The organism is Methylomarinovum caldicuralii (assembly GCF_033126985.1).
GTDB classification, from domain to species: Bacteria; Pseudomonadota; Gammaproteobacteria; order Methylococcales; family Methylothermaceae; genus Methylohalobius; species Methylohalobius caldicuralii.
Genome location: NZ_AP024714.1, coordinates 1,286,397 through 1,398,389, shown reverse-complemented (window position 1 = coordinate 1,398,389; position 111,993 = coordinate 1,286,397). Strand labels below are relative to the sequence as shown.

General features: G+C 65.3%; 106 protein-coding genes and 3 pseudogenes (2 of these 109 running past the window's edge). 65 read left to right on the top strand and 44 right to left on the bottom strand.

The genetic code is table 11. The features are described 5' to 3' along the window. Together ettA and MCIT9_RS07160 are read left to right on the top strand one after the other, a co-directional pair. Positions 1-1,147, top strand: partial view of an energy-dependent translational throttle protein EttA gene (gene ettA / locus MCIT9_RS07165; RefSeq protein WP_317704236.1) — the 3' portion only. 521 nt of this gene lie to the left of the window's left edge; only the last 1,147 of its 1,668 coding nucleotides appear in the window; its start codon lies off the left edge, out of view; the stop codon is at positions 1,145-1,147. An 81-nt stretch (positions 1,148-1,228) separates the two neighbouring features. Beyond that, entirely contained in the window at positions 1,229-1,750 is a 522-nt protein-coding gene (locus tag MCIT9_RS07160; protein ID WP_317704235.1) for a hypothetical protein, read from the top strand. A 30-nt stretch (positions 1,751-1,780) separates the two neighbouring features. Here MCIT9_RS07160 and MCIT9_RS07155 read toward each other — a convergent pair whose 3' ends face one another. Genes MCIT9_RS07155 through surE form a run of 3 tightly spaced genes read right to left on the bottom strand, consistent with a single transcriptional unit; the run spans position 1,781 to position 3,767 of the window. Further along, complete coding sequence (locus tag MCIT9_RS07155; protein WP_317704234.1) at positions 1,781-2,359, bottom strand: YqaA family protein; 579 nt, start codon at positions 2,357-2,359, stop codon at positions 1,781-1,783. Next, positions 2,359-3,018, bottom strand: coding sequence for a protein-L-isoaspartate(D-aspartate) O-methyltransferase (locus MCIT9_RS07150; protein WP_317704233.1), 660 nt, complete (start codon positions 3,016-3,018; stop codon positions 2,359-2,361). Before MCIT9_RS07150 ends, MCIT9_RS07155 begins: the two co-directional genes overlap by 1 nt. Further along, on the bottom strand, positions 3,015-3,767 hold the full coding sequence (gene surE / locus MCIT9_RS07145; RefSeq protein ID WP_317704232.1) for a 5'/3'-nucleotidase SurE: 753 nt from the start codon (positions 3,765-3,767) through the stop codon (positions 3,015-3,017). The genes MCIT9_RS07150 and surE overlap by 4 nt, the downstream gene beginning before the upstream one ends. A gap of 70 nt (positions 3,768-3,837) precedes the next feature. Here surE and MCIT9_RS07140 point away from each other — a divergent pair, with 70 nt between their 5' ends. Genes MCIT9_RS07140 through MCIT9_RS07130 form a run of 3 tightly spaced genes read left to right on the top strand, consistent with a single transcriptional unit; the run spans position 3,838 to position 6,660 of the window. Continuing rightward, complete coding sequence (locus MCIT9_RS07140; RefSeq protein ID WP_317704231.1) at positions 3,838-4,863, top strand: NAD(P)/FAD-dependent oxidoreductase; 1,026 nt, start codon at positions 3,838-3,840, stop codon at positions 4,861-4,863. After that, on the top strand, positions 4,844-5,410 hold the full coding sequence (gene mnmM, locus MCIT9_RS07135) for a tRNA 5-(aminomethyl)-2-thiouridylate-methyltransferase MnmM (protein ID WP_317704230.1): 567 nt from the start codon (positions 4,844-4,846) through the stop codon (positions 5,408-5,410). Before MCIT9_RS07140 ends, mnmM begins: the two co-directional genes overlap by 20 nt. Further along, positions 5,383-6,660, top strand: coding sequence for a L,D-transpeptidase family protein (locus MCIT9_RS07130; RefSeq protein WP_317704229.1), 1,278 nt, complete (start codon positions 5,383-5,385; stop codon positions 6,658-6,660). The genes mnmM and MCIT9_RS07130 overlap by 28 nt, the downstream gene beginning before the upstream one ends. Positions 6,661-6,667: 7 nt before the next feature. Here the strand turns inward: MCIT9_RS07130 and MCIT9_RS07125 are convergent, their stop codons facing one another. From MCIT9_RS07125 to MCIT9_RS07115, 3 genes are all read right to left on the bottom strand, one after another. Continuing rightward, positions 6,668-7,039: an exosortase system-associated protein, TIGR04073 family gene (locus MCIT9_RS07125; RefSeq protein ID WP_317704228.1), complete on the bottom strand. Its 372-nt coding sequence runs from the start codon at positions 7,037-7,039 to the stop codon at positions 6,668-6,670. A 135-nt stretch (positions 7,040-7,174) separates the two neighbouring features. Further along, positions 7,175-7,753 (bottom strand): superoxide dismutase, encoded by a 579-nt coding sequence (locus MCIT9_RS07120; RefSeq protein WP_317704227.1) that lies wholly within the window; start codon positions 7,751-7,753, stop codon positions 7,175-7,177. A 103-nt stretch (positions 7,754-7,856) separates the two neighbouring features. Then, entirely contained in the window at positions 7,857-8,195 is a 339-nt protein-coding gene (locus MCIT9_RS07115; protein ID WP_317704226.1) for an HP1242/YdcH family protein, read from the bottom strand. 94 nt (positions 8,196-8,289) lie between these two features. Here MCIT9_RS07115 and MCIT9_RS07110 point away from each other — a divergent pair, with 94 nt between their 5' ends. From MCIT9_RS07110 to MCIT9_RS07090, 5 genes are read left to right on the top strand one after another with little or no spacing between them, the layout of a single operon-like run. Then, positions 8,290-8,439, top strand: a complete 150-nt coding sequence (locus MCIT9_RS07110) for a hypothetical protein (RefSeq protein ID WP_317704225.1) — start codon at positions 8,290-8,292, stop codon at positions 8,437-8,439. Between the two features lie 8 nt (positions 8,440-8,447). Then, complete coding sequence (locus MCIT9_RS07105; protein WP_317704224.1) at positions 8,448-8,963, top strand: cupredoxin domain-containing protein; 516 nt, start codon at positions 8,448-8,450, stop codon at positions 8,961-8,963. Next, positions 8,960-10,582: a cbb3-type cytochrome c oxidase subunit I gene (locus MCIT9_RS07100; protein WP_317704223.1), complete on the top strand. Its 1,623-nt coding sequence runs from the start codon at positions 8,960-8,962 to the stop codon at positions 10,580-10,582. The genes MCIT9_RS07105 and MCIT9_RS07100 overlap by 4 nt, the downstream gene beginning before the upstream one ends. 1 nt (position 10,583) lies before the next feature. Next, a complete protein-coding gene (locus MCIT9_RS07095) occupies positions 10,584-11,234 on the top strand; it encodes a c-type cytochrome (RefSeq protein WP_317704222.1) in 651 nt (216 codons plus the stop codon). Beyond that, positions 11,215-11,718 (top strand): TlpA family protein disulfide reductase, encoded by a 504-nt coding sequence (locus tag MCIT9_RS07090; RefSeq protein WP_317704221.1) that lies wholly within the window; start codon positions 11,215-11,217, stop codon positions 11,716-11,718. The genes MCIT9_RS07095 and MCIT9_RS07090 overlap by 20 nt, the downstream gene beginning before the upstream one ends. Positions 11,719-11,725: 7 nt before the next feature. Here the strand turns inward: MCIT9_RS07090 and grxD are convergent, their stop codons facing one another. The 3 genes from grxD to MCIT9_RS07075 are packed head-to-tail and all read right to left on the bottom strand — an operon-like array spanning position 11,726 to position 14,020. Next, positions 11,726-12,052 (bottom strand): Grx4 family monothiol glutaredoxin, encoded by a 327-nt coding sequence (gene grxD / locus MCIT9_RS07085; RefSeq protein WP_317704220.1) that lies wholly within the window; start codon positions 12,050-12,052, stop codon positions 11,726-11,728. Between the two features lie 43 nt (positions 12,053-12,095). Further along, on the bottom strand, positions 12,096-12,563 hold the full coding sequence (tsaE, locus tag MCIT9_RS07080; protein WP_317704219.1) for a tRNA (adenosine(37)-N6)-threonylcarbamoyltransferase complex ATPase subunit type 1 TsaE: 468 nt from the start codon (positions 12,561-12,563) through the stop codon (positions 12,096-12,098). Further along, positions 12,536-14,020, bottom strand: a complete 1,485-nt coding sequence (locus MCIT9_RS07075; RefSeq protein ID WP_317704218.1) for an NAD(P)H-hydrate dehydratase — start codon at positions 14,018-14,020, stop codon at positions 12,536-12,538. The genes tsaE and MCIT9_RS07075 overlap by 28 nt, the downstream gene beginning before the upstream one ends. A 60-nt stretch (positions 14,021-14,080) precedes the next feature. Between MCIT9_RS07075 and queG the strand changes: the two genes are divergently transcribed. Further along, a complete protein-coding gene (gene queG, locus MCIT9_RS07070; protein WP_317704217.1) occupies positions 14,081-15,154 on the top strand; it encodes a tRNA epoxyqueuosine(34) reductase QueG in 1,074 nt (357 codons plus the stop codon). A 118-nt stretch (positions 15,155-15,272) separates the two neighbouring features. Here the strand turns inward: queG and MCIT9_RS07065 are convergent, their stop codons facing one another. Next, positions 15,273-15,851, bottom strand: a complete 579-nt coding sequence (locus MCIT9_RS07065) for a cytochrome b/b6 domain-containing protein (RefSeq protein WP_317704216.1) — start codon at positions 15,849-15,851, stop codon at positions 15,273-15,275. A 179-nt stretch (positions 15,852-16,030) separates the two neighbouring features. Here MCIT9_RS07065 and MCIT9_RS07060 point away from each other — a divergent pair, with 179 nt between their 5' ends. Further along, positions 16,031-17,218 carry a methyl-accepting chemotaxis protein gene (locus MCIT9_RS07060; RefSeq protein ID WP_317704215.1) on the top strand — a complete coding sequence of 396 codons (1,188 nt, stop codon included), beginning with the start codon at positions 16,031-16,033 and terminating at the stop codon, positions 17,216-17,218. A gap of 141 nt (positions 17,219-17,359) precedes the next feature. Then, the gene (locus tag MCIT9_RS07055) at positions 17,360-19,912 is read left to right on the top strand and encodes an EAL domain-containing protein (RefSeq protein ID WP_317704214.1); all 2,553 of its coding nucleotides are present in this window, start codon (positions 17,360-17,362) and stop codon (positions 19,910-19,912) included. A 6-nt stretch (positions 19,913-19,918) separates the two neighbouring features. On the opposite strand, the gene MCIT9_RS07050 is transcribed toward MCIT9_RS07055, so the two are convergent. After that, the gene (locus tag MCIT9_RS07050) at positions 19,919-20,545 is read right to left on the bottom strand and encodes an ANTAR domain-containing response regulator (RefSeq protein ID WP_317704213.1); all 627 of its coding nucleotides are present in this window, start codon (positions 20,543-20,545) and stop codon (positions 19,919-19,921) included. A 34-nt stretch (positions 20,546-20,579) separates the two neighbouring features. Between MCIT9_RS07050 and MCIT9_RS07045 the strand changes: the two genes are divergently transcribed. Further along, complete coding sequence (locus MCIT9_RS07045; RefSeq protein WP_317704212.1) at positions 20,580-21,632, top strand: PAS domain-containing sensor histidine kinase; 1,053 nt, start codon at positions 20,580-20,582, stop codon at positions 21,630-21,632. On the opposite strand, the gene MCIT9_RS07040 is transcribed toward MCIT9_RS07045, so the two are convergent. The 3 genes from MCIT9_RS07040 to MCIT9_RS07035 are packed head-to-tail and all read right to left on the bottom strand — an operon-like array spanning position 21,586 to position 24,110. Next, positions 21,586-23,448 carry a bifunctional diguanylate cyclase/phosphodiesterase gene (locus MCIT9_RS07040; RefSeq protein WP_317704211.1) on the bottom strand — a complete coding sequence of 621 codons (1,863 nt, stop codon included), beginning with the start codon at positions 23,446-23,448 and terminating at the stop codon, positions 21,586-21,588. The genes MCIT9_RS07045 and MCIT9_RS07040 overlap by 47 nt on opposite strands. A gap of 1 nt (position 23,449) precedes the next feature. After that, positions 23,450-23,857: a type II toxin-antitoxin system RelE/ParE family toxin gene (locus MCIT9_RS13680; RefSeq protein WP_422880169.1), complete on the bottom strand. Its 408-nt coding sequence runs from the start codon at positions 23,855-23,857 to the stop codon at positions 23,450-23,452. Then, positions 23,835-24,110, bottom strand: coding sequence for a type II toxin-antitoxin system RelB/DinJ family antitoxin (locus MCIT9_RS07035; RefSeq protein ID WP_317704210.1), 276 nt, complete (start codon positions 24,108-24,110; stop codon positions 23,835-23,837). The genes MCIT9_RS13680 and MCIT9_RS07035 overlap by 23 nt, the downstream gene beginning before the upstream one ends. Positions 24,111-24,261: 151 nt before the next feature. Between MCIT9_RS07035 and MCIT9_RS07030 the strand changes: the two genes are divergently transcribed. Beyond that, a complete protein-coding gene (locus MCIT9_RS07030; RefSeq protein ID WP_317704209.1) occupies positions 24,262-25,533 on the top strand; it encodes a glycosyltransferase in 1,272 nt (423 codons plus the stop codon). Then, positions 25,530-26,714, top strand: coding sequence for an MFS transporter (locus MCIT9_RS07025; protein WP_317704208.1), 1,185 nt, complete (start codon positions 25,530-25,532; stop codon positions 26,712-26,714). Before MCIT9_RS07030 ends, MCIT9_RS07025 begins: the two co-directional genes overlap by 4 nt. On the opposite strand, the gene MCIT9_RS07020 is transcribed toward MCIT9_RS07025, so the two are convergent. Next, positions 26,675-27,319 carry a MarC family protein gene (locus tag MCIT9_RS07020; protein WP_317704207.1) on the bottom strand — a complete coding sequence of 215 codons (645 nt, stop codon included), beginning with the start codon at positions 27,317-27,319 and terminating at the stop codon, positions 26,675-26,677. The genes MCIT9_RS07025 and MCIT9_RS07020 overlap by 40 nt on opposite strands. Before the next feature lie 44 nt (positions 27,320-27,363). Then, positions 27,364-28,305, bottom strand: a complete 942-nt coding sequence (locus MCIT9_RS07015; protein ID WP_317704206.1) for a 1-phosphofructokinase family hexose kinase — start codon at positions 28,303-28,305, stop codon at positions 27,364-27,366. Between the two features lie 301 nt (positions 28,306-28,606). Here MCIT9_RS07015 and MCIT9_RS07010 point away from each other — a divergent pair, with 301 nt between their 5' ends. Genes MCIT9_RS07010 through MCIT9_RS06990 form a run of 6 tightly spaced genes read left to right on the top strand, consistent with a single transcriptional unit; the run spans position 28,607 to position 33,748 of the window. Next, positions 28,607-29,512, top strand: a complete 906-nt coding sequence (locus MCIT9_RS07010; RefSeq protein WP_317704205.1) for a cytochrome-c peroxidase — start codon at positions 28,607-28,609, stop codon at positions 29,510-29,512. Continuing rightward, positions 29,509-30,996 carry a DAHL domain-containing protein gene (locus tag MCIT9_RS07005; protein WP_317704204.1) on the top strand — a complete coding sequence of 496 codons (1,488 nt, stop codon included), beginning with the start codon at positions 29,509-29,511 and terminating at the stop codon, positions 30,994-30,996. The genes MCIT9_RS07010 and MCIT9_RS07005 overlap by 4 nt, the downstream gene beginning before the upstream one ends. Positions 30,997-31,043: 47 nt before the next feature. Then, positions 31,044-31,157 (top strand): pyrroloquinoline quinone precursor peptide PqqA, encoded by a 114-nt coding sequence (gene pqqA, locus MCIT9_RS13675; protein WP_422880168.1) that lies wholly within the window; start codon positions 31,044-31,046, stop codon positions 31,155-31,157. Positions 31,158-31,168: 11 nt separating this feature from the next. Next, positions 31,169-32,278 carry a cytochrome-c peroxidase gene (locus MCIT9_RS07000; protein WP_317704203.1) on the top strand — a complete coding sequence of 370 codons (1,110 nt, stop codon included), beginning with the start codon at positions 31,169-31,171 and terminating at the stop codon, positions 32,276-32,278. Next, entirely contained in the window at positions 32,275-33,348 is a 1,074-nt protein-coding gene (locus MCIT9_RS06995; protein ID WP_317704202.1) for a metallophosphoesterase family protein, read from the top strand. The genes MCIT9_RS07000 and MCIT9_RS06995 overlap by 4 nt, the downstream gene beginning before the upstream one ends. Before the next feature lie 10 nt (positions 33,349-33,358). Further along, positions 33,359-33,748 (top strand): cytochrome C, encoded by a 390-nt coding sequence (locus MCIT9_RS06990; RefSeq protein ID WP_317704201.1) that lies wholly within the window; start codon positions 33,359-33,361, stop codon positions 33,746-33,748. Here MCIT9_RS06990 and MCIT9_RS06985 read toward each other — a convergent pair. Continuing rightward, entirely contained in the window at positions 33,745-34,437 is a 693-nt protein-coding gene (locus MCIT9_RS06985; protein ID WP_317704200.1) for a response regulator transcription factor, read from the bottom strand. The genes MCIT9_RS06990 and MCIT9_RS06985 overlap by 4 nt on opposite strands. Before the next feature lie 74 nt (positions 34,438-34,511). Between MCIT9_RS06985 and MCIT9_RS06980 the strand changes: the two genes are divergently transcribed. The 3 genes from MCIT9_RS06980 (at position 34,512) to tnpC (ending at position 38,644) form a co-directional block, all read left to right on the top strand. Further along, a complete protein-coding gene (locus tag MCIT9_RS06980; RefSeq protein ID WP_317704199.1) occupies positions 34,512-35,132 on the top strand; it encodes a SagB/ThcOx family dehydrogenase in 621 nt (206 codons plus the stop codon). A 589-nt stretch (positions 35,133-35,721) separates the two neighbouring features. Next, positions 35,722-37,056, top strand: a complete 1,335-nt coding sequence (ltrA, locus tag MCIT9_RS06975; RefSeq protein WP_317704198.1) for a group II intron reverse transcriptase/maturase — start codon at positions 35,722-35,724, stop codon at positions 37,054-37,056. Positions 37,057-37,177: 121 nt separating this feature from the next. Next, positions 37,178-38,644: an IS66 family transposase gene (tnpC, locus tag MCIT9_RS06970; protein ID WP_317704197.1), complete on the top strand. Its 1,467-nt coding sequence runs from the start codon at positions 37,178-37,180 to the stop codon at positions 38,642-38,644. A gap of 71 nt (positions 38,645-38,715) precedes the next feature. On the opposite strand, the gene ltrA (MCIT9_RS06965) is transcribed toward tnpC, so the two are convergent. Beyond that, positions 38,716-40,050 carry a group II intron reverse transcriptase/maturase gene (ltrA, locus tag MCIT9_RS06965; RefSeq protein ID WP_317704196.1) on the bottom strand — a complete coding sequence of 445 codons (1,335 nt, stop codon included), beginning with the start codon at positions 40,048-40,050 and terminating at the stop codon, positions 38,716-38,718. 704 nt (positions 40,051-40,754) lie between these two features. Between ltrA (MCIT9_RS06965) and MCIT9_RS06960 the strand changes: the two genes are divergently transcribed. The 3 genes from MCIT9_RS06960 to MCIT9_RS06950 are packed head-to-tail and all read left to right on the top strand — an operon-like array spanning position 40,755 to position 46,216. Beyond that, a complete protein-coding gene (locus MCIT9_RS06960; protein ID WP_317704195.1) occupies positions 40,755-41,564 on the top strand; it encodes a ZIP family metal transporter in 810 nt (269 codons plus the stop codon). A gap of 1 nt (position 41,565) precedes the next feature. After that, the gene (locus tag MCIT9_RS06955) at positions 41,566-42,870 is read left to right on the top strand and encodes a DNA recombination protein RmuC (protein ID WP_317704194.1); all 1,305 of its coding nucleotides are present in this window, start codon (positions 41,566-41,568) and stop codon (positions 42,868-42,870) included. 1 nt (position 42,871) lies between these two features. Further along, positions 42,872-46,216 (top strand): mechanosensitive ion channel domain-containing protein, encoded by a 3,345-nt coding sequence (locus tag MCIT9_RS06950; protein ID WP_317704193.1) that lies wholly within the window; start codon positions 42,872-42,874, stop codon positions 46,214-46,216. Here MCIT9_RS06950 and MCIT9_RS06945 read toward each other — a convergent pair. From MCIT9_RS06945 to MCIT9_RS06910, 8 genes are all read right to left on the bottom strand, one after another. Then, positions 46,195-46,443 carry a hydrogenase/urease maturation nickel metallochaperone HypA gene (locus MCIT9_RS06945; protein WP_317704192.1) on the bottom strand — a complete coding sequence of 83 codons (249 nt, stop codon included), beginning with the start codon at positions 46,441-46,443 and terminating at the stop codon, positions 46,195-46,197. The genes MCIT9_RS06950 and MCIT9_RS06945 overlap by 22 nt on opposite strands. 4 nt (positions 46,444-46,447) lie before the next feature. Next, positions 46,448-46,915, bottom strand: coding sequence for a low affinity iron permease family protein (locus tag MCIT9_RS06940; protein WP_317704191.1), 468 nt, complete (start codon positions 46,913-46,915; stop codon positions 46,448-46,450). Positions 46,916-47,073: 158 nt separating this feature from the next. Next, the gene (locus MCIT9_RS06935; protein ID WP_317704190.1) at positions 47,074-47,685 is read right to left on the bottom strand and encodes an ABC-type transport auxiliary lipoprotein family protein; all 612 of its coding nucleotides are present in this window, start codon (positions 47,683-47,685) and stop codon (positions 47,074-47,076) included. 20 nt (positions 47,686-47,705) lie between these two features. Further along, positions 47,706-48,650 (bottom strand): MlaD family protein, encoded by a 945-nt coding sequence (locus tag MCIT9_RS06930; protein WP_317704189.1) that lies wholly within the window; start codon positions 48,648-48,650, stop codon positions 47,706-47,708. Continuing rightward, positions 48,635-49,402, bottom strand: coding sequence for an ABC transporter ATP-binding protein (locus MCIT9_RS06925; protein WP_317704188.1), 768 nt, complete (start codon positions 49,400-49,402; stop codon positions 48,635-48,637). The genes MCIT9_RS06930 and MCIT9_RS06925 overlap by 16 nt, the downstream gene beginning before the upstream one ends. After that, positions 49,402-50,496 (bottom strand): ABC transporter permease, encoded by a 1,095-nt coding sequence (locus tag MCIT9_RS06920; RefSeq protein WP_317704187.1) that lies wholly within the window; start codon positions 50,494-50,496, stop codon positions 49,402-49,404. The genes MCIT9_RS06925 and MCIT9_RS06920 overlap by 1 nt, the downstream gene beginning before the upstream one ends. A gap of 157 nt (positions 50,497-50,653) precedes the next feature. Next, positions 50,654-51,631 carry a magnesium/cobalt transporter CorA gene (corA, locus tag MCIT9_RS06915; RefSeq protein ID WP_317706668.1) on the bottom strand — a complete coding sequence of 326 codons (978 nt, stop codon included), beginning with the start codon at positions 51,629-51,631 and terminating at the stop codon, positions 50,654-50,656. Between the two features lie 3 nt (positions 51,632-51,634). Then, on the bottom strand, positions 51,635-52,273 hold the full coding sequence (locus tag MCIT9_RS06910) for a MarC family protein (protein WP_317706667.1): 639 nt from the start codon (positions 52,271-52,273) through the stop codon (positions 51,635-51,637). A 45-nt stretch (positions 52,274-52,318) separates the two neighbouring features. Between MCIT9_RS06910 and MCIT9_RS06905 the strand changes: the two genes are divergently transcribed. From MCIT9_RS06905 to MCIT9_RS06885, 5 genes are read left to right on the top strand one after another with little or no spacing between them, the layout of a single operon-like run. Then, the gene (locus MCIT9_RS06905) at positions 52,319-53,137 is read left to right on the top strand and encodes an NAD-binding protein (RefSeq protein ID WP_317706666.1); all 819 of its coding nucleotides are present in this window, start codon (positions 52,319-52,321) and stop codon (positions 53,135-53,137) included. Next, positions 53,137-54,558, top strand: coding sequence for a pyruvate kinase (gene pyk, locus MCIT9_RS06900; RefSeq protein ID WP_317706665.1), 1,422 nt, complete (start codon positions 53,137-53,139; stop codon positions 54,556-54,558). Before MCIT9_RS06905 ends, pyk begins: the two co-directional genes overlap by 1 nt. Before the next feature lie 58 nt (positions 54,559-54,616). Next, a complete protein-coding gene (locus MCIT9_RS06895; RefSeq protein ID WP_317706664.1) occupies positions 54,617-55,810 on the top strand; it encodes an acetate/propionate family kinase in 1,194 nt (397 codons plus the stop codon). Next, the gene (locus MCIT9_RS06890) at positions 55,791-58,163 is read left to right on the top strand and encodes a phosphoketolase family protein (protein WP_317706663.1); all 2,373 of its coding nucleotides are present in this window, start codon (positions 55,791-55,793) and stop codon (positions 58,161-58,163) included. The genes MCIT9_RS06895 and MCIT9_RS06890 overlap by 20 nt, the downstream gene beginning before the upstream one ends. 19 nt (positions 58,164-58,182) lie before the next feature. Continuing rightward, on the top strand, positions 58,183-58,713 hold the full coding sequence (locus MCIT9_RS06885) for a Slp family lipoprotein (RefSeq protein ID WP_317706662.1): 531 nt from the start codon (positions 58,183-58,185) through the stop codon (positions 58,711-58,713). 6 nt (positions 58,714-58,719) lie between these two features. Here the strand turns inward: MCIT9_RS06885 and MCIT9_RS06880 are convergent, their stop codons facing one another. Both MCIT9_RS06880 and arsB read right to left on the bottom strand, forming a co-directional pair. Continuing rightward, on the bottom strand, positions 58,720-59,610 hold the full coding sequence (locus MCIT9_RS06880) for a VOC family protein (RefSeq protein WP_317706661.1): 891 nt from the start codon (positions 59,608-59,610) through the stop codon (positions 58,720-58,722). 3 nt (positions 59,611-59,613) lie between these two features. Continuing rightward, positions 59,614-60,708: an ACR3 family arsenite efflux transporter gene (gene arsB, locus MCIT9_RS06875; RefSeq protein ID WP_317706660.1), complete on the bottom strand. Its 1,095-nt coding sequence runs from the start codon at positions 60,706-60,708 to the stop codon at positions 59,614-59,616. Positions 60,709-60,866: 158 nt separating this feature from the next. On the opposite strand from arsB, the gene MCIT9_RS06870 reads away from it, so the two are divergent. Genes MCIT9_RS06870 through MCIT9_RS06855 form a run of 4 tightly spaced genes read left to right on the top strand, consistent with a single transcriptional unit; the run spans position 60,867 to position 64,511 of the window. Further along, positions 60,867-61,229 (top strand): carboxymuconolactone decarboxylase family protein, encoded by a 363-nt coding sequence (locus MCIT9_RS06870; protein ID WP_317706659.1) that lies wholly within the window; start codon positions 60,867-60,869, stop codon positions 61,227-61,229. 1 nt (position 61,230) lies between these two features. After that, positions 61,231-62,280: a thiamine pyrophosphate-dependent enzyme gene (locus MCIT9_RS06865; RefSeq protein ID WP_317706658.1), complete on the top strand. Its 1,050-nt coding sequence runs from the start codon at positions 61,231-61,233 to the stop codon at positions 62,278-62,280. 9 nt (positions 62,281-62,289) lie between these two features. Then, a complete protein-coding gene (locus MCIT9_RS06860) occupies positions 62,290-63,276 on the top strand; it encodes an alpha-ketoacid dehydrogenase subunit beta (protein WP_317706657.1) in 987 nt (328 codons plus the stop codon). Beyond that, complete coding sequence (locus MCIT9_RS06855) at positions 63,273-64,511, top strand: 2-oxo acid dehydrogenase subunit E2 (protein ID WP_317706656.1); 1,239 nt, start codon at positions 63,273-63,275, stop codon at positions 64,509-64,511. Before MCIT9_RS06860 ends, MCIT9_RS06855 begins: the two co-directional genes overlap by 4 nt. Positions 64,512-64,534: 23 nt before the next feature. On the opposite strand, the pseudogene cfa reads toward MCIT9_RS06855, so the two are convergent. Both cfa and MCIT9_RS06845 read right to left on the bottom strand, forming a co-directional pair. After that, positions 64,535-65,298, bottom strand: a pseudogene (cfa, locus tag MCIT9_RS06850) (cyclopropane fatty acyl phospholipid synthase). Between the two features lie 433 nt (positions 65,299-65,731). Further along, positions 65,732-67,192 carry a cation:proton antiporter gene (locus MCIT9_RS06845; RefSeq protein WP_317706655.1) on the bottom strand — a complete coding sequence of 487 codons (1,461 nt, stop codon included), beginning with the start codon at positions 67,190-67,192 and terminating at the stop codon, positions 65,732-65,734. Positions 67,193-67,316: 124 nt separating this feature from the next. Between MCIT9_RS06845 and MCIT9_RS06840 the strand changes: the two genes are divergently transcribed. Continuing rightward, a complete protein-coding gene (locus MCIT9_RS06840) occupies positions 67,317-68,906 on the top strand; it encodes an FMN-binding glutamate synthase family protein (RefSeq protein ID WP_317706654.1) in 1,590 nt (529 codons plus the stop codon). 64 nt (positions 68,907-68,970) lie between these two features. Next, positions 68,971-71,496: an alpha-glucan family phosphorylase gene (gene glgP / locus MCIT9_RS06835; protein ID WP_317706653.1), complete on the top strand. Its 2,526-nt coding sequence runs from the start codon at positions 68,971-68,973 to the stop codon at positions 71,494-71,496. Positions 71,497-71,502: 6 nt separating this feature from the next. On the opposite strand, the gene MCIT9_RS06830 is transcribed toward glgP, so the two are convergent. From MCIT9_RS06830 to MCIT9_RS06820, 3 genes are all read right to left on the bottom strand, one after another. Then, complete coding sequence (locus tag MCIT9_RS06830; protein ID WP_317706652.1) at positions 71,503-72,453, bottom strand: glycoside hydrolase family 130 protein; 951 nt, start codon at positions 72,451-72,453, stop codon at positions 71,503-71,505. 10 nt (positions 72,454-72,463) lie between these two features. After that, positions 72,464-73,597 carry a glycosyltransferase gene (locus tag MCIT9_RS06825; protein ID WP_317706651.1) on the bottom strand — a complete coding sequence of 378 codons (1,134 nt, stop codon included), beginning with the start codon at positions 73,595-73,597 and terminating at the stop codon, positions 72,464-72,466. Between the two features lie 74 nt (positions 73,598-73,671). Then, complete coding sequence (locus tag MCIT9_RS06820) at positions 73,672-74,601, bottom strand: AEC family transporter (protein WP_317706650.1); 930 nt, start codon at positions 74,599-74,601, stop codon at positions 73,672-73,674. Positions 74,602-74,655: 54 nt separating this feature from the next. On the opposite strand from MCIT9_RS06820, the gene pyrF reads away from it, so the two are divergent. Then, positions 74,656-75,369 carry an orotidine-5'-phosphate decarboxylase gene (gene pyrF / locus MCIT9_RS06815; RefSeq protein ID WP_317706649.1) on the top strand — a complete coding sequence of 238 codons (714 nt, stop codon included), beginning with the start codon at positions 74,656-74,658 and terminating at the stop codon, positions 75,367-75,369. Between the two features lie 49 nt (positions 75,370-75,418). On the opposite strand, the gene MCIT9_RS06810 is transcribed toward pyrF, so the two are convergent. Further along, on the bottom strand, positions 75,419-77,617 hold the full coding sequence (locus MCIT9_RS06810) for a TonB-dependent receptor (RefSeq protein ID WP_317706648.1): 2,199 nt from the start codon (positions 77,615-77,617) through the stop codon (positions 75,419-75,421). A 214-nt stretch (positions 77,618-77,831) separates the two neighbouring features. Here MCIT9_RS06810 and MCIT9_RS06805 point away from each other — a divergent pair. Together MCIT9_RS06805 and MCIT9_RS06800 are read left to right on the top strand one after the other, a co-directional pair. Beyond that, positions 77,832-78,488: pseudogene (locus MCIT9_RS06805) on the top strand (sulfite exporter TauE/SafE family protein); the annotation flags it as partial. 78 nt (positions 78,489-78,566) lie between these two features. After that, a complete protein-coding gene (locus MCIT9_RS06800; protein WP_317706708.1) occupies positions 78,567-79,520 on the top strand; it encodes a sigma-54 interaction domain-containing protein in 954 nt (317 codons plus the stop codon). A 58-nt stretch (positions 79,521-79,578) separates the two neighbouring features. Here the strand turns inward: MCIT9_RS06800 and MCIT9_RS06795 are convergent, their stop codons facing one another. The 4 genes from MCIT9_RS06795 to MCIT9_RS06780 form a co-directional block, all read right to left on the bottom strand. Then, positions 79,579-80,799 carry an argininosuccinate synthase gene (locus tag MCIT9_RS06795; protein ID WP_317706647.1) on the bottom strand — a complete coding sequence of 407 codons (1,221 nt, stop codon included), beginning with the start codon at positions 80,797-80,799 and terminating at the stop codon, positions 79,579-79,581. Between the two features lie 91 nt (positions 80,800-80,890). Then, a complete protein-coding gene (locus MCIT9_RS06790; protein ID WP_317706646.1) occupies positions 80,891-81,142 on the bottom strand; it encodes a hypothetical protein in 252 nt (83 codons plus the stop codon). 101 nt (positions 81,143-81,243) lie between these two features. Then, positions 81,244-81,429, bottom strand: a complete 186-nt coding sequence (locus tag MCIT9_RS06785; RefSeq protein ID WP_317706645.1) for a PA3496 family putative envelope integrity protein — start codon at positions 81,427-81,429, stop codon at positions 81,244-81,246. Positions 81,430-81,509: 80 nt separating this feature from the next. Further along, positions 81,510-82,136, bottom strand: coding sequence for a fructosamine kinase family protein (locus MCIT9_RS06780; RefSeq protein ID WP_317706644.1), 627 nt, complete (start codon positions 82,134-82,136; stop codon positions 81,510-81,512). 161 nt (positions 82,137-82,297) lie between these two features. On the opposite strand from MCIT9_RS06780, the gene MCIT9_RS06775 reads away from it, so the two are divergent. The 6 genes from MCIT9_RS06775 (at position 82,298) to MCIT9_RS06750 (ending at position 88,630) form a co-directional block, all read left to right on the top strand. After that, on the top strand, positions 82,298-83,452 hold the full coding sequence (locus MCIT9_RS06775) for an O-antigen ligase family protein (protein ID WP_317706643.1): 1,155 nt from the start codon (positions 82,298-82,300) through the stop codon (positions 83,450-83,452). Beyond that, a complete protein-coding gene (locus MCIT9_RS06770) occupies positions 83,449-84,489 on the top strand; it encodes an N-acetylneuraminate synthase family protein (RefSeq protein WP_317706642.1) in 1,041 nt (346 codons plus the stop codon). Before MCIT9_RS06775 ends, MCIT9_RS06770 begins: the two co-directional genes overlap by 4 nt. Next, positions 84,489-85,634, top strand: coding sequence for a UDP-N-acetylglucosamine 2-epimerase (gene neuC / locus MCIT9_RS06765; RefSeq protein ID WP_317706641.1), 1,146 nt, complete (start codon positions 84,489-84,491; stop codon positions 85,632-85,634). Before MCIT9_RS06770 ends, neuC begins: the two co-directional genes overlap by 1 nt. Continuing rightward, a complete protein-coding gene (locus MCIT9_RS06760; RefSeq protein WP_317706640.1) occupies positions 85,631-86,974 on the top strand; it encodes a surface carbohydrate biosynthesis protein in 1,344 nt (447 codons plus the stop codon). The genes neuC and MCIT9_RS06760 overlap by 4 nt, the downstream gene beginning before the upstream one ends. Further along, the gene (locus MCIT9_RS06755) at positions 86,958-87,662 is read left to right on the top strand and encodes an acylneuraminate cytidylyltransferase family protein (protein WP_317706639.1); all 705 of its coding nucleotides are present in this window, start codon (positions 86,958-86,960) and stop codon (positions 87,660-87,662) included. Before MCIT9_RS06760 ends, MCIT9_RS06755 begins: the two co-directional genes overlap by 17 nt. Positions 87,663-87,790: 128 nt before the next feature. Then, the gene (locus MCIT9_RS06750) at positions 87,791-88,630 is read left to right on the top strand and encodes a class I SAM-dependent methyltransferase (RefSeq protein WP_317706638.1); all 840 of its coding nucleotides are present in this window, start codon (positions 87,791-87,793) and stop codon (positions 88,628-88,630) included. Between the two features lie 9 nt (positions 88,631-88,639). On the opposite strand, the gene amrS is transcribed toward MCIT9_RS06750, so the two are convergent. Continuing rightward, positions 88,640-89,752 carry an AmmeMemoRadiSam system radical SAM enzyme gene (gene amrS, locus MCIT9_RS06745; protein WP_317706637.1) on the bottom strand — a complete coding sequence of 371 codons (1,113 nt, stop codon included), beginning with the start codon at positions 89,750-89,752 and terminating at the stop codon, positions 88,640-88,642. Between the two features lie 79 nt (positions 89,753-89,831). Between amrS and amrB the strand changes: the two genes are divergently transcribed. The 3 genes and pseudogenes from amrB to MCIT9_RS13670 form a co-directional block, all read left to right on the top strand. Then, positions 89,832-90,617: an AmmeMemoRadiSam system protein B gene (amrB, locus tag MCIT9_RS06740; RefSeq protein ID WP_317706636.1), complete on the top strand. Its 786-nt coding sequence runs from the start codon at positions 89,832-89,834 to the stop codon at positions 90,615-90,617. Further along, positions 90,604-91,176, top strand: coding sequence for an AmmeMemoRadiSam system protein A (gene amrA, locus MCIT9_RS06735; RefSeq protein WP_317706635.1), 573 nt, complete (start codon positions 90,604-90,606; stop codon positions 91,174-91,176). Before amrB ends, amrA begins: the two co-directional genes overlap by 14 nt. Positions 91,177-91,195: 19 nt before the next feature. Next, positions 91,196-91,309, top strand: a pseudogene (locus tag MCIT9_RS13670) (2'-5' RNA ligase family protein); the annotation flags it as partial. 30 nt (positions 91,310-91,339) lie between these two features. Here MCIT9_RS13670 and malQ read toward each other — a convergent pair. Continuing rightward, positions 91,340-92,821: a 4-alpha-glucanotransferase gene (gene malQ, locus MCIT9_RS06730; protein ID WP_317706634.1), complete on the bottom strand. Its 1,482-nt coding sequence runs from the start codon at positions 92,819-92,821 to the stop codon at positions 91,340-91,342. Next, positions 92,821-94,086, bottom strand: coding sequence for a glucose-1-phosphate adenylyltransferase (gene glgC / locus MCIT9_RS06725; RefSeq protein WP_317706633.1), 1,266 nt, complete (start codon positions 94,084-94,086; stop codon positions 92,821-92,823). The genes malQ and glgC overlap by 1 nt, the downstream gene beginning before the upstream one ends. 88 nt (positions 94,087-94,174) lie before the next feature. Here glgC and glgB point away from each other — a divergent pair, with 88 nt between their 5' ends. Genes glgB through MCIT9_RS06710 form a run of 3 tightly spaced genes read left to right on the top strand, consistent with a single transcriptional unit; the run spans position 94,175 to position 99,586 of the window. Beyond that, complete coding sequence (gene glgB / locus MCIT9_RS06720; protein ID WP_317706632.1) at positions 94,175-96,364, top strand: 1,4-alpha-glucan branching protein GlgB; 2,190 nt, start codon at positions 94,175-94,177, stop codon at positions 96,362-96,364. Positions 96,365-96,371: 7 nt separating this feature from the next. Next, positions 96,372-97,820 carry a glycogen synthase GlgA gene (gene glgA, locus MCIT9_RS06715; protein WP_317706631.1) on the top strand — a complete coding sequence of 483 codons (1,449 nt, stop codon included), beginning with the start codon at positions 96,372-96,374 and terminating at the stop codon, positions 97,818-97,820. A gap of 2 nt (positions 97,821-97,822) precedes the next feature. Next, positions 97,823-99,586, top strand: a complete 1,764-nt coding sequence (locus MCIT9_RS06710) for an SLC13 family permease (protein ID WP_317706630.1) — start codon at positions 97,823-97,825, stop codon at positions 99,584-99,586. On the opposite strand, the gene guaD is transcribed toward MCIT9_RS06710, so the two are convergent. Together guaD and MCIT9_RS06700 are read right to left on the bottom strand one after the other, a co-directional pair. Continuing rightward, entirely contained in the window at positions 99,578-100,855 is a 1,278-nt protein-coding gene (guaD, locus tag MCIT9_RS06705; RefSeq protein WP_317706629.1) for a guanine deaminase, read from the bottom strand. The two genes, MCIT9_RS06710 and guaD, sit on opposite strands and share 9 nt — an antisense overlap. Continuing rightward, positions 100,852-101,631, bottom strand: coding sequence for a TIGR01458 family HAD-type hydrolase (locus MCIT9_RS06700; RefSeq protein WP_317706628.1), 780 nt, complete (start codon positions 101,629-101,631; stop codon positions 100,852-100,854). The genes guaD and MCIT9_RS06700 overlap by 4 nt, the downstream gene beginning before the upstream one ends. Positions 101,632-101,751: 120 nt before the next feature. Between MCIT9_RS06700 and fae the strand changes: the two genes are divergently transcribed. From fae to MCIT9_RS06680, 4 genes are all read left to right on the top strand, one after another. Continuing rightward, positions 101,752-102,303, top strand: a complete 552-nt coding sequence (gene fae, locus MCIT9_RS06695; RefSeq protein ID WP_317706627.1) for a formaldehyde-activating enzyme — start codon at positions 101,752-101,754, stop codon at positions 102,301-102,303. Between the two features lie 5 nt (positions 102,304-102,308). Next, on the top strand, positions 102,309-103,328 hold the full coding sequence (locus MCIT9_RS06690; RefSeq protein WP_317706626.1) for an isocitrate/isopropylmalate dehydrogenase family protein: 1,020 nt from the start codon (positions 102,309-102,311) through the stop codon (positions 103,326-103,328). A gap of 85 nt (positions 103,329-103,413) precedes the next feature. Next, positions 103,414-104,226, top strand: coding sequence for a lipase family protein (locus tag MCIT9_RS06685; RefSeq protein ID WP_317706625.1), 813 nt, complete (start codon positions 103,414-103,416; stop codon positions 104,224-104,226). After that, positions 104,223-104,942 (top strand): protein-L-isoaspartate(D-aspartate) O-methyltransferase, encoded by a 720-nt coding sequence (locus MCIT9_RS06680; RefSeq protein WP_317706624.1) that lies wholly within the window; start codon positions 104,223-104,225, stop codon positions 104,940-104,942. Before MCIT9_RS06685 ends, MCIT9_RS06680 begins: the two co-directional genes overlap by 4 nt. A gap of 44 nt (positions 104,943-104,986) precedes the next feature. Here the strand turns inward: MCIT9_RS06680 and MCIT9_RS06675 are convergent, their stop codons facing one another. Then, on the bottom strand, positions 104,987-105,166 hold the full coding sequence (locus tag MCIT9_RS06675; protein WP_317706623.1) for a hypothetical protein: 180 nt from the start codon (positions 105,164-105,166) through the stop codon (positions 104,987-104,989). 183 nt (positions 105,167-105,349) lie between these two features. Between MCIT9_RS06675 and MCIT9_RS06670 the strand changes: the two genes are divergently transcribed. The 7 genes from MCIT9_RS06670 to MCIT9_RS06640 form a co-directional block, all read left to right on the top strand. Further along, on the top strand, positions 105,350-106,279 hold the full coding sequence (locus tag MCIT9_RS06670) for a hypothetical protein (RefSeq protein WP_317706622.1): 930 nt from the start codon (positions 105,350-105,352) through the stop codon (positions 106,277-106,279). A gap of 5 nt (positions 106,280-106,284) precedes the next feature. After that, positions 106,285-107,892 carry a MutS-related protein gene (locus tag MCIT9_RS06665; protein WP_317706621.1) on the top strand — a complete coding sequence of 536 codons (1,608 nt, stop codon included), beginning with the start codon at positions 106,285-106,287 and terminating at the stop codon, positions 107,890-107,892. Beyond that, positions 107,889-108,377, top strand: a complete 489-nt coding sequence (locus MCIT9_RS06660) for a flavin reductase family protein (RefSeq protein ID WP_317706620.1) — start codon at positions 107,889-107,891, stop codon at positions 108,375-108,377. Before MCIT9_RS06665 ends, MCIT9_RS06660 begins: the two co-directional genes overlap by 4 nt. Before the next feature lie 50 nt (positions 108,378-108,427). Beyond that, positions 108,428-109,087: an HAD family hydrolase gene (locus MCIT9_RS06655; protein WP_317706619.1), complete on the top strand. Its 660-nt coding sequence runs from the start codon at positions 108,428-108,430 to the stop codon at positions 109,085-109,087. Beyond that, a complete protein-coding gene (locus MCIT9_RS06650; protein ID WP_317706618.1) occupies positions 109,065-110,150 on the top strand; it encodes a mitochondrial fission ELM1 family protein in 1,086 nt (361 codons plus the stop codon). Before MCIT9_RS06655 ends, MCIT9_RS06650 begins: the two co-directional genes overlap by 23 nt. A 105-nt stretch (positions 110,151-110,255) precedes the next feature. Then, a complete protein-coding gene (locus MCIT9_RS06645; protein WP_317706617.1) occupies positions 110,256-111,035 on the top strand; it encodes an aspartyl/asparaginyl beta-hydroxylase domain-containing protein in 780 nt (259 codons plus the stop codon). After that, on the top strand, positions 111,028-111,993 hold the 5' portion of the coding sequence (locus MCIT9_RS06640) for a sulfotransferase family protein (protein ID WP_317706616.1). 63 nt of this gene lie beyond the right edge of the window; 966 of the gene's 1,029 nt are visible here — the first part of the coding sequence; its start codon is at positions 111,028-111,030; the stop codon falls past the right edge of the window. The genes MCIT9_RS06645 and MCIT9_RS06640 overlap by 8 nt, the downstream gene beginning before the upstream one ends.

The window sequence follows — 111,993 nt, the reverse complement described above, 5'->3', positions numbered from 1 at the left end:
CCGGCTGCTGCTGTCCAATCCTGACATGCTGCTTTTGGACGAGCCCACCAACCACCTGGACGCCGAATCGGTGGCCTGGTTGGAGCGTTATCTGGCGGAATTCCCCGGCACCGTGGTGGCGGTCACTCACGACCGCTACTTCCTCGACAACGTCGCCGGCTGGATCCTGGAGCTGGACCGCGGCCACGGCATCCCCTGGGAGGGCAACTATTCCTCCTGGCTGGAACAAAAGGAAAAGCGCCTGGAAATGGAGGAGAAGCGCGAGAACGCCCGCATCAAGGCCATGAAGCAGGAGTTGGAATGGGTGCGCAGCAACCCCAAGGGGCGTCATGCCAAGTCCAAGGCCCGTCTGGCCCGCTTCGAAGAGCTGGCCTCCCAGGAATTCCAGAAACGCAACGAGACCCAGGAAATCTACATCCCACCGGGGCCACGCCTCGGCGATCTGGTGGTGGAAGCCGAGGGCCTGCGGAAGGCCTACGGCGACCGCCTGCTGTTCGACGGGCTCAGTTTCAACCTGCCGCCGGGGGGCATCGTCGGGGTCATCGGCCCCAACGGCGCCGGCAAGACCACCCTGTTTCGCATGATCGTCGGTCAGGAGCAGCCGGATGAAGGCAGCATCCGCATCGGCGAGACGGTGCAGCTGGCCTACGTGGACCAGAGCCGCGACGCCCTCGACCCGGAAAAGACCGTGTGGGAGGAGATTTCCGACGGCCTGGACCTCATCGAGGTGGGCAACTACAAGACCCCCTCGCGCGCCTACGTGGGCCGCTTCAACTTCAAGGGCAGCGACCAGCAAAAGCGGATCAAGGAACTCTCCGGCGGCGAACGCAACCGCGTCCATCTGGCCAAGCTGCTCAAAAGCGGCGGCAACCTGCTGCTGCTGGACGAGCCCACCAACGACCTGGACGTGGAAACCCTGCGCGCCCTGGAGGAAGCCCTGCTGGCCTTCCCCGGCTGCGCCATGGTGATCTCCCACGACCGCTGGTTCCTCGACCGCATCGCCACCCACATCCTCGCCTTCGAGGGCGACAGCCGGGTGGTGTGGTTCGAGGGCAACTACGCCGACTACGAGGCCGACCGCAAACGCCGCCTCGGTGACGACGCCGACAGGCCCCACCGGATCAAGTACAAACGGCTGGTGGCGTGACGGCAGCCGGGGCCGCTTGGTTTTTACGGCCCCGGCCCCCAATTAGAAACAGGACATCCATTACACAACAGGGAGAAAACCATGGTCGCAACCGCAGAAAGCACGCTGGACAAGATTCAGGAACACCTTCGCCCGCTGGAGAAAGCACTGGAAGAGGTCAACGATTCCCTCGTGCAACTGGAAAAGAAGCTCGACGAAGTCCGCGCCTATCTGACCAAGACCGAGCTGGAGGCGCTCGATCTGGCCCGGCGCATCCGCGAGGAAAAGCATGAAATCAACGAATTGCGGCACCAAATAAAGAAACACGACCACCTGCTCCGGGAGATCGACCCGAAAACCGCGCCACGCGAATACCAGCGCATCCTCGAGGAACGGGATGAAATGGCGGTCAAACTGGAGGAGCGCCTCCGGGAACTGGAACGGCTGCGGGAGCAGTATGACGAACTCATCGAGCGGGAAAACGCCCTGCTGGGCGAAGAGGTCGAACTGGAGCAGGAATACGATCAGCTCAAGGCGCGCTACGACAAACTGCTGAAACAAATCAGCCGTCTTGCCCGCACGTTGGAACAGCGGGTACGTGACATTCGCGCCAAATACTACTGAGCGATCGGGGTCGGCACGACCGACCCCGATTCAACGCAGCAGCAGATACAGGGCGATAGCGACTGCCACCAACGCCACCGAGGCCCAGCCGATCGTCCGCACGTGGCGGTAGATGGCCTGCTCCAGACGCTCGCCGCCCCAGGCGATCAGGCCGGCGACCAGAAAGAAACGCCCGCCGCGCCCCAGAAAGGAAGCGAGGACGAAGCCGAGCGGATTCATCGCCAGCGCCCCGGCGGCGATGGTGAACACCTTGTAGGGGATCGGCGAGAAACCGGCCACCAGCACCGCCCAGAATCCCCAGCGGCCGAACCAGTCCCGGGCGGTCTGGTAGGCCTCCCAGTAACCCCACTGCTGCAGCCACGGCTCGATGGCGGCCAGGGCGAAATAGCCGATGCCGTATCCCAGCAGGCCTCCCAGCACCGAGGCTGCCGTGGTCAGCAGTGCCAGGCGCCAGGCGGCTCTGGGGTTGGCCAGGGCCATGGGGATCAGCATCACGTCCGGCGGAACGGGAAAGAAGGCCGACTCGGCAAAGCTCAGCGCCGCCAGATAACGGGGGGCATGGGGATGACGGGCGTAGCGCAGTACCTTCAAGTAAAGCGACTCGAACATCAGCCCAGCCCGCTCAGCAGGGGAACGAACTTCACCGCCTCGATCTCCTCCAGCTCGAAACCGGACGGCGTGTGGACCACGCGGGTCAGCACCTGGCCTCCTGCCTGCTCGATGGGAATGACCATCACCCCGCCCTGGGCCAGCTGACGCAGCAGGGCGTCGGGGATCTCCCGGGCCGCGGCGGTGACGACGATGGCATCATAGGGGGCGTGCTTGTCCCAGCCCCAACCGCCGTCGCTGTACTCGTACTTGACGTTGTAGATCTTGAGATCGTAGAGCAGGAAGCGGGCCCGTTTCTGCAGCGCCTCGATGCGCTCGACGGTATAGACCATATCCGCCAAATGCGCCAGGACCGCAGTCTGATAACCGGAACCGGTTCCTACCTCCAGCACCTTGCGCGGCCGCCGGCCGGCGGCCGCCAGTTCCGACATCCGCGCCACCGTATAGGGCTGGGAGATGGTCTGGCCGAAGCCGATGGGCAAGGCGGTATCCTCGTAGGCCCGGCTCGCCAGCGCCTCCTCCACGAACAGATGGCGCGGCACCGCCTGCATCGCCTCCAGCACTTCCAGGCTGCGGATGCCCTGCTGGCGCAGACGCGCCACCATGCGCTCGCGGGTACGGCGCGAAGTCATGCCGATGCCGTCTCTGCAAACGCTCATTTTTCTTCCTCCGGCAGCCAGGCGGCGAGGGTGTCGATGGCATCGTGACGGGTCAGATCGATCTGCAGCGGCGTCACCGACACACAACCCTGGCGGATGGCGTGAAAGTCGGTTCCAGGGCCGGCATCCTGTTCCGGGCCGGCCGGCCCCACCCAGTAGATGGGACGACCGCGGGGATCGGTGTCCTGAATCACCGGCTCAGCCTTGTGGCGCTGGCCCAGCCGGGTGGCCCGGAAGCCCTGGATCTGCGCCAAAGGCAGATCGGGGACGTTGACGTTGAGGATGGTGTCCGCCGGCAATGGATGGCGTCGGACCTGCTCGAACAGGCGCAGCGCCACCGCCACGGCGGTGTCGAAGTGCCTGGGATCCTCCCCGGTCAGGGAAACGGCGATCGCCGGCAGGCCGAGAAAGCGCCCCTCAGTGGCGGCGGCGACGGTGCCGGAATAGAGCACGTCGTCACCCAGATTGGCGCCGTGGTTGATACCCGCGAACACCATGTCCGGCTCCTCGTCCAACAGGCCGGTGATGGCCAGGTGGACGCAGTCGGTGGGGGTGCCGTCCACCCGGTAGAAGCCGTTGTCCATCCGGGCGACCCGCAGCGGCCGGTCCAGGGTCAGGGAATTACTGGCGCCGCTGCGGTTACGGTCCGGGGCCACCACGGTGACCCGGCCATGGGTGCTCAACGCCCGGGCCAGGCGAACCAGTCCCTCGGCGGTGTAGCCGTCGTCGTTGCTGATGAGAATGTGCATAGGGTATTTTTACAACAAATCGTTGCAATTGTACCTAAAATAGCCGCCTGAAGAACTGGGAAATCACGCCATGCGCGAAGAAATCCTCATCGTCGGCCAGGGACTGGCCGGCAGCCTGCTGGCCTGGCATCTTTTGCAGCGGGGAATGGCGGTGCGCATCGTCGATGCCGGCGGCGACAACGCCTCCCGCACCGCCGCCGGCCTGGTGACGCCGGTGACGGGCAGGCGCTGGGTGAAAACCCCGGCCTTCGAAACCTATCTGGCCGCAGCCCACCGCTGTTATCAGGCGCTGGAACGGCAGTTCGGGCAACGCTTCTGGGTCGAACGCCCCCGCCTGCGCCTGTACCTGAACCCGGGCGAACGGGAACAGGCCCGCCGCCGGTGGCAGGATCCCGCCTATGCCCCCTTTTTCGGCGACGAGATCGAGGCCGTCGGCAGCGGCCTCAAGGCCCCCCATGGCGGCGTCTGGCTGCGCCGGACCGCCCACCTGGAAACCGAGAAGCTGCTCGACTGCCTGCAACGCTGGTTCCGGCAACAGGGTATCCTTCATCATCAGCGCCTTGATCCCCGCAAGCCCGAAGCCGGCGCCCAAGTCGTCTTCTGCGAAGGCTGGCGGGTGATGCACAATCCGTGGTTCGACTGGCTGCCGTGGCAACCGAGCCGGGGGCAGATCCTCACCGTGACCGCCACCCCGCCGCTGCCCACCTTTCCCTGCCATTACGGCATCTGGTTCCAGCCCCGGGAGGAAGGGAAATGGCGCGTCGGAGCCAGCTACCGCTGGCAGCCGCTGACGGAAACGGTACGGGCGGAGGAAACCGCTGCCCTCCTCGGACGCCTGCGGGACTGTTTCGAGACGCCTCCGCAAATCGAAGTACTGGAGGTCCGCGCCGGCATCCGCCCCAACACCCTCGACCATCACCCCATCGTCGGCCGCCACCCGCAGCATCCCCGGGTTGCGCTCTGCAACGGCCTGGGCTCCAAGGGCAGCCTGCTGGCACCGCGCGTCACCCGCCTTTTGGCCGAGCACCTGTGCCATGACGCCCCTTTGCCGCCCGAAATCGATCTGCGCCGCTACCATGCACGTCTGCCTCACTGATCTGGCCCAACGCGCCATCGCCGCCCGTCTGCATCCCGGGGATGCCTCCATCGACGCCACCGCCGGCAACGGCCATGACACCCTGTTCCTGGCCCGCCGGGTGGGCGAAAACGGCCGGGTGCTGGCCTTCGACATCCAGCCCCAGGCCCTCCGGCAGGCCCGGGAGCGGCTCCGGCAGGCAGGGCTGACAGCCAGGGTGACCTGGCTCTGCCTGGGACACGAGCACATGGATCAGGCAGTGCCGGACGCTTGGCGCCCGCATCTGCGGGCGGTGATGTTCAACTTGGGCTACTTGCCCCGCGGCGACAAGCGCCTGACCACGACAGCCGCCACCACGACCGCGGCGCTGGAAAAGGCGCTGGCGCTGCTCGCCCCCGGCGGCCGCATCAGCCTCATCGCCTACACCGGCCACCCTGGCGGCCGCCAGGAATGCGAAACGGTCCGGGACTGGCTCTACCGCCAGCCGGCCGATCTGTTATCCTGGCGCACCGTGATTCCGCAAGGGCGCCGCAGACCGCCATGGCTGTTTCTCATCGACAAACGCTGACATTCCTCCTGAGCCTGCTGGTCCTGCTGACGGCAGGCTGCCAGTCGTTCCCGCCGCTTCTGAACGCCGGCCGGGAACCCCAGATCGGCCCCATCCACCGTCATCCCGACGGGGATGTAATCGGCCGGCTGGCCACCCTGCAGCTTCAACCCGGCGATACCCTGGCCGACGTCGCCCGCTACTTCGACATCGGCCTGCAGGCGATCCAGGACGCCAACCCCGGCATCGACCCCTGGGCCCCGGAAGCGGGCCGCGAGATCCTGCTGCCGCTGGCCTTCCTTCTGCCCGACGCCCCCCGCGAAGGCATCGTGGTCAACCTCGCCGCCATGCGGCTGTTTCACTTTTCCGCAGGCGAGCCGCAGACGGTGGCGACCTATCCGGTGGGCATCGGCCGGGCCGGCTGGAACACCCCCACAGGGCGTACCCGGATCGTGGAAAAAATCGCCCATCCGCGCTGGGTCGTGCCCGAATCCATCCGCCGCGAACACGCCCGCAAGGGCGATCCGCTGCCGAAAATCGTGCCGCCCGGCCCGGAGAACCCGCTGGGGAACCACGCCCTGCGTCTGGGATGGCGCAGTTATCTGATCCACGGAACCAACAAGCCTTACGGGGTCGGCCTGCGCATCAGTCACGGCTGCATCCGTCTCTATCCGGAGGACATCGCCCGCCTGTTTTCCCGTGTCGGCGAAGGAACGCCGGTGACGATCGTGGATCAGCCCTATCTGCTGGGCTGGCGCGGAAAGGAACTGTTGCTGGAAATCCACCGCCCCCTGTCCCAGGACCCCCGCACCCTGAGCGCCCTGTGGCGGGATCTGGAGCGGCGGCTGCGCCAGGCGCAAACACAGACCGGGCGCCCGATCGACTGGCGGCGGGTGGACCGCGCCGTGGCCGAGGCCCGCGGGATTCCGCTGCCGGTCCTGGCCGACGCCCCTCGCTGGGCCGATTATCTCGCCTCCCTGCCCCGGGTTTCCCACCCCGCCCGGTGGCGCTACGCCTACCAGCCGCCGCCGCTGCAGCCCGGCTGGTATCTGGTTCTCAAACCGCGCCCGCTTCTGGAAAGCCGCATCGTCACCGCGATCCTGCGCCACCAGGGGCCACCCTACCCGGCACGCTTCCTCGAGGGACGGGTGGTCGTCGGCCCCTACCCGGAAAAATCCCATGCCCGCCGCGCCCAACGGCGCCTGGCACAGGAACTGGAACTGGAAAGTCGGCTGCTGCCCCCGGCGGCGCTGGCAGCCAGCCGGCGATGAAAACGCCTCAGTCCAGCTCCAGACGGAAGACCTCGCCGTAGTGCGTGTCGCTGTCGAAGTTCTGCCACACCAGCGGCGGCTGGGGAATCGGCCTGGTCGGCAGCGGGAAGGTGACGACGTCCAGCACCCCGGTGAGCACCCGGCCGCCGGTATTGATCAGCCCCTGCACCGTCCCGCCGGCGATTCCGAAGAAAAAGTGGCTGCGGTTGTAATCGTTGATGATGCATTTGGGGATCTCTATCCAGGAGGTGGCGATATTGGCCAGGCCGATCCCCAGCTTGCGTCCCACCTTCTCACCGTAACTGTCTCCGGCTTGGGTTTGAGCTGCCAGACAGATCAGAACCACGCCCGCCAGGACGCGCCAGCGCTTCTTGTTCATCCATTCCTCTCCTAACCGGTTCTCTTCCCACCGCTGGCAAGCGGCACCTTTCTTAACCATAGGCCAAGCAGGCCCGTTTGCAAATGAAAACGCCCCCGGAACGGGGGCGCGCTCGAAGCGTTTTCAGGAAGACGCTCAGCCGGTCAGATTCTGGTTGGCGAACGACCAGTTCACCAGATTCCAGAAGTTTTCGACGTATTTGGGACGGGCGTTGCGATAGTCGATGTAGTAGGCGTGCTCCCAGACGTCGCAGGTCAGGATCGGCTTCTTGTTGTCGGTCATGGGATTGCCGGCATTCTGGGTCTGGACGATTTCCAGCTTGTCGCCGTTGAGCACCAGCCAGGCCCAGCCGGAACCGAACAGGGTCACCGCCGCCTTGGAGAAGGCTTCCTTGAAGGCGTCGAAGGAGCCGAAGTCACGGTCGATGGCGTCGGCGATCGCCCCGCTCGGCGCCCCGCCTGCGTTGGGTGCCAGGCTGTTCCAGTAGAAGGTGTGATTCCAGACCTGGGCAGCGTTGTTGAAGATCGGCCCGGATGCCTTGAGGATGATTTCCTCCAGGCTCATGTTTTCAAACTCGGTGCCCTGGATGAGGTTGTTGAGGTTGTCCACGTAGGCCTTGTGGTGCTTGCCGTAGTGGTATTCCAGGGTTTCCTTGGAGATGTAAGGCTCCAGGGCGTCCATCGGATACGGCAACGGGGGTAGTTCGTGTTTCATTGAGCGACTCCTTCTGATTGGGTTGTTCTTCACGTTCAGGAATTCCCCAGCGTGATGCTCGGAATCGCTTACTTTAGCACTGCCGTGCCCCCGAATAAAGCCGTCAGGCGACCGCCTGGCGCAGCATGCGATAGAGTTCGTCCTTCAGCTGCAGGCGGTGTCTCTTCAGAGTTTCGGCGTATTCATCCGACGCGGTTTCCACCTGCTGTTCGATCCGGCGGATCTGACGGTCAAGCTGGTGGTATTCGTCGAACAGGCGGGCAAAATGGCTGTTGGAAACCTTCAGCGCATGAATCTGGTCGCGAAATTCAGGAAACTCGTGGACCAGATCGTGGTGTTCACCAAGCATAGCATCTCCTTGGTTCAAAAAGGTTTGATGATACCGCATCAGCGGGATTCGAATTTTGCCCTGCGTCAAAATCGCGCCAACCCCCTCAGCCATTCCGCTAGAATTGAAAAACGGGCTTGCCAAAGCATTAGAGTTTAATAATAATTCAGAAAGTGACCCTGAACACAATCACGATGGAGGTTATGCCATGCCGGTATCCGACGAAGAAAAACGCGAAATTCTCGAATCCCCGCCCAAGGGCACCTGGGCGCTCATGCTCATCGTCGCGGCGGGCATGGCCGTCGCCTGGGTATTCCTGTATTTCGGCGTCTTCATCCCCCGCGGCTTCGTCCAGTGAGGTGAGCCATGCATATCGATCCGTTGGAGAAAAAATGGCTCTATATCGCCCTGGGGATGGTCGCCCTTTTTTTGGGCTCGATCTTCATCTCCCTCGCCGTGGGCATCAAACCGCCCAGCAACGTCGAGACCATCGATCCGGCCAGGCTGCACCTGAGTGAGGAGTTCGCCGAGGACAACCTGGGCGTCCACATCCAGCCGGACGGCCGTATCACAGTCATCATGGTGGCGGGCCGCTACGGTTTCTTTCCCCGCCACATCACCGTTCCGGCCGATACTCCCATCACCTTCCGCTGGGCCAGCATCGACGTGCTCCACGGGGTGCACATGCCCATGACCAACATGAGCACCATGGTGGTGCCCGGCTACGTGGCCGAGGTGACCACCACCTTCCCCAAGCCCGGGGACTATCCGATGCTGTGCAACGAATACTGCGGCCTCGGTCACGACTACATGTGGAGCAAGGTCACCGTAGTGGCCAGGCAGACCTGGGAAAAGCAGCACCCCAAGGGAGGTGAATCATGATCGATACCCAAAGCCGTAACCTGGCCCTGTGGAACTGGGTGGTTGCCTTCGCCGCCTTCCTGGTGGCCTGTTTTTTGGGCTTCTACCAGGTGGTGGAGCGCAGCGGCCTGTTCGACTTTCTCGAATCGGCCAAGGTCTATTTCGCTTCGGTCAGCACCCACGGGGTGCTGATGGCCTATGTCCTGACCACCTTCTTCATCATGGGCTTCGGCTATCTGACCGCCACCTCCAGCCTGAAACGGCCGCTGTGGCAGCCGGGCCTTGCCTGGAGCGGGTTTTTCGTCAGCCTGATCGGCACGGTTCTGGCGGCCATCCCGCTGCTGACCGACAAGGCTTCGGTGCTCTACACCTTCTATCCGCCGATCCAGGCCAGCGCCCTGTTCTACATCGGCGCCGCCCTGCTGGTGGTGGGTTCCTGGTTCTGGTGCGCCATCATGGTGGTGATGGCGGTGCAATGGCGGCGGGAGAATTCCGGCAAGGGGATGCCGCTGGCCATGTACGCCACCGTCGCCAACGCCCTGCTGTGGCTCTGGACCAGCGCCGGGGTGGCGATGGAGGTGGTGTTCCAGCTGATCCCCTGGGCCCTGGGCTGGAACGACACCCTCGATCCCGGTCTGGCGCGCACCCTGTTCGCCTGGACCCTGCACCCCATCGTCTATTTCTGGCTGATTCCGGCCTACATCGCCCTGTACTGTTTCGTCCCCAAGGAAGCCGGCGGCTATCTGTTCAGCGAGGAGATGGCAAAGTTCGCCTTTCTGGGGCTGCTGGTCTTCAGCCTGCCCATCGGCTTCCATCACCTCTACATGGACCCCGAACAGGGAGCCGGCTGGAAGCTGCTCCACGGCATCGGCACCTTCCTGGTGGCGGTGCCGACCCTGGTGACCGGCTTCACCGTGCTGGCGTCGCTGGAAATCGCCGGGCGCTTGGGCGGCGGCCGGGGCCTGTTCGGCTGGATCGGCAACCTGCCCTGGCGCAACCCGGTGGTGCTGGCGGCGATCCTGGCTCTCTTGATGTTGATCCTCGGCGGCTTCGGCGGCATCGTCAATGCCAGTTACGCCCTCAACGCCATGGTCCACAACACCGCCTGGGTGCCCGGCCATTTTCATCTGATCTTCGCCGGCACCACCGTGATCCTGTACTTCGCCATCGCCTATCACCTGTGGCCGAAGATCACCGGCAAGAAGCTGGTCTCCAATACCCTGGCGCTGACCCAACTGTGGACCTGGTTCGTGGGGATGACCCTGCTCAGCACCCCCTGGCACGTCCTCGGGCTGCTGGGGCAGCCGCGGCGCATCTCCAGCGTCACCTACAACAGCCTGCTGACCCTGGCCTGGCAGCCCTACGAGCTGTTCATGATCATGGGCGGAGCGGTGCTGCTGGGTTCGGCGGTGCTCTTCGGCGTCATCCTGTGGAAGACCTGGCGCAATACGGAAATCGAAACCGATCTCGAAATCGCCTACGCCGAGCCGATCCATCCGCCGGAGTCCCTGCCCGCCTGGGCGGAAAGCCTCAAGGCGTGGAATCTGGTAATCCTGGGACTGATGCTGATCAGCTTCGGCTGGCCTATCGCCCAGTTCTTCTTCCTGAAAACCTTCGAATCGCTGCCTTGGGGGTACTGACATGAACCGATGGATCGTTGGAGTGGGCACCCTGCTGCTGGCCACCGCCCTCCAAGCCGGCCCCTCGACCCAAATCGCCTGGACCGAGGAAACCCTGGAAACCGTCGAGAGCGGCAACCCTGAACGGGGCCGGGAACTGTCGCAACGTTGCGCCGGCTGTCACGGGGACAAAGGCATCAGTGCCAATCCGATCTTTCCCAACCTGGCCGGTCAGCTGGCGACCTATCTGTACCGGCAACTGCACGACTACAAGGACGGCAGCCGGGAAAACCCGATGATGCAGGCTTTCGCCGCCGGCCTGTCGGAACAGGACATGGCCGATCTGGCGGCGTTCTACAGCCGCCAGCCACCTGCCGAAGCGGCCGGCAAGGGCGGCGATTTCGCCGATGTCATGGCCCTGATCAATCACGGCGACAGCAAGCGCATCATTCCCCCCTGCCGGGTCTGCCACGGCGAACACGGTCAGGGGGAAATGATCGACACGCCACGCATCTCCGGCCAGTCGCAGGCTTACCTGGAACAGACCCTCAAGGCTTACAAGAGCGGCGCGCGCCACAACGACATCTACAGCCGCATGCGCCTGATCGCGCAGCAGCTCACCGACGCGGAAATCGAGCGGCTGGCATCCTACTATGCGGGCCTGGCACCGTAAGCTGATCCTGCTGCTGGCGCTCCTGGCCTTCGGGCCGGGGGCGCCGGCGGCCGCCAACGCCTGGGATCTGCCGCCGCTGGTCCTGCCCGACCTTCAGGGACGGCGCCACAGCCTCTACGACTGGCACGGCAAGGTCATCCTGCTCAACTTCTGGGCCAGCTGGTGCGGACCGTGCCTGACCGAGCTGCCCCATCTGGCCGAATTCCAGCGCCGTTACGGTTCCAGGGGGCTGCAGGTGATCGGCGTCGGCCTCGACAATCCCAGGAAACTGGCCAACGTGGCCCGCACCCTGGAAATACCCTATCCCGTCCTGCACAGCCCGGTGGAGCAGGCGACGGCGTTGCTGCAGCAATGGGGCGACCGGGCCGGGGTGTTGCCTTATACGGTGGTGATCGGTCGCGACGGCCGCCTCGTCTTCAGCCGGGTGGGCGTGTTCGACGAGGAAGCCTTCGCGGCGATCGTGGCCCCGCTGCTGGAGCCTTGAACCGGCGTCACTCGGTTTTGGCGGCGCCGGCCTCCTCCAGCATTTTCTTCAGCTCGCCGCTCTCGTACAGCTGCATCATGATGTCGCAGCCGCCCACCAGCTGGCCCTTGACGTACAGCTGCGGATAGGTGGGCCAGTTGGCATATTCCTTCAGGGCCTCGCGCAGCTCCGGATCCTCGAGGATGTTGACGTAGGCGTAGGGCACGCCGCAGGCGTTGAGGATTTCCACCGCCCGGCCGGAAAAGCCGCACTGGGGAAAGTCGGGGGTGCCTTTCATGTAAAGGATGACGGGATGGGACTTGAGTTGCGCTTCAATCCGCTCTTTGACGTCCATGGAAAAACCTCTGAAACTGACGATTAAAACCTGAGCGATTTTATCAGATTTGAGCCAGACACCGGAGGATGGGTTCCCCCTTCGGCCCTGCCGCCGTCACCGTCACCCGCCGCCCCTCCCCTTCGGGCGTCAGGCGCACCACCAGATCCGGCGGCGGCAGCACCCCCCGCCCCTTTTCCGCCCACTCGGCCAGCACGATCGTCTCCCCGTCCAGATAGTCGCGGACCCCCAGCCACTCCAGCTCCTCGGGATCGGCCAGGCGGTAGAGGTCGAGATGGACCACCCCGGGGTAGGTTTCCACCAGGGTGTAAGTCGGACTTTTGACCCGCCCCCGATAGCCGCGGTCGGAGAGCAGCGCCCGCACCAGGGTGGTCTTGCCCGCCCCCAGCGGCCCCTCCAAATAGACCACCACGCCGGCCTCGAGACAGCGGGCCAGGCGCTTGCCGAAGGCCGCGGTCGCCTCCGGATCGGGCAGAAATGCGCTCAGGCGTTGACCAGTCGTCGCAGCCACGGCATCAGATCTCCCGCCAGCATACCCCGCTGTCCTTCCCCGGCGGCGGCATCGGCGGCCGCTGCATGGAGACAGACGCCCATCTCCGCCGCCTGCGGCAGCGGCAGCTGTTGCGCCACCAGCCCGGCCAGGGTGCCGGTGAGGACGTCCCCCATGCCGCCGGAAGCCATACCGGGATTGCCCAGGGCGCAGACACCGGGAAGCTGACCGTTGCCGCCCACCAGCGTGCCGGCCCCCTTGAGCACGCAGATCCCGCCGTATTTCTCCGTGATCGCCGCCAGCGCGGCGAAACGGTCCTGCTGAATCTCCGCCGCAGTCGTCCCCAGCAGACGGGCGGCCTCACCGGGATGGGGGGTGAGCATCCAGTTCTCCCGCACCTTGGGATTCTGCGCCAGGAGATTGAGCGCGTCGGCATCGGCGATCATCGGCAACCCGCTGTCGCAGCACGCCTGCAGCAGGCTGCGGGCCCAGCCCGACTGCCCCAGCCCCGGACCGACGGCCACCACCGTGGCCCGGCCCAACAGGGTCTGCAGCTCGGTGGGGGTTTCCACCCCGTGGCACATAATCTCCGGGCGGTTGACATTGAGATAGGCGGCGTGGGAGGCCCGGGTCGCCACGGTCACCAGCCCGGCCCCGACCCGGGCGGCGGCCTCGGCCGCCATCCGCACCGCGCCGGTGAATCCGGCATCGCCGCCCACCACCAGCACGTGGCCGAAATGCCCCTTGTGGGCCGTGGCCCGGCGCGGCGGCAGCAGATTGCGGTAGTCCCGCCACAGTTGCGCCGCCGGCGGCTGGGATTCCAGCACCGCCTGCGGCACCGCCAGATCGGCATACCACACCGCACCGCTGCAGGCCGGCCCCTCGCCGGTGAACAGGCCGCACTTGAGGCCGATGAAGGTGACGGTGGCATCGGCCCGCACCGCACAGCCCATCACCGCGCCGGTGTCGGCGTTTAGACCGGAGGGAACGTCCACTGCCAGCACCCCGCCTGTAAACGCCTGCAACCACCCGATGGCGTCGGCGTAACGCCCGCTCACCTCGCGGTCGAGGCCGGTGCCGAGCAGGGCATCGACCGCCACGTCGAAACCTTCCCGCTGCGCCGGCAGGCCGGTCTCCACCCGACCGCCCGCCTCCCTGTAGGCCTCGAACGCCCGCCGGGCGTCGCCCTGGAGGCCGTCCGGCGGGCTCAGGGCGAACACGGTCGCCTCGATGCCGTGGTCGAGGGCCTGGCGGGCGACCACATAGCCGTCACCGCCGTTGTTGCCGCCGCCGCACAGTACGGCGATACGCCGCGCCTCGGGCCAATGCCGGCGCAACACCTGGAAGGCCGCAGCACCGGCCCGCTGCATCAGCACCCAGCCGGGAATGCCCAGCGTGTCGATGGCATACCGATCCATGGCGCGGACCTGCGCGGCCCGATACAATGCTTGCGGTAGATCCTGGGTTACAATCGTCATTCACCTGCTCCCTGTTTTCCTTCCCGCCACCATTGTCCGGCAAATCCGCCTGTTGTCCAAATGCCTTGCGACATCGACCTGAAACGACTGGCCGGGGACATCAAAACCTGGGGCCGGGAACTGGGGTTTCAGGCCGTCGGCATCACCGACACCGACCTGGGCGCGGCAGAGGCCGATTTCAACGCCTGGCTGGCGGCCGGTTTCCACGGGGAGATGGACTACATGGCCCGCCACGGCCGCAAGCGCACCCGCCCGGCGGAACTGGTGCCGGGCACGGTGCGGGTGATCTCCGCGCGCATGGACTACCTGCCCCAGCCCCACGACGCCCTATGGGAAAACCTGCGCAATACCCACCGCGCCTACATCGCCCGCTACGCCCTGGGACGCGACTACCACAAACTGATCCGCAAGCGCCTGCAGCAGCTGGCCCGGCGCATCGAACAGGAAATCGGCCCTTTCGGTTACCGGGTCTTCTGCGACAGCGCCCCGGTGCTGGAAAAACCCTTGGCGCAGAAGGCCGGCCTCGGCTGGCAGGGCAAGCATACCAACCTGATCGCCTTCAGGCAGGGGTCCTGGTTCTTCCTGGGAGAAATCTACACCGACCTGCCGCTTCCGGTCGATCCGCCGCAGGAGAAAAGCCACTGCGGCAGCTGCCGCGCCTGTATCGACATCTGTCCCACCGGCGCCATCGTCGCCCCCTACCGGCTCGACGCCCGCCGCTGCATCTCCTACCTCACCATCGAGCTGCACGGACCGATCCCGGAGGCACTGCGCCCCCTGATCGGCAACCGTATCTACGGCTGCGACGACTGCCAGCTGGTCTGCCCCTGGAACCGCCGCGCCCGGCCGACGGCGGAGGCCGATTTCCTCCCCCGCCACCGCCTCGACCGGGCCACCCTGACCGAACTGTTCGCCTGGGACGAAACCACGTTCCTGCACAAGACCGAGGGCTCGGCCATCCGCCGCCTGGGCCACGAACGCTGGCTCCGCAACCTCGCCGTCGCGATGGGAAACGCTCCCACCGGCCCGGAAATCGTCACCGCCCTTAAAGCCCGCCTGGACCACCCCTCCCCCCTGGTGCGCGAGCACGTCCGCTGGGCGCTGGCGCGCCACCACCAAATCGGCAACGCCTAACCGGGAACGATGCAGGGGGTAGTCCATCCGGGTGTGTCGGCGGCCTGGACGGCCGCCGTCAAGCCTACAGGGATGTATTCACGGCGTCCCCCGGATGGACTACCCCCTGCATCCACTGCTAGGACTTGAAAGGCGAAATCCGCGCCACCACCGCATCGCCCCGGAGCCGGTGCAACAGCGCCATGCCCACATGGCCGAACCAGTAAATCCACACGCCGCTGCCGCACGCCTCGTGCAGCTCGCTCAGGAACTCGAAGCGCTCCGGCAGTTCCCCCTCCGGGGGCAACAACAGGAAGATGACAAAGCCGCTGGCCCCCTGCAGGGTCACCAGCCCCAGGCCCACACCCTCCACCAGTCCCGGCAGGCCGGGCTGCGGTCCGCCTTCCGGCAGACGCCCCCGCAGCAGGCCGGAAAGCTCCCGCCAGACCGCCTGCCGCCCCTGCCGGTCCCAGGGAAACAGATGCCGCCAGCCGCCGTCGTGGCCGCTCAACACCCAGCCCCAATGCAGCAGGGCGAGGGCGAAGGCGGTCAGGCCGAACAGCTCGTGGGCCATGAAGGCCCAGGCCTCCAGCCCCTCGGCCTCGCCCGGCTCCTCCATGACCAGGCTGAGAAACAGTTGCAGGGTGACCGCAAGCGCCAGGCCAAAGTGCAGCCAGCGCAGGGTCGGGGACCAGACATTTTCTTTGTTGTTGGACATGTTTATTTCCTCAATGGGACCTGAAAAAAACCGATTTTTTGGACTATGTTTTTATTCGAGGCGTAGCACCGCGACGTTCACCTGCCCCCACCCCGCAGGCGTTTTCCTCCCTTCTGCCCCCATTGCCGCAGAACCATATTACCTGATTCAGCAACGTTACCCCTTTGTGGAGGACAACCATGAAGCACCTGATCGAGAAACTTTCCTTAGGAAAACAGATGGGGCTGATGGTCAGCGTCAGCATCCTCGGCATCGGCCTGATGGCCGCCAACAACTTGCGCCTTTCCGGCGGCGCTGATGCCGGCGAAATCCTCGCCACCGCCCTCGGCATCAGCGTGGTGCTGCTGTGGCTGGCCGTTTACCTCGGCCGTCACGCCAGCGAGCGGGCCGAACGCATCGTCAAGGCGGTCAAGGCCTTGGCCTACGGTGACTTCACCACCACCCCCGATCTCCCCGGAAACGACGAATTTTCCTGGATGGCCAATGAATACGGCCGTGCCTGCACCCGGGTCAACCGCGCCATGGCGGAAATCCAGCAGCACGCCCAGGAACTGGCGGCGGCCGCCGAGGAGCTGGCCACCATCACCACCCAGACCCGCCAGCAGGTGACCGGTCAGAACGACCAGACCACCCAGCTGGCCAGCGCCATGACGGAAATGACCACCACCATCCAGGACATTGCCCAGGAAATTACCGCCACCGCGGCAGACTCCGAGGAAACCGACCGCCTGGCCCACAGCGGTTTTGCCGAGTTCGAGCGCACCCTGGACAGCATCGGCGACCTGACCCGCCGCACCGCCGAGATCGCCACCGTCATCGACCGCCTCAAGGCCGACAGCACCGCCATCGAGGGGGTGCTGGAGGTGATCCAGGGCATCGCCGAACAGACCAACCTACTGGCCCTCAACGCCGCCATCGAGGCCGCCCGTGCCGGCGAACAGGGCCGGGGGTTCGCGGTGGTGTCCGACGAAGTCCGCACCCTGGCGAGCCTGACCCAGGAATCGACCCGAGAGATCCAGGACATGATCGAACGCCTGCAACTTGCCGCCGACGATGCCGTCAAAGCCATCCAAGCCGGCAAGACCGAAGAGGAGGCCAGCAGCGAGCAGGCGCGCCAAGCCGGCGACAGCCTCAAGGAAATCCTGGCCTCGGTGGACCGCATCTCCCAGCGCTGCGGCCAGATCGCCGCGGCGGCGGAACAGCAGAGCGTGACCGTGGAAGAGATCAACCGTAACGTCATCACCATCAACGACCTCACCCACGACGTCGCCGGCGGCGCCGAGCAGACCGCCGGCGCCGGCGAGCAGCTGGCGCGGCTGGCGGCCCAGTTGCAGGCGCTGGTGGGACGTTTTAAAGTAGCGGCCTGATTCGATACCGAATTTCCGGAAAGCCCCCGCCCCGCTTTCCTGTCTTTCCCGATGCCCCGCCCCCGCATCAGCCGTTCTCCAGACCGACTTACTTTAAGAATTCCGGTGCAGTGCCGCCCGGATTCTGTGCCGGAGACCGAGATGCTGGAAATGAAATCGTTCGAACGCCATCCCAAGATGGAAATACCCAACGCCGAGGAAATCCGTCAGCGCAAGGACTTTCTGGAATTCACCGCCAAAGATCAGGCGCTGCTGCGGCGCTACCGCCACCGTCTGCCGCCCTGCGCCCACACCTTCGTGCGCGCTTTCTACCGCCACCTGGGCCGCTTCCCGCCGCTCAAGCAGCTATTGTCCGATCCGGCCCGGCTGCAGCGCCTGCGCGCCAGCCAGCAGCGCTATTTCCGCATCCTGTTGCAGGATCGCTGCAACGCCGCCTACATCCACGACCGCCTCCGCATCGGCGAGGTCCACCACCGCATCGGCCTGGACCTGAAGTGGTACACCGGCGTCTACGCCCACTATCTCATCCACCTGCTGCCGCGGCTGTGGCGCGATGCCGACCTCGATGACGGAACCCGCGAAGCCCTCACCGCCGCTTTGATCCGCAAGGTCTTCTTCGACATGGGCCTGGGAATCGACACCTACGTGGAAGCGGACCGCCACCACATCGCACAACTCAAAACCTTCGCCGAGCGCGTCATCACCGACGCCCCCTGCGGGCTGGCGGTCACCGATTCCCGCCTGCGTATCCTCAGCGCCAATCCGCAATTCGCCGCACTGTGCGGGACGGAAAGCCTCGCACCGGGAACGCGGCTCACGGACCTGCTGCCGGTTCCGGGTCTGGAAGCGTTGTGCGCCGATCTGCTGCTGGCCCAGAAACACCATGAACTGCGCTTCGAACACGCCGGGCGGCTGTTGCAGATGGAAATCGCACCCATCGATCTGGGCGATCTGGTCGCCGGCAGCGAGCATTACGGTTTGATCTTCAGCCTCAAGGATCTGACCGAGCAGACCGCACTGGAAACCCTCAGCCAGCAGCGCGGCGCCCACCTCAAAGCGGTCCTGGACAACATCCCCGATGGCATTTTGGTATTCCGCGGCGACGGCACGGTAGCATCCTGGAATCCGGCGGCCGAAACCCTGCTGGGCTACCGTGGCGAGGAACTGCAGGGCTGCGACATCGGCAAACTGCTGCTGCAACAGCGCTACCGGCCTCTGTTCGCCCACCAGCTGCTGCAACACCTGTGGCGGGAACGGAAACAGCACCTGGAAGCCTTCGGCCAGCGCCGCGACGGGGCGCTGGTGCCGCTGGAGATCGCCGTGGACCGCATCCTCAGCAGCGACCCGCCCCTGTATCTGGCGGTGCTCCACGACCTCAGCGAGCGCAAACAGGCCGAGGCCGACCTTGAGCGCCTGGCCCACTACGATCCCCTCACCCAGCTGCCCAACCGGGCCCTGTACCTGGACCGGCTGCGCCTCGAACTGGTGCGGGCCCGCCGCCACCCGCACCATCTGGCGGTGATGTTCCTGGATGTGGACGACTTCAAGAAGATCAACGATAGCCTCGGCCAGCTGGCGGGCGACAAGCTGCTGCAGGAAGTGGCTCAGCGCCTGTGCCACACCCTCAGGGAGAGCGACACCGTGGCCCGCTTCGGCGGCGACGAGTTCACCCTCATCGTCACCGACCTCGATGACGCCGAGGCCTGGCGTCCCATCGCCGCCAAGCTCCTGGAAGCCTTGCAGCAGCCGTTCCGGCTCGACGGCCGGGAACTGTTCGTCCGCGCCAGTATCGGCGTGAGCCTGTTTCCGGAAAACGGCGCCGATCCCCACACCCTGCTGCGCCACGCCGATACCGCCATGTACCGGGCCAAGTTCGAGGGCCGCAACCGGGTCTGCCGTTACGACCCGGCCATGGAGGCCGAGGCCGATGCCCGGATTACCCTGGAAAGCGAGCTGCACCGCGCCCTGGAACGGGGCGAGCTGAGCCTGGTCTATCAACCCCAGGTGGAAGCCGCCGGCCGCCGCATCGCCGGCTGTGAGGTGCTGCTGCGCTGGCACAATGCCAAGCTGGGGACCGTGGCGCCTCCGCGCTTCATCCCGGTACTGGAAAGCCTCGGGCTGATCGGCGCGGTGGGGGAATGGATTCTGCAGACCGCTCTGCACCATGCCAAGCAGTGGCGGCAACGCTGCGGCGAGCTGCAGCTGGCGGTCAACGTTTCCAGCGTCCAGCTGAAGGATGCCAATTTCGCCGCCACCGTGCTGGCGCTGCTGCAGCGCACCGGCTTCCCTCCCCGGGCCCTGGAGCTGGAGATCACCGAATCCACCCTGATGGAATGCGGCGAGACGACGCTGGCCAACATCGACCGCCTCAAGCGCGGCGGCGTGCGGCTGGCGATCGACGACTTCGGCACCGGCTATTCCTCCCTCAGCTATCTGCACCAGTTCCCCTTCGACACCCTCAAGATCGACCGCAGCTTCGTCCAGAACCTGCACCACAACCGCAACCGGGAACTGGCCCGTCACATCATCAGCCTCGGCCACACCCTCAGGCTCGACGTTGTGGCCGAGGGGGTGGAAACCGAAGCCCAGCAGGAGATTCTCAGGAAACTGGAATGCGATCTGCTGCAGGGGTATCTGTTCTACCGGCCCCTGCCGGCGGCGCAGTTCGAGGCCGCACTGCGGCAACGGGGCTGAGGCGAATCAGCGCTGGCTTTTGGCACTGCGATGGTCTTCGAGAAAGCTGTTGATGGCCTCGGTCAGCTGCACCACCTGGGCGGCCAGCTCCCGCACATTGCAGCGGTGGTGGCGGGCACGCTGGCGCAGGCGTTCGTAAGCGACGTGGCGGGAGAGGCGGAAACGCTCCATGAGCACGCCGACGGCAACGTTGATCTCGCGGTTGCGTTGCAGAGCCTGCTGCAGCTTCGCCTCCCGTTCCCGCAGCGCCGCCAGATCGTGGGCCCGGTGGATGGCGAGCTCCAGCGCCGGCACCAGATCCTGAATGTTGCACGGCTTGGTCAGGTAACCCAGCCCGCCGGCCGCAGCGGCCGCCTCGATGGCGTCGCGGTCGTCATAGGCGGACAGAAACAGGCTGGCGATACCGAATTCTTCCTGCAGACGCCGGGCCAGGGCGGGACCGTCGATCCCCGGCATGCGCACGTCCACCAGGGCCAGATCCGGCCGCTGCCGCCTCACCCGTGCCAGCGCCTCCTCGGCATTGGCCGCCTCCATCACCTCGTAGCCGAGCTTCCCCAGCCCCTGGGACAGGGTGGAGAGGATGAGGCGATCATCGTCCACCACCAGGATCTTTCGCCGTGTCTTTTCCGTCATTACCTTACTTTGCCAGCGGTTGAAATGGATCATTATGAGTAAAGCGATCTCCGATGCCAAGCACGCGTTTACGACCTGCGGTTGTTACGATGCCGATCTCATCGGCGTCCTCCATCTCAATGACGCGGGGGTGATCGAAGCGGCCAACACTTACGTCCGTAAACTGCTGGGAATAGCCGGCGAACAGCTGTGCGGCCGCCGCTGGCAGGATCTGTGCCGGGCGGAAGAATATCACGCGGTCTGCGACTGGTGGCGGCAGCTGCTGCAGGAAGGCAAGGCCACGGCGCTGGAGGTTTGCCTGCAGCGCGCCGGCGGACCGCCCTGTCCCGTCCTGGTTTCCGGTCGCAGGAACGGCCCCGGCCGAGTGATGCTGCTGGTGCTCGACATCAGCCGGCAACGGGCCAGGGAAGCCGAGGTGCTGGAGCGCGAACGCCGCCAGCGCAACCTGTTGATCCGGGAGGTCCACCACCGGATCAAGAACAACCTCCAGGGCATCGTCGGCCTGCTGCAGAATCAGCTGCTCGAGCATCCGGAACTGGCGCCGTTTCTGGAAATCCCGATCCGCCAGATCAATTCCATCACCCTCACCTACGGTCTGCGCAGTTGCCAGGATGACGACAAAATCTACCTCTGCGACCTGGTGCGGGTGGCGGCCCGGGCCAGCGACCGCACCCATCCGATCCCCCTGACGCTGGACGTGCCCCGGTACTGCAACATCGTGGTCAACGACAACGATGCGGTTGCCATCGCCCTGGTCCTCAACGAACTCCTGTTCAACGCCGCCAAACATGGCCACACGTCCGCCCCGCGGATTTCCCTGCATCTGCGCCGCAGCAGCGAGGAAGCCGTCGTCACCGTCCGCAACCGCTACCAAGGGCCGCGGCTGAAAGCGGATCTCAACCGTCCCGAAACCCTGAGTACCGGCCTGCAGCTGGTCCAGGGCCTGCTTCCCAAGGATGGCAGCGCGCAGCTGCGCCTGTTCCAGCAGGACGACGAGGTGATCGCCGAGCTGCGGCTGCGGCCGCCGGTGGTGAAACTGGTCACTTCAGCAAGGCAGCCGCCGCCTCCGGCGCCAGCGGCCGGCTGAAGAAATAGCCCTGCAGCAGATCGCAGCCTTCGCGGACCAGAAAATCCCGCTGCACTTCCGTCTCGACGCCTTCGGCGACGATCTCCAGTCCCAGGGCATGGCCCATGGCGACGATGGTGCGGACGATGATTTCGTCGTTGCGGTCGGCCGGAATGTCGCGCACGAAGGAACGATCGATCTTGAGACGGTCGATGGGCATGCGTTTGAGTTGCGCCAGGGAGGAATGGCCGGTGCCGAAGTCATCCATCGCCACCGTGACCCGCTCTTCCCGCAGCAGTGCCAGTTCTTCCAGCGCCTGGCTGTCACTGTCCATCAGCAGGCTTTCGGTCACTTCCAGCTCCAGCCGCGCCGGCGGGAATCCCCAGCGCCGCAGCCGGGTCAGCAAGGCTGCGGCATAACCGCTTTGCAGCTGCCTGACTGACACGTTCAGGGCCAGCCGGAAGGGTGCGGCGCCCTGCCGCCACCAGTCCAGGCACTGACGGCAGGCGGTTTCCAGCACCCAGTCCCCGATCTCGCCGATCCAGCCGGTTTCTTCGGCCAGGGGGATGAAGTCCAGCGGTGGAATCCAGCCTTTGTGCGGATGCTGCCAGCGGATCAGGGTTTCGAAACCGACGATGTAACCTGTGGGGGTGAACAAGGGTTGATAGGCCAGGCGGAATTCGTCTTCGGCGAGCGCCCGGTGGATGTCCTCCACCAGCGCGGTGCGGGCCTCGATCCTGGCCGCAAGCTCCCGGCGGTAATGGATGTAACGCCCACGCCCCTGGGCCTTGGCCTCGTAGAGGGCGAGATCGGCCTGCTTGTAAAGGGTGGTGAAATCCTCTCCGTCCCCGGGAAACAGGCTGATGCCAATGCTGGCCGACAGACGGTACTGGCGTCCCTGGACCGTCATCGGCAATTTGATGGCCTCCAGGACCCGGGCGGCGAAACGATGGACTTGCAAAGGATCGGTCACCGCCGGCAGCAGAAGCACGAATTCGTCGCCGCCGAGCCGGGCGATTGCGGTTTCGTCCTCGACCAGGGCGCGCAGGCTGTCGGCCACCTGGCGCAGCACGGCATCGCCGGCCCAGTGCCCGAGGGTTTCGTTGATGTCCTTGAAGTGATCGAGATCGATGAACAGCAATGCCACCTGTTCGTTCCGGCGCCGTGCCCGTTGGACGGCGGCCTGAAGATTCCGCTCGAACAGCCGCCGGTTGGGCAGAGCGGTCACACTGTCGTAATGGGCCAGCCGCCACAGGCGCCGCTGCTCGCGCTCGCGCCGGAGGACGATACCCGCCAGATAGGCGGCGGTTTCCAGCAGCAGGCGGTGGAATTCGCTGGGCTTACGCTTCTCGAAGCTCGACAGCGCCATGGAACCGACCACCTCGCCGCCGATACGGATCGGCATGGACCAGCAGGCGCGCAGATTGAATTCCTCGGCGAAACGGCGGAAATCCTCCGAGGACCAGCGGGGATCGACCCGGGTGTCGCACACGAACTGGGGCTCTCCCTTGAACACCGCGGTACCGCAGGAGCCGGCCCGTTCCCCGGGCACCAGGCCGTTCAGGGCTTCTATGGCTTCCTGGGGAATGCTGGGGGCGGCGCGCACTTGCAGGCTTTCGCGGCGTTCGTCGTAGAGCATGACCGAGGCCACCGCGTTAGGCAACAGGGCTTCGGCACTGCGGCACAGCAGTTCCAAAGACTTCTGGGCATCGTCGTTCTGGACGATCTCCGCCAGCACATCGCGCTGCAGGCGCAGCAGGTGGTTGGCCTGCTCCGGAGTCAGGGAAACCGTCAGGCCCGAGGGTTGGGGGGCCGGAATGGAATAAAGATCGGCCATATTAACGTCCCGGTTCCAGTTCGTGGGACAAGTTTAGCCGATCACATCCGTTGCCGCCGAGCTTTGTTTCGGGATACAGCGGTGGCGCTATTCGAACAGATCTGCGTGGGTTCCCGTCCTGACGAACACCACCATCTCCATCCCTTTGTGATTCACCAGACGGTAAAGCAATAAGTGTCAAGCCCACGTGGCATTCCCGCAGCCCCTGCATATCACCGGACAAGGGGTACTCCTTCAGTTCGGGCGGTAGCGGCGTTCGCCCTTCGATCAGCTGCATCATGACCGCCTTGAGACGGTTCATGTTGTAACGGCCTGAGCGACTCAGGCGCTGCCAGTCCTTGAGGAAAGCCCGGGTATAGTCACAGGCTCTGGGAGGTTCGGTACGCTTACGGCCGGCCGGTTTCTTCAAGGCTCTGAATCAGCTCGTCACCGGATTGGAAACGGGCCTGTCGTCGGCGGACGATTTCCGCGGCTTCCTCGACAGCTGCCCGGGTTACCGCGTTGGGAACCCGCACTTCGAACGGCAATCGCTTTTCAGCGGCAACCCGCACCAGCAACATCCGCACAGCGTCGGAAACCGAGAGCCCCATTTCTTCCAAAGCTTCGCTGGCCTCCTTTTTCACTCGCTCGTCGATGCGGACATGCACCATCGTCGTAGCCATCAGCACTCACCTGTATCAAATTCATTGAGATACATTATATCTCATCAAGGAACAGAAGCATTCTTGGGAGAACACCGCATCGATTTGCTTCCCAGCACCTTCCGGCCTGCTGTTCCGTTAAAATCATCCCCGTGTTCAAGGAGGACCTGCAATGGCGCAACGTCACATCGGTTTCGTTTCCACCCGCCTGGCCGGCACCGACGGGGTGTCGCTGGAGTCGGCCAAATGGTCCCGGATTCTGGAGCAGGCCGGCCATACCTGTTTCTATCTCGCCGGCGAACTGGACCGCCCGCCGGAGCGCTGTTACGTGGTTCCAGAGGCCCACTTCAAGCATCCCCTGATCCAACGCCTCAACGCCGACCTGTTCGACAACATTTACCGCAGCCCCTCGACCTCGGAAACCGTCTCCGCCCTGCGCCGGCGCCTGAAGCAACAGCTGCGGGACTTCGTGGAACGCTTCCGCATCGAGTTGCTCGTGGTCGAGAACGCTCTGTCGCTTCCGATGAACGTGCCCCTGGGACTGGCCCTGACCGAATTCATCACCGAAACCCGCATCCCCGCCATCGCCCATCATCACGACTTCTACTGGGAACGCAGCCGTTACGCCCTCAACGCCGCCGAGGACTATCTCAAGGCTGCCTTCCCGCCGGCGATGTCATTTCTCCACCACGTGGTCATCAACTCCTACGCCGCCGAGCAGGTGGCGCTGCGCACCGGAATGCGTTCCACCCTGATCCCCAACGTCATGCCGTTCGAGACCCCGCCCCCGCCGCCGGACGAGGTCAGCGCCTCCCTGCGGGCGGAACTGGGGATCGGCGCCGGGGAGGTCCTGCTGCTGCAGCCCACCCGCATCGTGCCGCGCAAGCGCATCGAGCGCGCCATCGAGCTGGCCCGCAAGCTGGAACGGCCGTGCTGCCTGCTCATCACCCATTCCAGCGGCGACGAGGGGGACGCCTACCGCCGGTACCTGGCGGAATACGCTGAGCTGCTGGGGGTGAAGGTACTGTTCGCCGCCGAGCGTTTCAATCACGTGCGCGGCACCACCGCCGACGGCCGCCGCATCTTCTCCCTGGCCGACGCCTACCACGCCGCCGACCTGGTCACCTATCCCTCGACCCTGGAAGGCTTCGGCAACGCCTTCCTGGAGGCGATCTACTACCGCAAGCCCCTGTTCATGAGCCGTTACGAGATCTTCAAGATCGACATCCAGCCCAAGGGCTTCCAGGTATTGGCCTTCGACGATTTCATCGACGACCGCACGGTGGCGGCGGTACGGGAACTCCTCGACCACCCGGAGCAGGTACAGGCGATGGTGGAAACCAATTACGAACTGGGGCGGCGCCATTTTTCCTTCGAAGTGCTGCGCCGACGCCTGTGCCCGCTGGTGACCCAAAGCTGCGAAGCGGGCAGCTGCCAGCTATGAGGCTGCCGCGCACCGTTATCGTTCTCGGGCTGGTGTCGTTCCTCAACGATGCCGCCAGCGAAATGATCACGCCGCTGCTGCCGGTGTTTCTGACCGCGGTGCTGGGAAGCGGGGCGGCGGTGGTCGGGCTGGTGGAAGGGGTGGCCGAGGCCAGCGCCAGCTTCCTCAAGATCGTCTCCGGCCGCCTGGCGGACCGCGGCTGGCGGCACAAACGCCTGGTGCTGGGCGGTTATGCCCTCTCCAATCTGTGCCGCCCCCTCATCGGCCTGGCGACCGCCTGGCCGTGGGTGCTGGGGCTGCGCTTTCTCGACCGCATCGGCAAGGGACTGCGCACCGCCCCCCGCGACGCCCTCATCGCCGCCGCCACCCCCGAGCCGCTGCGCGGCCGGGCCTTCGGCTTCCACCGTGCTCTGGACAACGCCGGTGCGGTGGCCGGCCCGCTGCTGGCCTTCGCCCTGTTGCGGCAGGACGTACCGATGACCCAGGTGTTCCTGTGGTCGGCGCTGCCGGGAGCGCTGGTGCTGGCGCTGCTGGCCTTCGGCCTGAAGGAACCGGCCCGTCCGGCGGTGGCGCCCAAACCGCCGCCTTTGCGCTGGCGCGCCCTTGACCCGCATCTTCAAGGGCTGATCCTGGCCGGGGGCGCCCTCGCCCTGGCGGCGGCGCCGGAAGTGTTCGTGGTGCTGTGGGCCACCGGACGGGGCCTGGAGATCGCCTGGGTGCCGCTGCTGTGGGCGGCGGCCAGCGCCATCAAGACCCCGCTGGCGCTGCTGGGCGGAGAGGCGTCGGACCGACTCGGCCGCCGGGCCGTGCTGCTGGGAGGCTGGGGCGTGCGGGTGGCGATGCTGGTGGCCCTCGCCCTGGCCCGTGACGGCGTCTGGCTGACCTGGACCCTGTTCCTGGGCTATGCCGGCGCTCTGGCCTTGACCGAGGGCCCGGAACGGGCCCTGATCGGCGATCACGCCCCGCCCGCCCGCCGGGCCACCGCTTACGGCCTGTTCCACATGGTGGTGGGACTGGCTGCCCTGCCCGGCGGGCTGCTGTTCGGTACCCTGTGGCAGTGGTGGGGATCGACCGTCGCCTTCCTGTGCTCGGCGGCGGTCACCGCGCTGGCCGCCGCCATCCTGGCCTGGCTGACCCGGCGTCAGCCCATTTTCAGGCCCGCCAGCCCCGGGAACAGCTGAACCAGGCCGTCGGCGATGATCTGCACCGAGATCGCCGCCAAAATCATTCCGGCGATTCGGATCAGGACGTTGGCGCCCGTCTCTCCCAGCCAGTCGACGACCGGCTCGGCCTTGCGCAACAACCACCACAGTATCCCCATGACCACACCGGCCACCAGGGTCAGGCCGATCCTGCCGCCGATGCCACCGGCCTGGTCCGCCAGCAGGACCGCCATGCTCAGCACGCCGGGCCCCACCATCAACGGCATCGCCAGCGGTACGATGGCGATGCTTTCCCGTCCGGCCGCTTCTTCGGTTTCCGCCGGGGTGCGCTCCAGGGCGCTGGGTCTGGCCTGCAGCATCGCCATCGCCATCGCCATCACCAGCATCATCAGGCCGCCGCCGACGGCGAAGGCGCCGATACTGATACCCAGCAGGCTCAGCAGCAGTTCACCGAACCAGATCGCCGCCAGCAGGAAGACGGTGGCGGCGGTCACCGCCTTGTGGACGATGGCCCGGCGTTCCTCCGCAGGACGATCGGCGGTCAGGGTCAGAAAGTAGATCGTGCTGTCGATGGGATTGACCACCACCAGCAGACTGATCAGCGCCTTGAACAGAAACAGCATCTTTGAACAGAAACAGCATCTTTCACGCCTCCGGGGGGTTATCGTTATATCCGTCTGTCGATGATGGTGACCTCGACCTGTTGTAAGAGTTCGAGCAGCCGTTCCGGGTCGAACAGCTCGGTGCCCGGCTGCATCACCGTGCCGGCGCTGCAGGCCACCGCCAGGCGCAGGATCTCGGCCGCCTCCATTTCCCGGGCGAAACCGGCCACCAGGGCCGCGACCATTGAATCCCCGGCCCCGACGGTGGAGCGGACCGGCACCCGGGGCGGACGGGCGCGCCACAGCCGGTGGCCGTCGAAGAGCACGGCTCCCTCGCCCCCTAGGGAGACGCACCAGTAGTCGATGCCGTATTCCTCCAGCTGCGGCAGCACGCCCGCCACCGCGTCGGCGTCTGGCAGCGGCCGTCCCACCAGCTGTTCCAGCTCGTAGCGGTTGGGTTTGACCAGGAAAGGACGCGCCTGGACCCCGAGGCGCAGCAGCTCGCCGTGGGCGTCCAGCACCGGCCACCCTCCCTGGGCACGGATGCGACCTACCAGTTGGGCATAGACGTCCGGCCCCACTCCCGGCGGCACCGAGCCGGTTACGACCCCGTAGCCTTCCGCCACGTAACCCACGAAGGTATCGAGCAGGTCGTCGAGCCGCTCCGTCCCCAGGTGCGGACCGATGCCGCTGACCTCGTACTGGCTGCCGCTGGCCTGCTCCAACAGGGTGCAGTTGATGCGGGTTTCACCGGCGATGCGAATGTAGGCGGGATCGTCGAGATGGCGCTGCAGCAGGCGTTCGAGAAACAGCCCCGTCTCCCCGGCGAGGACGCAGAAGGTCCGCGCCGGCACCTGCAGCCGTTTCAGGGCCCGGCTGACGTTGATGCCGTTGCCGCCGGGATCGTAGCGGGTGGCGGCGGCGTGGACCTTGCGGTCGGGGAGCAGACGATCGATGTCATAGGTGACGTCGATGGCGGGATTCAAGGTCAGGGTTGCAATCGGCATGGCAGGACGACTCCCATTTCTCAATCGCAATCACTATACCCACCGCCCGCGCCATAGACAAAACGGACTTGCAGCGGCGGCGGCGATCCACTACGGTTGCACGAAAAAACCCTCGGGGCATGCCGTGACGCCGTTGAATCTGCTGCTGATGCTGCTGTTGCGCCGGCGCCGCATTCCTGGGCGCCCGCCTCGGCGCTCACCTGACCACACGCATCGACAAACACCGCATCCAGCCGCTGTTCGGCGCCTTTCTGCTGGGGCTGGCGGGGCTGATGCTGCTGAGGATCGCCCTAGCCTGAAGGTGTACCGACAGCTTCTCACCGTCATCGTCCTGCTGCCGGGATCCCTCTCGGCGACCGAGCCGATCCTGCCCTTACCGCCCGCGCCCGCACCAACACCCTCCGCCCGCCTCGGCGAGCGTCTGTTCCACGATCCCCGCCTGAGCGGCAGCGGCCGCATCCGCTGCGCCGACTGTCACCGTCTCGAGGCCGGCGGCGACGACGACAGCCCCCTGCCGGCCATCCGCAGCGGTCCCTATCCCCACAATACGCTGACGGTGTTCAACGCCGTCTTCAACTACCGGCTGCACTGGTACGGCGACCTCGCCACCCTGAAGCAGCAGGCGGAGACGGCGCTGCAGCGCGACATGCGGGTGGACTGGAACCGGTCCCTGGCGCGCCTCAAGGCCGACGACGGTTACCGCCGCGATTTTGCGGCCCTTTACGGCGACATCGACGCGGAGGCGGTGATCGACGCCCTGGTGGCCTTTGAGCGCACCCTGGTAACCCCGGATGCGCCCTTCGACCGCTTTCTGCGCGGCGACGAATCCGCCCTGACGCCGGCGCAGAAACGAGGTTACCGCCTGTTCAAGCGTTACGGCTGCAGCGCCTGTCACCAGGGGGTCAACGTCGGCGGCAACCTGCTGCAGAAGCTGGGTATCTTCGGGCGCTATCCGAGCGCCGATCCGGGCCGCATCGCCGTCACCGGCCGGGAGGAGTACCGCGACGTGTTCCGGGTTCCGAGCCTGCGCAACGTGGCGCTCACCGCCCCCTACTTCCACGACGGAGGGGTACAGACCCTGGAAAAGGCCGTCACCCTGATGGCCGAACTGCAGCTCGGCACCCGCCCGCCGCCCCGGGACGTGAAGGCCATCGTCGCCTTCCTGAAGAGCCTGACCGGCCGCTACCTGCGTCCGAAACCGCCATGACCCCGATTCGCGGGGCCCTGATTCTGGCGGCGGTCCTGGCGGTGCTGACCGGCCTGTACCGCTACGCCGATATCGAAGCGACCGGCGCCGCCCGCTTTGCCAGTGCCCTGACCGCCCTGCGCCTGCACGACGCCGAACTCAACCGCGATCTGCTGCGGCTGCACGCCGGCGACCTGCTCCATTACGACAGCGTCAACGCAGCGGTGGAGGCCATCGAAAAAGACCTGCGCAGCCTGAGCGATCACGCCGGGCCGCTCCGGCCCCAGGTCGCCGCCCTGGCGCGCCTGGCCCGGCACAAGGCGATCCTGCTGGAGCGCTTCAAGTCCGCCCACGCCTTGGTGCGCAACTCCCTGGCCTATTTTCTCCACCTGCAGGAAACGCTGAGCGCTGACCATCCGGCAGTGCCGTCCCTGGGTGCGGCGATGTTGCGCTTTGTCCGCCGCCCGGCGCAGAAAAACCGGCGGACGCTCGAAGAACTGCTGGCCCGACTGCCGGCCCGGGAACCTTTCACGCCGCTGCGCAACCACACTCGCCTGTTGCTGCGGCTGCTGCCGAAGCAACAACGGCTGCTGGGGGAACTGCTGAACACACCTCTGGGCGCCACCGCCACCCGCCTGGCCGTGGTCCACGAGGCCGCTCTGGCGCGGCTGCAACGGCGCGCCGACGGCTTCCGTCTCGCTCTCTATATGGCCGCCGCGGTCTTCTTCGTCCAGCTGACCTTGGCCCTGATCCGCCTGCAGCGGGCCAACCGCCGGCTGCGACAGGAAATGCGGCAGCGCCTGGAGGCCGAACGCCAGCTGCTTCAGGCCCAGAAAATGGAGGCCCTGGGCAGCTTCGCCAGCGGCATCGCCCACGACTTCAACAACCTGCTCGCCGGGGTGCGCGGTTACCTGGTACTGGCCCGGGAACAGCTCGCCGCAGGGGAGCGGCCGGAAGGCGCCCTCGAGCGCATCGACACCATCGTCGGCCGGGGCCAGGAGATGATCCAGCGCCTGCTCCAGTTCGCCCGCCCCCGCAGTGACCGAAGCGTGCAATTCGACCCGTCCCAGGTGGTGGAGGAAGCCCTCGGCTTCGTCCGCCCGACCCTGCCGAAGGCCGTGTCCCTGAGATTCGCCAACCGCCTGCCGGAAGATCGCCGTGTCCGCGGCCGCCCCGGCGAATGGCAGCAGGTGGTCGTCAACCTGGTGCGCAACGCCGCCGACGCGGTCGGCAACCAAGGCCACATCGAGGTCCTTCTCGACGAGGCGGAGAACGGGGTGAGACTCCGCGTCCGCGACGACGGCGGCGGCATCGAGCCGGAGCGCCTGGCGACCCTGTTCGATCCCTTCGCCAGCGGCAAACCGGTGGGGCTGGGCACCGGTCTGGGGCTGACCATCGTCCGGCGCATCGTCGAGGGCCATGGCGGCCGCATCGAAGTGGACAGTCAGCCGGGCCAGGGTACCTGCTTTACCGTTAACTTTCCCGGAACTCCGTTACAACGGTAACCAACCCGGGATTTTTTGAAATCCCCCGGTAACCGCGCGGGTTTAGAATGGCACCTGTGTCCAATCTGAAACACAGGAGTAGCGCCATGACTTGGCAAAAACCCACCTACCGCGATCTTCGCCTCGGCTTCGAGGTCACCCTTTATATCCACCACCGCTGAGGACGGCCGCCATGAAGCCCCATGTGCTGATCGTGACCCTGGCCGCCCTGAGCCCGGCGCTCCCCGCCGGCGAGGTCCGGCTGCCGGACCCCAAGACCCTGCTCGGCCTGCCGCCGGTGCCGGTCCCCAAGGACAACCCCCTGACCCTGGACAAGGCGCGGCTGGGTCGGAAGCTGTTCGAGGACAAGCGTTTCAGCGCCGACGGCACCGTCAGCTGCGCCCATTGCCACAAGCCGGAGCTGGCGTTCCAGGACGGCCTGCCGGTGTCGGAGGGCATCCGGGGACAGAAGGGCACCCGCAACGCCCCCACGGTCATCAACGCCGCCTATTACACCCGGCAGTTCTGGGACGGGCGCCGCCCCAGCCTGGAGGCGCAGGCCAAGGATCCCTTCGTCAACCCCATCGAGCACGGCCTGAAGAGCCACGATCCCATCGTCGAAATCGTGCGCGGCGATCCCGACTACCGGAACCGGTTCCGCCAGGCTTTCGGGCTGACGCCGGACCAGATCACCATCGACCACGTGGTCCAGGCCATCGCCAGCTTCGAGCGCACCGTGGTGGCCGGGGACAGCCCTTTCGACCGCTATCTCTACGGCGGCGACAAGAACGCCCTGTCGGAGGCGGCGATCCGCGGCCTGGCGGTGTTCCGTGGCAAGGGGCGCTGCGTCAGCTGTCACGTGATCGAAGAATCCACCGCGCTGTTCACCGACAACCGTTTCCACAACCTCGGGGTCGGCTTCGAACGCATCCAGGCCCGGCTGCCCGAGATCATCGCCGCCTTCCGCAAGGCCAAGGCCGAAGGCAGGCCGGTGGACGAGGCGGTATTGACCCAGGCGGAATTGTCGGAGCTGGGGCAGTTCGCGGTCACCGGCGAGACCGAGGACATCGGCAAGTTCAAGACCTCGACCCTGCGCAACATCGCCCTGACCGCCCCTTATATGCACGACGGCAGCCTCAAGACCCTGGAGGAAGTCATCGACTTCTACGACATCAGCGGTTTCGACAATCCCCTGCTCGACGGCGGCATCCGCCCCCTGGGGCTGACGCCGCAGGAGAAGACCGACCTGGTCGAATTCCTCAAATCCCTCACCAGTTCCCGTTTAGCAAGGAGAACGCCATGAAACGCAGAAACTTCATCAAGGGCATGGGACTGGCCGGCCTCAGCGCCACTTTGCCTTTCAGCCTAGTGGAAGTGGCCTGGGGCATGGGCAGCAAACCGCCCGAGCACGAGCCCTTCACCTTCGCCTACATTTCCGACTCCCACCTGACCCACATCAAGGGTACGCAATTTACCCGCAATTTCGACCAAGGACTGCGCAAGGCGGTCATGGAAGTGAACCTGATGGATCCGAAGCCGGATTTCGTCATCTATGGCGGCGATCTGGCCCAGCTGGGCAAGCGTGAGGAGCTGGACCACGGCCTGGAGCTGCTGTCGGCCCTGCGCCCGCCCCTCAAGTGGGTCATCGGCGAGCACGACTTCTACCTGGACATGGGGGAATACTGGCAGGACAAGATCAGCCCCCTGCACTACAGCTTCGACCACAAGGGCGTCCACTTCGTGGTCCTCAACAGCATCCTCACCTACGAGGACTGGATCGCCCAGTGGCCGACGCCCATGGAGCGGATGCTCAACATGGCCCGCCTCGACAATCCCAAGGGCTCCCCCTTCATGGTGGGCGACGAGCAGCTGCGCTGGCTGGCCGAGGATCTGGCCAAATACGACGCCAACGTACCGGTGGTGGTGCTGTCCCACTCGCCTCTGTACAAAATCTTCAAGCCATGGAACTTCTGGACCGACGATGCCGAAAAGGTCCAAAAACAGCTGCAGCGCTTCCACCGGGTCACCGTGCTTCACGGCCACGTCCACCAGGTGCTCTACAACCAGATCGGCAACATCACCTTCTACGCCGTGATGGCCACCGCCTGGCCCTGGCCCTATCCGGTCAGCTACGTGCAGAAACCCAACCGGGTGCCGAAGCTGACGGTGTTCATGAACCGCGCCGATCCCTTCCACCAGCGCGACGGTACCGGCTGGGACATCCTCGACCTCGACAGCGGCGCCGTCACCAACCACTATCAGCTGTGGCTGAACGAGAACCGTACCGTGGCTTTCGACTTCAAGCTCAAGCACCCGGTGGACCTGAAGTATCAGGACCCGGACAAGCGCATTCCACCCCAATTCCATTATTGAGGAGACCGATATGAAACCAGGCATATGGCTTTTGCTGGCGGGATTGGCGGCGACACCCGCCTACAGCGACGAATTCACCGAAGAGGATCTCAAGCGCTGGCAGGCCGAGTACATGAAGGTGATGCAGAAGGGCGAAAAGCTGTTCCACTCGACTCTGGGAACCAACCAGGTTTCCTGTGACCAGTGCCATCCTAACGGCGCCAATACCCACCCGGAGACCTATCCCAAGTTTCAGAAGCAGCTGGGCAAGGTGGCCACCCTGCGGGAGATGATCAACTGGTGCTTGCAGAACCCCCTGGAAGGCAAGCCCCTGCCCCTGGACAGCGACGAGATGATCGCCCTGGAGGCCTATATCGTCTGGGAGCGCCGCGGGGTGCCCCTGGCCCCGGGCAAGCACTAACCGGACCGCTCCACCGCCGCGGCGAAGCGATAGCCTTCGCCGCGTTCGGTGACGATCAGGGCACCGGCCTCCCCGAGCCTGCGACGCAGGCGCAGCACCCGCACGTCGATGGCGCGGTCGAAAATATCCTCGCCATGGGGTTCGCACAACTCCAGCAGCCGGTCACGGCTGAGGGTCCGTCCCGGATGCTGCAGAAAAGCCAGCAGCAGGCGCTGTTCACTGCGGGACAGACGCACTGTCTCGCCACCCGGGCCGACCAGTTCCCGGCTTTCCGGATGCAGCCGGAAACCGGCGAAGCGGTATTCCGCCGCCATCTCCGGAACAGGGCGGCAGCGCCGCAGGACCGCCCGGATCCGTGCCAGCAGCTCCCTTGGGTCGAAGGGCTTGGTCAGATAGTCGTCGGCCCCCAGTTCCAGCCCCACCACCCGGTCGGCGCTGTCCTCCAGCCCCGTCAGCATGATGACCGGCACTTCCCAACGCTGCCGCAACTTCCTCAGCACTTCGAAGCCGTCCTCGTCCGGCAGGCGGATGTCCAGGATCACAAGATCGGCCGGCTGCCGCTCAAGGCGTTCCAAACCGGCCCGTCCCGACGCCACCGACGCCACCAGAAAACCGTACCGGCCCAGATACTCCTGCAGCAGTCTGCGGATGTCCGGGTCGTCATCGATGACAAGAATCCGTTTTTCCATCGTTCTCCAGGCTCGCAATCGTATCATTCTGGCGTATCATCCCTTCCAGCGCCACATGCGAGGAGGATAAAGCCATGCCCTTCGTTCCCGGTCGGATTCAGACAACTCCCCTGCCCCAGCCGCAACTGGAAAACACCGTCAGCCTGGAACAGGCCCTTTTGCAGCGCCGTTCCATCCGCAGTTACCGGCCTGTGCCCGTCCCCCTGGCAGCCCTGGCGCAGCTGCTGTGGGCCGCCCAGGGAGTCAGCAGCCGCGAGGGATTCCGTACCGCCCCCTCCGCCGGCGCCCTCTACCCTCTGGAAGTGCTGCTGGCGGTGAGCCGCTGCGATGAACTGGCGCCGGGGCTGTACCATTACCGTCCCCTGAGCCACGATCTGCTCCTGTGGCGTTCCCAGGATCACCGTCCCGCCATCGCCGCAGCCGCCCTGGACCAGGAATGCGTGTACGAGGCGGCCGCCATCCTGGTCATCACCGCGGTGCCGGAACGGACCGCGGTCAAATACGGCAGCCGGGCCATGCGTTACGTCCATCTGGAAGCCGGACATGCGGCCCAGAACGCCTGCCTCCAGGCCGCCGCCCTGGGGCTTGGGACGGTGACCGTCGGGGCCTTCGACGACACGGCGCTGGCGGAGGCGCTGGCCCTGCCGGAGGCGGTCGAGCCGGTCTATCTGCTGCCAGTCGGCATGCCGGTTTGAAACAGAGTACCCGTTCATTGCGCCAGGCCAAGCCTGGAGAAGGAGGAAGTTATGTAGAAGGAAAGACATCGCTGAAACCTTCAGAGCGACCTGACAGGTGCAAGTCCTGTCCGGCCAAGGCTGGCCACCAGCCGGAACCGAGTGTTGCGTGGTCGAGGAGCGATCCCGACTGCGAAGCGTACACAGGGGGCCTGTAGGCCGCGTGATGGAGCCTCGAAAGTACGGAATGCGGAGCCGACGTTGTTGAACGGACGGAAGGCAACAGGGGTGGTGCTGTACTGGCCTGGCATCATCCCTCCGCCGGGGTCGAAGAGCGGGGCATGCAGGGCAAGGGTCGCCCAGGAACCTGGGAGGGCTCGATCACTCCTTGCGGGAAGAGCGGTGCGGGCGCCGTGTGAGAAAAGGCCCAGGCCCATCGGAGCGGTGTCCGGCCGATGGGAGCGAACGGGACACGAAGCAGGGTACCGGCGCGCGAAGGCGACGAAGCGCGCTGGGAAGGTGATCGAGCAATCGGAGCCTGCCGATAGTACCTGGGAAGTCGGGGAACCTGCCCCAAGGGACCCGATGGAGGGAAGCGGCAGGTCGGACGATGGGGCTTTCGGAGGGGCAGATGGCCGGGACATCGAGCCAGGAAAACATCTCAACACGACAACGGAAGCTAGTGGAACTGGCCCGGATCGAACCGAAGCTGGAACTGACCACGATTGCCCACCACATCGACGTGGTGTGGCTGGAAGAAGCCTGGCGGCGCACCCGCAAGGACGGGGCCGCCGGGGTGGACGGCGTGACTGCATCCCAATACGCAGCCGACTTAGAGGAGAACCTGACGCGCCTGCTGGAACGGTTCAAGACCGGCCGGTATCGGGCGCCTGCGGTACGGCGCGTCCACCTGCCCAAGCCGGGAACGGGAAAGACCCGCCCGATCGGCATTCCCACGCTGGAAGACAAGGTGCTGCAACGGGCGGTGCTGATGGCGCTGGAACCCATCTTCGAGCAGGACTTTCTCGACTGCGCCTACGGGTTCCGGCCCGGACGCAGTGCCCACCAGGCCCTGGAGAGGCTATGGGGCGGGCTGATGGCCATGGGCGGTGGCTGGGTCATCGACCTGGACATCCAAAACTTCTTCGACGATGTGGACCGGGACCGGCTGCGGAACTTTCTGGGGCAGAGGGTGCGCGACGGCGTGATCTGCCGCGTGATCGGTAAATGGCTGAATGCCGGTGTCATGGAAGGCGGACAGCTTCACTACCCCGAACAAGGGACACCGCAAGGTGGGGTGATCTCCCCACTGCTGGCCAACCTCTACCTGCATCACGTGCTCGACCTGTGGTTCGAGCAGACGGTCAAACCGCGACTGCAAGGCAGCGCCTTCGAAGTCCGGTTCGCCGACGATGCGGTCCTGGTGTTCAAACGGGAAGAAGACGCCCGGCGGGTATTGGCCGTTCTGGGCAAGCGCCTGGCCAAATACGGCCTGCGCCTGCACCCGGACAAAACCCGCCTGCTCGACTTCAGAAAACCCGGACGGAAAGGCCAGAGCTTCCAATACCTGGGATTCACCCACTACTGGGGACGCTCAAGGAAAGGGCGTTGGGTCGTCAAACGCAAGACCGCCCAAGCCCGGCTCAGCCGCTCCCTGCAGGCGATCAACCACTGGTGCCGGATGCACCGCCACTGGCCGGTTGCAGACCAACAAGCGGCCCTGAGCCGCAAACTCAAGGGGCATTATGCCTACTATGGGATCGTCGGCAACAGCCAATCGCTGGCCCGCTTCCTGTACGAGGTCAGACGGCGCTGGTACAAATGGTTGTCCCGCCGCAACCGGGAACGGATGAACTGGGACCATTTTGGGCGGCTGTACAAACGATACCCACTCCCCCCACCGCGCGTGGTTCACGGAATTGCCCGTTGCGTAGCGACGCCATAGTCCGAGGAGCCGGATGCCTTAATCGGGCACGTCCGGATCTGTGGGAACCGCGGGTGAGCAATCGCCCGCGGTCACCCGGCCGGTCTTGCCAAGTGCCTGAAGAACCAAGAGAATACGGGCCATGGAAAGACTTGATCTGGACCTGAGCCGCCCACCTCCCTTGCCCGGGACGGTGGAGGAATGCCACCGGGTGATCGAAGCGCTTTGGCGGGCGCTGGGAGAATTTCAGCAGATCCAGGCGCGAGTGGAAGAACTGGAGGAACAGTTGGCCTTGGGGTCCGACAATTCCTCCCAACCACCTTCCCAGGACAGCCCGAAGAAGCGCGCCGAGCGCAAGGGCAAGCGACCGACGGGACGCAAGAAAGGGGCGCAGGTGGGACATCCCAGGCACGAGCGGGCTCTGGTTCCGGCAGAAGCAGTGGACGAGGTCCGGCATTACTTTCCCCATGGCCGCTGCGAGTGCGGTGGGTCGGTGGCGGTGCGGGGATTCCGTCCCCATCAGGTGTTCGACCTGCCCGAGATTCGTTACCGGGTGGTCGAACACCGGGTGTATGAAGGCCGCTGTGGGTGTTGTGGTGAGAAGCACCAGGGGCGGCTACCGGATGAGGTGCCCCGCGGCCAGATGGGACCTGGGCTGGTGGCGTGGATTGGCTTGATGACGGGGCGCTATCACCTGTCGCTGCGGGAAGTCGAAGCGCTGCTGGAAGAACAATGGGGTCTGAGATTCAGCCTGGGGGCGATCAGCCAGAGCCAGATCCCGCTGCAGGCGTGGCTGGGTCCGGTCTACAACCAGATTGGCGAAGCGGTCAGAAAAGCGCTGATCGCCCATGCCGACGAGACCCGCCACTACCGGGGCCGCAGCATCTATTGGCTGTGGGCGCTGACGACCGATCAGATGGCGTATTTCCTGACCCATTATTCCCGCGGCAAGGGTGCGGCCGGTGAGCTGTTGGGGGATTTCCAGGGAATCCTGGTGACCGACCGCCACGGGGCCTACAACGACCATCCCCAGGACTCACACCAATACTGCTGGGCGCATCTCATCCGCAACCTGGAACGGATCGCCGGGCGCAAGGGACAGGCCGGCGAAGATGGCGAACGCCTGCTCCGGGCCGCCCGCCTGACGGTTCACTACGGCAAGCTCTGGCAACAGAGCCATTACCCATCCGACCGCTACCGAAGGCGATTGGAACGCCTCAAAGCCCTCTTCCGGCGCGAACTGGAACAGGCCGCCCAAAGACATGGCGACAACAAAACCGGTCGCAGCTGCCGCAAGTTGTTGGACGATTTTCCCAGGTTCTGGACCTTCCTGGACCATCCCGGCGTACCGATGACCAACAACACGGCAGAGCGTGCCCTACGCCCCTATGTCATCTGGCGCAAGACCCGTTTCTTCAGCCAGTCGCATCGCGGTGACTGCTTCCGACCCATGATCCTGTCGCTGGTCGAAACCTGCAAGCGCCTCAAGATCGGCGTCTATCAGACCCTGCGGACCATCTGCGCCCAGGGCATGGCAGAGGGCGAGGTCACCTTCCGCCTGCCCCTGCCGGAACCTCAACCACTTCCAGTGGCAAGCCCGGCCGGGTGACCGCGGGCGATTGCTCACCCGCGGTTCCCACAGATCCGGACGTGCCCGATTAAGGCATCCGGCTCCTCGGACTATGGCGTCGCTACGCAACGGGCAATTCCGTGAACCACGCGCGGTGGGGGGAGTGGGTATCGTTTGTACAGCCGCCCAAAATGGTCCCAGTTCATCCGTTCCCGGTTGCGGCGGGACAACCATTTGTACCAGCGCCGTCTGACCTCGTACAGGAAGCGGGCCAGCGATTGGCTGTTGCCGACGATCCCATAGTAGGCATAATGCCCCTTGAGTTTGCGGCTCAGGGCCGCTTGTTGGTCTGCAACCGGCCAGTGGCGGTGCATCCGGCACCAGTGGTTGATCGCCTGCAGGGAGCGGCTGAGCCGGGCTTGGGCGGTCTTGCGTTTGACGACCCAACGCCCTTTCCTTGAGCGTCCCCAGTAGTGGGTGAATCCCAGGTATTGGAAGCTCTGGCCTTTCCGTCCGGGTTTTCTGAAGTCGAGCAGGCGGGTTTTGTCCGGGTGCAGGCGCAGGCCGTATTTGGCCAGGCGCTTGCCCGGAACGGCCAATACCCGCCGGGCGTCTTCTTCCCGTTCGAACACCAGGACCGCATCGTCGGCGAACCGGACTTCGAAGGCGCTGCCTTGCAGTCGCGGTTTGACCGTCTGCTCGAACCACAGGTCGAGCACGTGATGCAGGTAGAGGTTGGCCAGCAGTGGGGAGATCACCCCACCTTGCGGTGTCCCTTGTTCGGGGTAGTGAAGCTGTCCGCCTTCCATGACACCGGCATTCAGCCATTTACCGATCACGCGGCAGATCACGCCGTCGCGCACCCTCTGCCCCAGAAAGTTCCGCAGCCGGTCCCGGTCCACGTCGTCGAAGAAGTTTTGGATGTCCAGGTCGATGACCCAGCCACCGCCCATGGCCATCAGCCCGCCCCATAGCCTCTCCAGGGCCTGGTGGGCACTGCGTCCGGGCCGGAACCCGTAGGCGCAGTCGAGAAAGTCCTGCTCGAAGATGGGTTCCAGCGCCATCAGCACCGCCCGTTGCAGCACCTTGTCTTCCAGCGTGGGAATGCCGATCGGGCGGGTCTTTCCCGTTCCCGGCTTGGGCAGGTGGACGCGCCGTACCGCAGGCGCCCGATACCGGCCGGTCTTGAACCGTTCCAGCAGGCGCGTCAGGTTCTCCTCTAAGTCGGCTGCGTATTGGGATGCAGTCACGCCGTCCACCCCGGCGGCCCCGTCCTTGCGGGTGCGCCGCCAGGCTTCTTCCAGCCACACCACGTCGATGTGGTGGGCAATCGTGGTCAGTTCCAGCTTCGGTTCGATCCGGGCCAGTTCCGCTAGCTTCCGTTGTCGTGTTGAGATGTTCTCCTGGCTCGATGTCCCGGCCATCTGTCCCTCCGAAAGCCCCATCGTCCGACCTGCCGCTTCCCTCCATCGGGTCCCTTGGGGCAGGTTCCCCGACTTCCCAGGTACTATCGGCAGGCTCCGATTGCTCGATCACCTTCCCAGCGCGCTTCGTCGCCTTCGCGCGCCGGTACCCTGCTTCGTGTCCCGTTCGCTCCCATCGGCCGGACACCGCTCCGATGGGCCTGGGCCTTTTCTCACACGGCGCCCGCACCGCTCTTCCCGCAAGGAGTGATCGAGCCCTCCCAGGTTCCTGGGCGACCCTTGCCCTGCATGCCCCGCTCTTCGACCCCGGCGGAGGGATGATGCCAGGCCAGTACAGCACCACCCCTGTTGCCTTCCGTCCGTTCAACAACGTCGGCTCCGCATTCCGTACTTTCGAGGCTCCATCACGCGGCCTACAGGCCCCCTGTGTACGCTTCGCAGTCGGGATCGCTCCTCGACCACGCAACACTCGGTTCCGGCTGGTGGCCAGCCTTGGCCGGACAGGACTTGCACCTGTCAGGTCGCTCTGAAGGTTTCAGCGATGTCTTTCCTTCTACATAACTTCCTCCTTCTCCAGGCTTGGCCTGGCGCAATGAACGGTAACGAAACAGACAAGCTCAATTATGATGCCTTCGCCCGAGTGACGGCAGGCCTGATTCACTTGGCCAAAGCATTGGCCAGACGGTAAACTTGCAGGATTTTTCGTTCACTCAAAAGGATCTTCCGTGTCCGCCTGGTCTTCCGCTCTCGCCTTCGCCCTCGTCGCCTTTCTTGGGGCGCTCGGGGCCGGTCTGGCCCCCCGCTATCTGCCCGCTTTCAAGGCCGGTCACTGGCCGGCGACCACAGCCATCGCCGCAGGTCTCCTGCTGGCCTCGGCGATGGTGATCGTGATTCCGGAGGGCTTCGAAATGCTGTTCATGCTGCACCCGCCCGACACCGTCCCCCATTCGGACACCTTCTTGACCCTGCCCCCGGCGCTGGCTTCCGGCCTGGCGCTTCTTAGCGGCTTTCTGCTGATGCTGGGGCTGGAATCCTGGGGGATCGGACATGAGATCGAAAAACCCGCCGATCCCACCCCGCTCCTGTCCCTGGGGTTGGCGCTGCACGCCCTGACCGACGGCCTGGCCATCGGCGCCAGCATCGCCACCGGTCTGATGGCGGTCAGCATACCGATCCTGACAGCGGTGATGGTCCACAAACTGCCGGTGGCATTCGGCCTGGGCGCGTTTCTGTGGCGCAAAGGAACCCCTGCCTCCAATCCCTGGCGTCAGCTGCTGCGCTTCAGCCTGGCCACGCCTGCCGGGCTGCTGATTACCTTCCTGTTCCTGCGCCGACTGTCCCACGACTGGATCGGCCTACTGCTTTTGTTCTCCGGCGGCACCTTCCTGTACGTGGCGGCGGTGGACGTACTCAGCCACATCCGCCAGGACCAGCCGCCGCCGGTACTGTTCCGCCGCATCCTCATCGGCGTGATCATCCTGGTGACTCTCCTGATCCTGTTCCACAATCTCGGCTTCGAAGAATCGCATCTTTGACATGCCCGCTTTCGATCCCATCTGGCTGATCCCCCTCGCCGCCGGCCTATTGCTTGGCGCCCTGCTCACCGCCCTGCTGCAGCAGCGGCACCTAAGCCGCCGGGAACAGGACCTGGCCTTAAGCGACCAGCGCAACCGGCAGCTGATGGCCGAACTCGAATCCCTCCGCAGCCGCCTCGGAGAGCTGGAAGACGAGCGCGAGCGCCTTATGACCCGCAACACCGAGCTTGAGACCCGGCTGGAGGACCAGCGCCGCCATCACGAGGAAAAGCTGGCGGAATTGCAGCAGGCCCGCACCCAGCTCAAGGCCGAGTTCGAGGCCCTGGCCGCCCGCATCCTGGAGGAAAAGGGCCGCCAGTTCAGCGAGCAGAGCCGCCACAGCCTCGACCAGATTATGGCCCCGATGCGAGAGCAGCTCCAGGAATTCCGCCGGCGTATCGACGCTATCCACAGCGAGGAACAGAAACAGCACGGTTCGCTGCTGCAGGAGCTCAGGCGCCTCCAGGAGGCCAATCAGAAACTCGACGAGGAGGCCCAGCGCCTGGCACGGGCCCTCAAGGGCGACAGCAAGGCCCAGGGCACCTGGGGGGAGATCGTGCTGGAGACGGTGCTGGAGCGTTCCGGGCTGCGCCAAGGACAGGAGTACGAGGTCCAGGGCAGCTTCCGCGATCCCGACGGCAAACTGCTGCGCCCGGACGTCATCGTCCATCTGCCGGAGGGCAAGGACATCGTCATCGACTCCAAAGTCTCCCTCAGCGCCTGGCAGGAATACGTCAACGCCGACGGGGACAGCGACCGCCAGACCGCCCTCAAGCGCCACCTGGCGTCCATCCGCCGCCACATCGACCAGCTCAGCACCAAGAACTACGAGGATCTTCCCGGCCTCAACTGCCTCGACTTCGTGCTGATGTTCATGCCCATCGAGGCCGCCTTCAGCGCCGCCTTCCAGGCCGACCCGGAATTGTTCGCCCGCGCCTTCGAAAAGCGCATCATCGTGGTCACCCCCACCACCCTGCTGGCGACCCTGCGCACCGTCGAGAACCTGTGGCGTTTCGAGCGCCAGCAGGAAAACGTCCAGCACATCATCGAACGCGCCGGCAGGCTGTACGACAAGCTGCGCGGCTTTCTCGAAGATTTCGACAAAATCGGCCAGCAGCTGCAGACCACCCAAAACACCTACAACCAAGCCCGCAACAAGCTCACCGACGGCCGCGGCAACCTGATCCGCCAGGCGGAGATGCTGGTCGATCTCGGAGTGCCGGTGAAAAAGCGGCTGCCCGATCTGCAACCCCCGAAGGCGGACTGAGGTGCGGCGTTACCTGGCGCTTTTGCTCCTGCTTGCGCTTGCCGGATCCGGCTGGGGGGCGTCCCAGGCGCCGGACGCGGCCCAGATAGAGGCGCTGCGCCAGACCATCGAATCCTCCACCCTGGAGGAAAAGGACCGCAAACAGGCCCTGGAATGGCTGGGCCAGGCCCTGCAGTGGTTGCAGCAGGCCCAGGCGACCGAGGCGAAACAGCGGCGCCTGCAGGAGACCGTACGCCAGGCCCCCCGACGGCTGCGGGAAATCGGAACGCTGCTGGAACGCCCGGAGAGGCTGGCCCGCAGCTGGCCGCCCCTGCGTTTGGAGCGTCCTCTCGAGCAACTGGAAGTGCAGCTGGCCGAAGAGGAGGCGGCCCGCAACAAGACCACCACCGCGCTTCAGACCAAAGAACAGGAACTGGCGCAGCTAGTGGAATTTGCCGCCCAGGGCAGCAAACGTATCGCCGCACTGGAACAGCAGCTGGCCGAAGTGGCCCGTGAACTGGAAAACTTGCCCGAAAACCCGGCCGACCCGCTGCAGCGCGCCCGCCGCCTGTCCCTGGAGGCCCGGCGGCACTGGCTGGAGGCGCAGCTGGCGCTTCTGCGTCTCCAGCAAAGCCATCTGGACCTGCTGACCAAGCTGACCCGGGCCGAACGGGACCTGTTGCGTCTCGAAGCCGCCGAGCACCGCAGCCGCAGCGAACGCCTGCGTCAGGCCGTGGCGCTGGCCCGCGAACACAAGGTTCTCAGCGCCAGCAGCACCACGGAACTGGCGCTGCGCACCGCCGCCCCCGAGGTGCAACCGCTGTACGAGGAGAACCTGGAGCTGTGGCAGGAACTGGAGCATCTGCTAGCGGAAGGCAAGCACCTCAAGCACCGCATCGACGCGCTCCAGAACCGGCTTACCGCCCTGCAGCGTGACTTCGAGCGCATCCGCCAGGCGGTGGAACTGACCGGCACCGATGAGGCCATCGCCGCGATGCTGTCCCAGCGCCTCCGCTCCCTGCCCAATCTCGACAGCTTCCGCCGTGAGGGGGCCATCCGCCGCACCCGCCTGAAGCAGGCCGTGGTGCGGCGTTTCGAGATCGAGGAAGCCCTGCGGCAGCTGGAGGATATCGATGCGCTCATCGAAGCCAGCCTGGCGCAACTGCCACCCGACCTGCCGCCGGGGCGGCGGGCGATCCTCCGCCTGCAGCTGCGCGAGGCCCTGGAGAACCGCCGCGAAGCCCTGCAGACGTTGCAACAGGAATACACCCGCTATCTGAGCAGCCTGTCGAAACTGGATGCCCTGGAGCATCAGTTCTACGAACAGGTTCAGGCGTATCGCCGTTTCCTGCAGCGCCAGCTGCTGTGGATCCCCTACCGCCGCCTGCGATTCGACCGGGAAACCCTCCTCGGGCCACTGAAGTACGCCCTGGAACCTTCCCTCATCCAGGACCGGCTCCGGCAGCTGGCCGTCCTGGCGCGCCGTGATCCCGGCCCACCGGCGGCCCTTTCCCTGGCCCTGCTGGTGCTTCTTTTTCTGCAGCGCCGGGCCGCCCGGGACCTGACCGCTCTCGGGCAGGCGACCCGCAGCATCCGCAGCGACCGCTTCAGCAACACCCTCCGCGCCCTGATCGACACCCTGATCCTGGCCGCACCGCTGCCCCTGCTGCTGTTCGGCGCGGGATTGTGGCTCCGGCGCCATTCCCTGACCGAGCCCGAACTGACCCCCCTGGCCGCCGGACTGCTGCTCGCCGGCCGGCCGGCCGCAGCGTTCGGAATCCTCCGCCAGCTCTGCCGTCCCGAAGGTCTGGCCCAACGTCATCTGCGCTGGCTGCAGGTGACCCGGGAAAGCCTGTGGTTCCATCTGCGCTGGTTCCTGCCCTGGGCGGTCCTGTGCGCCTTCACCGTCGGCATCACCGGAAGCCCGAGCCTGACACCGGCTTCCCTGGGTCTGGGACGGCTGAGCTTCGCACTGTTCATGCTCACGAGCACCGTGCTGATCTGGAAACTGTGGCACCGCCACAGCCCGATCCTCAACCAGCTGGAAGCCTCGCGGCCGAGTTGGGTCGTCCGCTATCACGGCCTGTGGTTCTATCCGGCCCTGGCAGTCCCCCTGGAACTGGCCGCCGCCGCCCTGGCCGGCTATTACTACGCCGCCTTCTACCTGGCGGAGAAGGCCTTCCGCACCCTGTGGTTCTTCCTCGCCCTGATGCTGGTCAAGGATCTGCTGCTGCGCTGGCTCTACGTCACCGAAAGGCACCTGCGCTACCAGGAGATCCTGCGCCGGCGCGAGGAACTGCGACGCCAGCGCGCCGAGGAGGCGGCCGCCACCGAACTGCCGCCGGTGGAGGAGCCTGAAGTGGACTTCGGCCGGCTGAGCGAGCAGACCCGCCGCCTGTTCCGGATCGGGTTTTTCATCGCGGGTGTCGCCGGCCTGTGGTGGATCTGGCAGGATGCCATCCCGGCCCTCAACCTGCTTAAGGAGATCACGCTTCCCATCACCACCCGGCGCCTGGTCGGCGGAGTCCCCAAGGAGGTCCCCCTGACCCTGGCGGACGTCACCAGCGGCATCCTGCTTGGCATCCTGACCATGCTCGCCGCCCGCAACCTGCCAGGGCTGCTGGAGTTCGCCGTCCTGCGCCATCTGCCCCTGAGCCAGGGGGGGCGCTATGCCTGGAGCGCTCTGACCCAGTACCTCATCACCGCCGTCGGCATCTATCTCATCTGCGGCGCTCTCGGCATCCAGTGGTCGGAGATCCAGTGGCTGGTGGCGGCCATGTCGGTGGGCCTGGGCTTCGGGCTTCAGGAAGTGGTGGCCAATTTCGTCAGCGGCCTGATCCTGCTGTTCGAGCGCCCCATCCGGGTCGGGGACGTGGTCACCATCGGCGATACCACCGGCACCGTCTCCAGGATCCGCATCCGCGCCACCACCATCCTCAACTGGGACCGCCAGGAGCTGGTCATCCCCAACAAGAACTTCATCACCGGCGAGTTCATCAACTGGACCCTGACCGATACCATCAACCGCATCGTCATCCAGATCGGGGTGGCCTACGGCTGTAACGTGGAAAAGGCGATGGCGATCGTGCGGGAAACCGCCAGGGCCCATCCGGAAGTGCTCGACGATCCCGCGCCCCTGATCACCTTCGAAAGCTTCGGCGACAATTCGCTGCTTATCATCCTGCGGGCCTATCTCGGCACCCTCGACAACCGCCTTTCCACCATCACCGACCTGCACCGGCAGATTTATCAGCGTCTGAACGAGGCCGGCATCGAGATCGCATTCCCGCAGCGCGACGTGCACCTGGACAGCAAGGGGCCGCTTGAGGTGGTGGTGCGCCGGGATCAGCGGACTTCCAGTTCCTGAAGGCGCATCTTCGGCACCGCCCCCTCGGCGATGCTGCCGGCCGTGACCGCGTCGAAACAGAAACACAGCGCTTCCGGTTCCACGCAGGAAAGCGCACCCACCCGTTCCACCCGGGAGAAGCCCTGACGCTCGGCCTCAGCCTCGTAGCGGTTGCGCAGAGCCGGAATACCGCCGTTGATGGCGCAGGCGCCGATGGTCACCAGAAGCCTGCACATTTTCACCAACACGCATTCAGCCCTCCCCCCGCCTGCGTTTTTCCAGCTCCTCGCGGGCCTTGCGCGCCAGTTCCATGTAGCGCTGGCGCAGCAGCAGCAGTTCCTCCTCCTCCATCTCCTCCAGATCGAGCAGCATGTTCTCGGCGGTGTCGACTGACCGGATCAGCTCGTCGAGCTTGATCTGGATCGCGTCGGTGTCGCGGTTCTGGGTGTGCTGGATGATGAACACCATCAGGAACGTGACGATGGTGGTGGCGGTGTTGATGATGAGCTGCCAGGTGTCGCTGAAGCCGAAGAACGGCCCGCTCAGCATCCAGACGAGAATGACGAAGATGGCCAGGTTGAAGGCGAGAGGCCGGCCGGCCAGGCGCGAGGCGAAACGGGCGAAACGGTCGAAGCGGGCGTTCCACGCGCGGACGTCGATGCTCCACTGATCGAGCAGGCGTTCCAGAGCGTGAGTCGGACTGTGTTGCGGTGCCGGCATAGCATCTCCTCCTCAGGATTTTTGATCGGGTTTTATGCGGACACCATAGCCGATTTGCCTCGTTCGGCTCAAGCGGCTGCCTCCTGAAAATTCCGCCCGCTCTCCAGGGTCAGATCGGTCAGAACCAGGAATCGGCGAACCGGGACAGGGGGCGCCAGTCAGCCTTCGCCATGACCGTTCCTGAGCCAGATGAGCAGATCCTGGAAGAACCGCTCCAGGGCCTGCCCGGCGGCGATCGCGGCCCCCTCGGCGGTCGGCCGGGCCGGCTGGCGGTAGCGGAACAGGCGGGAGCCGAGAATCCTTCCACTTCGCTCCGTCTGCCAGACAACCCGCAGCGCCAGATGCACCTGGCTGCGGCCATCGGCGGTAAAAACCTGTTCCAGCCGCAACAGGGTGATGCTCAGGCGCTGGTCCGCATCTGCCGGGGTGCCGGGACGCACCACCGCGCGGTAGGGCAGATGCGGCGCCAGGGTTTCCATGACCGCGCGGTCGATCAGCTCGGCGGGCGGGGCCAGCCAGCGGTGGCGGGCGTAGTGAGACACTTCCGGTCCCCCGCGGCGGTAGAGGATTTCGACGCCCTGCAGCGGGCCGGCTGCCGTGACCGGATCGAAGCGCAGCACCTTCTCCCCCCCGGCAGGCGGCATCTCCCGCAGCGGCGCTGCCTCCAGGCTCAGAAGGCGCTGAGGCCGGGGAGGCTGCGGCAGCAGTGAGCAGCCCACCAGCAGCATCGCCAGCATGAGCGTCATCAAAAGACGTGTGATTTTTTCCATCGATGACCCTTTGGCTGTAATCATTCCCCAGGTCCCGGCGGCGGCTGCGGCGAGCCGTAGATCAAGGCATTGGGATGCTGGCTGAGGCGGCGACTCAGGCGGCGCAGCTCGCGGGCGCTGGCGCCCACCTCCAGACTCAGGCGCTGGATTTCCGCTTCCAGGGTGAGCAGTGCCTGATGCAGGTCGCGGCCGGTGGCGGCGCTGGTGCGTTCCAGCTGCCGGCCCAGGCGGGTGACGACGGTGGCCGCCTGGATCAGTTGTGCCGCCAGGCGGTCGTAATCGGTCAGCAGGCGGTTGAGCTGCCGGCCCAGTTGCGGCAGCGATTCGCCCGCCGCGGCCAGGTCGCGGCTGAAGCGGGCTGTTTCGGTCAGCAGACGATCCAGATTTTCCCGGTTCCGGGCCAACGTGGCGGTCACTTCCTCGAGATTGGCCAGAATGTGGTGCAGCGCCTGGATGTTTTCCTGATCGAGCACCGCCGCCAGCCGTGCGCCGAGCTGGTCGATGCGCGCTGCGGCCCTGCTGACGGCTTCATCGAGGCGGCCGGCTGGTGAGGGCCGGGTGGGGATCACCGCCGGACTGCCGTCCGGCAGCGGGCTGGCCAGCGGGCGGCCGTGGGCGCCTCCTTCCAGCTCCACGAAGGCGATGCCGGTCAGGCCCTGAAACTTGAGGATGGCGTAGGTGTCGGTGCGGACCGGTGTGCCGTCGGCGATGTCCAGCCGCACCTGCACCCGGGTGGGATCGGCCGGATCGAGGGACAGCGCCCGCACCAGCCCCACATCGACCCCCCGGTACTTGACCGCGGCGCTGGGATTGAGCCCGGCCACCGACTCGTGGAAATAGGCCAGATACGGGCGGTAGCGGGTCACCCCCAGATCCGAGGCCAACCACAGGCCGGCGACGATGGCGGCCGCCGTCAGCACCAGCACGAACAGGCCCACCAGGACGTAGTTCACCTTGGTTTCCATTCCCCTCCCCGTCGGTGGCGGGCGGCGAAATAGGCGGCGATGGCCGGATGCGGGTGGTGGACCAGCTCCCGGATGGGCGCCACCGCCACCAAGCGGTGCCCGGCGAGGAAGGCCACCCGGTCGGTGGCGTTCCACAGGGTGTCGAGATCGTGGGTCACCATCACCACCGTAAGATCGAGCAGGGATTTGAGCTCGACCACCAGTTCGTCGAAGGCGCCGGCAGTGACCGGGTCCAGGCCGGAAGTGGGCTCGTCGAGGAACAGCACCTCGGGATCGAGCGCCAGGGTCCGCGCCAGAGCGGCGCGCTTGACCATGCCACCGGACAACTGACGCGGATATTTGGCGGCGTCCCCCGCCTCCAGACCGGCCAGCGCGATCTTGAGCATCACGATTTCCCGCTTGAGGGAAGCGGGCAGACGGGTGTGTTCGTCCAAGGGGAAACGCACGTTCTCGAACACCGTCAGGCTGCTGAACAGGGCGCCGTTCTGGAACATGAAACCCAGGCGCAGACGCAGGTGGCGCTCGGCCTCCCCGCTCAGCCGGCGGGCGTCGCAGCCGAACAGACGGATCTGGCCCGACGTGGGTCGGTGCAGCAGCGCCATAGTACGCAGCAGCACGCTCTTGCCACTGCCCGAGGCGCCGATGATGGCGAGGATTTCACCGCGGCGGACGCTCAGGTCGATGCCTTCGTGGACCACCGTGGCTCCAAAGCGGTTGTGAATCCCCCTCAGTTCGATGACCGCCTCTTCCATCACAGATCCAGCTTGTTGAACAGAATGGAAAACAGCGCATCTACCACGATCACCAGAAAGATGCTCTGCACCACGCTGCGGGTGGTGGCGTAACCGACGCTGGTGGCCCCGCCCCGCACCCGGAAGCCCTGGTGGCAGCCGATGGCGGTGATGAGAAAGGCGAACACCGGCGCCTTCACCAGCCCGACCCAGAAGGAACTGGGCATGAGGAAGGTCTGGGGCAGGCGCTCCAGATAGCCCCTCAGCCCCACCCCGAACAGCAGGTCGGACACCACGACCCCGCCCAGGATGCCGGTGAAATCGGCGAACACGATCAGAAGCGGCATCGCCACCAGCATTGCCGCCAGCTTGGGCAGGGCGAGGATCTCCACCGGCTCGAGCGCCAGACTGCGCAGGGCGTCCACCTCCTCGGTGATCCTCATGGCGCCGATCTCGGCGGTGTAGGAGGAACCGGTGCGGCCGGCCATGATGATCGCCGTCACCAGCGGAGCGATCTCGCGCAGGATGGTCAGTCCCACCAGATCGACGATGTAGATGTTGGCCCCGTACTGGCTCAGGGGGTCGCCGCCCTGGTAGGCGATCACCACCCCCATCAGGAAAGACAACAGGCCGACGATGAACAGGGCGTTGACGCCGGCCCGCTGCGTTTCCGCCAGCAGCGCCCGCCAGCGGATGCGCCACGGGCGCAGCAGCCAGCCCAGCGCCTGAAGCGCCAGGCGGCCGACGAAGGCCAGAAATCCCAGCCCGTCGTCGATCACCTCGCAGACCGCCCGCCCCAGATGCGCCAGCCAGTGGGGCGACGGAATGGCCGGAGGCGGGGCCAGCTCCCGTTCCACCAGCGCCAGCAGCCGGCAGCGGGCCTTGCTGAAACCCTCCAGGGTCACGTCGATTCCCGCTTGGCGCAGCCGCGCCCTCAGATCGACGATGGCCCGGGCCCCGGCGGAATCCAGCGCCGTCAGGCCGCTGCCGTCGATGACCAGGGAGCGGCCGGCCGGCAGCGACGGCAACCTTTGCAACCGAACATCCTGGAGACACAAAACAGTCCACGACCCGGTAAGCAGCAACCGGGCATCTTCGAAACGCCAACCTGCCATCTCAGGGGGGTGGAAAGGCCCGTTCTGTCATAACCAATCACGCCGCCCATCATCCATTACATACAAATCTTGTTCCTCGGTGTCGGGCCCGATTGGGAGCAGCCGGATTTTGCCGAATTCACCTTCGAACATCGCCTCTCCTCTATATTAAGGTTACTCAAAGCCAGCCTTTGCGGCGGAACCAGATCAGCAGACCCAGGGCGATCATCAGGCATATCCCCAGCACTGCAGGATAGCCATAGCGCCATTCCAGCTCCGGCATGTGCCTGAAGTTCATACCATACACACCGACAATGAATGTCAGCGGCATGAAGATGGTGGCGAACACGGTCAGCACCCGCATGATCTCGTTGGTGCGCATGCTGGCGCTGGAAAGATAGATGTCGAGCAGGTTGGCGCTGGTGTCGGCCAGGGTCTGGAGCAGATCGGCGATCTGGTGGGCGTGGTCGAGACAGTCGCGCAGATAGAACCGCACCGTCTCGCCGATCCACTCATCGGCCTCGCGCAGCAGCCTCCCGAGGGTTTCGCGCTGGGGCCAGGCGCTGCGGCGCAGCAGCAGGATGTCGTGGCGCAGGCGGTAGATGTCCCCCAGGGCGCGGCGGTCGGGGTTGACGATGAGGTTCTCCTCCAGCACCTCCAGCTGGTCATCGAGCTGCTCCAGCACCGGAAAGGCGCCATCGACGGCCACATCCACCAGGGCATAGAACAGATAGTCCAGATCCGCGCGCCGCAGCCGGTCGTGGCCATTTTGACGCAGACGGCGCACGATGCCGTCGAAGGGATCGCGATCCCCCTCGAACACCGTCACCAGATGATTGCGGTGCAGGGAGATATAGAGCTGGCGCAGCACCACCCGGCCGTGTACCAGTACCGGCACATTGAGCACCACGAACAGATGGTCATCGTAGGGCTCCATCTTGGGACGCTGCTCACCTTCGAGGATGTCCTCCTGGGCCAGGGGGTGGAGACCGAGAACCTCACCGTAACGCCGCATCCACAGCACCCCGGGGCGTCCCTGGATCCGGATCCAGTTGACCCGGTCGGTGTGGCGCCACTCACGCAGCGCCTCCAACGCCTCGTCACCGCACTCGATGAAATGCTGGGTGTCGAAGCTGTATCCCTGGACTTTGGGCATCGATTATTCCGGCAGCAGTCCCAGCACCAGGGCCACCCCGCCCTCGGCCAAAATCTGCACGCCGATGGCGGCCAAAAGCAGACCCATGATGCGGACCATGATGTTGAGACCGGTCACCCCCAGGGCGCTGCCGATGGGCTCGGCCAGATGCAGGGCGATCCAGACGATCGCCGCGACAGCGGCCACGCACAAGCTCAACCACAGGCGGTCCATGATCGAGGCCACCTGATGGGCGATGACGATCACCAGGCTGATGGTACCGGGCCCGGCCATCAGGGGAATTCCCAGAGGCACCACGCCGATGGCCTCGCGCTCGCTGGCCTCGGCGGCTTCGTCCTCGGTATGGGCGGCATGACTCTGACGGGCATGAAGCATGGCGATGGCCATCAGAATGATGAGCAGCCCACCGCCGACCCGGAAGGCGGGAATGCCGATCCCGAAAAATCGCAACACCACATCTCCGCCCCACAGCGCCGCTAGCAGCACCAACAGAACCGTCAGAGCGGCAGTGCTAGCGATGGCACGGCGTTCCTCATGGGAACGGTCGGAAGTCAGGGCGAGAAACACCGGCACCGCCCCCATGGGATTGACGATGGCGAGAAAACCGATGAAAGCCTGCAGGTAGAATCCGTACTCCGGCATTACTGTGGCTGTATCGTAAGGATAAGTGCGCTTAGAATACCATCCATGGCCCGCCGTTTGCGCCATCTACGCCGTTTTTTGCCCCGCTGGCAAGCCAGTGCCGCCTACCTGAGCCGCACGCTGGCGCTGGAAGCCTGGTTCCCCCATCTGCCCCTGGGCCTGGCGGTGGGGCTGCTGGGGATGGTCCATCTGCTGCCGCCGCCGATCCGCACCCTGGAGCAGGCCCTGTACTTCACCATCGAAACCCTGTCCACCGTCGGTTACGGTGACATCGTCGCCCAGGCCCCCCAGGCGCGTCTGTTTCTGGTCTCCCTCATCAGCGCCGGCACAGTGGCGGTGGCGAGCATTTTCGGCGCCATCCTCGTCCCCCTCATCAACCGCCAGATGGAAGCCCTGTTCCACCGGAGGAGATCCATGAACCGCAAGGACCACTACATCATCGTCGGCGCCAGCGCCCTGGCCTACAACACCTATCAGGAACTGTGCCGCCGCGGCGAGAATATCACCTTCATCCTCCGCCGCGATCCGGAAGGCAGTCCCTACAGCGACCTGGACGTGGTCGTGGGCGATGCCAGCGACATCGAGGTGCTCAAACAGGCCGGCGGCGATCAGGCCAAGGCGATCCTGGCCCTGACCGACGACGATTCGGAAAACGCCTTCATCGTGCTCGCCGCCAAGGAATTGGACAAGGTGCGCACCATCGCCGCCGTCAACGACGCCCGCAACCTCAAGCGCCTGCGCCGGGTCAAGCCCAACCTCATCATCGCCCCGCCGGTGCTCGGCGGCGAGCTTCTGGCCATGGCCCTGAGCGGGGAAACCATCGATTCCAAGCGCCTGATGCAGTTGTTGATGGGATCGATCTGATGAAACCCACCGGCCACAAAACCAAGATCGTCGCCACCATCGGCCCGGCCTCGGACACCGTCACCTGCCTGATCCGCATGCTCCGCGCCGGAATGCGGGTGGCCCGCCTCAACCTGGCCCACAGCGATCCCGATCACCACGCCCGCACCATCGACCGCATTCGCCGCGCCAGCGCCCGTAGTGGCTATCCGGTGGCCATCCTCGCCGATCTGCCCGGCCCCAAGCTGCGCATCGGTCCTTTGGATCCCGATCCGGTGGTGCTGGCACGGGGACAGCCTTTCGTACTCACCACCGAACCCGTCACCGGCGACGCCCGGCGGGCCAGCCTGCCCTTGGCGGAGCTGCCCCGCGCCGTCCGTCCCGGTGACGCCGTCTTCCTCAACGACGGCTTCATCGAGCTTCGGGTGGAGACGGTACGCGGCAACGAGATCCACTGCCGGGTGGTGGTCGGCGGCGAGCTGCGTTCCCACAAAGGCGTCAACATTCCCAAGCTGCGAATTCCCCTGCCGGCCTTCACCGAGCAGGATCAGCGTTTGCTGGCCTTCGCCTGTGAGCAGGGCGTGGACGCGGTCAGCATTTCCTTCGTCGCCTCGGCCGGGGACGTGCATCAGGTACGCCAGGCGGCCCAGGATCTGGGCGCGGCCCCTTACCTCATCGCCAAGATCGAACGCGCCGCCGCCCTGGAGCGGATCGACGCCATCCTCGCCGCCGCCGACGGCATCATGATCGCCCGCGGCGATCTGGGCGTGGAGACGCCGATCGAAACCATCGCCCTGACCCAGAAGCGCCTGATCCGCAAAGCCAACGCGGCGGGCAAGCCGGTCATCACCGCCAACCAGATGCTCGAATCCATGACCGTCCACAGCCGTCCCACCCGTGCCGAGGCCACCGATGTGGCCAACGCGGTCCTAGACGGCACCGATGCGGTCATGCTGTCGGAGGAATCGGCCCTGGGACGGTTTCCGGTGGAGGCGGTGCGGATGCTGGGGCGCATCGCCCGCCACGCCGAGGCGGAACGGGAACGCCGCATCACCCTGCCGGAACCGGGGCGGCGGAAGAACGTACAGGAAGTCATCGCCCTGGACGTGGCCACCACCGTTCTGCACCTGGGCATCCGCCACGTCTTCACCCCCACGGAAACCGGCGCCACCGCCCGCCGCATCGCCCGCTTCCATCTGCCGGCCTGGACCATCGCCCTCTCCCCCCATCCGGCCACCTGTCAGCGGCTGCTGTTCAGCTACGGCGTCCATCCGGTCCATACCGGCGAAGACGGGCGGGAATGGCGCCTGATCGCCTGCGACTGGCTTCACCGCCACGGCATCCGCAAGGGACCGGTCATCGTCACCCAGGGCCCGTCCCGCGGCCATCCCGGAGAGACCAACCGGCTGGAGATCATCGACCGGATCGAATGCCCGGGATAAGGATTTACAACCGCTGCCTCTGCTGTCATCATAGGGCGAACGTCCACCAGAGGCGACCATGTCCCTGCTGACCCTCAACTGCGGCAGTTCCTCGGTCAAATTCGCCCTGTTCGAGCCTGCCGCCCTGGAGCGTCGCCTGGAGGGGGAGATCGAGGCCATCGGCACCGCCGAAGGCCGGATACAGGTGCTCGGGGAACACCGGCTCGACCAGCACGTACAGCTGGCGGATCACCATCAGGCCCTGGCGCGGCTCGCGGCCCTGCTGGGGCAATGGCGGATCGTTCCCCGCGCCGTCGGTCACCGGGTTGTCCACGGCGGCGAACGGTTTCATGAAACCGTGGTCGTGGACGACGCCGTGCTGGCGGCGATCGAAACCACCGCGGCGCTGGCGCCGCTGCACAACCCGATCAATCTGGAAGGCATCCGCCTGGCGCAGCAACTGTGGCCGCAGGCGGTCCAGATCGCCGCCTTCGACACCGCCTTTCACCAGACCCTGCCGCCGGAAGCGTTCCACTACGCCGTCCCCAAGGTCTGGTATCCGGCCCACGGCGTGCGCCGCTACGGCTTCCACGGCCTGTCCCACGCCTACGTCACCCGGCGGGCGGCCGAACAGCTGGGCAAACCGCCGGCGGAGTTCAACGCCATTTCCCTGCATCTGGGCAGCGGCGCCAGCGCCTGTGCGATCGAAAACGGCAAAAGCATCGACACTTCCATGGGCCTGACGCCGCTGGAGGGGCTGGTAATGGGCACCCGCCCCGGCGACCTGGACCCCGGTGTGCTGCTGCACCTGCTGCGCCGGGGCCTGACGGCCGCAGCCCTGGACGAGGCGCTCAACCGTACCAGCGGCCTCAAGGGCCTGTGCGGCCATGCGGACATGCGCGAAGTCCGGCAGGCGGCCGCTGGCGGCGATGAGGACGCCCGGCTGGCGCTGGCGGTCTTCTGCCGCCGGGTGAAGAAATACATCGGCGCCTACCTGGCTTTACTGGGCCGGATCGACGCCCTGATCTTCACCGCCGGCATCGGCCAGCACAGCCCCGAAGTCCGCGCCCGCTGTCTCGAAGGGCTGGAAGGGCTGGGGCTCACCCTCGACCCGCAGCGCAACCGCCAGGCCGACGGCCACACCCTTGCCCCGATCCACCATCCGGAGGCGAAAACCGCCATTCTCGTCGTTCCCACCGACGAGGCCTGGCAGATCGCCCATGACATGCAGACGCTTTTGAACCTTCGGGAGAATGACCATGACCACGCTTAGCGATGCCGAACTGGAAACCCTGCTGCGCTACTGGCGCGCGGCCAATTATCTGGCGGTCGGCCAGATCTATCTGCGCGACAACCCCTTGCTGCGCGAACCGCTGCGCCCCGAGCACGTCAAGCCCCGCCTCCTGGGGCACTGGGGCACCTGTCCGGGCCTCAATCTGATCTACGCCCACCTCAACCGGCTCATCCGCCAGCGCGATCTGGACGTGCTGTTCATCTGCGGTCCCGGCCACGGGGCGCCGGCGGTGCTGGCCAATCTGTTTCTGGAAGGCACCTACAGCGAGTTCTATCCCCACATCACCGGGGACGAGGAGGGCCTGCGCAAATTCTTCCGCCAGTTCTCCTTCCCCGGCGGCGTTCCCAGCCACTGCGCGCCACAGACGCCCGGCTCCATCCACGAGGGCGGTGAACTGGGCTACAGCCTGGCCCATGCCTTCGGCGCCGCCTTCGACCATCCCGAGCTGCTGGTGTGCTGCGTGGTGGGCGACGGCGAGGCGGAGACCGGGCCGCTGGCGACCGCCTGGCACGGCAACAAATTCCTCAACCCGGCCAGTGACGGGGCGGTGCTGCCCATTCTTCACCTCAACGGCTACAAGATCGCCAATCCGACGGTCCTCGCACGTATCGACGAGGAAGAACTGACCGCCCTGCTGACGGGCTGCGGCTGGCATCCCCTGTACGTCTCCGGCGACGATCCGGCCCAGGTCCATCGCGATTTCGCAGCCGCCTTGGCCCAGGCCGCCGACGCGATCGCCGCCATCCAGCGGCAGGCCCGAAACCAGCCCGGCCGGATCGAACGCCGGCGCTGGCCCATGCTGGTGCTGCGCACCCCCAAGGGCTGGACCGGCCCCAAGACCGTGGATGACAAACCGGTCGAAGGCACCTGGCGCTCCCACCAGGTACCCCTCAGCGACCTGCACCAACATCCGGAACGGATCGCCCAGCTGGAAGCCTGGCTGCAAAGCTACCGCCCCGAGGAACTGTTCGATGAATCCGGCCGGCCACTGCCGGAGCTGCGCGCTCAGGCGCCCGAGGGGAACAAGCGCATGGGCGCCTGCCCCTATGCCAACGGCGGCCTGCTGATCCGCGACCTGCGCCTGCCGGAATTCGACGACTACGCCGTCTCCGTTCCTTATCCCGGCGGCACCGATGCCGAGGCCACCCGCGCCCTGGGACGGTTTCTGCGCGATGTCATCCGTCTCAACGAGGATCTGCGCCATTTCCGCCTGATGGGGCCGGACGAGATCCGCTCCAACCGCCTCGATGCGGTGTTCGAGGCCAGCGACCGGGTCTGGCTCGGCCGCCTCCTGCCGACGGACGAGCATCTGGCGCCTGAAGGCCGGATCATGGAGATCCTCAGCGAACACACCTGCCAGGGCTGGCTTGAAGGGTACCTGCTGACGGGCCGCCACGGCCTGTTCACCTCCTACGAAGCCTTCATCCATATCGTCGATTCGATGTTCAACCAGCACGCCAAGTGGCTCAAGGAAGCCCGCGAGGTCCCCTGGCGCCGCCCGATCGCCTCCCTCAACTACCTGCTCACCTCCCACGTCTGGCGCCAGGACCACAACGGCTTCACCCACCAGGACCCCGGGTTCATCGATCTGGTGGTCAACAAGAAATCGGAACTTATCCAGGTCTATTTCCCGCCCGACGCCAACAGCCTGCTTTTCATTGCCGACCGCTGCCTGCGCAGCCGCGACTGCATCAACGTCATCATCGTCGGCAAGCAGCCCGAACCCCAATGGCTCGACATGGATGCCGCCATCAGGCATTGCACCGCCGGCATCGGCATCTGGGAATGGGCCAGCAACGATCAGGACGGGGAAACCGACGTGGTGATGGCCTGCTGCGGTGACGTCCCCACCCTGGAGACCCTGGCGGCCGTCGATCTGATCCGCACCCACCTGCCGGAAGTGAAGGTGCGGGTCGTCAACGTGGTCGATCTCATGACCCTGCAGCCGCCCGAGGAACATCCCCACGGCCTGCCGGACAAGGCGTTCGACACCCTGTTCACCACCGACCGGCCCATCGTCTTCGCCTATCACGGCTATCCCTGGCTGATCCACCGGCTGGCCTACCGCCGCACCAATCACAAAAACCTCCATGTGCGCGGTTACAAGGAGGAAGGCACCACCACCACGCCCTTCGACATGGTGGTGCGCAACGACATAGACCGGTTCCACCTGGTGATGGACGTGATCGACCGCTTACCTCAACTGGGCGCCCGTGGAGCACACATCCGTCAGTTGATGCGCGACCGGATCATCGACCACAAACGCTATATCGTCGAACACGGCCATGACATGCCGGAAATCCGCAACTGGCGCTGGCCTCGTGAAACCTGATACCTAGGAGGATTTTGCCATGAAAGCTGTTCATGTCTTTTTCAGCCTGCTGGGTCTGCTGTCCCTGCTGGCAGGCTGCGCCAGCCTGCCGCCGGAACTTCAGGGGCAGGCCGCCCCCCTGTCGCTGGCCCAGGTCCAGGCCGAACCGGAGAAATACCGGGGTCGGACGGTGCGCTGGGGCGGCACCATCCTCAAGGTGGAAAACGCTGCCGAGGCCACCCGGATTCAGATCCTCGCCCGCCCCCTCGACCGCTCGGGACGTCCCCAGAAAGACGGCGAGCCCCTGGGCCGCTTCATGGCCACGACCCCGGCCTTCCTGGACCCGGCCATCTACCTGCCGGGGCGGGAACTGACCGTCCTCGGCACGGTGGCCGACAGCACGGAGATCAGCGTGGGCGAGCGCAAGCTCCGCATCCCCCTGATCGCCGCCAAAAGCTGGCACCTTTGGCCCCGGCGGGAGAAGAAATCCCCGCCGCCGGTCTATCCCACCTGGTATTGGTGGTATGACTTCTGGTGGTGGTACTACCCCTGGGGTCCCTGTTGCTGGTAACGCGTTTCAGACCAGCAGCTCGGGCTGCTGGTCGGCCGGCATCCGCGCCAGCTCCTCCGGCGTCAGGCGGGCGTAGATCTCGACCAGATTGCCGCCGGGGTCCTTGAGCCACAATTCGTGCAGCGGGGTGCCGCGCCAGGTGGTGCGCGGCGGCTTGTGGACCGGGAAGCCGGCGGCCACGGCGCGGCGGTAGGCGTCGATCACCGCCGCCTTGTCGGCCAGCTCGACCCCCAGGTGATAGAGGGTGTCGTGGTGCAGCGCCAGGCCGTCATCGACGAGGATGACGAAATTGGTCTTGAGCCGGTCGTTGACGAAGATCACGTAGCGGTGGGTCCATTCCTTGGGCTCGACCCCGAGCAGCCAGCTGTAGAAACGGGCCGCCTGGGCGATGTCCGGCACCCGGATGCTGGCGTGGAATTCCCTGGGATCGAGGGGCGGCGGCAGATCGCGCAGGGCGGCGAGCACTTCGATGCGCTGGGCGATGGCGTCGCGGGTCTGGCGGAAGATGGCCAGCCGCTCTGCCTCGCTCAGATTTTCTTCCTTGCGGTCCGGATCCGGCATCGCCCAGTTGAGACGCCGGGCCCGGGCCGCCACCACCGGACAGGATTCCTCGGCGCACAGGGTCACGATCAGGTCGATCCGGTCCAGGTCGATTTCGTCGATGGCCTTGCTGCGCAGCCGGGCGGTGTCGATGCCGATCTCCTCCAGCACCTTGATCGCGTAAGGGTTGACCCGGCCGCTGGGCTGGCTCCCGGCGGAACAGACCCGGACCTGGTCGCCGAAACGAAGCCGCGCCAGGGCTTCGGCCAGCTGGCTGCGGGCGGAGTTGGCGACGCACAGGAACAGAACGCTGTCGAACTGCATGGAGAACTTTTCTCGTCTCAGATTCTCGAACATGATTCAGCTCCCTGCAGCTTGCGGGACCTCGGAGGAAAACCAGTGCCGGGTCCGGTTGCAGAAGGCCACCACCGACAGCATCACCGGCACTTCCACCAGCACCCCGACCACGGTCGCCAGCGCCGCCCCGGACTCCGGCCCGTACAGGGTGATGGCGGTGGCCGCCGCCAGCTCGAAGAAATTGCTGGCGCCGATGAGGGCCCCCGGCGCGGCCACGCTGAAGGGCACCTTGAACAGCCGCATCAGGCCGTATGCCAGCGAGGCGTTGAAATAGACCTGCAGCAGAATCGGCAGGGCGATCAGGGCGATGTGCAGCGGCTTGGCGAGGATGTTGTCGGCCTGGAAGGCGAAGATGAACACCAGGGTGGTCAGCAGGGCGATGATGGCGACCGGATGGAAGGCTTTCAAGTAGTAGTTTTCGAACCACACGATTCCCTTCCAGCGGATCAGCACTACCCGGCTGAGACTGGCCAGCGCCAGCGGAATCACGATGAAGACGATGACGCTGTAGAGCAGCACCTGGAACGGCACTTCCAGACCGCTGGCCCCCGCCACCAGCAAGCGGACGATGGGGGCGAACAGGATCAGCATCAGCAGATCGTTGAGGGCCACCTGCACCAGGGTGTAGGCGGGATCGCCGTCGGTGAGATAGGACCACACGAACACCATGGCGGTACAGGGGGCAGCCGCCAGGATGATGCAGCCGGCGATGTACTGGTCGGCCTGTGCCGGGCCGATCCAGGGCACCAGCAGGTGGCGGAAGAACAGCCAGGCGAAGAAGGCCATGGAAAAAGGCTTGACCACCCAGTTGACGAACAGGGTGATCAGAATCCCTTTGGGACGCCGGCGCACCCCCAGGATGCTGGAAAAATCGATCTTCAGCATCATCGGATAGATCATCAGCCAGATCAGCACCGCGATGGGGATGTTGATCTGGCTGTGGTCGAACTCCATGGCCCGCAGCCGTCCGGTCAGTTCCGGGAAACTACGGCCCAGAACCACACCGGCCGCCATGCACAGCCCCACCCAGACGGACAGGTAGCGTTCGAAGAAGCTGAGGCGTTTTTTGGCCACCGGAGGATTCACTGTCGTCGCCATCGTCTGTTCCTCACGAATTTGCAAAATGGTGTATTTTGGCGGCGACAGTTTATCAAACGATGACAACTTCCCAAGCAGAAACCAGAGCGGCATCGGTTGATGGTCAAATGCTTTTGGGAGTGGCATTATGGCGATGTCAGGCAAAAAAAGGTGATCCCATGACCGACAACCCCATGAAGGACAAGATGGCGCAGATGCACGAGGCGATGGCCTATCTGCGCAGGAAGTATCCCACCGAAACCGGCGCGTTCTCCTACTTCTTCAAAAAGACCGAATCGGGACCGGCGCTGTCGATCCGCGAGAAAGAACTCATCAACGTCGCCCTGGCGGTGGCGAGCCAGTGCGAGTGGTGCATCGGTTCCCACGTCAGGAGCGCCGCCCACGCGGGCGCCACCCGCGACGAGATCGTCGAGGCCGGCTTCATGGCGGTCATCATGCACGGCGGCCCGGCGCTGATGTACATGACCCCGCTGGTGCAGGCCCTGGACCTGTACCTGCCGGAAGAAGAGAAGGAGGACTGACATGGACCGGGATCAGGCCCTCGCCTTCCTCCACGACATGCTGCTGGGGCGACGGTTCGAGGAGCGCTGCGCGGAAGAATATATGAAGGGCAACATTGCCGGCTTCCTCCATCTGTATCCCGGCGAGGAAGCGGTGGCGGTGGGGGTGATCCACGCCTGTGAGACCAGCGACTACATCGTCAGCACCTACCGCGAGCACGTCCACGCCCTGGTGCGGGGGGTGCCCGCCGGCGAGGTGATGGCGGAGCTGTTCGGCAAGCGCTGCGGCTGCAGCCGCGGCATGGGTGGCTCCATGCATCTGTTCGATCCGCAACGCCGTTTCATGGGCGGCTACGCCATCGTCGGGGAGACCTATCCGGTGGCCATCGGCCTGGGCTACGGCATCGCCATGAAGGATCTGCCCGAGGCGGTGATCTGCTTCTTCGGCGACGGCGCCGTCAATCAGGGCACCTTCCACGAATCCCTCAACATGGCGGCCCTGTGGAAGCTGCCGGTGCTGTTCGTGTGCGAGAACAACCAGTACGCCATCGGCACCGAGATCCACCGCCATTCGGCGGTGCCGGAGGTGTACAAGCGCGCCGCCGCCTACCGCATCCCCGCCGAGCGGGTGGACGGCATGGATGTGCTCAAGGTGTATCGGGCCACCGAGCACGCCCTCCAGCAGATCCGCGCCGGCAGTGGCCCCCAGCTGCTCGAGTGCCTCACCTACCGCTTCCGCGGCCACTCCATGGCCGACCCGGGCCACTACCGCCCGCCGGTGGAGGTCAAGGCCCACCAGCAGACCGATCCTCTGGAACTGGCGCTGCGGGAACTGTCCCTGGTCTATCCGACCCCGGAGCAGATCGCCGCCGGTCCCGACGCGCTGCTGAAACTGCGCCAGTACTGCTTCGACCAGGGCCACCTCCACGAGGAGGGCTTCAAGGAGCTGGAACAGCAGGTCCAGGACGAGGTGGAGGCGGCGGTGCAGTTCGCCCTGGAATCGCCGCAGCCAACCCTGGACGATGCCTGGCAGGCCCTGTACTGCAACCGCGGTGACGAAATTCTGATCTAGGAGGCAGCGATGGCCGAAGAAGTGCTCATCTGGCAGGCCCTCAACCGCGCCCTCGACGAAGTGATGGCGGCGGACGAGGATGTCTTCATCCTCGGTGAGGACGTGGGACTCTACGGCGGCAGCTATCGGGTCACCGAGGGGCTGTACGCCAAGTACGGCGAATGGCGGGTACGCGACACCCCCATCTCCGAGGACAGCTTCACCGGCCTGGGGGTCGGGGCGGCGCTGATGGGGCTGCGCCCGGTAGTGGAGATCATGACCATCAACTTCGCCCTCCTGGCCCTGGACGCCATCATCAACATGGCGGCCAAGGTTCCGTTCATGGCCGGCGGACGCCTGCCCATGGGCCTGACCATCCGCACCCCCGGCGGGGTCGCCAAACAGCTGGCGGCCCAGCATTCCCAGCGTCTGGAACACACCCTGATGAACGTGCCGGGACTGCGCATCGTCGTCCCCGCCACTCCCCAGGACGCCTACTGGCAGCTCAAGCAGGCGGTCCTCAGCGACGAACCGGTGATCGTCCTCGAACACGAACTGCTCTACTTCCACAAGGGCCCGCTGGACCCGGCCATACCGCCGCCCCCGCCCCACCGCGCCGTGGTGCGCCGGCCGGGACGCGATCTCACCCTCATCGCCTATTCCAAGATGGCGGTGCTGGCCGGGCAGGCGGCCGAACGGCTGGCCGCACAGGGGATCGAGGCCGAGGTCATCGACCTGCGCAGCCTGTCGCCCATCGACTGGCAGACCTGCGCCGATTCGGTGGCCCGCACCCACCGGGTGCTGATCGTCGAGGAGGACTGCCGCTTCGCCGGCGCCGGGGCCGAGATCGCCGCCGGCCTGACCGAACGCTGTTTCACCCGGCTCGAAGCCGCCCCCATGCGCCTGGCCGGCCTCGACATGCCGACCCCCTACAACGGCACCCTTGAGGCCCAGACCATTCCCCAGGTGGACGACATCGTCGCCGCCGCCCACCGACTCGTGAAGGAGGGATCATGAAACAACCGATCATCATGCCGGTGCTGTCGGACACCATGGAAGTGGGCCGCCTGGTGCGCTGGCTCAAAAAACCCGGGGACCCGGTCAAGAAAGGCGAAGTGATCGCCGAGGTGGAATCGGACAAGGCGGTGATGGAGCTGGAGGCCTTCAGCGATGGCTGGATCGCCGGCCCCCTGGCCCCGGAGGGCAGCGAGATCGCCGTCAAGCAGGTGATCGGCTGGATCGCCGACAATCCGGAGGAGGCCAAAGGCGAGGCCGCCCCCGCCGAAACGCCCCCAGGTGCGGCAGCAGCTGAACCGGCACCGCCGCCCCCTCCCAAGGAGGCCCCCAAACCGCCCCCCGCACCTGCGGAAGCTCCTTCACCACCACCATCCCCGCAAGCCACCGCCCCCTCACCGGGCGGCACCGTCAGCCCGGTGGTCGCCGCCGCCCTGGAACCCCGCCGGCCGGCCGCCGGCGGCATCACCCCGCTGGCGCGGGAACTGGCGGCGGAACTGGGCCTCGACCCGGACACCCTGCCTGCAGGCGCGGACGGCGTCGTCCGCGCCGGCCAGGTCCTGGCCGCGGCCCTCGCCGCCCCGGCGCCGGATCTGAGCCACAGCCCGCCGCACCAGGTCGAACTGCCGTCGGCGCTGCGCTGGAAAGTGGCCCTCAACATGCAGCGGACCACCGACACCCCGATGTTCCGGGTCACCACCACCGCCGACCTCCGCCCCCTGCGGGATTTCGCCCACGCGCGCGAATGGTCCCTGACCCTGCTGCTGGCCCGGGCCTGCGCCCTGGCGCTGACGGCCCATCCGCTGTTCAACCAGGCCTGGACACCCAAGGGCCTGGCGCGCTTCGAACGCATCGACATCGGCATCGCCCTGGACCTCGGCGATGGTCTGGTCTCGCCGGTACTGCGGGACGTGGCCGGGCGGCCGCTGGAGGAACTGGCCGAGGACTGGCGCATCCTCAAGGACAAGACCCGGCGCCGGCGGCTGCGGCCGGAAGATTACGAGGGAGCGACCTTCTACCTCTCCAATCTGGGCACCTTTCCCGGGGTGCGCCAGTTCGACGCCATCGTGCCGTTGGGGTCCAGCGCCATCCTCGCGGTGGCGGCCGCCGACGTCGAAGGCCGCACCGCCCTGACCCTAAGCTGCGACCACCGGGTGGTCTTCGGCGCCGATGCCGCCCGTTTCCTCGACACCCTGGTCACCCGCCTGGAACAGCCTGAAACCCTGGTCAAACTGTGAACCGTAGCGAACGCAACCCCCGACTAGCGGGGCGCATCGTAGCGCCGGGGCCGTCCCTGCGGCGACAGCACGATCTGCCACAACTGTAGATAGCGGGCCCGGAAGGCACCGGCGAAGCTGAGAAGATAGAAGCGCCACATGCGGTAGAAGCGGTCGCCGTAACGGGAACGCAGCTCGGGCCAGGCGCGCTCGAAGTTGGCGTACCAGGCCATCAGGGTGCGGTCGTAGTCGGGACCGAAATTCTGCCAGTCCTCCACGATCAGCCGTCCTTCGAAGGCAGCACCGAGCTGGCGGATCGACGGCAGCATGGAGTTGGGGAAGATGTAGCGGGTCACCCAGGGATTGCCGTGGGTTTCGGTGAAATTGCCGCCGATGGTATGCAGCACGAACAGGCCGTCAGGGGGCAGGCAACGGCGCACCACTTCCCTGTAGGTCGCGTAATTCTTGTAGCCCACATGCTCAAACATGCCGATGGAGAACCCGGCGTCGAAACGCCCCGGATTTCCCGGTAATCCTTCAGTTCGATGGTCACCGGCAGATCCCGGCACAGATCTCGGGCATAGCGGGCCTGCTGCCGGGACACGGTCACCCCGTAAACCTCGACGCCGTAGCGTTCGGCCATGTAGCGGGCGGCCCCGCCCCAGCCGCAACCGATGTCGAGCACCCGCATCCCCGGCCGCAGATCCAGCTTGCGGCAGATCAGCTCAAGCTTGGCCTCCTGGGCGGCGTCCAGGGTGTCCGCCTCTTTCCAGTAACCGCAGCTGTAGATCAGCCGCCGGTCGAGCATGGCCTGATAGAGATCGTTGCCGATGTCGTAATGCCGCTCACCCACGTGGAAGGCCCGCCGCCCGTCCTGCAGATTGGGGAGTTTGGCCTGCAGGAAAGCGACCACGTCGCGCCAGGAGCGGACTTGCTGCAGCAGCCCGGCGCGCAGAATGCGGCAGACCATCTCGTCGAGGCGGTCACAGTCCCACCACCCCTCCATGTAACTTTCCCCCAGCCCTAGGGAGGTTTCCGCCAGCACCCGGCGGAAGAAACGCTCGTCGTGGACCTGGATGTCCCAGGGACGCTCGCCGTCGATATGAATATCGGCCTGCTCGAGCAAAGCGGTCACCCGTCGGCGGCTCAGGCTCGGCCCCATCGGGGGAATCTGCAGCGGTGACAACGTTTTCGACCCCATCGCACACCTCCTCCCGCACCTGCGGGCAATGTCAGTCGAATCAGTCCGAGGAATACTCCGCCACCGGCTCCGCCGGCACCGCTTCGGCAACACGCCGCAGCAGCGCCGACCCGGCCAGCATGGTGGCGATCACCATCAGCATGAAAGCGGCATAGACGTCGTCGCTCATCACCCCCAGGCTTTTGGCGGTGACGGCCACCACCAGGGCCATCTCCCCGCGAGGAACCAGCGACCAGCCCAGCAGCCAGCCTTCGGTGCCGCGGGCCACCAGCCAGGCACCGGCCAGCTTGGCACCGATGGCGGCTATCGCCAGCAACACGCCCATGGCCAGCACCTGCAGGGAAAAGAAATCGATCAGATTGATCTGCATCCCCAGCAGGACGAAGAACACCGGTGCGAACACCTGGGTCAGCGGCTGCATCAGATCGCGGGTGGACACCTTGCCGCCACAGCGCTTCTCGATGTCCAGGGCGTTGAGCAGCAGCGCCGCGCCGAAGATGCCGATCAGGCTGGAAAGGCTCAGCAGGTCGGCGATCCAGGCCAGCAGGAAGGCCAGCCCCAACGGCAGCAGGAGCAGGGCCTGATATTGCTCCATCTCCGCCAGCCACGGCAGCTCCCATCTTGGGGCCAGGCGGCACAGATACAAAATGGCGGCCAGGTAGGCCACCACCCCGAACACCTGCCCCCAGGCGCCCGCCAGCCCCTGCCCGCCCTGGACCAGGGTGACCGCAGTGGACACCAGCAGCACCGCCAGCACATCCGCCACCAGAATCGCCCCGGTCGCCAGGGCCACCACGCTTCCGTGGCGGGCCTTGAAGCCTTCTAGCAAAGGCAGGGCGATGCTGGCGCTGGTGGGCACCAGCCCGCTGGCCAGCAGCAGCCGGGTGCTGAAATCGGCTCCCGGCAGCAACCAGTCGAGCACCACCAGTCCCAGCCCCAGGGCGGCGACCGCACCGGCAGCGGCGACCATCAGCGCCCGCATCCCGGCGCCCAGCAGTTCCTCGATGCGCATTCCCAACGCCACCCGGAACCACAGGAACAGGATTCCCAGATTGGAAAAATGCCACAGGGCACTGCCCATGAGGAGGAAGCCCGGGCCCTCGTCGCCGACCAGGATGTCGATCAGGCGGGCGCCCGTCCCTCCCGGTGCCAGCTCCTCCGGGGTGAAAATGCGGCCGGCGGCATCCACCACCGAAGCCCCGCTGATCCACACTTCGCGGAACAGCAGACTGGCGTCGCCCAGATGCATGATGAGGAAGAACAGCGGCGACAGCTCGCTCCAGTAAAGGAAGTTGCCGATGACCATCCCCACCAGCAGCTCGCCGAGAATCACCGGCAGCTGCAGGCGCCGGGCCAGCAGATGACCGGCCACCACGGCGGCGATGATCAGCCCCAGCTCGATCAGGATGTAAGCGAAAGGATCCAGTTCCATCAGGGTCCTGGGGGCGGCCGAGGCCGCCGGGGCCACGGCCAGCAGCGGCAAAAGCGTCAGCTTGCGCATCGGTGTTCTCCTCCTCAAATACTTTGTCTGTCCAGTATCCCGATTTCTCCCGGGGAAATCGAGTGATCACGCGCCGAATCGAAGTTATCATGTTGCCTTCATCCTCCTGAGGGAAGCGACTGTCGTGCGCACCGCCTTCATTTTCGCCAGCCTTGGGCTGCTGGCCGCTGCCGGCTGGGTGGCGGCTTACGATCTGGACGACCGCTGGCTGCTGGCCCCGGTGACGGCGCTGATCCTGCTGGGGCTCTATGACGTGCTCCAGACCCGCCACGCCATCTGGCGCAACTATCCGGTCGTCGGCCACCTGCGCTGGGTCATGGAATCGCTGCGCCCCTACGTGCAGCAATACTTCATCGAATCGGACACCAGCGGCATGCCCATCAACCGCATGTTCCGCAGCATCGTCTATCAGCGCGCCAAGAACGCCCGCGACACCCTCCCCTACGGCACCCGGGTGGATACTTACCGCGACGGCTACGAATGGATGGCCCATTCCCTGGGGGCCATCGAGGTCACCGAGGTGGATCCGGACCTGCGGGTGATGATCGGCGGCCCCCAGTGCCGTCATCCCTACCGGGCCAGCATCTTCAACATCTCCGCCCTCAGCTTCGGGGCCCTGAGCCCCAACGCCATCCGCGCCCTCAACGCCGGCGCCCGGCTGCGGGGATTCGCCCACAACACCGGCGAGGGCGGCATCAGCCCCTATCACCTGGAAGGAGGGGGCGATTTGGTGTGGCAGATCGGCACCGGCTACTTCGGCTGCCGTGACCGCCACGGTTGTTTCGATCCGGCCCGTTTCCGCGACCGGGCGGCCCTGCCGGCGGTGAAGATGATCGAACTGAAGCTGTCCCAGGGCGCCAAGCCGGGCCACGGCGGCATCCTCCCGGCGGCCAAGAACACTCCCGAGGTGGCCCGCATCCGCGGGGTGCCGCCGGGCATCGAGATCGTCTCCCCCGCCACCCACCGCACGTTCACCAGCCCGATCGGACTGCTCGAATTCATCGCCCGGCTGCGGGAGCTGGCCGACGGCAAGCCGGTGGGTTTCAAGCTGGCAGTCGGCGAGCCTCACGAATTCGTCGCCATCTGCAAGGCGATGGTGAAAACCGGCATCTACCCGGATTTCATCACCGTCGACGGCGGCGAGGGCGGCAGCGGCGCGGCCCCCCTGGAATACAGCAATTCGGTGGGGATGCCCCTGCGTGAAGCGCTGGCCCTGGTGGTCGACTGCCTGGTGGGCTACGGCCTCAAGCCCCACATCCGGGTCATCGCCTCCGGCAAGATCCTGTCCGCCTTCCACCTGGTGAAGAACCTGGCCCTGGGGGCAGACGCCTGCAACAGCGCCCGGGGCATGATGCTGGCCCTGGGGTGCGTCCATTCCCTCAGCTGCAACACCAACCGCTGCCCCACCGGGGTGGCGACCCAGAATCCCGCCCTCTACCGCGGCCTGGTGGTGCGCGACAAGGCCCGCCGGGTGGCCAACTACCACGCCAAAACCCTGCACGCCGTGGCCGATCTTCTGACCTCCGCCGGCCTGCGCCATCCTTGCGGGCTGCAGCGCCATCACATCTACCGCCGCATCGACCAGGCCCGCGTCCGCCGCTACGACGAGATCTTCCCACCACTGGAGGCAGGCTGCCTGCGGCAAGGATACGTCCCCCCCCGGCTGGCCGAGGCGGTGGCCAGGGCCCGGGCTGACAGTTTCCTGCCGGCTTGATCGCCGAGTGGCTGCGCTGACGATGTGCTATCATTGAGGGCGTTCCCATCACCGGATCGCCCTCATGGCCGACGCTGTCTATCCGCCTGCCTGTTTCCCCCATCTTCCCGAAGCCTTACGCGAACTCATCCCCCTGGCGCTGGATCTGCGCTGGTCCTGGAGCCATGTCAGCGACGTGCTGTGGGAAACCCTGGATCCCGAAGCCTGGCGCCTGACCGGCAATCCCTGGCTGATCCTGCAGAACGCCTCCCCGGCCAAACTGGAAGCGTTGGCCCAAGACCCGGATTTTTGCCGCCGGCTGGAAGAAATCGCCGCCGAGCGCCGGCGATATCTGGAACGGCCCACCTGGTTTCAGGAAGTCGGCGGAAAGGCGCCCCTGCGGCACATCGCCTATTTCTGCATGGAATTCGGCCTCACCGAAGCCCTGCCGCTCTACTCCGGCGGGCTCGGCATCCTGGCCGGGGATTACCTGAAAAACTGCAGTGACCTGGGGCTGCCGGTGATCGGCATCGGCCTGCTGTACCAGGAAGGTTACTTCCGCCAGATCCTCGACGAGGAAGGCAACCAGGTCGCCGTCTATCCCAACAACAATCCCTGGGAACTGCCGGTCATGCCGGTCCGCACCGATGACGGCCAGATCCTGCGGATGCACTATCGGTTCAACGGCTTCAACCTGTGGGTGCGGGTATGGCAGGCCCGGATCGGCCGCACTCGCCTCTATCTGCTCGACCTCAACGATCCCGCCAATCCCCCCTCCGACCGCTGCATCACCGACCGCCTCTACGGCGGCGGCACCGAACAGCGGCTACAGCAGGAAATCCTCCTCGGCATCGTCGGCTGGCAGCTGCTGGAACGGCTGGGGCTGGAAGCGACGCTCTGCCACCTCAACGAAGGCCACGCCGCCTTTGCGGTCCTGGAGCGGGCCCGCAGTTACATGCGCCGCCACCGGGTGGATTTCGAGCTGGCCCTGACCGTCACCCGCGCCGGCAATCTGTTCACCACCCACACCCCGGTGGCCGCCGGGTTCGACCGGTTTCCCCCGGCGCTGATCCGCCGTTATTTCAGTTATTACTGCGACACTCTGGGCATCCCGGTGGCGCAGTTGCTGGCTCTCGGCAGAAGCGATCCTGCCGACGACAGCGAACCTTTCAATATGGCCTGGCTCGCCATTCGCGGCAGCGGCGCGGTCAACGGTGTCAGTCGCCTGCACGGGGCGGTCAGCCGCCGCATCTTCTCCCCCCTGTTCCCCCGCTGGCCGCTGGCGGAAGTGCCGGTGGGCCATGTCACCAACGGGGTGCACACCCCGTCGTGGGATTCGCCCGAATCCGACCGCCTCTGGACCGACACCTGCGGCGAGGAACGCTGGGTCTGCGATCCCTGCCAGACCCGCGAGCTGATCCGCAAGGTGGACGCGGAGCCCTTATGGGAGTGCCGCACCCGCAACCGCCGCCGGCTGGTGCAGTTCGTCCGTGATCTCAGAGCCCAACGGCCGGCCTCCTTCAACTATCTGCCGGCCGACACCCCCCTGCTCGATCCCAACATTCTCACCCTGGGCTTCGCCCGCCGCTTCACCTGCTACAAGCGCCCCAACCTCCTGCTCACCGATCCCGCCCGGCTGCTGCGCCTGTTCGCCCATCCCCACTACCCTGTGCAGCTGGTGCTGGCGGGCAAGGCCCACCCGCAGGACTGGGAAGGCCAGGCGATGCTGCGGGACTGGATCCAGTTCATCCGCAGCCACCCGGAAATCGCCGGCCGGGTCGTGTTCCTGCCCGACTACGACATGCAGATGGCGGAACAGATCGTCGAAGGCGTGGACGCCTGGATCAACACCCCCAGGCGTCCGTGGGAGGCGTGCGGCACCTCCGGAATGAAGGTGCTGGTCAACGGCGGTCTCAACATTTCCGAACTGGACGGCTGGTGGGCGGAGGCCTACGACCCGGCGGTGGGCTGGGCCATCGGCGACGGCCGGGAACACGATGCCGATCCCGCCTGGGACCGCTTCGAGGCCGAGCAGCTGTATCAGATTCTCGAGACCGAGGTCGCCCCCGCCTTCTATCAGCGTGATTCCCGCGGCATCCCCACCCGCTGGCTGGCGAAGATGCGCGAAAGCATGGCACGGCTGACTCCGCACTTCTCCGCCAACCGCATGGTGCGCCAGTACACCGAACAGTACTATCTGCCCCTGGCCCAGGATTATGCCCGGCGCCACCGCGACGACCAGGCCGTCGCCCGCGACCTGATCGCCTGGCGGCATCGGCTGGAAAGTCAGTGGCACACCCTCCACTTCGGCGAGCTGGAAGTGAAGCGGGAAGGGGACGTCTACCGCTTCCAGGTCCAGGTCTATCTGGGCTCGCTGGCGCCGGAAGCGGTGCAGGTGGAAATCTATGCCGATCCTGAGGAACCGGGCGAGGCCCCCTGGCGCTTTCCCATGACGCCGGGGCATCCGCTGCTGGGATCGGTGGGCGGCTTCCTGTACCAGGGGGAGGCACCGGCCCTGCGGCCACAGGAACACTACACCGTGCGCATCGTCCCCCGCCACACCGAGGCGAAGATCCCCCTGGAGGTGACGCCGATCCTGTGGCAGCGCTGACCGGCGTCAGCGGCTTCTCACCTCATGGCTCTTGGCCAGGTGGCACAGCTCGATGATGTCGTCGAGCCGGGCTTCGGCCAGGGCGATTGCGGTGTCGGCGGCGCCGTAGTACATCTTCAGCCGGTCGTCCTCGACGATCACCCCGCAGGGGAACACCACGTTGGGCACGTCACCGACGCGCTCGTACAGCTCCTCCGGGCCGAAGATGAAATTGGGGGTGTAACCGATCACGTTCTCGGGGTTGCGGCGCTCCAGCAGCATCGCCCCGACCCGGTAGATGCGTCCGCTGGGGGTTTCGCGCACGCCGTGATAGAGCACCAGCCAGCCGGCCTCGGTACCGATCGGCGGGGTCGAGGCGCCGAGCTTTGAATTGCCCCAGCCCGGCTGCGGCGCCAGCAGCGCCTTGGCCTCGCCCCAGTAGACCAGATTCTGGGAATACTGCACCCAGATGGCCCCGACCCCGCCGGCGAAACCGCCGGGGCGGTCCAGCATCACGTAACGGCCGTCGATCTTCTCCGGAAACAGCACCGCGTCCTTGTTGGGAACCTCGGTGACCAGGGCGATGCGCTCGAAGGTCTCGAAATCGCAGGTCCGTCCCAGCCCCACCCGCGGCCCGTGGGGGCCGTAGGCGGTATAGGTGATGTACCAGCAGCGGTCCTCGCGCACGTAGGTGATGCGCGGGTCCTCGATGCCATAGCGTTCGTAGATCTCGAAACGGGGGTCGGTGGAAGGGCTGATCCAGGGCTTCTTGTCCACCCGGAAGCGATAGCCGTCCGTGGATCGGGCCAGGGTCAGGTGACTGTGGCCGTTGAGGTCCTCGACCCGCAGCAGCAGCAGATACTGATCGCCGAACTTGCAGGCGGCGGCGTTGAACACGGTGTTGCACCAGTAGGGAACGTCGTCTCGGGTCAGAATCGGGTTGCCTTCGTAACGCTTGAACGGATGCAGCTTTTCCATCTCGTCCTCCTCAATCCACCACGGTGATCTGGGAACCGATGTCGGGATGGGTCATCAGGCCTTCGTACAGCTCCACGTGACGCCGGGCGATCAGCGGCCAGGCCGGCTTCTCCCGCACGAAGCGGCGCGCCGCCTCGCCCATCGACCGGGCCTTGGCCTCGTCGCCGAGCAGTTCGGCGATGGCCTCGGCGTAACGGTCGTCGGAGGCGACAATCAGGCCGGCTCCGGACTGGCGGATCAGCTCCCGCATCGCCGGGGTGTCGCTGGTCACCACCGGCCGGCCGAACGCCAGACAATGGGCCAAGATGCCGCTCTGGGAAGTGATCCTGTAGGGCAGCACCACCACGTCGGCGGCGGAGAGGATGGTGTCGAAGGTTTCCTGACGCAACTGCCCCAGGATCACCCGGATATGGTCCCTGGCCGGTGAGCGGCGGATGTGCTCGAACAACTGGTTGCGGTATTCGGCGTATTCCTGGTTGCGGATCTTGCCCGCCAGCACCAGCAGGGCGTCCGGATAACGGCGCAGGATCTCCGGCAGCAGGTCGATGATGAGCTCGAAGTTCTTGCTGGGCCGGAAGTAACCGATCATGAGGATGACCTTGCGGTCGGCCGGCAGCCCCAGTTTCGCCTTCGCATCGGCGACCGGCTCCACCAGCCGCGCCCCGTGGGGGATCACCGTCACCTTGCGGCTGTACTGGGGCGGGTAGAGCCTTTCCAGGGTCCGGCGCTGATAGTCCTGGTGCACGATGACCTGCTCGGAATTGGCCAGGATGTTCTCGATCAGCACCCGGTGCCCCGGCTGCGGATTCTCGTACACCGTGTGCAGGGTGGTCACCACCGGCACGCCGATGAGGCGGAACTTGACGATCACCGGCAGGATGTTGACCCCGAAATGGGGGCCGTACAGCCCGAATTCGTGCTGCACGTGGACAATGTCGGGGGTGAAGCGCAACGCCACCTGATAGGCCTTGTCGTCCAGATCGTTCTCGTTGAAGGCGGGAAACACCTGCGGCCCGCTCGCCCCCAGGTGGCTGACCACGTAGACGTCGACCCCCTGCTCCCTCAGGGCGTCGATCAGATAGGCGGAATAGGTGGCGATGCCGCATTCGATCGGGGGATAGCTGGAGATGTAGCCGATTCGCATACGACCTCCTTCGGAAAGCGTATCTGTCCCATTATATCCATGGGGACCGCACAACGATTTGCAACCCCCGCGATTCAGGGCGTGCCATGCGAAAGCTGGCAGAATTCGAACCACAGCGGCAGGGTCAGCATCGCCAGCACCGTCGTCGTCGTGACCAGAACGGCGTAGAGGCGGCTGTCGAGGCCGAAACGGTCGCACAGTACCACGCCGAACAGCATGCTCGGCATCCCCGCCTCCAGCACCAGGGCCACTGCCTTTTCGCCCCCGAACCCCAGCGCGCGCACCAGGGCCGTGGCGATCAGCGGCACCAGCAGCAGCCGCAGGCCGACCACGCCGAGAACCAACGGCAACAGCTGCCGCCCCAGCCCTCGCCAGCGCAGCGCCAGTCCCAGGGACAACAGCATCAGCGGCGTCACGCCGCGGGCCAGCAGCTCGAGAAAGCCCAGCCACCAGGCCGGCCACTGCCAGCCGCTGAGGTTGACCCCGATGGCCACCGCCGCCGCCCACAGCGAAGGCACCCGCAGCAGCGTCGTCATGTGATTCCCGCCCCCCTGTCCGCCCAGGGATTGGGCCGCGAGCACGCCCACGGTCATAACCAGAGGCGTGAAGGCAAACAGATCCAACTGAATGACCAGTTGCCCTGCCCAGTCACCGAAGGTTTCCAGCAGGACCGGCAGTCCCAGAAAGGTGACGTTGGGAAAACTGACCGCCAGCCAGACCGCCCCCGCCTGCCGCCGTTCGGTTTTCCTCCCATACAGCCACAGCGCCCCCAGCAGCCCCCCCGTTCCCATGACCGCAAGGCCGAACAGGGAGATCCGCAGGCTCTCCCAGCCCAGGGGCGCCCTGCTCATGAGCTTGAGGATGAGCGCGGGCAGAAACAGATAATAGACGACTGCCGTCAGCACCTGCCGGGTCTGATCGCCATCCAGTCCCCCGGGCCGCAGCCGCCGCCAGGCCGCGCCACAGAGGATCAACAGGAACATCTGCCCCAGGACCGTCAGCATGGGTGTTTTTCCGGTATCATGAGCGCCTCTGTAAAGCCAACGACCGAAGGAACGATGCCCCGCAAACCGGTTCCCCCCCAAGACCGCCTCATCGTCGCTCTCGATCTGCCCGACCACGCCCAGGCCCGCGACCTGGTCGAACGCCTGGGCGAAACGGTCACATTCTATAAGATCGGCCTGGAACTGTTCATGGCCGGCGATTACTTTGCCCTGATCGACTGGCTCACCGCCCAGGGCAAGAAGGTGTTCGCCGATCTCAAGTTCTACGATATTCCCATGACCGTGGAACGCGCGGTACGGGCCTTAAGCTGCACACCGGTGACCTTCGCCACAGTTCACGGCGATCCTGCCATCATGGCCGCCGCTGCCCGCGGCAAAGGCGCAAAGCTCAAGATCCTGGCCGTAACCGTCTTGACCAGCCTGGACGAAGCTGCGCTCAAGGCAATGGGATATGCCTCGGACCTTGAAACCCTGGTGCGCCGGCGCGCCCGCCAGGCCGTGGACGCGGGACTCGACGGGGTGATCGCTTCCGGCCGGGAAGCGCAGCTGCTCCGCCGGGAATTGGGGAACGATCCTTTGATCGTCACCCCGGGCGTGCGCCCGCAGGGATCGCCGGCCGGCGACCAGAAGCGGGTCGTCACCGTGGAAGAGGCTTTCGCCAACGGCGCCGATTACATCGTCGTCGGCCGCCCCATCCGCGACGCCCACGATCCCAAAGCGGCCGCCGCCGCCATCCAGCGGCAGATCGCCGAACGGTTCCAGAATTAAAAAATGCCCGCCGGAAGGCGGGCCAAACCGAGAGGATGACCGGCCGGGATCAGAAGGTGTAGTTGAGGGTCACGTAGTAATTGCGCCCCGGATTGAACACCCGATTGCCGACGCCGATGCGGCTTTCGCGCACCCGGTTGATGCCGTTGACGTGGTCGGCATACTTGGTGTCGAAGACGTTGTCCACCCCGAAGGCCAGCTTCAGCCCCTGCACGTACTGGTAGGAAGGCTGGTACTGCAGCCGCAGGTTGACCACGCTCCAGTCGGAGGTCTTGCGTTCGTTGTTGTAGCGGGCCACCTTGTCCTGACGCAGGGCCCCCGCGTACTCTCCGGAGAAGGCAAAATCCCAGATGGAATAGGTCAGGCGCACCCGGCCGTTGAGGGGGGCGATGCGGTAGAGGTTGTCATCCTTGCCGCTGAGCTTCTCCCCGCGGGTGTAGGTCATCAGACCGTCCACCCGCCAGTGATCGCCGATGGCGAAGCCACCCTGCATGTCCACCCCGTAAAGCTGGGCATCGACGTTGGCCCAGCGCAGGGTACAGTCGGTCGTGTTGCCGCCGGGATTGTTGGGACAGCCGTTGGGGAGCATCATGTTGACGAACATGTTCCACTGCATCGGCGTCAGGCCGAGATCGGCGGGATTGACCGCCTGCCCCTGGATGTAGTCGTTGACGTAACGGTAGAACGCCCGCGGCTCGAAATAGACGTTCTGCAACACCCCGAGGGTGGGCAGATTCAGGTCGAAACCGGCCACCGCCTCGTAGGATTTTTCACTGTCGAGGCCGATGTTGCCCACATAGACCCGGCCGTCCGCCAGCCCGCCGGTGGACTCCAGCGGCAGCCAGGTGTAGCGCTGCTGGTAGATGGGGGCGTGGGTCTTGCGCGCCAGCCCCAGGGCCAGGTTGAGGTTGTCGTTGAGGCGGTAGTTGAAATCCAGGGCGATATCGACATCGTGCTGGTCCTGACGTCGGTCGGCGGCGTTGAAGCGGTCCCGCAGAATCGTCCCCGCCCGCATCATGGGATTCATCATGCCCATCCGCGCCGGGGTGCCGTCCACCTTGCCGGCGTCCATGTAAGTGTAGCGGTAGCGAACTCCGGCGTTGACCGTCAACCGTTCCAGCGGTTCGCCGCGCCACTCGGCATAGGCGCCGTAGCGGTTGCGGTTGACATCGTTGTAAAGGCGGACGAAAAAGGCGGCGTTGTTGGGATTGGTGACCTTGGAATTGTGGGTCGCCAGATCCCCGTCCACGCCCACCTCCAGCTCCCCGCCGGCGATGTCCGACCACACCAGCGCCGCCTTGTAGCCGGCGGCCACCACGTCGGTGTTGTTCTGGCGCCAGCGGGCCGGATCAGTCGGGGCGTTGCGCATGTGGTAGTTGGTCATTTCATGGTCGGCGTCCTGGAAGAACATCGCCGTCTTCAGCTTGACCGTATCGCTGAGCTGCCAGGCATAGTCGGCGTTGACGGTATCGGTGCGAATCCAGCGGATGTCCATGGGCAGCGAGGGGGTGCCGGCACTGCCGGTGAACTTGTGGTTATAGGCGGCCCCGAACTCGTGACCGTCACGCCGGAACCCGAAACCGGCCTGATAGGTCTGGCGGTCGTAGCTGGTGTACTTGAGGTTGCGGTTGTCCTTGTAGCGGTAGTTGTCCCCGTCCTCGTGGGAGGCGGAAAAGTGGAAACGGTAGTTCTGGTTGGCCACACCCGCCATGCCGCCGCCGTAAAGCCCGTTGTTGACCTGGCTCCAGCCGAAGGTGCCGAACAGCTGCGGCTTCCAGGTTTCCGAGTCGGTGAACTCGGCCCGGCGGCTTTCGGCGACCACCGCCCCGCCCATGGTTTCCAATCCCACCGAAACCGGCGTCACCCCCCGATAGACCTTGATGGAGCGGATCAGCGCCGAAGGGATGGCGCTCATGCGCGAGTCCATGGCATTGGGACCGGCGTTCTTCAGGGCCATGCCGTCGACGTTGACGGCGACCCGGTCGCCGTACAGGCCGCGGAACTGGGCGATGCCGGTCAGGGGACCGTTGCGGTTGACGTTGCCGCCGGGAACCCGCTTGAGCAGATCGGCGGCGTCCAGGGTGCCCACGGTGCCGGGCTGCAGCGCTGTCGTCCCCGGTTCCATGGTCCCCCCCTCCACCACCAGGGTGGGCAGCTCTTCATATTCGGCCAGGGCTGGCTGACACTGCAGGATCACGGCCGCCGCGATCGCCGAGAGAGAGAATTTCTTATCGTCGGTCGTTTTCATCAAGACTTTCTCCGCAAAATGACCCATCCAATTTAGGAAAATTTAGCAAACAAAATGCCATATGATATATCATCATGATTTGAAACAGCTTCCGGCCCGCAAGGCCGTCCCCAGGCCGTCACTAGAGTGTGTGATATGCCACATAGACTGCGGCATATCACACAATTCGGCCGCATCTCCCCATATCCCGTCGCAGTTGTGATATGTTTGCTCCATGGAATGGCTGCAGAACCTGAATCCCGTCTATGCGGTCGCCTTCCTCATGGGGCTGTTCAGCAGCCTGCATTGCCTGGGGATGTGCGGCTCCATCATCGGCACCTTGACCTTGAGCCTGAGCGGCAGAATCCGCGAGCGCAAACGCCGCATCACCCCCTTCGTACTCAGCTACAACCTGGGACGAATCACCAGCTATGCCACCGCCGGGCTCATCGCCGGCAGCCTGCACTACGTGCTCGACCTGCCTCTCGGCAACGGTCGCGGTTACCGCATCCTGCAGCTGGCCGCCGCAGGGGTGATGACCGGCGCCGGGCTCTACATCGCCGGCTGGTTTCCGCGCTTCGCCTACCTGGAACGGATCGGCGGCCGCCTGTGGCGGCGCATCGAGCCTTACGGACGCAGAATCCTGCCGGTCACCAATTTGTCCCAGGCCTTCCTGTTCGGCATGATCTGGGGCTGGCTGCCCTGCGGCCTGGTCTATACCGCCCTGGCACTGGCGGCGACGGCCGGCAGCCCCACCCGCGGCGCCCTGACCATGATCGCCTTCGGTGCAGGAACTTTGCCGGCAGTCATGGGGGTCGGTATAATGACCGGATGGATGGCCCGCCTGGCGCAGATGCGGCGCTTCCGTCACTTCGCCGGCATCGTCATGATTCTGCTGGCGCTGCTGGCGGCCTTCCCGGAACTGAATCCGTGGGTTATGCAACAAATAAAGAAAAACGGGGTGGACCTGATGGAAAAATTCAGCAACCTGATCGGCCAGGCACCCAATTTCGAGAGCCTGCTGCGCGCCGCCAAGATGGTGGCCGCCACCGACGTCACCGTACTGATCTCCGGAGAAACCGGCACCGGCAAGGAGGAGCTGGCCAACGCGATCCAGCAATCCAGCCCCCGGGCCGGCAGGCCGTTCATCACCATCAATTGTGCGGCGCTGCCGGAATCCTTGGCCGAATCGGAGCTGTTCGGCCACCGCAAGGGGGCGTTCACCGGCGCCACCACGAACCAGCAGGGCAAACTCCAGGCCGCCGACGGCGGCACCCTGTTCCTGGACGAAGTCGATTCCATGCCCATGCCGCTTCAGGCCAAGCTGCTGCGCTTCCTGGAAACCGGTGAGTGCCAGCCGGTCGGTTCGACGGAAACCGAACGGGTCGACGTCCGCATCATCGCCGCCACCAACGCCGACCTGGAAAGGAAGATCGACCGCGGCGAATTCCGCAAGGATCTTTATTACCGTCTCAACGTCGTGCCCTTGGAAATCCCGCCCTTGCGCGAGCGTCTGGAAGACATCCCCCTCTTGGCCCGGCATTTCCTCGAGAAAGCAGCCGCCACCCACGACCTACCGCCGGACAAGCTGGGCAAGAGCGCCCTGCGCGCCCTGACCGACTACGGCTGGCCCGGCAACGTCCGTGAGCTTCGCAACGTCTGCGAACGTCTGGCGATCCTGCTGCCGGGACAGACCATCGAAGCCACCAATCTGCCGACAGAGATCACCGCCGCCAGGGGAACCCTTGCGGCGGTGGACGGCATCCACCTGCCTGCGGACGGTCTTTCCCTGGAACAGGTGGAGATCGAGCTGATCCGCCAGGCCCTGGCCCGTACCCGCGGCAACCGCAGCCGTTCGGCCCGGTTGCTTGGAATCAGCCGCGACACTTTGCTGTACCGGATGCAAAAATACGGCATCAGCTGAAGACCGACGCGGCAGGCAAGCGGAAGGGCGGGAAAACCCGCCCTTCTTCATTTGAAGTTCAGAACCTGAGCTGGCCCTTGCGCGCCGCGATCCGATGTCGCAGGGCGTTGAGCTTGATGAAGCCTTCGGCGTCCTTCGGGTCGTAGGCGCCGGCATCGTCCTCGAAGGTGGCGATGGTGGGATCGAAGAGGCTGTTTTCCGACTTGCGCCCGACCACGGTGACGTTGCCCTTGTACAGCTTGAGCCTGACCACGCCGTTGACGCCAGCCTGGGAGGCGTCGATCATCTCCTGCAGCATCTTGCGCTCCGGGCTCCACCAGTAACCGTTGTAGATCAGCGTGGCGTAGCGGGGCATCAGCTCGTCCTTGAGATGGGCCACCTCCCGGTCCAGGGTGATCGACTCGATGGCCCGGTGGGCCTTGAGCAGGATCGTCCCGCCGGGGGTTTCGTAACAACCCCGCGACTTCATCCCCACATAGCGGTTTTCCACCAGATCGAGGCGGCCGACACCGTGCTCGGAACCGATACGGTTGAGCTGCTCCAGCAACCGGGCCGGAGACAAAGGCTGGCCGTCGATGGCGACGGCATCGCCGCGCTCGAAGGTCAATTCCAGATAGCGCGGCCGGTCCGGCGCCTTTTCCGGCGCCACCGTCCAGCGCCACATGTCTTCCTCCGGCTCGGCCCAGGGATCTTCGAGGATACCGCCCTCGTAGGAAATGTGCAGCAGGTTGGCGTCCATCGAATAAGGGGAAGCCTTGCCCCGTTTCATTTCCACCGGAATGCCGTGGGCCTCGGCATAGGCCAGCAGCTTCTCGCGGGAGTTGAGGTCCCATTCGCGCCAGGGGGCGATGATCTTGATGTCCGGCTTCAGCGCGTAGGCGCCCAGCTCGAAACGGACCTGGTCGTTGCCCTTGCCGGTGGCGCCGTGGGCAATGGCGTCGGCGCCGGTTTCTGCGGCGATTTCGATCAGGCGCTTGGCGATCAGGGGACGGGCGATGGAGGTGCCGAGCAGGTATTCCCCTTCGTAGGTGGTGTTGGCGCGGAACATGGGGAAGACGAAATCGCGCACGAACTCCTCGCGCAGATCGTCGATGTAGATCTCCTTCACTCCCAGCGCCTTGGCCTTCTCCCGGGCCGGTTCCAGCTCCTCGCCCTGGCCGATGTCGGCGGTGAAGGTCACCACCTCACAGCCGTAGGTTTCCTGCAACCACTTGAGGATGACCGAGGTGTCCAGACCGCCGGAATAAGCCAGCACGACTTTGTTGATGGACGTCGACATGGATTGCTTTGCTCCTGCTTGAGAAATCCTCACATTATACCGGAAACGACACGACCGCCCGAAGGCGGCCGTGATCATCACGCCGGGACGGTCAGGCCAGACGTTCGCGCAGGCGCTGATAGGTGTTGCGCAGTTCCTCGCCGAAGATCTTGAGCTTCTCGACCGTTTCCTCCGCCACTTCCTTGGTTTCGTCAAGAATTTCCTCGACTTTGGGGCGGAACTGTTCCCATTTCTTCTCGGCCTCTTCCCATTCCTCCTGAAGCTCCATCTTGGCCAGGTGCATCTTGACCTTCAGTTCGTCGCGCTCCTGTGCCAGTTTCTCAAGCAGTTCTTTCAGTTCCATCAGAGGCTCCTCTGGTTTTTGGTCGGATTCAAGGAAACATTGTGGGTATGATCCGAGGTAAAATCAAGGCAACGGCAAAAAGAATCCGGCGCGAGGCCGGATCAGAAATCCTCCAGATCGAACACGTCGCCGATCTGTTCGCGGAGGCGCTTCATCTCGAGATACTGCTCCACCCGCCGGCGCGCCGCCAGCTTTTTCTGGTCCTCGCGCCACTGGGAAAACAACGCCTCCACTTCCTGGTCGATGTCGTCGAAGTCATCGGTTTGCAACCGTTCGGACATCTCCATCGTCGTCACCTCCCTCAGCGGATCAACGGATTTCCGCCATCAGACACGCCAACAGGGCTTCGGCCTGACGGCGGTAGCTGTCACCAAAAAGGTTCAGATGCGGCGTTCCCCGACCACAGGTCCCCGTGCAACAGCGAGGGCACCACCCGGTGGCCGGAAAACAGGGCGTCCAGATTGACCAGCAAGCGCTCGCCGAGTTCCTGGATTTTCCCACCATATCCCTGCCTGGCCGCCAGCGCCAGCTGATAACCCAGACGGCGCTGGCGCCAGAACGCGATCCAGTCGTCGGCAAAACCGTTGGGCTGTGGCGTCGCGCCGATGAAGTTGTCGCAAGGCCAACCGTATCGCGGCTGCGGAACCCGGTGCAGCCGCGCCAGACATTCACCCAGGCGGGCATCGGCATCACCGTCTCTGCCGGTCAAAGGCAGCCATTCGAGTATCAGGAAGGCTTTTCCTTCCAGACACCCCCAATCGAGCACCGCCGGCACCCGCACCGCTTTGGTTGCGGCCAGGGCGCGCAGCCCTTCTGCCTCGGCGGCGAACATCGGCAGACGGGCGGCGGCGGCGGTCTTGACGAAATAACGCCGGCTTCCACCTGTCACCTGCCAGGCCTCGTGGATGCAGCCCCCCGTGACCGGTTCGCAGGAAGCAAGCCTGAAGCCGGGATCGATCCGGCGCACGATTTCACCAAAAAAAGTCCGGTTCATGGTTGCTTCATCCCCACGGGGAAATTAACATCGTTCCCCATGAACGCACTTGCCCGCTTCCTCTGCAGCTGCCTGCTGCTGCTTTCTGCCCATGCCGGCATCCGAACCACATTATTTGCATGCACAGACCCGCTCTGTTGGGGTACCGAGCCTACCTCACCTTGATCCCGCTCGCCATCGTTCTCCCCGGCAGCAAATGGATGGGATTCTTTTACGCCTTGGCGGTGTTGCCAGTCCTGACCTGGATCATGGTCCAAGAGGGTTGGATCCACACCCTCAGTGCCAGCCGGCTGTTCCGTCTCGTTTTCCTCTACACGGTCCTGGCGCTCGCCAGCATCGCCTGGTCGGATATTCCACCGGCACCTGACGGGCACATCGTTTTCAAGTTAATTTCAAATGCCGTCCTTGTCCTTCATTTTACGATCGCGACCGCTTATTGCCGCCAGCGGCTTGGGCGGGATTTCCCAAGCCTGGTAACGGGCTTTGTCATCACCGCAGGGCTGGCGGCGGCAATCGACATGGGCGTCTGGTATCATGACCATCCCTTTCCTTTGTCGAGACTGGAAGGCATCGGCCAGATAGACAGTCCAATACGCTCCGCCGCCATCATCGCCGCGGCGCAAATCATGGCCTTTCACCGGTTTCTGCAAACCGGACAAAAGCGCTATCTGGCTTTTCAAGCGCCCTTGCTGCTGTATCTGGTCCTGTCCCAAAGCCGCAGCATTCTGCTCGCCTGTCTGGTTTGCCTGCCCGTCATGGCGATATTGGCCAGCGTCAATCCAAGGTCTCTTGTTCTCCGCCTGGCCGCCATCCTGGGCATCCTGTTGGTTTCTCTTTGCATCCTTTATCTGGCCGTGCCTGCCTGGGCAAGCGAAATCTTCCGCTCCGTCCCCTACCGTCCTTACATCTGGCAGGCAAGCCTCCAGCAGGCATTGCAACATCCCATTTTGGGTTCCGGCCTGCTTTCCGATCCCGGCAGGAATGTCGCCATCGGCGGCCGGCCCTTCCACTACGGCGATGCCCACAATCTGCTCCTGGGGCATTTCCGTGCGCTGGGAATCGCCGGTGTCCTGGCCATTGTCGCTGTGATCGCCACCGCCCTTGGATACAGCTATCAGGGATGGCGGAAAATGCAGCTCGACGGCCTGGCCGTTCCGCTGCTGACATTCGCCTTCCTGGCCATGCAGGCCAACGAATGGGCGTTTTTTTACCCCAGCCTCAAAGTCAAGGAAGTACTGGCGGTTTTCTGGTTTCCCCTCGGCATCGCCCTCGGGGACGAACTGATTCTGCGACAATCACCACCCTCTGCAAAATGAATTCACCTACCTGGTTGCATACGCCTTCTGAGAAAGCGGCCTGTACCGTCATCGCCGAGGTCGCCCAGGCGCACGACGGCAGTTTGGGAATGGCCCACGCCTTCATCGACGCCATCGCCACCACCGGCGCCGATGCGGTGAAATTCCAGACCCACATCGCCGCGGCGGAAAGCACGCCGGGCGAGCCTTGGCGGGTCCGCTTCAGCCCTCAAGACGAAACCCGTTACGATTATTGGAAGCGGATGGAATTCACCCCCGAGCAGTGGGCCGGGCTCAAGCGCCATTGTGAGGAAAAGGGCCTGCTGTTTCTCAGCTCCCCGTTTTCGGAACCGGCTTTCGAACTCCTGGACCGCATCGGCGTGGCCGCCTGGAAAGTCGCCTCCGGGGAGATCACCAACAAGCCCCTGCTCGAACGCATGGCCCGTACCGGGCTGCCCATGCTGTTGTCCACGGGGATGAGCCCGCTGGCGGAGATCGACCGCACCGTGGCATGGCTGCGAAGCTTTTCTGCGCCCCTGGCGGTGCTGCAATGCACTTCCGAATACCCCTGCGGCCCGGAACACATCGGTATCAACAACGTCGCCCTGTTCCGGGAACGCTATGGCACCGCCGGCCTTTCGGACCATTCCGGCACGATTTACCCGGGCCTCGCCGCGGCGATGCTGGGCGCCCGGGTCGTCGAGGTCCACGTTACCCTCAGCCGCCACATGTTCGGCCCCGACCTGCCCGCATCGCTGACGATAGAGGAACTGACCCGGCTGGTGGAAGGCATCCGCTTCATCGAAACCATGCTGGCCCACCCCCAGGACAAGGACCGGATTCCGGAGACGGTCGAAGCCCTGCGTCCCATCTTCATGAAGAGCGTGGTAACCCGCCGGACGCTCCCGGCCGGAACCCGCCTTGAGGCTGGACACCTGACCACCAAGAAGCCGGGAACCGGCATTCCAGCGTGGGATTTCGACCGGATCATAGGCAGACGTCTGCGCCGCAGCGTCCCGGAAAACCACATCCTGATGCCGGAGGATCTGGAGGACTGATGCACCGCCGCAAGATTTGTGTCGTCATCACCGCCCGTCCCAGCTATGCCCGTATTCGCACCGCCATGGAAGCGATCCGGGAACATCCCAAGCTGGAACTTCAGGTGATCACCGCCGCTTCCGCCATCCTGGAGCGTTTCGGTTTTCCCGACCGGGTGATCGAGGCCGAAGGTTTCACCATCGATTACAAGCTGCACACCATGCTCGAAGGCGGCAATCTGGTCACGGCTGCCAAATCCACCGGTTTGGGCATCATTGAATTGACCTCGGCGTTCCAGGCGCTGGCGCCGGATGCGGTGGTGACCATCGCCGACCGCTTCGAAACCCTGTCCACCGCCGTGGCCGCCGCCTACATGAACATCCCGCTGGTGCACGTCCAGGGCGGGGAGATCACCGGCAACATCGACAACAAGGTGCGCCACGCCATCACCAAGCTGGCCGACCTCCACCTGGTGGCCTCGGAACCGGCACGCCGGCGGGTGATCGCCATGGGAGAGGATCCCGCCACCGTTCACGTCACCGGCTGTCCCTCCATCGATCTGGCCGCCCGCGTCCTTCACGATCCTGAAATCAAAGTCGATCTGTTCGCCGCCTACAAGGGCGTCGGCCCCACTTTCGACTGGTATCAGCCCTATTTGGTCGTGCTCCAGCACCCGGTCACCACCGAACCGGACGCCGCCGGCTTTCAGGCTGAAGAGACGCTGCACGCCGTCCACCAAAGCGGCATCCCCACCTTCTGGTTCTGGCCCAACATCGATGCCGGCTCCGACGCCACCTCCCACGCCATCCGCGCCTTTCGGGAGCGCTACCGGCCGCAGAACATCCATTTCTTCAAGAATCTGCCGCCCGACGATTTCCTGCGGCTGGTGTACCATTCCCTGGCGATCGTAGGCAACTCCAGCGTCGGCATTCGCGAGTGCGCCTTCCTTGGCGTCCCTGCCGTCAACATCGGCAAACGCCAGCAGAACCGCGACCGGGGTCCCAACGTCATCGACATCGACCACGACCGCCGCCAAATCCTCGCCGCGATCGAAGCGGTCAAACGACAACCGCGCCCCCAGCCGAGCCATCTGTACGGCGACGGCCGTGCCGGTGAGCGCATCGCCGACTTGCTCGCCAGCGAACCTTTGCATTACGAAAAATGACTGCGCGCCGTTCCTTTTTCCTCCCGATCGAAATCAAGGCCAGAGAACTGGACGCCACCATCCTCCTCGCCTGCGTCCTCGCAGAAGGGGGACACCAGGTCTGGCTCGGCAATCATAAATATTCCAAACGGACCGCCCATACCCTGCCGCCCCTCGTCTATCTGGGGCGCACGGTCACCCAAGCGGTGGGAAAGCGCTATCGCTGGCTGCGTGACATGGGGCACTGCATCACGGCACTGGACGAGGAGGGGCTGGTGATCTATTCCCAGGAAATCTACCGCACCCGCAGGATCGGCCGGGAAACCATCCGCATCCCTCAGGCCCTGTTCGCCTGGGGCCCGGCCAATGCCGCCATCTGGGGCGAGGAACTGGGCGATGCGTCACGGATCCACATCACCGGCAACCCCCGTTTCGATCTGCTGCGCGCCCCCTTGCGGGAAATCTATCGCCAGCGCGCCGCCGCCTATCAGGCCCGATTCGGCCGCTACGTGCTGTTCAACAGCAACTTCCACTGGGTCAACACCCGCGATGCGGCGGCCACCCGTCTGCCGGACCCGGACGATGTCGCCGCCGGCCGCTTTCCGGTGCCGGCTTTCTACAATCCCGACCTGGCCCGTTATCGCATCCGCCTGTTCCGCGCCTACCTGGAGGCGCTGCCCCGACTGGCCCGGTCCCTGCCGCAGCTGCATTTCATCATTCGCCCCCATCCGGCGGAAAACCCGGCGCCCTGGCAGAAAGCCACCGCCCATCTGCCCAACTGCACCGTGTTGCACGAAGGCGAGGTCACCCCCTGGATCCTGGGCAGTGAGGCGGTTTTGCACCACAGCTGCACCACGGCGGTGGAGGCGACCGTCCTCGGCAAACCCGTGGTCTGCTATCGCCCTTACCGCGAGGCGTCCATGGATCCCCAACTGCCCATCCAACTGAGCCTGCAGGCAGAAGATCCGGACACCCTGCGGCAGATGCTGACCTCGGCCTTGGCGCAGAGAACCCACCGCCTGAGACCGCAACAGGAAGCGCTCCTGGGAGAGCATGTGGCAGCGCTGGACGGCCCTCTGGCCAGCGAACGCATCGCCGATATCCTGGAAACGGTACCCTTTCCGCAGATCCCCCGGATGAAGCGGCTTCGCAGCCGCTGGCGGGGCGTTCGCAAACAGCTCCAGCGCCGCCTGCTCGGGGAAACCGAGACACCGCGCAGAGACGTGTTCCCGCCGACGCCGGTCGCGGAAATCAACCAGCGCATCGCCGCCTATGCCCGGCTGCTGAACCGCTTCGACGGCATCGAGGCGGTCGCGCTGGACACCAACTACTACTGCATCCGCCATGTGGAAAGGCCATAGCGTTCTCGCCGTCGTCCCCGCCCGCGGCGGCAGCAAGGGCATTCCCGGCAAGAACTTACGGAAAGTGGGCGGCCGCTCCCTGATCGGGTGGGCCGGTTGGCTGATCGCCCAAATCCCCTGGATCGACCAAGCGCTTCTCAGTACCGACGATACTGCTCTGGCCGAGGAAGGGCGCCGTTACGGCCTCGCGGTCCCCTTCCTGCGCCCGGCCGAATTTGCGACCGATACCGCTTTGGGAATCGATGTCTGGCGCCATGCCTGGCTGGCGGCGGAAGCACACTGGCGGCGGCGTTTCGATCTGGCCGTCTATCTCCAACCGACCACGCCCTTGCGGCGCCTTGAGCATATCGAAAAAACCGTCGAGGCACTGGCCGCGGGCGACTTCGAGGCCGCTACCACCATCGCGCCGGTTCCCGGCCATTTCGTACCGGAAAAAATACTGCGTCTCGATGAAGAAGGACGTGTCCGCCCCTATCTGGACAAGAGCCTGTCCAACCGCCAGCAGGCACCGCGGTATTATTACCGCACCGGTGCGTGCTACGCCGCCTGGCGGGATACCATCGTGGAAAAACGCCGTATCATCGAAAAACGCTGCGCCGGAGTCATCATCGACGAACCGTGTGCCAACATCGACGATCCCGTCGATCTGGAATTCGCTGAATTCCTTTATCAGAAGTATTACCGATGACGACTGCGACTTGCGATCTATGCAGCAGTAAAGAGCATACCATCGTCGCGCCTTCGAACTTCCCTTTACAGGGGGAAATCGTCCTGTGCCAGCGCTGCGGTCTGTTCTCCTGCAGCCCCAGGATGACGGTGGCTGGGCTGGAATCGTTTTACGATGGCAACTTTAGCGGCGATGCCGGTGCGCCTTCTCTGGCAGCAGCGGAAGGACGGCCTTCGGCCCGGAAAGTGCGCGCCGAGGAAAAACGCGTGCGGCGCTGGTCTTTGCCTCTGCTCCAGCGATACCTCGATCTTCAAGGCAAAAGCGTACTGGACCTGCGCATGCGCTCCGGCGCCCTGGCCCAGGCGATGACGGCGGCGGGCGCCCAGGTCCTTGGCACCGACCCCTTTCCCGCCAACGTCCGCTATGCCGCCGAAGCACGCGGGCTGCCCTTCACCCGGCGGTTGAAGATCACCGAAACCCACTTGTTTCCCGGATTCGATCCCCAGCGTTTCGATCTTATCACCGGGCTCACGGTGCACGTTCTGGGACACCTCCTGTCCCCCCGGCAATTCCTGCACCAAGCCTACGAAATCCTCAAACCTGGCGGCTGGCTGTTCCTGATGGAGAAGGATGTCCTGCAGCCCAATTACAACGTCGCCCGCCCGACCCCGTTCTCGAGCGGCGTCGCCCACCAGTTCCATTTGACCCGCGACACCCTGGAACGGTATCTCAAGGCCACCGGCTTTGAGATCGTCCATTGCGCCATCGATCCTTTGTACGCCACCGGTCAGAACCGTGTCATCGTCGCGATCGCGCGCAGGCCGGACACTCCACCGCCGCCATTTGATCTCGCCTCCCTGGATCATGACCTCGACGCGTCGCTCAGCCGGGTTCGACGCATCGAAACATGGTGGCGCTGGTACGCCTTCCGGGGGCGGATGTGGAAACGCCTCACCCGCTGGCAACGCAAGCTGTTGTGGCGCGGCTAGCCCAGAGACTTATCCCACAAACCGCGACATATCCACCACATACCGCCTCGGCCCCCAGTCTCCCGGTTTGGGCTCGAACACGCCCGGCACCGGGGTGCCGCACTGGCTACATTTGCCATTCGGGGTCAGGTTCCAGTCGCTGAGGACGTACCAGTCGCGGCCGATGAGAAGCTGGCCGCAGTGATGACACCAGGTGCTGTCCCCTTCCGGATAATGGATGTTGCCGGTATAGACGTAGCGCAGGCCGTTCTCCATGGCGATCTTGCGGGCGCGCAGCAGGGTTTCCGGCGGAGTCGGCGGATGGTCCATCATCTTCCAGTCGGGATGGAAGGCGGTGAAGTGATGGGGCACGTCGGGCCCGAGCTTTTCCACCACCCAGCGGGTCATCTTGTCGATTTCCTCGCTGGAATCGTTTTCCCCCGGAATCAGCAAGGTGGTGATCTCCAGCCAGCAGTCGGTTTCGTGCTTGATGTATTCCAGGGTGTCGAGCACCGGCTGCAGATGACCGCCGCAGATCTTGCGGTAGAAATCCTCGGTGAAAGCCTTGAGGTCGACGTTGGCGGCATCCATATACCGGTAGAACTCCCGCCGCGGCTCCTCGGTGACGTAACCGGCGGTGACCGCCACGTTCCTGATGCCGTACTCGCGGCATGCCTTGGCGGTGTCGATGACGTACTCGTGGAAGATCACCGGGTCATTGTAGGTGTAGGCCACGCTCCTGCACTCCAGTTCATGAGCGGCGCGGGCGATGGCGTTCGGCGGGGCCTCCACCGTCAGGATGTCAAATTCGCGGGCCTTGCTGATGTCCCAGTTCTGGCAAAACTTGCACGCCAGATTGCATCCGGCCGTGCCGAAGGACAGCACCGGCGTCCCCGGCAGGAAGTGATACAGCGGCTTCTTCTCGATGGGATCGATGCAGAAGCCGCTGGCGCGGCCGTAGGTGGTCAGGACGATCTGGCCGTTCTGGCAGGCGCGGACGAAGCACAGGCCGCGCTGCCCCTCGTGGAGTTTGCAGAAGCGGGGGCACAGATCGCACTGGACCCGGCCGTCCGGCAGCTTGTGCCAGTACTTGGTCGGCACCACGTGCTTGTCTTTGGGCAGGCTTTCGGCGGCGGTGGACATGGCATTTCCCCATTGAATTTAGGTCTTGGTGTTCATATATAGGTTTTGAGTTCGTATTTCAAGTTTGCGGAGAACGACCATGACCAGCCTACGCTATCCTGCCGTCGCCGGGATGTTCTATCCTGAAGACCCGGTGGAGCTGGACGAGATGATCCGTACCTTCCTGGCCTCCGCCGCCGTGGAGGGCCCGGTGCCGAAGGCGATCATCGCCCCCCATGCCGGCTACATCTACTCCGGTCCGGTGGCGGCGAGCGTCTATCGTCTGCTGCTTCCGGCCAAGGACGTGATCAAGCGCGTGGTGCTGCTCGGGCCCGCGCACCGGGTGCCCTTCCGTGGACTGGCGGTGCCGAGCGTGGACTTTTTCATCACCCCCCTGGGCACGGTGGCGGTGGACAAGGCGGCGCTCGCCAAGATCGCAGACCTGCCCTTCGTTCACGTCTCCGACCTGCCCCACGAGCCGGAACACAGCCTGGAGGTTCACCTGCCCTTCCTGCAAGAGGTGCTGGAGGACTTCAAGGTGGTGCCCATCGTGGTCGGCGATGCCACCCCGGAGGAAGTGGCCCAGGTGCTGGAGCGGCTGTGGGGCGGGCCGGAAACCCTGATCGTGGTCAGTTCCGACCTCAGTCACTACTACGATTACGAAACCGCCCGCCGCCTGGATTCGGCCACTTCCCGGGCCATTGAGGAACTGGACCCGACCCGGCTGAACTACGAATCGGCCTGTGGCCGCATTCCCGTGGCCGGCCTGTTGCTGGCGGCGCGCAAACACGGCCTCAGGGCCAAAACCGTCGATCTGCGCAACTCCGGGGACACCGCAGGTCCCAAGGATCAAGTCGTGGGGTATGGCGCCTATGCCTTCTTCTGATCTCAAGCTGACACCGCAGGAACGCCGACTGCTTTTGGAACTGGCGCGCGAGGCGATCCGTTACGGCGCCCGCCACGGCCGACCGCCGGCGGTGAACCTGGAAGCGCTGCCTGCAGCCCTGCAGGTGCCGAGGGCCGCTTTCGTCACCCTGGAGGAAAACGGGCAGTTGCGCGGCTGTATCGGTTCCCTGGAAGCCCGGCGCCCGCTGGCCGAGGACGTGGTGCACAACGCCTTCGCCGCCGCCTTCGGCGATCCCCGTTTCCCGCCGGTGCGCGAGGCGGAGGTGGACCGTCTCGACATCCACATCTCCATCCTCAGCCCGCTGGAGGAAATGACCTTCACCTCCGAGGAGGACCTGCTGCGCCAGATCCGCCCCGGCATCGACGGTCTGGTGCTGGAGGACGGCCCTTACCGCGGCACCTTCCTGCCGACGGTGTGGAAACAGCTGCCGGACAAGCGCGACTTTCTGCGGCACCTGAAACTGAAGGCGGGCCTGCCCCCGGACTACTGGTCCGACACCCTCAAGGTCTACCGCTATACCACCGAAGTCATCGAGTAAGACCCACAAGACCGCCCTGGTGGTGATTCCGCCGGCGGCGGTCTGGCCCCCGATCCAGGCACTCAGGCGGCGCTACGACCGCCAGGTGCGGCGCTGGATGCCCCACATCAATGTGGTGTATCCCTTTCTGGTGCTGCAGGCGTTCGAGATTCCCCCCACAGCTCTAGCCGGCGGCACGTCCGTAAAGATGGGACCAGTGGCGCAGACGGTCGCCGTGCTCGGGACACAGCTGTTCCCAGGAAAAACGCCAGCGCCAGTTGCCCTCGGTAGTGCCCGGGGTGTTCATCCGGTGGCCCCGCCCCAGCCCGAGCACGTCCTGCATCGGCACGACGGCTACTGTGGCCACCGAAGCGAAGGCGCAGCGCATCAGCGCCCAGGGCATCGCCTCCTGGGGATTGCCCAGATAGTCGTAGATATGCCCTTTCTGTTCATCCGCAAGCGCTTCGAACCAGCTTAAGGTGGTATCGTTGTCGTGGGTGCCGGTATAGACCACCCGGTCGGCGCTGTGATTGTGGGGCAGATAGGGGTTGTCCGGTCCGCCGTCGAAGGCGAACTGCAGCACCAGCATCCCGGGGATGGCGAACTTGCGCCGCAGATCCTCAACTTCCGGGGTAATGATACCCAGATCCTCGGCCACCAGCGGCAGAGCGCCGAAACGATCGAAGAGCGCTTCCAGCAGCGCCTCCCCCGGTGCCTCGACCCAACGGCCGGCGGCGGCGGTTTCGGCCTCGGCGGGGATTTCCCAGTAGGCCTGGAAGCCGCGGAAGTGGTCGATGCGGATCCAGTCGAACAGCTCAAGCTGGGTGTGCAGGCGCTCGATCCACCAGGAGAAGCCGTCGCGCTGCAGCGCCTCCCAGTCATAGTGGGGATTGCCCCAGCGCTGGCCGGTGGCGGAGAAATAATCCGGCGGCACCCCGGCGACCACCCTGGGGTGGCCGGTTTCGTCCAGCTGGAAATAGCGGCGCTTGGCCCAGACATCGGCGCTGTCGGCGGCGACGAAGATGGGCATGTCGCCGAACAGCAGCACCCCGTGGCGGTGGGCGTGACGACGCAGTGCCTGCCATTGCCGGAAAAACACGAACTGCTCGAAACGCACCCGGTCCAGTTCGTGCGCCAGCTCCCGGCGGGCCCGGGACAGCGCCTCGGGATCGCGGTCCCGGTAAGGCCCGGGCCAGTCCCACCAGGCGCGCTGACCGAAGCGCGCCTTCAAAGCCATGAACAGAGCGAAATCCTCCAGCCAGTAATGGTGAAACTGGAGGAAATGGCGATAGTCTTCCGCCAGCCCCCGGTCGTCCCGGCGGAAGGCTTCGTGGGCTTCGCGCAGCGCCGCCAGACGGCCTGCTGCGGCCGCTTTCGCCCCCGGAATCCGTTCCGCCGCCAAAAGCCCCTTTTCCGCCAGCCAGTCGAGGTCGATCAGCAGTGGATTGCCGGCATGGGCCGACAGGCACTGGTAGGGCGAGCCGTCGCTGCCCGTGGGGTTGACCGGCAGCGTCTGCCACACGCTCAGGGCCTTATCGGCGAGAAACTCCACGAAACGGAACGCGTGCGCCCCCAGATCGCCGTTGCCCCCCTCTCCCGGCAAAGAGGTGATATGGAGCAGCACCCCGGCCCGACGCCGCTCCAGGACGCTGTTTTCCACCATCATCAGCGCACGAAGTGGATCTTCTGTCCCAGCATGTCGGGCGTGACGGTGACGATGCCGCCGGGGCTGACGTCGAAACGTTTCTTGTCTTCTTCCAGATCGTAGCCGATCTCCATCCCCTCGGGGATTTTGCAGCCGCCGTCGATGATGGCGCGGCGCACCTTGGCGTGGCGGCCGATGTTGACCTGGGGCAGCACCACCGAATGTTCCACCAGAGCCCAGGAGTTGACCCGCACGTTGGGAGACAGGATCGAATGGCGCACGGTGGAACCGGAGATGATGCAGCCGCCGCAGACCATGGAATCGAAAGCCTGGCCGACCCGGTCGTGGTCGCGGTCCTCGAACACGAACTTGGCCGGCGGCGCCTGTACCTGATAGGTCCAGATGGGCCATTCCTGGTCGTACAGGTTCAGTTCCGGGTTGACGCCGATCAGCTCCATGTTGGCGGACCAGTAGGAATCGATGGTCCCCACGTCGCGCCAGTAGTTCTGCACCCCGGTCTGGACGTTGAGGAAGGGATAGGCGAAGACCCGGTAGCTCTTGATGACTTTGGGAATGATGTCCTTGCCGAAGTCGTGGCTGGATTTGGGATCGTCGGCGTCCTTGATGAGCTGCTCGTAAAGGAAGTCGGCGTTGAAGATGTAGATCCCCATGGAAGCCAGGGCCATGTCGGGGCGGCCGGGAATGCAGGGGGGAGAGGCGGGTTTTTCGATGAAATCGACGATGCGGCTGTTCTCGTCCACCTGCATCACCCCAAAAGCGCTGGCGTCCTTGAGCGGCACCTCGATGCAGGCGATGGTCAGGTCGGCATCGTTCTCCACATGGTAAGCCAGCATGGCGCCGTAGTCCATCTTGTACACGTGGTCGCCGGCCAGCACCAGCACGTATTCGGGGCCGTAGTTGCGGACGATGTCGAGATTCTGGTAAATGGCGTCGGCGGTGCCCTTGTACCACTCGTCGTGGAGACGCTGCTGGGCCGGGAGGATGTCGATGAACTCGCCCAGCTCGCCGCGCAGGAAGCCCCAGCCTTTCTGGATGTGGCGGATCAGGGAATCGGCCTTGTACTGGGTCAGCACGCCGATGCGGCGGATGCCTGAATTGAGGCAGTTGGAAAGGGTGAAGTCGATGATACGGTACTTGCCGCCGAAGTGCACCGCCGGCTTGGCGCGCCATTCGGTGAGTTTGCGCAGGCGGGTCCCCCGGCCTCCGGCGAGGACCATGGCGACGGTTTGACGGGTCAGGCGGCTGACGAAACGGTTTGCAGACATACGGGATCTCCCTGGCCAGGCAGAATTTGTTACTATTTTTCGCACACAAGAACGAAAACGTCCAATCCATTATCAGAGAAGCGCCAAAGTGAACACAACCCTTTCGCCCGCCGAACCATTGCCGCCCGCTCTGGAACTGATCGTCCAGGCGCGCCATCACGATCCGTGCTCGGTCCTCGGACGCCACCACGAACAGGGCCGCGACATCGTCCGCGTGTTCCTGCCCGGGGCCCGGAGCGTTCGCATCGAGAACGGCCCGGAACTGCAGCGGATCGAAGGCACCGACCTGTTTCAGGCCGAGGTGGGCGACTGGGACCTCCCCCTGCATTACACCGTGATCTGGACCGACAAGGCCGGCAACACGCACCGCTACGTCGATCCCTACACGTTCATGCCGCAGATCCCGGACTTCGACCTGTACCTGTTCGGCACCGGCAAGCACTGGCACATCTACCGGGTGCTCGGCGCCCAGCGGCGCACCGTGGACGGCATCGACGGCACCCTGTTTGCGGTCTGGGCCCCCAACGCCGAGCGGGTCAGCGTGGTTGGCGACTTCAACGCCTGGGACGGCCGCCGCCATCCCATGCGCTGCCGCTACGACGCCGGGGTGTGGGAAATCTTTATTCCCGGCATCGGGGCGGGGGAGCTGTACAAATTCGAGATCCGCAACCGCCGCACCGGCAACGTGTTCGTCAAGACCGACCCCTACGGCCGCTTCTTCGAACTGCGTCCCAAGACCGCCGCCATCGTGGTCGAGGAAAGCGGCTACCCGTGGGGCGACCGGGACTGGCAGCAAAAACGCCGCCAGTGGGACTGGCAGCACGCGCCGATGTCCATCTACGAGGTGCATCTGGGCTCGTGGCGCCTGGCCGAGGACGGCGGTTTTCTGGACTATCGGGAACTGGCCCGCCAGCTGGTGCCCTACGTCAAGGAACAGGGTTTCACCCACATCGAACTGCTGCCGATCACCGAACATCCCCTGGACGCCTCCTGGGGCTATCAGACCACCGGCTACTACGCCCCCACCAGCCGCTTCGGCAAACCGGACGACTTCCGCTGGTTCGTGGACTACTGCCATCAGAACGGCATTGGCGTGATCCTCGACTGGGTGCCGGCCCACTTTCCCAAGGACGCCTGGGCCCTGGCCTGGTTCGACGGCGAACCCCTGTACGAACACGCCGACCCCCGCCGCGGCGAGCACCGCGACTGGGGCACCCTGATCTACGACTACGGCCGCAACGAGGTACGCAACTTCCTCCTCGGCAGCGCCATGTACTGGCTGGAGGAATTCCACATCGACGGCCTGCGGGTCGATGCGGTCGCTTCCATGCTGTACCTGGACTATTCCCGCGAACCGGGCGAGTGGGTCCCCAACCAGTACGGCGGCAACGAGAACCTGGAGGCCATCGCCTTCCTGCGCGAACTCAACTCGGTCACCCAGGAACAGCATTCCGGCTGCGTGGTGATCGCCGAGGAATCCACCGCCTGGCCCCAGGTGACCCGGCCGCCCTGGGTCGGCGGCCTCGGCTTTGCGATGAAGTGGAACATGGGCTGGATGCACGACACCCTGGCCTATTTCCAGCAGGATCCGATCTATCGCAAGTACCACCACGACCAGCTCACCTTCGGGCTGCTGTACGCCTTCACCGAAAACTTCGTCCTCCCCTTCTCCCACGACGAGGTGGTCCACGGCAAAGGTTCCATGCTGGGCAAGATGCCGGGAGACGAATGGCAGCGCTTCGCCAACCTGCGCCTGCTCTACACCTACATGCTCACCTATCCGGGCAAGAAACTGCTGTTCATGGGCAACGAGCTGGCCCAGCCGGCGGAGTGGAATTTCGACACCGAACTGGAGTGGCACCTGCTCCAGTACCCGTTGCACAAGGGCGTCCAGAGCCTGCTGGCGGACCTCAACCGCCTCTACCGCAGCCACCCGGAACTGTACCGCTACGATTTCCAGTCCCAGGGTTTCGAGTGGATCGACTGCCACGATTCGGCCCAGTCCACCCTCTCCTATCTGCGCAGGAGCGACGACGATTTCCTGCTCGTCGCCCTCAATTTCACCCCGGTGCCCCGCTACGACTACCGCCTCGGCGTGCCCGAGGCCGGCACCTACCAGGAAATCTTCAATTCCGATTCGAGCTATTACGGCGGCAGCAACGTCGGCAACGGCTGGGTGGAAGCCGAGGAAATCCCCTGGATGGGCCGCCCCTACTCCATCAGCCTGACCCTGCCGCCCCTGGCCGGCATCGTCCTGTGTCGTCAACCGCAAAAGTAACCTGCCTGTGAAAATCCTTTTCGTCGCCAGTGAACTGTATCCCCTGATCAAGACCGGGGGGCTTGCGGACGTGGCCGGCAGCCTGCCCAAGGCTCTGACCGAACTGGGCAAGGACGTGCGCGTCCTGCTGCCCGGCTACCAGTCAGTCAAGGAACAACTGCCCGATGCCCGCCCAGTGGCGGAACTGACCATCCTCGGCCGGCCGGTGCGCCTGCTTGCCGACACCGTCCCCGGCACCAAGACCCCTGTCTGGCTCCTCGACGCCCCGGTCTGGTTCGACCGTCCCGGCAATCCCTACCTGACCCCGGAGGGCGAACCCTGGCCCGACAACGATGTCCGTTTCGGCGCCCTGTGCTGGGCCGGGGTTGCACTCGCCTGCGGCCGCGCCGGCATCGACTGGCAGCCGGACGTAGTCCACTGCAACGACTGGCAGACCGGCCTGATCCCGGCGCTCTTGTCGCTGGGGCCGCAGCGGCCGGCATCGGTGTTCACCATCCACAATCTGGCCTACCAGGGGGTGTTCCCGGCCGAGTCGGTGGAAAAACTGCAGCTTCCCAAGGTGCTGTGGCATCCGGAAGGGCTGGAATTCCACCACCAGCTGTCGTTCATCAAGGGCGGGATCGTCTATGCCGACCGGGTCAACACCGTCAGCCCCACCTACGCCCGGGAAATCCAGACCCCGCGCTTCGGCTGCGGCCTGGAAGGGGTGCTCAGGGCCCGGGCCGAGCGCCTCAGCGGCATCCTCAACGGCATCGACACCGACAAGTGGAATCCGGCCACCGACCCCCTGATCGCCGCGAACTACGACAGCGACCACCTGGACGCCAAACAGGCCAACAAGCAGGCCCTGCAGGCCCACTTCGGGTTGTCCCAGGAAACCATCGTCCCGCTGATCGCCTTCATCGGCCGGCTGGTGTCCCAAAAAGGCGTCGATCTCATTCTCAAGGCCCTGCCGGGACTGCTGCAACACCCCCTGCAGTTCGTGTTCCTCGGCTCCGGCGACAGCGACTACGAACACAGCCTGCTGTACTGGTCCCGGCGCCAGCCGGACCAGGTCGCCGTCCACATCGGCTACGACGAGGCCCTGTCGCACCGGATCGAGGCCGGCGCCGACCTGTTCCTGATGCCGTCGCGCTTCGAGCCTTGCGGGCTCAACCAGATGTACAGCCAGCGCTACGGCACCCTTCCCATCGTCCACCGCACCGGGGGCCTGGCCGACACCGTCACCGACGCCATTCCCAGCCGGCTCGAAGAGGCCACGGGCCTCAGTTTCGATCACCCCGAGACCGGCGCCCTGGAGGAGGCGGTCAAGCGCGGCTGGCTGCTCTATGGGCAACCGGAATTGTGGCGGCGGCTGCAGCACAACGCCATGGCCCGGGATTTCTCCTGGCGTCGCAGCGCGGAAGCCTACTGCCGGCTATACTTGCAGGCCATGAGCGACCGCGATCCTACCTGACGATGCCGCTTTCCGCCTGGCTGGCCCTGGCGGTCACGGGGTTGTGCATCCTGCTGCTGGCCTGGGGCCGCTGGGCGCCGGAACTGGTTCTCAGCGGTGGCTTGACCCTGTTGCTGCTGGCCGGGGTCATCGACGTTCCCACCGCCCTGGCCGGACTGAGCCAGCCGAGCGTGGCCACCGTGGCGCTGATGTACGTGCTGGTGGCGGGCATCCGCGAGACCGGCGGGGTGGAAACCATCGTCCGCCATCTGCTCGGCCGGCCGCGCCATCCGGCCGGCACCCTGCTGCGGGTGGTGCTGCCGGTGTGGCTGTTGAGCGCTTTCCTCAACAACACCCCGGTGGTGACCACCTTCATTCCCGCGGTCCTCACCTGGGCCCGGCGCTTCAAGCTGCCGGTGGCCCGGCTGCTGCTGCCCCTCAGCTATGCCGCCATGCTCGGCGGCACCTGCACCCTGATCGGCACCAGCACCAATCTGGTGGTCAACGGCCTGCTGGCCCGGCGCCACCCGGAGCTGGCGCTAGGGCTGTTCGATCTGGCCTGGATCGGCGTGCCGGTGGGCCTTGCCGGCATCGCCTACCTGGTGGTGGCCGCCCGCTGGCTGCTTCCCGACCGTAACGGCGCCAGGCTGTTCGCCGATCCCAAGGAATACACCATCGAGATGGAGGTCGATCCCGCAGGCCCCCTGGTGGGGAAGACCATCGAGGCCGCCGGCCTGCGCCATCTGGGCGATGTCTATCTGGTGGAAATCGAACGCGACGGGGCCCTGCTGGCGGCGGTCGGACCCGGCGAGCGGCTGCGGGGCGGCGACCGCCTGGTGTTCGCCGGCAGCACCCACGCCGCCCTTGATCTGCAGCAGATCAAGGGACTGCGCCCCTCCACCCACAGCCGCTTCGGCCTCGCAGAGCATCCGGACCGCTGCATCGTCGAGGTGGTGGTGTCTCCGGATTGCGCCCTGATGGGCCAGACCATCCGCGACGGTCGCTTCCGCACCCTGTACGGCGCTGCGGTGCTGGCGGTGTGCCGCGAGGGCAAACGGGTGGAAGGCAACCTGGGTCGGATCCGGCTGCAGCCGGCCGACACCCTGCTGCTGGAAACCCGCCCCAGCTTCGTGGAACAGTACCGCCACGCCCGCGACTTCCTGCTGGTCAGCGAGGTGGACGGCCCCGCTCGGCCCCTGCATGAGAAAGCCTGGCTGGCCTGGTCGATCCTCGCCGCCGTGGTGGCGCTGGCCGCCAGCGGCGCCCTGGATCTCTTCAAGGCAGCCCTGGCCGGGGCGGCGGCCATGCTGGTCACCGGCTGCTGCACCTTCGCCAAGGCCCGCCGCAACGTCGATACCTCGGTGCTGCTGACCATCGCCGCCGCCTTCGGCTTGGGCAGCGCCCTGGAAACCAGCGGCGCCGGCCGCTTCCTCGCCGCCGGCCTGTTGCGGCTCAGCGATGACCCTTATGTGCTGCTGGCGCTGACCTACGGGCTGGTGACGCTGCTGACCTCGCTGATCAGCAACAACGCCGCGGCGGTGCTGGTGTTCCCGATCCTGATGGCGGCGGTGGAACACTTTCAGCTCAATCCCCTGCCCTATCTGGTGGTGCTGATGCTGGCCGCCTCCAGCAGCTTCGCCACCCCCATCGGCTACCAGACCAATCTGATGGTCTATGGTCCCGGCGGCTACCGCTTCCGCGATTATCTGCGCTGTGGCGGCGGCCTGACGCTCGTGGTCGGGCTGGTGGGGTTGTGGCTGGTACCGAAGCTCTGGCCGCTACGGTGACACCGGCCTGCCGGCGACGAAGGTCCGGCGGACATGACCGGAACCGGCCAGCTGCATGAGCACGAACAGCCGGGCCTCGAGCGTGGGGCAGCGCTGCAGGCGGGCATCGAGATAGTCGTCCCCACCGGGATCGAGGACGAAGAAGTCCGCCGCCTTGCCCGGCAGGAAATTGCCGATCTCCCCGCCCAGCTCCAGGGCCTCGGCCGCTCCCAGGGTCGCCAGGTACAGCAGCTGGGCGGCGGTCGGCGTCTCCCCCTGCAGCCGCTGGATCTTGTACGCCTCGGACAGCTCCTCCCAGACCGAAAGGTGCAGCCCGGCGCCGATGTCGCTGCCGAGCGCCAGGGGAATGCCGTGTTCCACGTGGCGGCGCAGGGGAAACAGGCCGCTGCCCAAAAACAGGTTGCTGCTGGGACAGTGGACGACCCGGCATTCGCTTTCCGCCATCCGTCTCAGCTCGGCGCTCTGGGGATGGATGTCGTGGGCCAGCAGGGTGCGCGGCCCCAGCAGACCGTAGCGCTCGTAAACGTCGAGATAGTTCCAGGCGTCGGGGAAGGCGCGCTGGACCGCGGCGATCTCCTCCAGAGTCTCGTTGATATGGGTCTGAAGGTACACCTGGGGATGGCGGCGGCGAAACTCGCCGCACATCGCCAGCAACTGCGGCGAGCAGGAGAGCGCGAAGCGGGGGGTGAGGGCCAGGTGCAGGCGGGGATCGCCGCCGTAGCGTTCCAGCAGGGTTTCGTTGGCCCACCAGGCCCGTTCCGGGGTGGTAAGCAGTTCGTCGGGCCCGTTGCGGTCCATCAGGGTGACGCCGGCGATGAGGCGCAGCCCCGCCTGCCCGGCCGCCTCGAACAGGGCCCCGGTGGCCTCCAGGTACTGGGAGCCGAAAACACAGGCGCAGGTCACCCCGCCGCGCAGCAGCCGCGCCACCAGCGCCCTGGCCACCCCGGCCGCATAGCCGGCGTCGCGGAAAGCGGCCTCCTCGGGATACACCGTCTCCCGCAGCCAGGACAGCAGACCGCGGTTGGCCGCCGCCACGGCGTAGTACTGGGGGAAGTGCAGATGGGCATCGATCAGGCCGGGAAGCAGCCAGGCGGCACCGAAATCGACCCGTTCGCCCGTCTCGGGGGCCTCTCCGGCACGCCCATAACCGGCGATCCGGCCGTCCCCGTCCACCCACAGGGCCCCGTCGGCGATGATTTCCAGGGCGTTTGGGCGGACGAAGGGGTTGCCGCGCAGATGCGCCAGGGTTCCCAGATAGACGGTGGTCATCGCACACCCAGCAACGCCGGCAGCTCGCGGATGGAGTCGATGACCGTATCCGGACGCACCCCGGAGGCGCGCACGAAAGCCTCGCGGTACTTGCCGGTCTTCACCAGGATCCCGGTCAGGCCCACCTGCTGGCCGCCGCCGACGTCGGTTTCGATGTCGTCACCGACCACCGCCACCGCCTCCGGCGGCAAGCCCATGTCCTCGAGGGCCATGCGGAAGAAATCCGGCGCCGGCTTGCCGAAGATGCGCGCCGCCTTGTTGCTGGCGTACTCGAGGGCGGCGACGAAGCCGCCGATGTCCATCTTCAGCCCGGTTTCCGTCTGCCAGAAACGGTTCTTGTGCACCGCCAGCAGCTCGGCGCCCGCGAACAGCAGGTTGAAGGCCCGGTTCAGAATCGCATAGTTCCAGCGTTCGCCGATGTCGCCGATGACCACATAATCGGCGCGCGCCTCCGACTGGGGAAAGACGGCGAAATCGCGGCGCACCTCGTCGGCCAGCAGCAGATGGCACACCGGCGTCCCCTGCGCCTGCAGGAAGCGCAACACCGCCTGGGGGGCACTGAAGATCTCCTCGCGGGCGACCTCGAATCCCAGACGGGTCAATTTGGCGTGAAGCGAGTCCAGGGAACGGGTGCTGGTGTTGGTGATGAAGCGGCAGACGTAGTACCGGCGCAGCAGGGGCAACACCTCCCGCGCACCTTCGATCACCTGGTCGCCGACGTAAAACACCCCGTCCAGATCGAGTAACAATCCGCGGATCCGGCTGAAATCGGTCATGACGGCCTTCGGGGGATGATCCTGGAAACATTCAGTTTACCATGCCGCCTCCAAGGCGGCGGCATGGTACCGGACTGGTATAATGGCGCGTTCTCGAAGCGCAACACAAGAGGGATGCCCATGTCCGAAGTACCTGTTTTCAAAACCGGTGAAGCCACCGTCTTCGCCAGCCACGACCAGGGCACCGACGCCATGCCCGAAGTGGTGCTGGGCGCGGTGGACGGTCCGGTCGGCACCGCCTTCGCCACCCTGATGGGGCAGACCGAAGGCCACACTCGCCTGTTCGCCATCCGCGCCTGCAATCAGCAGGTCAAACCGGCAACCCTGATGGTGCCCAAGGTGACCATGAAGAGCACCCAGTATATCAACCTGTTCTTCGGCGTGGTGCAGTCGGCCATCGCCGACGCGGTGCTGGATTCGGTCATCGACGGCGTCATCCCCAAGGACTGGGCCAAGAAGGTCTGCATCATCGTCAACGTCTGGCTCGATCCCTGGTGCGCCGAGCAGGAAAACCCCGACAAGAAGGACCTGTACCGCACCAATTACGAGGCCACCAAGCTGGCCATCAAACGCGCCATCGCCGGGGAACCCACCATCGACGAGCTGATCGAGAACCGCAACAAGATCCATCACGAAATGTACGATCCGGTCACCGGTGAGTCCAAATGGTGAGCGCCATGCATACCGTCACACTCATCCCCGGCGACGGCATCGGCCCGGAAATCACCGCCGCGGCGGTCAAGGTCATCGAGGCCAGCGGTGCACCGATCCAGTGGGACCGGCACCTCGCCGGCATGGCGGCGCTGGAGAAGTTCGGCACCCCGCTGCCGGAGGAGACCCTTGAATCCTTCCGCCGCAACAAGGTGGCCCTCAAGGCGCCGCTCACCACGCCGGTGGGCGGCGGCTACCGCAGCGTCAATGTCACCCTGCGCCAGGAATTCGATCTGTTCGCCAACGTGCGTCCGGCCATGTCCTTCGAAGGCACCCGGGCCCGCTTCGACGACGTCAACCTGGTGACGGTGCGTGAGAACACCGAAGGGCTGTACGCCGGCATCGAGCACTTCATCAAGGCCGAAGGCAAGACCATCGCCGCCGAGAGCATCGCCCTGGTGACCCGCACCGGCTGCGAGCGCATCGTCGATTACGCCTTCCGCTATGCCCGCCAGACCGGGCGCAAAAAGGTGGCCATCGTCCACAAGGCCAACATCCTCAAGTGCACCTCCGGCCTGTTCCTGGAGATCGGCCGCGAGGTGGCCAAGCGTTATCCCGACATCGAATGCGAGGATCGCATCGTCGATGCCTGCGCCATGCAGATGGTGATGGACCCGGGCCAGTTCGACGTCATCGTCACCACCAATCTGTTCGGCGACATCCTCTCGGACCTGGCCTCCGGCCTCGTCGGCGGCCTGGGGCTGACCGCCGGCGCCAACATCGGCCGGGAAGCGGCCATGTTCGAGGCGGTCCACGGCAGCGCCCCGGACATCGCGGGCAAGGGCATCGCCAATCCCACCGCCCTCATCATGGCCGGGGTGATGATGCTCGAACACCTGGGCGAACAGGCGACGGCCCGCCGCATCGAACAGGCGGTCCGCGCCGTCATCAAGGAAGGCAAACACGTCACCCCCGACCTCAAACCGGGATCGACCTGCACCACCCAGGAAATGGCCGACGCCATCGTCGCCGAACTGCAGTCTTGACCAAACCGGCGGCCCGGGCCGCCGGTTCCCTTTCCCCGTCAGCGGTGCTACCATGCGATTCCTTGGTCACTCTGAGGAATCTGCCATGGGTTCTTTCCTAGATTTCGACCCCAACGCCACCGGCTATCATGGCCGCAATGCCCTGGCGCTCGGCCTGGCGGCCGACCTGGCCTACGAAACCCGCCCCAAAGTGCTCGACACCCTGGACCGCTGGGGCTTCCCGCAAACCCGGTGGCTGGACAAAAACGGGACCCAGGGCTATCTGGCGGCCAACGACCGCATGATGCTCATCGCCTTCCGCGGCACCGAGCTGCGCGACCTGCGCGACATCCTCACCGACGCCAACGTCGTCCTGACACCCGGCCCGGTCGGCCAGGTCCATTACGGCTTTTTGCGGGCCCTGAACGGCATTTGGGAGCCGATCGAGCACTGGATGCAAAGCGTATATCAAGGCCAGCCGATCTGGCTCTGCGGCCACAGTCTCGGGGCGGCCCTGGCCACGCTCGCCGCCGGCCGGCTGGCGTTCGATCCGGCTTTCGACCTCCGCCTGCAGGGGCTTTACACCTTCGGCTCCCCCCGGGTGGGAAACGAAGTGTTCGCCGATCGGTTCAACCAGCGCTGCCGGCGCATAACCTTCCGTTTCCACAACAACAACGACGTGGTCACCCGCGTCCCCCCTCCCGGAATCCTCGGCTGGGATTACCGCCACGTGGGCCGGCTCTGTTATTTCGATGCCAAGGGGAGGCTGCGCTTCTCCATGTCCTGGTGGGAAATGCTCTGGGACCGGCTCCGGGGCCATCTTGACGATCTGGGCAAGCCCGGAACCGACGGGATGAAGGATCACGCCATGACCGCCTATCTGCGATGTCTGCGAAAAAACGTCAACATCATGCCGTGACCCGCGAACACCCGCCCGAAATCGACAAGCTGCTCCGCGACATCGAGTGGGAGCTGGATCTGACCAGAAAGGAGATTGGCAAGGACCGCTTCGACCCGAGGGTGATGGAAGCGATCGCCGCCGTGCGGCGACACGAGTTCGTGCCGGAGGAATCGCGCCGCTACGCCTACGATGACGGACCGCTGCCGATCGGCTTCGGTCAGACCGTCTCCCAACCCTTCATCGTCGCCCTCATGACCGACCTGCTCGAACCGAAACCCGGGGACGTAGTGCTGGAGGTCGGCACCGGCTCCGGCTATCAGACCGCCATTCTGGCCAGGCTTGTCAAAAAAGTTTACAGCGTCGAAATCATCGGCGCCCTGGCGGAACAGGCCCGCGAACGCCTGCGCAAACTGGGCATCGACAACGTCGAGATCAAGGTGGGGGACGGTTACTATGGCTGGCCGGAACACGCGCCCTACGACAAGATCATCGTCACGGCCGCCGCCCCCAGGATCCCGCCGCCCCTGATCGAGCAGCTCAAGCCCGGCGGGCGGCTGGTGATCCCCGTGGGCGAGCCGTTCGGTTACCAGATGCTCAAGGTGGTCGACAAGGACGAAAGCGGCCGCCTGGAAACCCGCGACGTGCTGGGCGTCGCCTTCGTCCCCCTGACCGGCGACGGGGTGGAGAAAAACGGCTGCGACGATACCGGAACAGCCCGTAATCCGCCCCCGTAAGGCGAAACCGCAGACCGCCCATCCCGGACGCGCGCTGCCCAAGGTCACAGCAGAATGACGATACTGGTACCGTTCACCTCCACCGGCCGCTGCCACTCCCGGGTGATGCGTTCGGCGCAGGCGCGGGCCTCCTGGGGGTCGTCGAAGAAGGCGGCGAGCATGCCGGCCATTTCGTAGGTGTAACCGTGAAACGATTGAACCAGGCGTTTGAGTTGATGTTGCATGGGACAATCCTCCTTAAGAACGATGTTTCTGCCATAACTCAGGCAACAAGCCTGCCATTCCTGAAAACCCATTGAAATTCAGACTGTTTCCTGTTTCTCAACCGAAAGGCACGGACATCGGCAGCATTTTTGTCAAATCTTCTTGACAATTTTGACCGGCCCGTCCCCGGTATAATAGGCAGCATGTATCTGGCCCGTGACTTCATCGAAACCCCGGAAGGACTGGTCTTCGCCGTGACCCTGAGCGGCACCGAGGACGGCCGGGTCATCGCCTGCCTGCGCTACCGCCCCCGGGCCGGCGGCTGGGCCAAGGTCGGCAGCCTGGAGGCGATCGGGCTGTTGCGGGACCGCTTCCCTCGATACCTCTACCATTCGCCGCGGCGCGATGTGACCCTGCAGGCGGTTCCCTGCGAGCGAATCCGCCGCCACTGGCACCCCCGGACGCGGCTGAGGGAACTTTTGGCGCAGGAGCGTGATGATCCCCTGCTCCGGCGTCTGCAGCGCCTGACCGCCCGCCTGGCCGATTGCGGTATCGCCACGGAACACCTGGGGATAACCGGCTCGCTCCTGCTCGGCTGTCACCGCCCCGACTCCGACCTGGACCTGGTCTGCTACCACCGCGACACCTTCCACCAGGCCCGGGCGGCGGTGCGCGACCTGACCGCAGCCGGGCGGCTGCAACCCTTGTCCGAGCCCCTGTGGCGCACCACCTGGCAGCGGCGCGGCCGGCCCCTGGATTTTCCCACCTGGCTGTGGCACGAACGCCGCAAGTTCAACAAGGGCGCCATCGACGGCACCAAGTTCGATCTGATGCTGGTGGAGGAAAGTCCGGCGCCGGAAACCGGGCAGCGCTGGCGCAAGGCGGGTTACCTCACCCTGCAGGCCACCGTGATCGACGACGGCGACGCTTTCGCCACCCCGGCCCGCTACCGGCTCGACCACCCGCAGATCCCTGAAGTGCTGTGCTTCACCGCCACCTATCTGGGCCAGGCCCGGCGCGGGGAGCGGGTGGAGGTCCGCGGCCGGCTGGAAATCTCGGAGGCCGGCGACCGCCGTGTTATCGTAGGGGCCAGCCGCGAGGCACCCGGCGAATACGTCAAAGTCATGAGGTGAATCCGATGCGCGAACGACTGCGTCAGCTTTACACGCCCTTTCTGAAACTGTGGCGCGAGGGACCGGAAACGGAGGCGGTCGCACCGGCGGAAGACGGCGTTATCGACCCGCCCACCTACGCAGTCCTGGAGGTGCCGGCCCTGTACGAAGCTCTGGACACCGCCCGGACCCAGGTGGGCAAGGCGACACTGCACCGCAGCCTGGCCCGCCCCTTGCGCGATGCCGAGCTGATCCGCGCCAGACAGGCCGCGCTGCGGGAACTGCAGGACAATCCCGAGCTGCGCCGGCAGCTGGCGGATCTGCTCGCCAACGCCGCCCGCCGCGACCGCGAGCCCGAGTTCTACAAGCTGCTCTACTGCAACTTCCTCGGCGGCATCGGTGCCCCGGTCAGCGGCCGCGACCTGCGCGGCTACGGCTACGAGGCCTACGTCAACGGCACCCGTTTCGTGCTCGAAAGCGTCGACCAGGCCCAACATCTGCCCGAGCCCCAAAGCCCCTATCTCCAGGAACTTCTGGCCTGCCTGAGAAACTTCGCCCACAGCCGTGCCTACCGCCTCATGACCGGCCCGGTCTACCGCACCGAAAAGCGGCTGTTGACCCGGGAGGAAAAGGGCTGGCTGCCGGCGATCCGCTTCCGCCCTTCCCTGTTCAAACCGGTCTTCATCGCCGGTCTGGTCGGCGCCCTGCTGGCGGCCTGGGCGGGGCTGCCGGCGCTGCTGAACATGAGCCGCCCGGCCATCGGGGTGCTGTGGCTGTTCCTGTTACCCATCGGCGCCTTCTATCCCCACCTGGTGGGGACCTTCGACCGCGACAAGTTCATCTATCCCCTGCGCCGCCTGTTCCGGGAAGACCCCGACGTCCAGCAACTGCTGGAGACGATCGGCTATCTGGACGAGCTGTTGGCCCTGCACCGCTTCGCCGAGGACTTCGGCCATCCCACCTGCCTGCCGGAGATCCTCGACGACGGCCACCACCGCTTCGTCGCCCGGGAACTGCGCAATCCCATTCTCGGCAAGGGCAATCCCGCCTACGTCCCCAACGACATCGAGCTGGACCGGCACCGCCTCACCTTCATCACCGGCCCCAACAGCGGTGGCAAGACCGCCATCTGCAAGACCATCGCCCAATCGCAGCTGCTGGCCCAGATCGGCGCCTACGTGCCGGCCCGCGAGGCCCGGATGACCGTAGCCGACCGCATCTTCTATCAGGTGCCGGAAGTCAGCCAGCTGACCTCCGGAGAGGGGCGCTTCGCCACCGAACTGCGCCACACCAAGGAAATCTTTCTCGCCGCCACCCCGAGAAGCCTGGTCATCCTCGACGAACTGGCCGAAGGCACCACCTACGAGGAACGCCTCAAGATCTCCTACGACATCATGGAAGGCTTCCACAAAAAGGGTTGCACCACCCTCCTGGTGACCCACAACCATCAGCTGGTGGACAAGTTCATCGAACAGGGCATCGGCCAGGCCAAACAGGTGGAATTCGTGGGCGACCACCCGACCCACCGCCTCATCGACGGCATCTCCCGGGTCAGCCATGCCGACCGGGTCGCCAAGGAGGTCGGCTTTTCCAAGGAGGACATCGACCGCTACCTCGGGGAGGAAAGCCCGTGACCCGTCCGGCGGAACTGCTCAAGCTGATAAGCTGCGGCGTCTATGTCATCGGCGTGGCGGCGGGCGAGACCCGCAACGCCTTCACCGCCGCCTGGGTGATGCAGGTTTCCTTCGATCCCCTGCTGATCGCCCTCAGCATCAATCCCAACCACCGCTCCTACGCCCTTCTCAAGCAGGGGGACGGTTTCACCGTCAACGTGCTGGCGAAGGATCAACTGGAACTGGCGCGCCACTTCGGCCAGCCCGGCGACATCGACAAGCTGGCCGGCGTCCCCTGGCTGGCGGGTCACTGCGGCGCGCCGATCCTCACCGACGCCCTGGCCTGGCTCGACTGCGACTTCCACCACGAATGTCCCGCCGGCGACCACCGGGTGGTGATGGGGCGGGTCGTCGGCGGCGCGATCCAGCGCCTGGGGGAACCGCTGTTGTACCGTGACACCGGCGACATGGATGGCGCCAGCCGGCTGTTCCCCGAGCGCTTCTAGGACGCCCCGTCCCGTGAGAGAGGATGCCGGTTATCCGTGAGATAACTCCAATGTTACCGCCCTTCCGCGCCGTCGTCCTCGATCTGGACGGCCTGCTGCTCGACACCGAGGCCGGTTATCTGCGCGCCTGGCGTCAGACCGCCGCCGCGCTGGGATTCGAACTCGACGATCCTCTGGCCCGGCGCCTGAGCGGTCAGAGCATCGACCGCATCGCCAACATCCTGAAAGAAGCCTTCGGCCCCGGCTTCGATTTCGAGCGCTTCCAGCGTTTGAGCGCCGAACACTGGCGCCGTCAGGTCGAAGCGGAAGGCATCGCCACCCGTCCCGGCTATGGGGCGCTGATGGCGGTGCTGCGGCAGTATGCGATCCCCTATCTGGTCGCCACCAACAGCCGCCGCCCCTATGCGGAAAAATGCCTTGAACTGGCCGGCATCAAGGCTGAGATCCCCGAACTGGTCTGCCGCGACGAGGTCGAATCCGGCAAACCCGCACCGGAAATCTATCAGCTCGCCTGTGCGCGGCTGGGGCAGGCACCCGGCGACTGTTTGGCGGTCGAAGATTCCCACACCGGCCTGCTGGCGGCGGCCCGGGCCGGTACCCGGCCGGTCTGGATTCCGGGCGAATACCGCCCCCCGGAAGAACTGCGGCTGGCCGCCCATACTTTCGAATCGTTGCAACAGCTTGCCGATGCCATCGCGACAATCGTCTGATCCCCGCATCTGGCTGGTGGTCGGAGAAAAGCTGGGCGACAACGCCCAGGTACGCGCCATCGCCGATGCCCTGGGGCTTCCGTGTGAATGGAAGATCCTGCGCTGCAAGCCCGCCTACCAGGAAGGCAAGCCACGGGTGCGCCCCACCCTGAGCCATCTGGATCTTGAACGTTCGGATCCGCTGACGCCCCTCTGGCCGGAGCTGATCCTCACCATCGGCCGCCGCCCTTTAAGCGCCGCCCTGTGGATCAAACGACAGAGCGGCGGGCGCAGCCGGATCGTCGTGCTGGGGCGGCCCCAAGGCGGATGGGCCCCTTACGATCTCATCGTCACCGCCGCCCACTATCCCCTACCCCCCGATCCGCGGGTGCTCGAACTCAAGTTTCCGCTCATTTTTCCCGACCGGGAAAGAATCGAGGCGGCCCGCACGGCCTGGGCCGACCGCCTCGCCGATCTGCCGCGGCCGCTGGTTCCGGTCCTGATCGGCGGCCGCACCCGCCCCTACCGCTTCGGCCGGACCGAGGCCGAGACCCTGATCGAACACAGCCGCTGCCTGGTCGGCAGGGGCACGCCGTTCTTTTGCACCAGCCGGCGCACCAAGGCCCCGGTCCGGGAAGCGATCCGCGCCAGCGGCCTGCCCTACTACGACTGGCATGAAGGCGGCGATAATCCCTACTTCGGCCTGCTGGCCCACGGCGATGCCTTCGTCGTCACCGGCGACAGCGTTTCCATGATGATGGAAGTGGCGCGCCTAGGCAAACCACTGGCGATCTTTCCGCTGCCGGTGCAATATCCACGGCTGCACGCCTGGGCCCGGAGGCTGAGGCGAGGGCTGCTCTATCACCCGCACCCCGGCAGCATTCGGGCCCGGCTCGGCCAGCTGCTGTTCCGTCTGGGACTGATCGGCTACGAACGCCGCCTGGAGAACATCCATCAGCACCTCTACCACAGCGGCGCCGCCCTGCCTTTGGGTCAGGGCGACATCCTGCCCCTGTCACCGCCGCCGATCGAAGACGAACTGCCCAAGGTAACGCGGCGCATCCGGGCGCTTCTGGGCGTTTAAGCCCCGGAAAAACAATGCCAAAAGTCATCCCACCCTGCGTTCTTCGTTGCAAAAATGCTATTATTTGTTGTCCATCGGCAATTCTCAGCAAACCACGAGGCCATCATGGAGCGTCTGCAGCAGATCAAACGCCGCGCCATCATCAAGACCGGCAAATTCCTCACCCGCACGGTTGACCGCATCCTCGCCGCCCAGTCGCTGATCGGCGATGCCCCGGCGTTCGATCCGGCCCAGTTCGACTGGGTCCGGATTCTGGAACAGAACTACGAACCGATCCGCCGCGAGGCCGAGCAGCTGCTCAAGGAACGGGCGCTGATCCCGGCCTTCCACGAGGTGTCGCCGGATCAGAAGCGCATCTCCAAGGGCGATCACTGGAAAACCCACATCCTTTACGGCTTCGGCCGCCGCATCGAGACCAACTGCCGGCGCTGCCCGGAAACCGCCCGGGTGCTGGAGCAGATCCCCGACATGATGACCGCCTGGTTCTCGATCATCGACCCCGGCTATCACATTCCGCCCCACCGCGGCCCGAGCAAGAGTTTCGTGGTCTGCCACCTGGGGCTCATCATCCCCAGGGAAAGGGACAAATGCTATCTGCGGGTGGCCGACCGCAAACTCCACTGGGAGGAAGGCAAGTGCTTCGTGTTCGACGACACCTTCGACCACGAAGTCCGTAACGACACCGACGAGACCCGGGTGGTGCTGCTGGTGCACGTCGCCCGCCCCATGAAGCCGCTGGGGCAATGGGTCAGCCGCGCCATGCTCGCCCTCATCAAGGCGTCGCCCTATTTCAAGGACGGGGTCAGGAACATGCGCAAGTGGGAGGACCGTTATGCGGCTGCCCTCAAGCGCATGGAGAACCAGCCGGTCGCCACCGATGCCTGAAACCGCCCCCTGGACGCCGCTGCGCTTCCTCGGCGCAGCGGCGTCCCGCCAGCAGGCTTCGGCAACCGCGGGGACAGCCGCAGCGGCAGAAGCGCGCTTTCCGGATTTTTTCCTGGTCGGCGCCCCCCGCTGCGGCACCACGGCCATGAGCCACTATCTCGGCCATCATCCGCAGGTTTGCTTTTCCAAACCCAAGGAGCCCCACTTCTTCAGCCTGCTGCGGCAACTGATGCCGCAGATGACGGTGGCCGACTACCTGGCCCACTGCTTTCCCCACTACGACCCGCAGCGGCACCGGGCCGTGGGGGAAGGCTCGGTGTCCTACCTCTACGACGAAACCGCCATCGCCACCATCCTGCGTTACAATCCCGACGCCCGCTTCATCGTCATGGTGCGCAATCCGGTGGATCTGGTCTATTCCTACCACGCCCGCCTGGTCGCCCTGCTCGACGAGGACGTAGAGGACTTCGCCAGCGCCTGGCGCCTGCAGGAAGCCCGCGCCCGCGGCGAACGCATCCCCAAGACCTGCCGCAACCCCTTCCTGCTCCAGTACGCCGAGATCGGCCGGCTGGGCAAATATCTGGAAAGACTGTGGAACCAGGCCGGCAGGGAGCGCTGTCTGGTGCAGGTGTTCGACGATTTCATCACCGATCCGCACCAGGTCTATCGGAGCATCCTCGACTTCATCGGCGTCGAGGACGACGGCCGCGCCGAATTTCCGCCGCGGGAGAGCAACAAGGTCGCCCGTTTCAAATGGCTGCAGCGCTGGCTCAAGCGGCCGCCGACGCAGGTGGCCAGCTTCGCCGCCACCCTGGAACATCAGCGCCGCCGCAAACAGGGGAAACGCAAGTCCGCCCTCAAACGCCTGCGCAAGCGGCTGTTGAAATGGAACACGGTCTATCGCCCCCGCCCCCCGCTGCCGCGGGAACTGCGCGCCGAGCTGGTGGAGACCTTCACC

Coding starts and splice junctions, on each gene's coding strand:
- MCIT9_RS07160 (WP_317704235.1), top strand. CDS start 1,229: ATGGTCGCAACCGCAGAAAGCACGCTGGACAAGATTCAGGAACACCTT.
- MCIT9_RS07155 (WP_317704234.1), bottom strand. CDS start 2,359: ATGTTCGAGTCGCTTTACTTGAAGGTACTGCGCTACGCCCGTCATCCC.
- MCIT9_RS07150 (WP_317704233.1), bottom strand. CDS start 3,018: ATGAGCGTTTGCAGAGACGGCATCGGCATGACTTCGCGCCGTACCCGC.
- surE (WP_317704232.1), bottom strand. CDS start 3,767: ATGCACATTCTCATCAGCAACGACGACGGCTACACCGCCGAGGGACTG.
- MCIT9_RS07140 (WP_317704231.1), top strand. CDS start 3,838: ATGCGCGAAGAAATCCTCATCGTCGGCCAGGGACTGGCCGGCAGCCTG.
- mnmM (WP_317704230.1), top strand. CDS start 4,844: ATGCACGTCTGCCTCACTGATCTGGCCCAACGCGCCATCGCCGCCCGT.
- MCIT9_RS07130 (WP_317704229.1), top strand. CDS start 5,383: ATGGCTGTTTCTCATCGACAAACGCTGACATTCCTCCTGAGCCTGCTG.
- MCIT9_RS07125 (WP_317704228.1), bottom strand. CDS start 7,039: ATGAACAAGAAGCGCTGGCGCGTCCTGGCGGGCGTGGTTCTGATCTGT.
- MCIT9_RS07120 (WP_317704227.1), bottom strand. CDS start 7,753: ATGAAACACGAACTACCCCCGTTGCCGTATCCGATGGACGCCCTGGAG.
- MCIT9_RS07115 (WP_317704226.1), bottom strand. CDS start 8,195: ATGGCTGAGGGGGTTGGCGCGATTTTGACGCAGGGCAAAATTCGAATC.
- MCIT9_RS07110 (WP_317704225.1), top strand. CDS start 8,290: ATGCCGGTATCCGACGAAGAAAAACGCGAAATTCTCGAATCCCCGCCC.
- MCIT9_RS07105 (WP_317704224.1), top strand. CDS start 8,448: ATGCATATCGATCCGTTGGAGAAAAAATGGCTCTATATCGCCCTGGGG.
- MCIT9_RS07100 (WP_317704223.1), top strand. CDS start 8,960: ATGATCGATACCCAAAGCCGTAACCTGGCCCTGTGGAACTGGGTGGTT.
- MCIT9_RS07095 (WP_317704222.1), top strand. CDS start 10,584: ATGAACCGATGGATCGTTGGAGTGGGCACCCTGCTGCTGGCCACCGCC.
- MCIT9_RS07090 (WP_317704221.1), top strand. CDS start 11,215: ATGCGGGCCTGGCACCGTAAGCTGATCCTGCTGCTGGCGCTCCTGGCC.
- grxD (WP_317704220.1), bottom strand. CDS start 12,052: ATGGACGTCAAAGAGCGGATTGAAGCGCAACTCAAGTCCCATCCCGTC.
- MCIT9_RS07075 (WP_317704218.1), bottom strand. CDS start 14,020: ATGACGATTGTAACCCAGGATCTACCGCAAGCATTGTATCGGGCCGCG.
- queG (WP_317704217.1), top strand. CDS start 14,081: ATGCCTTGCGACATCGACCTGAAACGACTGGCCGGGGACATCAAAACC.
- MCIT9_RS07065 (WP_317704216.1), bottom strand. CDS start 15,851: ATGTCCAACAACAAAGAAAATGTCTGGTCCCCGACCCTGCGCTGGCTG.
- MCIT9_RS07060 (WP_317704215.1), top strand. CDS start 16,031: ATGAAGCACCTGATCGAGAAACTTTCCTTAGGAAAACAGATGGGGCTG.
- MCIT9_RS07055 (WP_317704214.1), top strand. CDS start 17,360: ATGCTGGAAATGAAATCGTTCGAACGCCATCCCAAGATGGAAATACCC.
- MCIT9_RS07050 (WP_317704213.1), bottom strand. CDS start 20,545: ATGACGGAAAAGACACGGCGAAAGATCCTGGTGGTGGACGATGATCGC.
- MCIT9_RS07045 (WP_317704212.1), top strand. CDS start 20,580: ATGAGTAAAGCGATCTCCGATGCCAAGCACGCGTTTACGACCTGCGGT.
- MCIT9_RS07040 (WP_317704211.1), bottom strand. CDS start 23,448: ATGGCCGATCTTTATTCCATTCCGGCCCCCCAACCCTCGGGCCTGACG.
- MCIT9_RS07035 (WP_317704210.1), bottom strand. CDS start 24,110: ATGGCTACGACGATGGTGCATGTCCGCATCGACGAGCGAGTGAAAAAG.
- MCIT9_RS07030 (WP_317704209.1), top strand. CDS start 24,262: ATGGCGCAACGTCACATCGGTTTCGTTTCCACCCGCCTGGCCGGCACC.
- MCIT9_RS07025 (WP_317704208.1), top strand. CDS start 25,530: ATGAGGCTGCCGCGCACCGTTATCGTTCTCGGGCTGGTGTCGTTCCTC.
- MCIT9_RS07020 (WP_317704207.1), bottom strand. CDS start 27,319: ATGCTGTTTCTGTTCAAGGCGCTGATCAGTCTGCTGGTGGTGGTCAAT.
- MCIT9_RS07015 (WP_317704206.1), bottom strand. CDS start 28,305: ATGCCGATTGCAACCCTGACCTTGAATCCCGCCATCGACGTCACCTAT.
- MCIT9_RS07005 (WP_317704204.1), top strand. CDS start 29,509: ATGACCCCGATTCGCGGGGCCCTGATTCTGGCGGCGGTCCTGGCGGTG.
- pqqA (WP_422880168.1), top strand. CDS start 31,044: ATGGCACCTGTGTCCAATCTGAAACACAGGAGTAGCGCCATGACTTGG.
- MCIT9_RS07000 (WP_317704203.1), top strand. CDS start 31,169: ATGAAGCCCCATGTGCTGATCGTGACCCTGGCCGCCCTGAGCCCGGCG.
- MCIT9_RS06995 (WP_317704202.1), top strand. CDS start 32,275: ATGAAACGCAGAAACTTCATCAAGGGCATGGGACTGGCCGGCCTCAGC.
- MCIT9_RS06990 (WP_317704201.1), top strand. CDS start 33,359: ATGAAACCAGGCATATGGCTTTTGCTGGCGGGATTGGCGGCGACACCC.
- MCIT9_RS06985 (WP_317704200.1), bottom strand. CDS start 34,437: ATGGAAAAACGGATTCTTGTCATCGATGACGACCCGGACATCCGCAGA.
- MCIT9_RS06980 (WP_317704199.1), top strand. CDS start 34,512: ATGCCCTTCGTTCCCGGTCGGATTCAGACAACTCCCCTGCCCCAGCCG.
- ltrA (WP_317704198.1), top strand. CDS start 35,722: ATGGGGCTTTCGGAGGGGCAGATGGCCGGGACATCGAGCCAGGAAAAC.
- tnpC (WP_317704197.1), top strand. CDS start 37,178: ATGGAAAGACTTGATCTGGACCTGAGCCGCCCACCTCCCTTGCCCGGG.
- ltrA (WP_317704196.1), bottom strand. CDS start 40,050: ATGGGGCTTTCGGAGGGACAGATGGCCGGGACATCGAGCCAGGAGAAC.
- MCIT9_RS06955 (WP_317704194.1), top strand. CDS start 41,566: ATGCCCGCTTTCGATCCCATCTGGCTGATCCCCCTCGCCGCCGGCCTA.
- MCIT9_RS06940 (WP_317704191.1), bottom strand. CDS start 46,915: ATGCCGGCACCGCAACACAGTCCGACTCACGCTCTGGAACGCCTGCTC.
- MCIT9_RS06935 (WP_317704190.1), bottom strand. CDS start 47,685: ATGGAAAAAATCACACGTCTTTTGATGACGCTCATGCTGGCGATGCTG.
- MCIT9_RS06930 (WP_317704189.1), bottom strand. CDS start 48,650: ATGGAAACCAAGGTGAACTACGTCCTGGTGGGCCTGTTCGTGCTGGTG.
- MCIT9_RS06925 (WP_317704188.1), bottom strand. CDS start 49,402: ATGGAAGAGGCGGTCATCGAACTGAGGGGGATTCACAACCGCTTTGGA.
- MCIT9_RS06920 (WP_317704187.1), bottom strand. CDS start 50,496: ATGGCAGGTTGGCGTTTCGAAGATGCCCGGTTGCTGCTTACCGGGTCG.
- corA (WP_317706668.1), bottom strand. CDS start 51,631: ATGCCCAAAGTCCAGGGATACAGCTTCGACACCCAGCATTTCATCGAG.
- MCIT9_RS06910 (WP_317706667.1), bottom strand. CDS start 52,273: ATGCCGGAGTACGGATTCTACCTGCAGGCTTTCATCGGTTTTCTCGCC.
- MCIT9_RS06905 (WP_317706666.1), top strand. CDS start 52,319: ATGGCCCGCCGTTTGCGCCATCTACGCCGTTTTTTGCCCCGCTGGCAA.
- pyk (WP_317706665.1), top strand. CDS start 53,137: ATGAAACCCACCGGCCACAAAACCAAGATCGTCGCCACCATCGGCCCG.
- MCIT9_RS06895 (WP_317706664.1), top strand. CDS start 54,617: ATGTCCCTGCTGACCCTCAACTGCGGCAGTTCCTCGGTCAAATTCGCC.
- MCIT9_RS06890 (WP_317706663.1), top strand. CDS start 55,791: ATGACCATGACCACGCTTAGCGATGCCGAACTGGAAACCCTGCTGCGC.
- MCIT9_RS06885 (WP_317706662.1), top strand. CDS start 58,183: ATGAAAGCTGTTCATGTCTTTTTCAGCCTGCTGGGTCTGCTGTCCCTG.
- MCIT9_RS06880 (WP_317706661.1), bottom strand. CDS start 59,610: ATGTTCGAGAATCTGAGACGAGAAAAGTTCTCCATGCAGTTCGACAGC.
- arsB (WP_317706660.1), bottom strand. CDS start 60,708: ATGGCGACGACAGTGAATCCTCCGGTGGCCAAAAAACGCCTCAGCTTC.
- MCIT9_RS06870 (WP_317706659.1), top strand. CDS start 60,867: ATGACCGACAACCCCATGAAGGACAAGATGGCGCAGATGCACGAGGCG.
- MCIT9_RS06865 (WP_317706658.1), top strand. CDS start 61,231: ATGGACCGGGATCAGGCCCTCGCCTTCCTCCACGACATGCTGCTGGGG.
- MCIT9_RS06860 (WP_317706657.1), top strand. CDS start 62,290: ATGGCCGAAGAAGTGCTCATCTGGCAGGCCCTCAACCGCGCCCTCGAC.
- MCIT9_RS06855 (WP_317706656.1), top strand. CDS start 63,273: ATGAAACAACCGATCATCATGCCGGTGCTGTCGGACACCATGGAAGTG.
- MCIT9_RS06845 (WP_317706655.1), bottom strand. CDS start 67,192: ATGCGCAAGCTGACGCTTTTGCCGCTGCTGGCCGTGGCCCCGGCGGCC.
- glgP (WP_317706653.1), top strand. CDS start 68,971: ATGGCCGACGCTGTCTATCCGCCTGCCTGTTTCCCCCATCTTCCCGAA.
- MCIT9_RS06830 (WP_317706652.1), bottom strand. CDS start 72,453: ATGGAAAAGCTGCATCCGTTCAAGCGTTACGAAGGCAACCCGATTCTG.
- MCIT9_RS06825 (WP_317706651.1), bottom strand. CDS start 73,597: ATGCGAATCGGCTACATCTCCAGCTATCCCCCGATCGAATGCGGCATC.
- MCIT9_RS06820 (WP_317706650.1), bottom strand. CDS start 74,601: ATGCTGACGGTCCTGGGGCAGATGTTCCTGTTGATCCTCTGTGGCGCG.
- pyrF (WP_317706649.1), top strand. CDS start 74,656: ATGCCCCGCAAACCGGTTCCCCCCCAAGACCGCCTCATCGTCGCTCTC.
- MCIT9_RS06810 (WP_317706648.1), bottom strand. CDS start 77,617: ATGAAAACGACCGACGATAAGAAATTCTCTCTCTCGGCGATCGCGGCG.
- MCIT9_RS06800 (WP_317706708.1), top strand. CDS start 78,567: ATGGAAAAATTCAGCAACCTGATCGGCCAGGCACCCAATTTCGAGAGC.
- MCIT9_RS06795 (WP_317706647.1), bottom strand. CDS start 80,799: ATGTCGACGTCCATCAACAAAGTCGTGCTGGCTTATTCCGGCGGTCTG.
- MCIT9_RS06790 (WP_317706646.1), bottom strand. CDS start 81,142: ATGGAACTGAAAGAACTGCTTGAGAAACTGGCACAGGAGCGCGACGAA.
- MCIT9_RS06785 (WP_317706645.1), bottom strand. CDS start 81,429: ATGGAGATGTCCGAACGGTTGCAAACCGATGACTTCGACGACATCGAC.
- MCIT9_RS06780 (WP_317706644.1), bottom strand. CDS start 82,136: ATGAACCGGACTTTTTTTGGTGAAATCGTGCGCCGGATCGATCCCGGC.
- MCIT9_RS06770 (WP_317706642.1), top strand. CDS start 83,449: ATGAATTCACCTACCTGGTTGCATACGCCTTCTGAGAAAGCGGCCTGT.
- neuC (WP_317706641.1), top strand. CDS start 84,489: ATGCACCGCCGCAAGATTTGTGTCGTCATCACCGCCCGTCCCAGCTAT.
- MCIT9_RS06760 (WP_317706640.1), top strand. CDS start 85,631: ATGACTGCGCGCCGTTCCTTTTTCCTCCCGATCGAAATCAAGGCCAGA.
- MCIT9_RS06755 (WP_317706639.1), top strand. CDS start 86,958: ATGTGGAAAGGCCATAGCGTTCTCGCCGTCGTCCCCGCCCGCGGCGGC.
- amrS (WP_317706637.1), bottom strand. CDS start 89,752: ATGTCCACCGCCGCCGAAAGCCTGCCCAAAGACAAGCACGTGGTGCCG.
- amrB (WP_317706636.1), top strand. CDS start 89,832: ATGACCAGCCTACGCTATCCTGCCGTCGCCGGGATGTTCTATCCTGAA.
- amrA (WP_317706635.1), top strand. CDS start 90,604: ATGCCTTCTTCTGATCTCAAGCTGACACCGCAGGAACGCCGACTGCTT.
- malQ (WP_317706634.1), bottom strand. CDS start 92,821: ATGATGGTGGAAAACAGCGTCCTGGAGCGGCGTCGGGCCGGGGTGCTG.
- glgC (WP_317706633.1), bottom strand. CDS start 94,086: ATGTCTGCAAACCGTTTCGTCAGCCGCCTGACCCGTCAAACCGTCGCC.
- MCIT9_RS06710 (WP_317706630.1), top strand. CDS start 97,823: ATGCCGCTTTCCGCCTGGCTGGCCCTGGCGGTCACGGGGTTGTGCATC.
- guaD (WP_317706629.1), bottom strand. CDS start 100,855: ATGACCACCGTCTATCTGGGAACCCTGGCGCATCTGCGCGGCAACCCC.
- MCIT9_RS06700 (WP_317706628.1), bottom strand. CDS start 101,631: ATGACCGATTTCAGCCGGATCCGCGGATTGTTACTCGATCTGGACGGG.
- fae (WP_317706627.1), top strand. CDS start 101,752: ATGTCCGAAGTACCTGTTTTCAAAACCGGTGAAGCCACCGTCTTCGCC.
- MCIT9_RS06690 (WP_317706626.1), top strand. CDS start 102,309: ATGCATACCGTCACACTCATCCCCGGCGACGGCATCGGCCCGGAAATC.
- MCIT9_RS06685 (WP_317706625.1), top strand. CDS start 103,414: ATGGGTTCTTTCCTAGATTTCGACCCCAACGCCACCGGCTATCATGGC.
- MCIT9_RS06675 (WP_317706623.1), bottom strand. CDS start 105,166: ATGCAACATCAACTCAAACGCCTGGTTCAATCGTTTCACGGTTACACC.
- MCIT9_RS06670 (WP_317706622.1), top strand. CDS start 105,350: ATGTATCTGGCCCGTGACTTCATCGAAACCCCGGAAGGACTGGTCTTC.
- MCIT9_RS06665 (WP_317706621.1), top strand. CDS start 106,285: ATGCGCGAACGACTGCGTCAGCTTTACACGCCCTTTCTGAAACTGTGG.
- MCIT9_RS06655 (WP_317706619.1), top strand. CDS start 108,428: ATGTTACCGCCCTTCCGCGCCGTCGTCCTCGATCTGGACGGCCTGCTG.
- MCIT9_RS06650 (WP_317706618.1), top strand. CDS start 109,065: ATGCCATCGCGACAATCGTCTGATCCCCGCATCTGGCTGGTGGTCGGA.
- MCIT9_RS06645 (WP_317706617.1), top strand. CDS start 110,256: ATGGAGCGTCTGCAGCAGATCAAACGCCGCGCCATCATCAAGACCGGC.